The sequence below is a fragment of the Nocardia sp. JCM 38205 genome, from assembly GCF_058222935.1.
This window is the reverse complement of sequence record NZ_JBYHFL010000001.1, coordinates 477,611-591,297: the sequence shown is the minus strand read 5'-3', so window position 1 is coordinate 591,297 and position 113,687 is coordinate 477,611. Positions and strand designations below refer to the sequence as shown.

Genomic DNA, 113,687 nt, shown 5'->3' with positions numbered 1-113,687 from the left:
TGGCCATGTTCGGCGGCGACGACTACGTGCAGCGCACCGCGGGCCTCACCTACGCCGAATACGCGCGCAGCGGATTCTGGCAGCTGTCGACCGTCACCATTCTCACCCTGGTGGTGATCGCGATCGTCTTGCGCTGGGCGGCACGGGATTCGGGCATTGATCGGCTGTGGCTGCGGGCGCTGCTGTCGGCGGTGACGGTGCTGTCGCTGATCATCGTGGCCTCGGCGCTGATGCGGATGTGGACCTACCAGCAGGCCTACGGTTTCACCGTGCTGCGGTTGCTGGTGCTGACCTGCGAGCTGTGGATCGGCACGGTGTATCTGCTCGTCTTGGTGGCGGTGCTGCGGTTGCGGCACCGGCGGCTGGCCGGCGCGGCCGTCGGCACGGCCATGGCGACGCTGCTGGCGCTGGCCGTGCTCGACCCGGAACGCTTCATCGCCGACAAGAACATCGACCGCTGGCAGGACGGGCACGCCCTCGACATCGGCTATCTGAGTGGGCTTTCCGCCGATATCGTGCCCGCCACCGACCGTCTGCCCGCCGAGTTGCGCGCCGTCATCGCCGACCCGATCCGGGACCGCTTGCCCGCCGACACCTGGCGCAGCTGGAACTACTCGCGCGCGGCGGCACGGTGACCGGCCGGGTCGGCGGGTCGAACACGGCCGAGGCCGGGCGTGGGCTCACCCCTCGCGCGGTGCGAGCAACCCGCCGACCAGGTTCGGGAACCACCGGTAGGCGGCGATCATGGCGCGGCTGTAGCGCGGCACGATGATGTACTGCTGATTGCGGCGCATGCCGCGCATGATCGCGCACGCCGCCCGGTCGGGGGCGAGCGCGTCGATCGGCTTGCGCCGCAACATCGTCCGCGGCTGCCGGGCGGACGGGGTGGACGTCGCGCCTGGTACCGCGACACTGATCCGCACGCCGCTGCCCGCGGCTTCGGCCCGCAGCGAGGTGGTCAGCCCGACCACCGCGTGCTGGGTCATGGCATAGGCCACCGACCGGGCCGACGGCAGCAGCCCGGCCACCGACACCGTATTGACGATGTGGCCGAATCCCTGCGCGCGCATCACCGCGTAACCGTGCCGGGTGCCGTGCACCATGCCCCACAGGTCCACATCGACCATCTCGTGCCAGCGGCCCAGTGGCAGCGTGCCGAAGTCGCCATCGATGCGCAGATCGGCGGTATTGAACAGATAGTCGAGACGGCCCAGATCGGCGACGGTGCCGGTGAGTAGCCGCCGGACCCGGTCGTCGTCGGTGGCATCGACCACCTGGGTATAGCGGGTGGCGCCGTCCAGACCCCGCGACAACTGCCGCAGCCGGGCCGCATCGCCGTCGGCGGCGACCACGCAGACGCCCGCCGTCACCAGCTGGCGGCACAGCGCCGCGCCGATCTCCGACGTGGCGCCGGTGACCACCGCCACTTTCTCGACACCCATCGACACAACTAAACATCCACGTTTTACATCGTCAACTCGCGCCGGGTCGCGGTCCCGCTCAGCGGCACCGCCTCACCGCCGCGTGAACCGCAGCCGATCGATGTTGTCCACGATCGCGCGGGTCAGCGCCCGCTCGGGTGCGGAGGCCGCCCGGCGCGCGGTACTGATCAGCACGAACTCCGTGGTGCCGGGGCTCGGCAGGCCGTGCACCGGAACGAGATCGGCGGGCAGCAGGCTTTCGCTGTGTACCGCGAACCCGAGGCCGGCGAGCACCGCGGCGCGCAGGCCGAGCTGACCTTTGGTGGTGCACGCGATGTGATGGGGGAGCCCGGCGCGATCGAGGGTGCGCAAGGCCGCGTCGCGGGTCAGGCTGGGCGGCAGATAGGTGACCACCGGTATCGGTTCGCCCGCCGCCGGCGGTTGCGCGCCGGCCGGACCCACCCACACCAGCCGATCGCTGAAGACCAGCCGGCCGTGCTGTTCGCCCGGCCTGCGTTTGACGAAGGCGAGATCGAGGTGGTTACGGCGCAGCCGCGCATGCACTTCCTCGCTGAGCCCGACGGACATGTCCAGATCGACGCGCGGATAGTCGCGGCGGAACTCGCGCAGGATCTCCGGAAGCGTCTCGGCCACCAGATCCTCGGAGACGCCGAACCGGATGCGCCCGGTGACGGTCTCGCCGCCGAAATACTGCGCCGCCCGGCTCTGCGCGTCGAGGATTTCGCGCGCGAAGCCCAGCATGGCCGCGCCGTCGGAGGTGAGCGTGACCGAATGGGTATCGCGCAGAAACAGCTCACGACCGAGTTCGCGTTCCAGCTTCGCGACGTGGCCGCTGACAGTGGGCTGACGAAGCCCGAGTTGACGGGCCGCGGCGGTGAAACCGCCGTGCTGCTCGACCGCCACGAAACTGCGCAGCAGAACCGGATCGAACACCGAACACCTCGCTATCGTGATTCGTAATAGCTGATATAGCAGCTATCGTATTCCCCGATGGTGCGCCGCCGCCTACCGTTCTACTGATGCGGTTGCTCAGTAAGTTCTCGATCGATGGTTTCGTCCTCGCGATCTTCGCGATGGTCGGCGTCGCGACGATCGTTCCGGCCACCGGCGCCGGGGTGATCGTCCTCGACTGGGCCACCAAGGCCGCCATCGCCGCATTGTTCTTCATCTACGGCGCGCGCCTCTCACCCGCGCAGGCCTGGCAGGGCGTCAAACACTGGCGTCTGCACACGGTGATCCTGGCGACGACCTTCGTGGTGTTTCCGCTGCTCGGACTGGCACTGCGAGTCCTGGAGCCGGGGGTGCTGTCCGAGCAGCTCTACGCCGGGGTGCTGTTCCTGTGCCTGGTGCCCTCGACCGTGCAGTCCTCGATCGCCTTCACCTCGATCGCGCGTGGCAATGTCGGCGGGGCGATCGTGAGCGCGTCGTTCTCCAACCTGCTCGGCGTGTTCCTGACCCCGCTGCTGGTGGTGGCGCTGATGCACACCACCGGTGAGGCCCATATCGACGCGGGCGCCGCGGTGGCGATCGTGGTGCAGCTGCTGGTGCCGTTCCTGCTCGGGCAGCTGGCGCGGCCGTGGATCGGGGAGTGGCTGACCCGGCACGCGCAGCCGGTGAAGCTGGTCGACCGCGGATCCATCCTGCTCGTGGTCTACGCGGCGTTCAGTGCCGGCATGCGCGAGGACATCTGGAGCAAGGTCGGCGTCGGCGACATCCTCGTGCTGCTCACGGTCTCGGCGGTGCTGTTCGCCGTGGTGGCGGGCATCGCGACCGGGGCGGGCAGGCTGCTCGGGTTCCCGCGCGAGGACCGGATCGTCATCCTGTTCGCCGGATCGAAGAAGAGCCTGGCCTCCGGCCTGCCGATGGCAGCGGTGCTGTTCGGCGGCACCGACGTCGGCCTGATGGTGCTGCCGCTCATGCTGTTCCACCAGTTGCAGTTGATCGCCTGTGCCGTCATCGCGCAGCGGCTGGGCCGGCAAGCCGAAGAGCTCGAGAAGGTCACGGCGGCGCCGGCGGCCTCGTGAGCGCTACCGCGCGAAGTTCGCGGCGTCGGTCGCGAGATCCAGCACCGGCTGCGGGAAGATGCCGAGCACCACGGTGACGACGACCGTGACGCCGATGACCCCGCACGTCATCCGCGGTGCGGTGATCACCGGCGGATCCGCGGGCGGGTCGGTGAAGAACATCAGCACGATCACCCGGATGTAGAAGAAGGCGGCAACAGCGCTGGCGAGCACACCGACGATCACCAGATAACCGGCGTCACCGTCGGCCGCCGCCTGGAAGACAGCGAACTTCGCGACGAACCCGCTGGTCAAGGGCAGACCGGCGAAGGACAGCAGCAGCAGCGCGAAACCGGAGGCGAGCCAGGGCGATCGGCGTCCGAGCCCGGCCCAGCGCTCGAGCGAGGTGGCTTCCTCGCCGGAGCCATCACGGACCAGGCTCACCAGCGCGAACGCGCCGAGCGTGCTCAGGCCGTAGGTGAGCAGATAGAACAGCACCGACGACACCCCGGCGTCATTGGCGGCCACCAGCGCCGTCAGCAGGAAACCCGCATGTGCCACCGACGAATACGCCAGCATCCGCGTGACGTCGGTCTGGGTGATGGCCATGACCGCACCGACGATCATGGTCGCCACCGCCACCGCGCCGAGCACCGGCCGCCAGTCGTCGGCCAGCCCCGGCACCGCCACCTGCAACACCCGCAGCAGCGCGCCGACGGCGGCGATCTTGGTGGCGGCGGCCATGAACGCCGTCACCGGGGTCGGCGCGCCCTGGTACACGTCGGGAACCCAGGACTGGAAGGGCACGGCGCCGATCTTGAACAGCAGGCCGACCGCCAGCATCGCCACCCCCAGCAGCGCGAGGGTCGCGTCGCCGGAATCGGCGGCGAGGGCGTCGGCGATGCCGCCGAGCCGGACGGTGCCCGTCGCGCCGTAGAGCAGAGCGACGCCGTAGAGGAAGAACGCCGAGCTGAACGCGCCGAGCAGGAAGTACTTCAGCGCCGCCTCCTGCGAGAGCAGCCGCTTGCGCCGGGCCAGCCCGCACAGCAGATACAGCGGCAGCGACAGCACTTCGAGCGCGACGAACATGGTCAGCAGATCGTTCGACGCCGGGAACAGCAACAGCCCACCCACCGCGAGCATGGTCAGCGGGAACACCTCGGTCGCCGCCACCCCCGCGGCGGCCGCGGCCTTCTCGGCGCCGCTGCCCGGCACCGCGGAGGCCTGCGGAGTGAACGCCTCGAGCTGCAACGCCGGCCGCGCCGCCGCGCGGGACCAGGTGCCGGGCCCCGACCTCGGCGCGGCGCGCTGAGCGATGATCAACACCCCCAGCACCGACACCACCAGCAGCGTGCCCTGCAGCAACAGCGTCACCCCGTCGACGGCGACGGCCCCGACCGCCGCCGTGGTCCGCGTGCCCGCGAGTGCGATCACCGCGACCAGCGCGGCGATCAACGCGCCAAGGGCCAGCGACATATGCGTGAGGTAACGCAGCCGTCGCGGCACGAAGGCCTCGACCAGCACACCGATGACTGCCGCGCCGAACACGATCAGCATCGGCGAGAGCGTGCCGTACTCGATGCTCGGAGCGGGTACGGCCGCCGCGAGGACGAGACCGGCGTCGAGACCACCACTCATTTGTGCCCACCTCCGGTGATCGCTGTGCCCGCCTCGGTCTGCGCCGGGGCCGACGGTTCGGGGTCGGTGATACCGACCGTGGTGAGGGTCTGGGTGACCGCGGGATCGATGAAGTCGGTGACCGGTTTCGGATAGACCCCGAGCACGATCAGCGCCGCGATCAGTGGCGCCACCACCGCCAGCTCCCGCGGCAGCAGATCACGGATGCGTTCGTTGCCCTCGGTGACCGGGCCGGTCATCATCCGCTGGTACACCCACAGCACGTAGATCGCCGCCAGCACCAGCGCGCCGGTGGCGACGACGGCCGCGACCTGATAGCGGCTGAAAGTGCCGACCAGGACCAGGAATTCGCTGACGAACGGCGCCAGCCCAGGCAGGGACAACGTCGCCAGACCGGCGATGAGGAAGGTGCCTGCCAGCACCGGGGCGACCTTCTGCACTCCGCCGTAATCGGCGATGAGCCTGGTCCCGCGCCGCGACACCAGGAACCCGGCGATCAGGAACAACGCGGCGGTGGAGATGCCGTGGTTGACCATGTACAGCGTCGCCCCGGTCTGAGCCTGACTGGTCAGCGCGAAGATGCCGAGGATGATGAAACCGAAATGCGAGATCGAGGTGTAGGCGATCAGCCGCATCACATCGGTCTGGCCGATCGCGACCAGCGCGCCGTAGATGATCGCGATCACCGCGAGCGTCACCAGCAGCGGCGCGTAGGTCCGGGTGGCGTCGGGGAACAGCAGCAGCCCGTAGCGCAGCATGCCGAAGGTGCCGACCTTGTCCACCACCGCCATCATCAGCACCGCGCTCGACGGCGTCGCCGCCACCGCGGCATCGGGCAGCCAGGTGTGCAGCGGCCACAGCGGCGCTTTCACGGCGAAGGCGAACATGAACCCGAGGAACAGGGCATTCACCAAGGCCGGATCGCCGCCCAGCTCGCCGGCGTTCGCGGCGGCGACCACGGTGCGGAAATCGAAGGTACCCGCCGTGCCGTCACCGAGTCCCTGCTGCACCGTGAGCACGTACAGCCCGATCACCGCGGCCAGCATGATGAGCCCGCCGAGCAGGTTGTAGAGCAGGAACTTCACCGCGGCCCGTGCGCGCCGCACCCGTACGGCCACCTCGTCGGTGCGCGGGCCGAAACCGCCGATGAGGAAATACATCGGGATCAGCATCGCCTCGAAGAACACGTAGAACAGCAGGATGTCCAGGGCGAGGAAGGACATCAGCACCATCGCCTCGACCAGCAGGGTGAGCGCCACGTAGGTGTGCGCGACCCGCCGCCCGCTGCCGACCTCGCGTTCGTCGTTCCAGCCCGCCACGATGAGCAACGGCACCAGCGCGGTGGTGAGCAGCACGAGTACCAGCGCGATGCCGTCGACGCCGAGGGTGTACCCGGCGCCGAAAGCCGGTATCCAGCTGTGCGATTCGACGAACTGGAACTGTGCACCACCGGGTTCGAAGCGGGTCGCGAGCAGTACCGCCACCACCAGCACCGCCACCGAGAACCCGAGCGCCACCCAGCGGGCGAGCACCCGCTGGGCGGCGGGGAGCAGCATGACGATCACCGCGCCCGCGACGGGCAGCAGCCACAGCGTGGTCAACCAGGGAAAGTCGGTCACCAGATCCTCACCGCCAGCAGGGCGGCGGCCACCAGGGCCGCGCCGGTGAACATGGACAGCGCATACGAGCGCACGAAACCGGTTTGCACCCGCCGGATCCGGGCCGACAGGCCACCGATGACGGCGGCCGTGCTGTTGACCAGTCCGTCGATGCCGCGATTGTCGACGAACACCAGCGAACGAGTCAGGTGCCGTCCCGGCCGCATCAGCCCGGCCTCGTTGACCGCGTCACCGTAGAGGTCCTTGCGGGCGGCGACGGTGAGTGCCGACACCTGCTGCGGCGCGGTCTCCGGAACCGGGCGCCGCGCGTACTGCTGATACGCGACCCCGACACCCGCGGCCACGACCAGCAACGCCAGTGCCGTGATCACCGGCACCGGAAGGGCGGGCTCGCCGTGATGGGAGCCGACGACCGGCTCCAGCCAGTTCTGCAATGCCGATCCCCACACCAACAGCGCACCGGAGGCCACCGAACCGACCGCGAGCAAGATCATCGGACCGGTCATCACCGCGGGCGCTTCATGCGGATGGGTATCCGGTTTCCAGCGTCGTTCGCCGAAGAACGTCATCAGCATGACGCGGGTCATGTAGAAGGCGGTCAGCCCGGCGCCGAGCAGGGTCACCGCGCCGAGCGCCAGGCCGGCGGCCCCGCCTTCGGCGAAGGCGGCCTCGATGATGCGGTCCTTGGAGAAGAATCCGGCGAACGGCGGCACCCCGATGATGGCGAGATAGCCGAGTCCGAAGGTCACGTAGGTGATCGGCAGCAGCGTGCGCAGTCCGCCGTAGCGGCGCATATCGGTCTCGTCGTTCATGGCGTGCATGACCGATCCCGCGCCGAGGAACAACCCGGCCTTGAAGAAGCCGTGGGTCAGCAGATGCATGATCGCGACCGCGTAGCCCGCCGGCCCGAGGCCGACCGCCAGCACCATGTAGCCGATCTGGCTCATGGTCGAGGCGGCGAGGGCCTTCTTGATGTCGTCCTTGGCGCAGCCGATGATCGCGCCGAACAGCAACGTCACCGCGCCGACGAGGACCACAGCTAGTTGTGCGTTCGGCGCGAGATCGAAGACCGGGTTGGCCCGGGCGATCAGGTACACACCCGCGGTGACCATGGTGGCCGCGTGAATGAGCGCCGAGACCGGAGTCGGACCCTCCATGGCGTCACCGAGCCAGGACTGCAACGGCACCTGCGCGGATTTACCGCAGGCGGCCAGCAGCAACAGCAACCCGATCGCGGTCAGCGTGGCTTCGCTCGCCGCCGGTGCAGCGCCGAACACCTCGCTGAAACCGATGGACCCGAAAGTGGCGAACATGACGAACATCGCCAGCGCCAGCCCCATGTCACCGACCCGGTTGACCACGAACGCCTTCTTGGCCGCGGTAGCCGCCGAGGGCTTCTCCTGCCAGAACCCGATCAACAGGTAGGACGCCACACCGACGCCTTCCCAACCGAGATAGAGCACCAGGAAGTTGTTCGCCAGCACCAGCACCAGCATGGCCGCCAGGAACAGGTTGAGGTAGGCGAAGAATCGCCTGCGGGCCGGGTCGTGGCTCATATAGCCGACCGAGTAGATGTGGATCAGCGAGCCGACACCGGTGATCAGCAGTGCGAAGCACATCGACAGCTGGTCGAGCTGCAGTCCCAGTTCCACATTCAGGCCGGTGACCGGAACCCACTGGTAGAGATCGAGTTCGATGGCGCGGGTGGCGTCGTCGCGGCCGAGCATCGCGACGAACGCGACGATCGCCACCGCGAACGACGCGAGCGCGGTCAGGCAGCCGAGCAGATGACCCCAGGCGTCGGCGCGGCGCCCCGTGAGCAGCAGGATGACGGCGCCGGCCAGAGGCAGGGCGGGCAGCAGCCACAGCGTCGCGGTATCCACGTCAGAACTTCAGCAGGTTGGCGTCGTCGACCGAGGTCGAGCGGCGGGCGCGGAAGATGGTCATGATGATCGCCAGCCCGACCACTACTTCGGCGGCGGCGACCACCATGGTGAAGAACGCGAAGACCTGACCGTCGAGGTTCGCGTGCATCCTGGCGAAGGTGACGAAGGCCAGGTTCACCGCATTGAGCATCAACTCGATGCACATGAACACCACGATGGCGTTGCGGCGCAGCAGCACACCGGCGGCGCCGATGGTGAACAGCAGCGCAGACAGGAACAGGTAGTTCTCGGGATTCACCGGCTCCCTTTCTCCTCGGAGGTGCGGGATTCGCCGCGCACCGGTTCGCTCGGCTCGGACGGTGTGCCGACGGAGATGACCGCGGCTTCGGTCAGCGCCCGGGTGCGGCGGTGGCGCAGGATGGTCGACACCGACAGCTCTTCGAACGAACCGTCGGGCAGCCGCGCGGGCACGTCGACGGCGTTGTGCCTGGCGTAGACACCCGGCGTCGGTAGTGGTGTCGGCCTGGCGTGTTCGGGATCGCGGAAGCGCCGCCGCGACATCTCACGCTGGCCCAGTTGCGGCCCGAACTTCTCCCGGTGCGCCAGCACCATGGCGCCGATGGTGGCGGCGATGAGCAGCGCGCCGGTGAGCTCGAAGGCCCACACGTAGCGAACGAAGATCAACTCGGCCAGCTCGCCGATGACGTCGCGGCCGGGGAATCCGGTGGCGGGATAGGTGATCCCGGAGTTGCGGACGCCGTGTGAGATCCCGGTGATGAACAACAGCCCGAACCCGAGGCCGACCACTGCCGCCGCGATGCGCTGGCCGCGCAGGGTCTCGCGCAGCGACTCGGCCGAATCCACGCCGACGAGCATGAGCACGAACAGGAACAGCATCATCACCGCGCCGGTGTAGACCACGATCTGCACGACGCCGAGGAACAACGCGTCCTGCGCGATGTAGAACACCGCGAGCGCGATCATGGTGGCGGCCAGGCAGATCGCGGAATGAACCGCCTTCGCGGCGAAGACCATGCCGAGTGCGCCGATCACCGCCAGTGGCGCGAGGATCCAGAACTGCACGGCTTCGCCGGTGCCGGTCCGGGTGATCGGTTCGGCGGCCAGCGGCGCCGCCGCGGCGAGATGGGTCATGACGGTCATCGGGTGCCTCCGTCCGCGCCGGTGCCCGCCGCCGCGGGCGAGCGTTGCGGTTCGGTGCCGTCGATGGCACCGGTGTAGTAGTCGGCCACGGTGGCGCCGGGGCGCATCTCGTGCGGTGGTGCGGTCATGCCCGGTTCCATCGGGGCGAGCAGCCGGTCCTTCTCGTAGATCAGGTCGGCGCGGTTGTCGTCGGTCAGTTCGTAGTCGTTGGTCATCGTCAGCGCGCGCGTCGGGCAGGCCTCGATGCACAGGCCGCAGCCGATGCAGCGCAGGTAGTTGATCTGGTAGATGCGGCCGTAGCGTTCACCGGGGGAGTAGCGTTCGGTCTCGGTGTTGTCGGCGCCTTCGACGTAGATGGCGTCGGCCGGGCAGGCCCACGCGCACAACTCGCAACCGATGCATTTCTCGAGCCCGTCGGAGTACCGGTTGAGCTGATGACGGCCGTGATAGCGGGCGGCGGTCGGTACCTTCTGCTCCGGATAGAACTCGGTATTGGGCCGTTTGAACATGGTGGCCGCGGTGACGGCGAAACCGGCCAGTGGTTCGAACAGTCCGCCCGCCGGCACGGTATGTGACGGCCGCTCCGGCAGCGGCGGCGTCGGGAAGCCCAGGAAAACGCCGGTGCCGCTGGAGGATCGGTCGGGGGCGGCCACCGGTTGCTCGACCTCGGGCGGCGCTCCCGGTGCGCGGCCCGCCCGCAGGAACAGCCCGACCATCAGCGCGCACACCAGCACGCCGCCGATGACGAGGATCGGCGTCTGTACGTGGTAGCCCTCGAGTTCCAGCACCCGCGCGGTGGCCACCACCATCACCCACAGCAGCGACACCGGGATCAGCAGCTTCCAGCCGAGGTTCATGAACTGGTCGTAGCGCAGCCGGGGCAGGGTGCCGCGCAGCCAGATGAACACGAACAGGAACGTCCAGACCTTGAGCGTGAACCACAGCAGCGGCCACCAGCCCGAATTCGCGCCCGACCACATGTTCAACGGCCACGGCGCGGCCCAGCCACCCAGGAACAGGGTGGTGGCCAGCGCCGACACCGTCGCCATATTGATGTATTCGGCGAGCATGAACATGGCGAACTTGAGCGAGGAGTACTCGGTGTGGAATCCGCCGACCAGCTCACCCTCGGCCTCGGGCAGATCGAACGGCGCCCGATTGGTCTCACCGACCATGGACACGCAATAGATGAGAAATGACGGCAGCAACAAGAAGGCGTACCAGGTGCCGTGCTGGGCGGCCACGATGCCGGAGGTGGCCATGGTGCCGCCGAGCAGGAACACCGCCGCGAAGCACAGCGCCATGGCGATCTCGTAGGAGATGACCTGCGCGGTCGAGCGCAGTCCACCCAGCAGCGGATACGTCGAGCCCGACGCCCAGCCGGCCAGCACGATCCCGTAGACGCCGATGGACGTGATCGCCAGGATGTAGAGCACCCCGACGGGCAGGTCGGTCAATTGCAGCGGTGTGGTGTGCCCGAAGATCGATACCTGCGGCCCGAACGGGATGACCGCGAAGGCCATGAACGCCGGGATGGCGGCGAGCACCGGCGCCAGGATGTAGATCGGTTTGTCGACGATGGCCGGGACGATGTCTTCCTTCAGGGCCATCTTCACCCCGTCGGCAATCGATTGCAGGCTGCCGAACGGGCCGGTGCGGTTGGGGCCGATACGCATCTGCATGCGGGCCACGATCTTGCGTTCGGCCAGCACCGCGATCATCGGCGTCAGCAGCAGGAACACGAAGACGGCGACCGATTTCAGCAGCACCAGCCACAGCGGGTCGGTGCCGAAACCCGCTGGCCCGTCCGCGGCCTGGGCGAGCATCACCAGATCGGACAGCTCATGCATGACCCTCGACCTCCAAGTCCAGGTCGGCCCGGCGCAGCTCGACGACGCCGCCCGGGTGCGTCGCCAACGCGGTGTGCACCGAGTGACCCGGTGCGTTCAGTGGGACCCACGCCACCCGGTCGGGCATGTCGGTGACCATCAGGGGCAGGGTGAGCGCACCGTGTTCGGTGGTGATGGTGACCGGTTCGCCGTTCGCGGCGCCGATGTCGGCGGCGGTGCCGGGCGAGACCCGCACGACGGCGGGGTGCGCGGTGCCCGCGAGGTTGGGTTCGCCGTCCTGCATGCGTCCGGCGTCGAGCAGCATCCGCCACCCGGCCAGCACCGCGGTGCCGGGGCCCGGGCGGGTGACCGGATGCGGCAGATGCGCGGGCGCGGGGGCAGGCGCGCCGTTCCAGGCGCCGAGTCCGGCGAGTTCGGCTCGTGCGGTCGCGGCATCGGGCAGCCCGATCGGCGTGCCCATCTCGGCGGCCAGGGTGTGCAGCACCCGCAGATCCGATAGCGGCGCCGCGGTGCGCCGCACGGTGGATTCACCGAGCGCGGCCTCGAACGCGCGGGGCCTGCCCTCCCAGTTCAGGAAGGTGCCCGCCTTCTCCATGGCCGAAGCCACCGGGAACACCACATCGGCGCAGTCGGTGATCTCGCTGCGGCGCAGCTCCAGACTCACCACGAACGGGGCGGCCCGAACGGCGGCGAGCGCGGCCTTCGGGTCCGGCAGATCGGCGAGCTCGACGCCACCGACGAGGAGTGCGAGTCCGGCTGCCGGGTCGAGGATTCCGGCCGTATCGCGGCCCGCGGCGACGGGTATCTCACCGCCCCAGACATCGTGCAGCTGACGCCTGGCCTCCGGATCGCACACCGGTCGGCCGCCGGGCAGCAGCCCGGGCAGTGCGCCGGCTTCGATCGCCCCGCGCTCGCCGGCCCGCCGCGGCACCCAGGCCAGCGCGGCGCCGGTGTCGTCGGCGAGGCGCACGGCCGCCGACAACGCACCGGGGATGCCGGCCAGCCGCTCACCGACCATAATGACCGCGCCCGGCCGGCGCAGCAGCTGCGCCAGTTCGGCGAGCCGGGCGGAATCGACAGTGGCACCGATGCTTTCGCCGGTCTGCGCACCGCCGGTGCGGATCGCCTCGAACAGGTGCGGTTCGGCACCGGGGACGGTCGGCAGCAGGGTGGCCGACATCCGCCGCACCCCGCGGGAGGCGAAGGCGGCCATCGCATAGATCGGCAGACCGCGCTTGCGGACGGCCTTACGCAAGCGCAGATAGACGATGGGCGATTCTTCCTCCGGCTCGACACCGGCCAGCAACACCACCGGCGCGGCCTCGAGATCGTCGTAACCGACCGTCAGGCCCTGCCCGGCGACGCGCGCGGCCAGGAAATCGGCCTCCTCGGCCGAATGGACCCGGGCCCGCATGTCGATGTCGTTGGTCTCGAGCACCAGCCGCGCGAACTTGGCGTAGGCGTAGGCGTCCTCCATGGTGACCCGGCCGCCCACCAGGACACCGGTGTTCGAGATCGCGGCGGCCAATCCGCGCGCGGCCACGGCCAGCGCATGCGACCACGACGCGGGCGCGAGTTCACCATCGAGCCCGCGCACCAGCGGGGTGGTCAGCCGATCCAGTTCGGTGGCGTAGGCGAAGGCCCACCGGCCCTTGTCGCAGTTCCATTCCTCATTGACCTGTGGGTCGTCACCGGCGAGGCGGCGCAGCACCTTGCCGCGCCGGTGATCGGTGCGCTGGGCGCAGCCGGAGGCGCAGTGCTCGCAGACGTTCGGGCTCGACACCAGGTCGAACGGCCGGGCCCGGAACCGGTAGCTGGTACCGGTGAGCGCGCCGACCGGGCAGATCTGGACGGTATTGCCGGAGAAGTACGAGTCGAGCGGTTCGGCCTGTGCGGTGCCCACCTGTTGCAGGGCGCCGCGGTCGAGCAACTCGATGAACGGATCGCCGGCGATCTGCTGGGAGAAGCGGGTGCATCGGGCGCACAGCACGCACCGCTCGCGGTCCAGCAGCACCGCTGTGGACAGCGGAATCGGTTTGGGGAAGGTGCGTTTCACCCCGTCGAAGCGCGATTCGGCCGAGCCGGTGGACATGGCCTGGTTCTGCAATGGGCATTCGCCGCCCTTGTCGCAGACGGGGCAATCCAGCGGATGGTTGATCAGCAGCAGCTCCATCACCCCGCGCTGCGCCTTCTCCGCCGCGGTGGAGCTGAGCTGGGTATGCGCGACCATGCCGTCGGACACCGCCATGGTGCACGAGGCCACCGGTTTGCGCTGTCCGTCGACCTCGACCAGGCACTGACGGCAGGCGCCCACCGGGTCGAGCAGCGGATGGTCGCAGAAACGGGGGATCTGGATGCCGATGAGTTCGGCGGCGCGGATGAGCAGCGTGCCCGCGGGCACGCTGACGGTGGTGCCGTCGATGGTGACGCTGACGAGGTCGGCGGGCACCACGCCGCTGGTGTCGGTGCGCACGGTCGCGGTCATCGGATCACCTCTCGGGTATCGCTGTCGGCCCAGGCGGTGCTGCGCGCCGGATCGAACGGGCAGCCGCCGCGGCGCAGATGCTCGGCGTATTCCTCACGGAAGTACTTCAGCGAGGACACGATCGGGCTGGCCGCGCCATCGCCGAGCGCGCAGAAGGATTTGCCGTTGATGCTGTCGCAGATGTCGAGCAGCTTGTCCAGATCGGCCGCGGTGCCCCGGCCGGCTTCCAGCCGGGTGAGCAGCTGGACCAGCCAGTAGGTGCCCTCACGACAGGGTGTGCACTTGCCGCAGGATTCGTGGGCGTAGAACTCGGTCCAGCGCAGCACCGCGCGCACCACACAGGTGGTGTCGTCGAAGATCTGCAAGGCCTTGGTGCCGAGCATCGACCCGGCGGCGGCGACGTTCTCGTAATCGAGTGGGACGTCCAGATGCTCGGCGGTGAACAGCGGAGTCGACGATCCTCCTGGTGTCCAGAACTTCAGCTCGTGTCCGGCGCGCACACCCCCGGCGTAACCGAGCAGCTCGCGCAGCGTCACCCCGAGCGGCGCCTCGTACTGGCCGGGCTTGGTCACATGCCCCGACAGCGAGTACAGCGTGAAACCGGGCGACTTCTCGCTGCCCATGGACCGGAACCAGGCGATCCCGTTGCGGATGATCGGCGGGACGCTGGCGATGGATTCGACATTGTTGACCACCGTCGGGCAGGCGTAGAGACCGGCGACGGCCGGGAACGGCGGACGCAACCGGGGCTGGCCGCGCCTGCCCTCGAGCGAATCGAGCAGCGCTGTCTCCTCGCCACAGATGTAGGCGCCGGCCCCGGCGTGCACGATGAGTTCCAGGTCGTAGCCGGAGCCGAGGATGTCGCGGCCGAGCAAACCGGCCTGGTAGGCCTCGGCGACCGCGGCCTGCAACCGGCGCAGCACCGGCACCACCTCGCCGCGCACATAGATGAAGGCGTGCCCGGCCCGGATGGCGTAGGCGGCGATGATGACGCCCTCGATCAGCGCGTGCGGGGTGGTGAGCATGAGCGGAATGTCTTTGCAGGTGCCCGGTTCGGACTCGTCGGCGTTGACGACCAGGTAGTGCGGTGTGATCGTGCCGTCGGGTTCGGGGCCCTGCGGGATGAAACTCCATTTCATGCCGGTGGGGAAGCCGGCGCCGCCGCGCCCGCGCAGCCCGGCGTCTTTGACCGTGCTGATGACCTGATCGGGCGACATCCCGAGCGCGATGCGCAGCGCCTGATAGCCGTCATGGCCGCGGTAGGCGTCCAGCGTCCACGACTGCGGTTCGTCCCAATGGCGGGTGAGTACCGGGGTGAGTGTCACTGCTGCCCGCCCTCCGACTGCTGCGGTACGGCGGGTGTCTCCATACCGTGTTCGCGTGCGGTGTGCAGCCCGGCCAGGGTGGCCGGGCCGGGGATACCGTCGAGGGCGCCGGGGCGCTCGTCCGGAAAGCCGGCGAGGATGCGGGCGGTCTCCCGGAAGGTGCACAGCGGCGCCCCACGGGTCGGGGTTACCTGAGCGCCCGATCGCAGCGAATCCACCAGCGCGCGCGCCGATTCCGGCGTCTGGTTGTCGAAGAACTCCCAGTTCACCATGATCACCGGCGCGAAATCGCAGGCGGCATTGCACTCGATGTGTTCGAGGGTGATGGCGCCGTCGTCGGTGGTCTCGCCGTGGGCGATCCCGAGGTGCTCGCGCAGGGCGGCCAGGATGGCGTCGCCGCCCATCACCGCGCACAGGGTGTTGGTGCACACCCCCACGTGGTAATCGCCGGTGGGGGTGCGCCGGTACATCGAATAGAACGTGGCCACGGCCGTGACTTCGGCGGCTGTCAATTCCAGCTGTTCGGCGCAGAATTCGATGCCGGTGGCCGTGACGAACCCTTCTTCGGCCTGCACCAGATGCAGGAGCGGCAGCAGCGCCGAACGCGGATGGGGATAGCGGGCGATGATCTGTGCCGCGTCGGCGGCCAGCCGGCCGCGCACCGCATCCGGGTACGGTGCCGGTTTGGTGGTGAGCCGCAACAGGATCTCGGTCATCGGTCCACCCCACCCATCACCGGGTCGATGCTGGCGACCGAGGCGATGACGTCGGCCACCATGCCGCCCTCGCACATCGCCGCCACCGCTTGCAGATTCGTGAACGAGGGATCGCGGAAATGCACCCGGTACGGCCGGGTGCCGCCGTCGCTGACCATGTGCACCCCGAGTTCACCGCGCGGCGATTCGACCGCGCTGTACACCTGCCCGGCCGGCACTCGGATGCCCTCGGTGACGAGCTTGAAGTGGTGGATGAGCCCCTCCATGGAGGAGCCCATGATCTTGCCGATGTGCCGCGGCGAATTGCCGAGACCGTCGGGACCCAACGCCAGATCGGCGGGCCAGGCGATCTTCTTGTCGTCGATCATGACCGGCCCCGGCCGCAGGCGGTCCAGACACTGCTCGACGATCTTGAGCGATTCCTTCATCTCCTCGACCCGGATGACGTAACGGCCGTAGCAGTCGCAGCCGGTGGTGGTCGGGATGTCGAATTCGTAGGTCTCGTAACCGCAGTAGGGCGCGGCCTTGCGCAGATCGTGCGGTAGGCCGGTGGCGCGCAGCACCGGGCCGGTGATGCCGAGCGCCATGCATCCGGTGAGGTCCAGGTAGCCGATATCCTGGGTGCGGGCCTTCCAGATCGGGTTCTGGGTCAGCAGATGTTCCATATCGCGTAGGCGTTTCGGTAGCAGCGCCAGAAGTTCACGGACCTTGTCGACGCCGTCGTCGGGCAGATCCTGGGCGAGCCCGCCGGGCCGGATGTAGGCATGGTTCATGCGCAGGCCGGTGATGGTCTCGAAGACGTCGAGGATCAGCTCGCGTTCCCGGAAACCGAACAGCATCGGGGTGAGCGCGCCCAGCTCCATCCCGCCGGTGGCCAGCGCCACCAGATGCGAGGAGATCCGGTTGAGCTCCATCAGCAGCACCCGGATGACGGTGGCGCGCTCGGGGATCTGCTCGGTGATGTCGAGCAGCTTCTCCACCCCGAGGCAGTAGGCGGTCTCGTTGTAGAACGGCGACAGGTAGTCCATCCGGGTGACGAAGGTGACGCCCTGGGTCCAGTTGCGGAACTCGAGATTCTTCTCGATGCCGGTGTGCAGATAACCGATGCCGCAGCGGGCTTCGGTGACGGTCTCGCCCTCGATCTCCAGGATCAGCCGCAGCACACCGTGCGTGGAGGGATGCTGCGGGCCCATATTGACGACGATGCGTTCCTCGCCTGCGCCGCGCAGCGCCTCTGCCACCTCGTCCCAGTCCTGGCCGCCGACGGTGACCGTGGTCGGTTCTGGTGGCGGAGTGGGGGCCGGGCGCGTGGGGGCGCCGGGATCATCGGTGTGGGTTCCGGCGGCGTGGGTGTCGGTGTTGTTCATCAGCTGTAAGCCCTCCGCTCGTCGGGCGGCGGGATACGCGCGCCCTTGTATTCGACCGGGATCCCGCCGAGCGGGTAGTCCTTGCGCTGGGGGTGCCCGCGCCAGTCGTCGGGCATGGTGATGCGGGTGAGTGCGGGGTGCCCGTCGAACTGGAGGCCGAAGAAGTCGTAGGTCTCGCGTTCGTGCCAGTCGGTGGTGGGATACACCCGGTACAGCGACGGGATGTGCGGGTCGGCGTCGGGCGCCGACACCTCGATCCGCAGCCGTCGCCCGTGCGTGATCGACATCAGGTGATACACCGCGTGCAGTTCGCGTCCGGCATCGTCGGGGTAGTGCACGCCGTTGACACCGAGGCACAGTTCGAACCGCAGCGCCGGATCGTCGCGCAGCGCTCGAGCCACCGCGACCAGCTCCGCGCGCCGCACGTGCAGGGTGAGTTCGTCGCGGAATACCACCACTTTCTCCACGGCGGCATCGAAGTCGAGATCCACCTCGGCGAGGGCCGTGCGCAGCGACTCGACGAGGGCGTCGAAGTAGCCGCCGTAGGGCGGGGCGGTGCCGCCGGGAAGGCCGACCTGGCGGATGAGCCGGCCGTAACCGGAGGTGTCGCCGGTGCCTGCGGCCCCGAACATGCCGTGCCGGACGCCGATCACCTCGTCGCCGGAGCCGCCGCGCGGATCGCCGGCCGTCATCGCAGCAGCCCTTCCATCCGAATGGTGGGGGTTGCGGCGAGCGCGGCGTGTTCGGCGGCGCGGATGGCTTCCTCGCGGTTGACGCCCAACGGCATCTGCTGGATCTTCTCGTGCAGCGCGATGATCGCGTTGAGCAGCATCTCCGGCCGCGGCGGGCAGCCGGGCAGATAGATATCGACCGGCACCACATGGTCGACGCCCTGGACGATGGCGTAGTTGTTGAACATCCCGCCGGAGGACGCGCAGACCCCCATCGCGAGCACCCATTTCGGTTCGGTCATCTGGTCGTAGACCTGACGCAGCACCGGCGCCATCTTCTGGCTCACCCGCCCGGCGACGATCATCAGATCGGCCTGGCGTGGGGAGGCGCGAAAGGCTTCCATCCCGAACCGGGCGAGGTCGAATCGGCCCGCGCCGGTGGCCATCATCTCGATGGCACAGCAGGCCAGCCCGAAGGTGGCGGGCCAGAGCGAGCCCTTGCGTAGATAGCCCGCCATCGATTCGACGGTGCTGAGCACGAAACCACTGGGCAGTTTTTCTTCGAGACCCATAATCGACTGCTTCTCCTGGATCGTCCCCGCGGAGCGGGGAGCGCGGTGCGAACGTTCGATGCCGGTCTGCTCAGTCCCAGCTCAGGCCGCCTCTGCGCCATTCGTAGGCGTAGGCGACCGAGACATTGACGATGAACAGAGCCATCGCGGCAAGACCGAACAGACCGAGCGAATCGAAGTGGACCGCCCACGGATACAGGAACACGATCTCGATATCGAAGATGATGAACAGCATCGCGGTGAGGTAGTACTTCACCGGGAAGCGTTGCCCGGTAACGTTTCCCGGCCCGCCGGCCACGGCGTGCGGTGTCGGCTCGATGCCGCATTCATAGGGTTCGAGCTTGGCCCGGTTGTAGCGTGTGGGCCCGATGAGGGCCGCGATGGCAACCGAGCCCAGCGCGAACGCGGTAGCGATCGCGCCGAGTACGAGAATCGGCACCTCGGTATTCACGACTGCACTTCCCCTCCTTGCGAACGGGAGCGGGCGGGGTTGCCGTCCGTCCTCGAACGGGGTGCGGGCGGTCGATGCGGTGGTCCGCGTCGCCGGGGTCGCGTCATCGCCGTGGTGGGCGAGGGTGGGCTGTTCCGAACCTGGCGTTGCGGGTCGTCATGTCATCTCCCGCGCTCATGTGAGCTAGAGCACAGCCTACAACCGATTCGGGGGCGGACCCGGGGATTCGTCGCGGTCTTTGATCGAATTAGCAACTGACATTTATGACCGAAACGGGGCAATCCGCGGGCGCGTCGTCTCCGCTGTTCAGGCGGCCGGACGGCCGCGCAGCAGGCTGACCACGGTGTCGGTCAGCTGGATCGGATCGATCGGGTGCGTGGCCGTCGCTTCGGCGCGGGACCAGCGGGCCAGCCATTCGTCATCCGGGCGTCCGGTGAGCACCAGCAGCGGCGGGCAGTGCGCGAGCTCGTCCTTGAGCTGCTTGGCGATCCCGAGTCCGCCGGCGGGGGTGGCCTCACCGTCGAGGATGGCCAGATCGATGCCGCCGGCGTCCATCTGCTCGATCACCACATCAGCGGTGGCGACCTCGAGATAGTCGAGCTCCGGTAGATCCGGATGCGGCTGTCTGCCCAGTGCCAGCATCACCTGGCTCCGGGTGTCGGCATCGTCGCTGTAGACCAGGACCCGCAGCGCGGCGGGATCTTTCGCATCGGCCACGTCGGCATGGTACGTCCGGAGCCGGGTGGTTGGTGGCACGTTCGCCGAGATCGGCCGTGTCGGTCGCCGGGAGGCGCCGGGCCGCGGCGGCACGCTCAGGTGGGCCGGAAGGCGTCGGCGCCCACCCGAGCGGGGTCGAGCAGATGCGCGAGGAACAGCCGGGTGGTGGGGCTGGGGTTGCGGGTGGTGATGGCGTGCCAGGGACGGTCCAGCGGGGTGCCGTCGACGGGGAGCACGCGCAGGGCGCCGGAGTCGAGATGCTCGCCGACGGCGTCGCCGTGGATGAGGGTGACGCCGAGTCCCTCCCGCGCGGCGGCGAGGACCGCACCGTGCGAACCGAGCGTGAGGGTGGGCGGGTCGATCTGCAACTGAGCGAGCAGGTTCAGGGTGGCCTCTCTGGTGCCCGAGCCGCGCCCGCGCAGCAGCCAGGTGGCGCGCATCGGGTCGCAGGCGCGTCCGGCGGGGCCGACCACCACGAGCCTGCTCGGGCGCCGCGCGCGGGTGACGAGCCCGGCGTCGCGGGGTGGTCGCCCGGCGATGACGAGATCGGTTTCGTGATGCTGCAATTCGAGGAACAGCACATCGCGCGGATGGATCGACAGGCTCAGTTCGATGTCCGGGTAGCGGGTGCGGAACCCGGCCAGCGGGCGCAGCAGTACGTATTCACCGGCGGTGGCGACCACGCCGATGCGTAGCCGCCCGGATTCGGCGCGGCGGACCGCGGCGTGTGCCTCCTGCATGAGTCCGAGGATGCCGCGGCAATAGTCGGCGTAGACCCGGCCCGCCTCGGTGAGGGTGATGCCGCGCCCGGATTTGGCGATCAGCTTGGCGCCGAGCTGTTTCTCGATATGGGCGACGGCGGCGGAGACGGCCGCCTCGGTGACGTGCAGCTGGCTCGCGGCGCGGCGGATGCTGCCGGTGCGGGAGACGACGAGGAAGGTTTCCATCCTTGCCGCACTTACTCTCCCCATTGTCAGACGGTAGCAAACCTGAGGAAACGGTTGAGTTTTTCGGCAAACATTCAAATTGTTTGTCCTGCACGGCGCCGTCATCCTGGACATCGCAAGGCGTTCACCCCCGTGAGCAGGAGGAATGATGGCCGACGAAACCGAGCGTGACCGTTGGGATCCGGGCGTCCAGTCCTACGCCTCGATGGGGTACTACGCCCCGGACTACGAGCCTTCCGACACCGACGTGCTGGCCGTGTTCCGAGTGACCCCGCAGCCGGGCGTCGATCCGATCGAGGCCGCCGCCGCGGTGGCGGGCGAATCGTCCACGGCCACATGGACGGTGGTGTGGACCGACCGGCTCACCGCGCACAGCAAGTATCAGGCCAAGTGCTATCGCATCGATGAGGTGCCGGGCCGGCCGGGGGAGTACTTCGCCTACATCGCCTACGACCTCGATCTGTTCGAGGAAGGGTCGATCACCAATCTCACCTCCTCGGTGATCGGCAACGTCTTCGGTTTCAAACCGTTGCTGGCGTTGCGGCTCGAGGACATGCGAATTCCGGTGGCGTATGTGAAAACCTTCCAGGGTCCGCCGCACGGCACGGTGATGGAGCGCGAATATCTGAACAAATACGGCCGGGCCTTGCTCGGGGCGACGGTGAAACCGAAACTCGGTTTGTCGGCGCGCAATTACGGCCGGGTGGTGTACGAGGCCTGCAAGGGCGGGCTCGACTTCACCAAGGACGACGAGAACATCAACTCACAGCCGTTCATGCGCTGGCGCGACCGCTACCTGTTCGCGATGGAGGGCGTGAACCGGGCGATGGCCGAGACCGGCGAGATCAAAGGCCACTACCTCAACGTCACCGCCGCCACCATGGAGCAGATGTACGAGCGAGCCGAGTTCGCCAAGGAACTGGGCAGCGTGGTGATCATGATGGATCTGACGGTGGGATACACCGCCATGCAATCGATGTCGCACTGGGCACGGCGCAACGGCGTGCTGCTGCACCTGCACCGGGCCGGTCATTCGACCTTCACCCGGCAGAAGACACACGGGGTCAGTTTCCGGGTGCTGGCCAAATGGTGCCGGCTGATCGGCGTCGATCATCTGCACGCGGGCACGGTGGTGGGCAAGCTCGAGGGTGATCCGGCCACCACGAAAGGCTTCTACGACACCCTGCGGGAGAACGTCATCCCCACCGAACCGGCCAACGGAATCTTCTTCGATCAGCAGTGGGCCAGCCTGCCGGGGGTGATGCCGGTGGCCTCCGGTGGTATCCACGCCGGGCAGATGCACCAGCTGGTGGAACTGTTCGGTGATGACGTGATCTTGCAGTTCGGCGGCGGCACCATCGGTCATCCACTGGGAATAGCGGCGGGCGCCGAGGCCAATAGGGTGGCCCTGGAAGCGATCGTGCAGGCCCGCAACGAGGGTCGCGATCTGCTGCGCGAGGGGCCGGAGGTGCTACGCAAAGCCGCCGCAGCCAACCGTCCACTCGACGTTGCGCTGGCGACCTGGGGTGAAGTCAGCTTCGACTACACCTCCACCGACGCACCCGACGCGGTGCCGACGGCGACCCACTGAGCGGCGAATACCACTGGAGGACATGCCATGTACCTGCGTCACGGAGCCTTCTCGTATCTGCCCGACCTGACCGACGCCGAGATCGGCGCCCAGGTCCGCTACGCCCTGCTCAACAACTGGCCGGTCTCGATCGAGTACACCGACGATCCGCATCCGCGCAACGCCTACTGGGAGATGTGGGGGTTGCCGCTGTTCGATCTCGATGAACCCGATGGTGTGCTGGCCGAGATCAACGCCTGCCGGGCCACCTTCCCCCGCCACTACGTGCGGGTGCTCGCCTATGACGCCAGCTACGGCAGGCAGACCACGGCGCTGAGTTTCCTGGTCCAGCGCCCAGTGGACGAACCGGGATTCGCGCTGAACCGCGTGGAGGGTTCCGACCGGCGTCAGCGTTACAGCCTGCACTCCTACGCCACCGACGTCAGGCCCGGTGCCCGGTATGCCGACTGAACGCGCGTCCACCGGTTTCCGGCTGCACCGGCCCGGGGCCGAGGACCCCAGGCCGGTGCGGGCGGTGCCCGTGGACTCGGAGGCGAGTGCGCCGGAGGCGGTGCTGGCCGACAACGCCGTCCTCGATCTGGCCACGGACGTGGCGACCGCCGACGTCGAGCAGGTCTTGACCGCCCTGAACGCCGAGCTGGTCGGGCTGGCGAAGGTCAAGCGGCGGGTGCGTGAGATCGCGGCGTTGCTGCTGATCGAGCGCGCCCGCGCCCGATTCGGACTGGAATCCTCACGTCCGACTCTGCACATGAGCTTCACCGGCGGCCCCGGCACCGGGAAGACGACCGTGGCGCTGCGGATGGCGCAGATGCTGCACGCGCTCGGCTACGTGCGCACGCCCAAGGTGCACACCGTCACCCGAGACGATCTGGTCGGCCAGTTCATCGGCCACACCGCCCCGAAGACGAAGGAGGCGCTGGCCAAGGCAGCGGGCGGGGTGCTGTTCATCGATGAGGCCTACTACCTGTTCCGGCCGGAGAACGAACGCGACTACGGCCAGGAAGTCATCGAGATCCTGTTGCAGGAAATGGAGAACGAACGCGGCAGCCTGGTGGTGATCTTCGCCGGCTATCCCGATCGGATGGACCGGTTCTTCTCCGCCAATCCCGGCCTGTCGTCGCGGGTCGCGCACCACCTCGAGTTCGACGATTACACCCATGCCGAACTGCTGCGGATCGCCGAGCTGATGGTGGAGGGGGAGAACTTCCGGTTCGACGATGCCGCGCACACCGCGTTCGCCGATTACCTGACCGCTCGGATGAGCCGACCGCGGTTCTCCAACGCGCGCAGTGTGCGCAATGCGATCGACCGCTGCCGGCTGCGGCAGGCGCGACGGCTGGTGGAGCTGGATCGTCCGCTCACCAAGGCAGACCTGATCACGTTGACCGATGCGGACGTCTACGGCAGCAGTGTTTTCGGCGCCTCGGCCGAGCCCAGCGGATGAGGAGAGCACCGCGCGATGCCCGAAGGATGGAAGACCCTCACCCGCTACACCATCGAGGAGGAACACCGGCATCCCGGCTCCTCGGGTGAGTTCTCGGCCCTGGTCAATGTGGTGGCGACGGCAACGAAACTGATCGCCAATCAGGTGACCAGAGGCGCGATCCTGGCCACCCGGGCCGGCGCCGAACCGGGTGGTCCGCCGACGGCGCGGCGTGCACTCGACGCCCTCGGCAACGAGATCATGATCAGCGAGACGCAATGGACCGGGCATCTGTCGGCCCTGCTGTCCGAACAACTCAGCGAGGTATACCCGGTCCCGCAGGGGCAGCGGCGCGGCAAGTACCTGCTCGCCTTCGATCCACTCGACGGTTCCAGCAATATTGATGTGAACCTGCCGGTCGGCACCATTTTCAGTGTGCTGCGCGCCGACCCGGACGGTTTCTGCCAGCCGGGCATCCGGCAGGTGTGCGCCGGGTTCACCCTCTACGGCCCGGCCACCATGCTGGTGCTGACCACCGGCAGCGGGGTCGACGGGTTCACCCTCGACCGTGAGATCGGCGCGTTCGTGCTGACCCACCCGCGGATGCGCATCCCCGAGGACACCTCGGGTTTCGCGATCAACGCCGCCAACGAGCGCTTCTGGGAACGTCCGGTGCGCCGTTACGTCCACGAATGCCTCGACGGCGTGGACGGGCCGCGCGGGCGCGATTTCAATATGCGCTGGGTGGCGTCGCTGGTCGCCGACACGTTCCATATCTTGACCAGAGGCGGGGTGTACCTGTATCCGCGCGATACTCGACCCGCCGCGGGCCCGGGCCGGGTGTCGCTGCTCTACGGGGCCAACCCGATCGCCTTCATCGTCGAACAGGCCGGCGGTGCCGCCTCCACCGGCAGCGCGCGGGTACTGGAGGTGGCGCCCACCGACCCGCATCAGCGGGTGCCGTTGATCTTCGGATCGCGCCACGAGGTCGAACGGATCGAGCGCTACCACCGCGAACCCGATGCGGGCCCGAGCTTCGACACGTCATTGTTCGGCACCCGCTCGCTGTTCCGCTCGGCCGGGCGCTAGCGGCGTCGATTCTGTTGTCCGGTCATCGAGGAGGGGCCCATGTCGGTCAAGCATCCCGTCGTCGCCATCACCGGATCCTCCGGTGCCGGCACCACCAGCGTCACCCGCACGTTCCAGGAGATCTTTCGCCGCGAGGGCATCAATGCCGCGTTCGTCGAGGGAGATTCGTTTCACCGCTACGACCGCAACGAGATGAAGCTGGCGATGGCCGAGGCCGAACAGAACCGCAACACCACCTTCTCCCATTTCGGGGAGGAGGCGAATCTGCTGGCGGAGCTGGAGCGGCTGTTCCGCGACTACGGGCAGACCGGGGTCGGTGCGGTGCGCCGGTATCTGCACGATGAGAAGGAAGCCAAACCCTACGGCCAGCCCGCGGGCACGTTCACTCCGTGGGAGGATCTCGCGCCGGGCAGTGATCTGCTGTTCTACGAGGGTCTGCACGGCGCGGCCGTCACCGACACTGTCGATGTGGCGCGCTATACCGATCTGCTGGTCGGCGTGGTGCCGATCGTGAATCTGGAGTGGACGCAGAAGGTGATCCGGGACAAGACCGAACGCGGCTATTCCAGTGAGGCCGTGATCGATACGATCCTGCGCCGCATGCCCGATTATGTGAAATACATCTGCCCGCAGTTCTCCCGCACCTACGTCAACTTTCAGCGGGTACCGACCGTGGATACCTCGAATCCCTTCATCGCGCGGTCGATTCCGACAGCCGATGAGAGTTTCGTGGTGATCCGCTTCGCCGAACCGAAGGTGATCGACTTCCCCTATCTGCTGTCGATGCTGCACGACTCGTTCATGTCGCGACCCAATTGCATCGTGGTACCCGGCGGCAAGATGGAACTGGCCATGCAGTTGATCTTCACCCCGCTGATCCTGCGGCTGATGGACAAGCGGCCCACCGCGGCACGGTGACATCACCTGCGGCGCTGCGGCGGCGGTGCGGATCTAGTCGGGAAGCAGCGGCACCGACAGGCCTTCACCGCGGCCGAGTAGCGCGGCTCTGGTGACGGCGCCGGATCCGAAACGGCGGCGCAGATCATCGAGGGCGGCGTCCAATGGTGCGGTGGGACGGCCCTCGAAGGGCAACGTCAACTGGATGGCGTCGGCATCCTCGAGGTTGGTCAGCGCCAACCCGATCAGGGTGATGCCACGTTCCTGGATCAGCGGCAGAGCAGCGGTGAACAGGATGCGGGCGGCGTGCCGGATGGTTTCGGTGTCGTCGGTGGCCTCGGCGAGGGTGTGCGAACGGGTGGCGCGCGTGAAATCGTCGAAACGTAAGCGCAGCACCACTGTTCGGCTCACGCGTTGCGCGCCGCGCAGGCGCCGGCCCAGCCGGTCGACGAGGCCGTAGAGGTAGGCGGCGAGTTCCTCGGGCGGGCGCGGGCGGCGGCCGAGGGCGCGCTGGGCGCCGATCGAGCGACGGCGTTTGCCGGTTTCCACCCGGCGCGGATCACGGGCCCACGACAGCGCGTACAGGTGCCGGGCGGCAGCGGGGCCGAGCATCGACCGCAGGCCCGATTCACCGAGTTCGGCGAGCTGCCCGACGCGGGTGATGCCGTGCTGGTGCAGCGTCGCCGCGGTGACCACGCCGACGCCCCACAACCGGTCGACCGGCAACGGATGCAGGAATTCCAGTTCCCGATCGGGTTCCACCAGGCGAAGGCCATCGGGTTTGGCGACGGCGCTGGCCACCTTCGCCAGGAATTTGGTGCGGGCGATGCCCACCGAGATCGGCAACCCGACCTCGGCGCGCACCCGGGCGCGCAGCCGCTCGGCGATACCCAGCGGCGGCCCGGCGATGCGGCGCAGACCCGCCACGTCCAGGAAGGCCTCATCGATGGAGATGCCTTCCACGACGGGCGTGGTGTCGCGGAAGATCTCGAAGACCGCCGTGCTGGCCTCGGCGTAGGCCGACATCCGTGGCGGCACCACCACCGCCTGCGGGCACAACCGCAGCGCTTGGCCGCAGTTCATCGGAGTCCGTACGCCGAGTGCCTTGGCTTCGTAGCTGGCCGCGAGCACCACGCCCCCGCCGACGAGCACCGGTCTGCCCCGCAGCGTCGGATCGTCGCGTTGTTCGACCGAGGCGTAGAACGAGTCCAGATCGGCGTGCAGGATCGAGGCGTCCGCGCGCGCGGCGATCCGCGGACGGCGCGAGCCCGCGGGCTCGACCGCCCGTCCTGAGGAGGTGGGCGCGGAATCGGACACGAACATATGTTCGCATGCGGGTCCGACAGGTTTCGCTGCCCAGGGTTTGCCGATCTACGGTTCGGGTACGTAGCAATGGTGGTCGGCGAGTACGCTGAGCGCACGATGAGACGGTTGCGGGCCAGTGATGAGGGAGTCGGCACGGTGCGTGGGTTCGGTGATCTCGAAGCGGTGATCATGGATCGGATCTGGGATCGGGACACCGAGACGACCAGCGTCCGCGACATTTACGAGGAGTTGTGCGCCTCCCGCGATATCGCGTACACGACAGTCATGTCGACGATGGACAATCTGCATCGCAAGGGCTGGCTGGCCCGGGAACGCGCGGGCAAGGCCTATCGATACTGGCCGACGCTCACCCGGGAGGAACACAGCGCCCGGTTGATGCTCGAGGCACTGGGCTCGGGTGGTCGCTCCGATCTGGTGCTCAGCCATTTCGTCGACCGGATCAGTGACGAAGAGTCGGCGGGCCTGCGCGCCGCGCTGCGCCGGCTGACCGCACGCAAATCCCCTGGGCCCGCGTGAGCATCACGTCGACGCTGCTGCTGTACGGGTCCGCGGTGGCCGTGGCGGGCCCGCCGGTGCTGCGCCGGCTCACCCGAGCCGGGACCGCCCCTCGCCTCGGTGTGCTGGCGTGGGTGGTGACGGTGGCGGGCGCGCTGGTGGCGTGGGCCGCGGCGGCCGTCGTCTTCGTCGTCGAACACGCCACTGTGTGGCGCCACTGCGACGAGGCCATCCGCGCTTGTTACGCGGTGTTCGGCATGCCCGTGCACCCCTACGACCACCCGGCCGGCCGCCTGGTCACCTTCGCGCTCGCGCTCCTGGTGGCCGTGGCGGCCGGGGTGCTGGGATGGCGGAGCCTGCGGATGCTGATGCGGATGCGCCGGCGGACCCGCGCGCACGCCAGGGCGGTGCGCATGGTCGGACGCCGCATGCCGGGACTTCCCGCCGTCGTGCTGGACGCGCCGCAACCGCAGGCCTACGCCGTCCCCGGACGACCGGACACCATCGTGGTCACCACCGGTGCGCTGGCCGCGCTCACCGACGATCAGCTCGCCGCTGTCCTGGCCCATGAACGCGCGCATCTGTCCGGCAGGCATGGTGTGTTGAGCGCCGCGCTCACCGGTATCGCCGCGATGGCGCCGCGCCTGAGCGTGCTGCGGCAGGGATCGGCCGAGGTCGCGCGGTTGCTGGAAATGTGTGCCGATGACGCCGCCGCCCGCGAACACGGACGTGAGCCGCTGCTCGGCGGGCTGCTCGCCATCGTCGACGCCGGCCCGAGCACCCCGGCCGGTGCGCTGGGCGCCGCGGGTACCGCGGTGCTGGCGCGGGCCGAGCGCTTGGCTTCGCCTGCGGGTGCGGTGCGCCGGGCGACCACCAGGACCGCCTTGCTCGGCGTGATCCTGACGACCGTCGGCGGTCTGGTGACGGCGACAGCCTGCGTGGCGTTGTGCGTGAGCGTGTTCTGAACCACCGTCGGCAGCGAACCCTTCCGTCCGGCTGCACCATCGGCTGACGACGGTGAGATGTCGGTGCTGCCCGTTAAGGTCTGAGCCAGGCCGGAAGCCGGGCGGTAGGAGAAGGGTGTGCGGATGCGGGTGAGCTGGGACCAGGCCTTCGCGTGGCGGTTGCGGCGGCAGTACGTGCGGCCGCGAGCGGCCGTCGGCGTGGTCGGCATCGCGGCGCGACTGTGCGGGCTGCAAGCCCAGGTGGCGTCCTCGGCCGAACTCGCGGCGGCGCTGCGCACGACCACACCGGAAACCGGCGCCGTCGCACGGGCCCTCACCGCGGGCGAGCTGATCAAGACCTGGGCGATGCGGGGCACCCTGCACGCCATGACACCCGATACCGCCGCTGCCTGCCTTACCCTGCTCGCCGCCGCGCGGACCTGGGAGAAGCCGTCCTGGCAGCGCACCTTCGGCGCCACCCCCGCCCAGGTCGCGGCGCTCGCGGACAAGGTCGGCGAACTGCTCGAATCCCAGATCCTCACCCGCGAGGAATTGGTCGAGCAGATCGCCGCCGATCCCGCGTTCGCGGTGCACGAAGCCGAATTGCGTTCGGGCTGGGGCGCCTTGCTCAAACCACTGGCCTGGCAAGGAGTGCTGTGCCACGGTCCGGCACGCGGCACCAAGGTGAGTTTCACCAGCCCGTCCACCCTGCCCGGCTGGCGGCCGGTGACCGACGTCGACGCGGCCGCGCGCACCGCGGTCACCGCCTACCTCGGCGCCTACGGCCCGGCCACCCCCGAAGCGTTCGATGCCTGGCTCAGCCGCGGCGCGCACCGCAAGACCAGGGTGCGTGGCTGGTTCGCCGATCTGGGGGAGGAGCTCACCGAAGTCGACGTCGACGGCCGGCGCGCCTACATCCTGACCGAACACGCCGACGAACTCGCCGCCACCGAACCCGACGATGCGGTGCAATTGCTCGGCGCGTTCGACCAGTACGTGCTCGGACCCGGCACCGGCGACCCGCAACTGCTCCCCGCCGAGCATCGGGCGAAGGTGAGCCGGACCGCGGGCTGGATCGCGCCCATCGTGGTCGCACGCGGCCGGATCGCGGGTACCTGGGAACTCACCGACGCGGACGAGGTCGTCGTCGCCATGTTCGACGGCGCCGCCGTGCCCCGCGCCGAACTCGCCGAGTCACTTGCTCATCTGGCCGAGGCCACGGGGCGGGATCGGCTCACTATCCGGGCGAGCTGACCACCGCCCGGAATCGGTCAGCCGCGCCCGCGTTCGGCGACCAGGTCCGCCAGGCCGTCCAGGATGCGCCGCAACCCGAACCCGAAGTGGTCGAAGTCCTCATCGAAGGCGTTCTCCTCGAGACCGGCCATGATCGGATACCGCCCACTGTTCATCGCTCGTTCCAGCATCGGCAGCTGCGCCTGCCAGAACTCCGCGTCGGTCATGCCGGTGGTGCGCAAGGCCTCCTGCTGAAAGACCTCGGCGCGGGCGGCGCCGACGACGAAGTTGTCGATCATGACGATTACCGAGATCAGTTCGACATCGGTCAATCCCATCGGCTTGATCGCCGACAGCACCACCTCCATGCTCTCCACAGCGCCGGGGCCCATGATCGGGCGCGCCTGGTTGACGTAGAGCAGCCAGGGGTGGCGGCGATACAGCGCCAGCGTCCCGTGGGCGACCTGCTCGAGCGCGGCCCGCCACCCGTCGGCGGCCGTCACGTCGTGATCGGGACGCTGCACCCGGTCGAGCATGAGGTCGAGCAGCTCGGCCTTGCCCGGCAGATAGCGATACAGCGTCATGGTGCCGGTGCCCAATTCGGTGGCGACCCGCCGCATGGTCACGGCCTCGAGGCCCTCGGCGTCGGCCACCTGCACAGCGGCCTCGACGATGCGGTCCAGGGTCAAACCCGGCTTCGGCCCTCGGCTCGGCCGGGGACCGGTGTCCCACAGCAGTTCGAGCGTGCGGTTGATGTCGCCGCTGCCGCTGGTCTCCGTGCTCGCCATGGTCGTCACCCTATCGCCCGGATCGGGCCCCGAAAATTAACTGGGTACATCGTACCCGCATTAGGGTACGATGTACCCAGTTCTGATTCGTTCTGCTGGGTACGGAGGGTTGTGTGAGCGAATACGCCGTGATGGCCGAGGGTTTGAGGAAGAGATACGGGGACAAGCACGCGCTCGACGGATTCGATCTGACGGTGCGTCGCGGGACCGTGCACGGCTTGCTCGGGCCCAACGGTGCCGGCAAGACCACCGCGGTGCGGATTCTGTCGACGCTGATCCGGCTCGACGACGGCCGGGCGACGGTGGCCGGACTCGATGTCGCGCGCCACCCGCGTGAGGTGCGCTCCCGGATCGGGCTGACCGGGCAGTACGCGGCCGTCGACGAAGTGTTGACCGGCCGGCAGAACCTGGAGATGTTCGGCAGGCTGTTCCACCTGGGCGCCCGTCGCGCCCGTAGCCGCGCGACCGAACTGCTCGAGCGTTTCGATCTGGTCGAGGCCGCCGATCGCGGGGTCGGCAAGTACAGCGGCGGCATGCGGCGCAGGCTCGACCTGGCCGCGTCGATGATCCTCGCGCCGGATGTGCTGTTCCTCGACGAGCCCACCACCGGTCTCGATCCACGCAGTCGCGGTGAGGTGTGGGAGTCGGTGCGGGCACTCGTCGCCGACGGCACGACCGTGCTGCTGACCACCCAGTATCTCGAGGAAGCCGATAAGCTCGCCTCCCGCATCACCGTGATCGATGCCGGGCGGGCCATCGCCGACGACACCCCGGACGGTTTGAAGAACACCGTCGGCGCCGACCTCATCGAAGTGGTGGCCGCCGATATCGCCGACCTGCCCGCCGTGGCGAAGGTGGTGGCCAGGGTCTGCGTCGGCGAACCGGACCTCGACGACGCCGAACGCCGCGTGCACGCACCCGTCACCGACCGCGTCGCCGCACTCACCGAGGTGGCGCGCACGCTCCAGGACCAGGGAATCACGGTGGAGGACATCGGTTTACGCAGGCCCAGCCTCGACGATGTGTTCCTGCAACTGACCGGCCATCGGGCCGCGGCCGAGGAGGTGGCGGCATGAGCGCGACCGCTGGTCTCGCGCCTGTGCGCGCTCGCTCGCGCGGCTACTGGGTGGTGGCCGACTGCTGGAACGTGGTGCGCCGCGGGCTCACCCACTACCAGCGTCAGCCGGTGAATATCGCCTGGCAGCTGGGTTTTCCGATCCTGTCGGTGCTGCTGTACGGCTACGTGTTCGGTTCGGCGATGACGGTGCCGGGCGGCGGCGACTATCGCAGCTTCCTGATGCCGGGCATGTTCGCGATGACGATGGCCTTCGGCTTCATCAATACCGCGACCGTGATGGTCTACGACGCCACCAACGGTGTGATCGATCGTTTCCGCTCGATGCCCATGTCGCCGTCGGCGGTGGTGTCGGGTCGCGGTGTCACCGATCTGCTGGTGGCCTGCGCCGAGTTGACCATCCTGATGCTCACCGCGCTGGTCATCGGCTGGCGGCCCGAGGGCGGGATACTCGGCGTGATCGCGGCCTTCCTGCTGCTGCTGTGGCTGCGGTTCGCGCTGATCTGGGTCGGCGTGTGGCTCGGGCTGCTGGTGCCGAACCCGGAGGCCGCGGGCGGGCTGTTCGCGGTCGCCTTCCCGCTGACGATGATCTCCTCGATCTTCGTCGCACCCCAGCTGATGCCGGACTGGCTCGGCGTGATCGCGGCATGGAACCCGATCTCCTCTACCGTGGCCGCCAGCCGGGAACTGTTCGGCACCCCCGTGGGGGCGGGCGATTCCTGGATCGAACAGCACGCGGTGCTGATGGCGATGGTGTGGCCGATCCTCATCACGGCGATCTTCCTGCCCCTGGCGGTGCGCCGGTTCCAGCGACTCAGCCGCTGAACGACCTGTCGGCCCGGTGTCATCGGCACCGGGCCGATAGGCTGCGACGGTGACCGACGGGCTGGTGACCGAACTCATCGATACGGTGGCGTGGGTGCGCATCGAGGACGGCAAGATCCTGTGCGCACGGCCGCGCGGCAAAGCTGTCTTCTACATCCCGGGCGGCAAGCGCGAGCACGGCGAATCCGATCTGCAGACCCTGGTGCGCGAGGTCGCAGAGGAACTGACCGTCGCCCTGCTGCCCGAGACCGCCGTCCACGTCGGGGTGTACGAGGCCGCCGACGGCGCCTTCTCGGTGCGGATGAGCTGCTACACCGCCGAATATCGCGGCACGCTCACCCCGAGCAGTGAGATCGAGGCGCTCGCCTGGTTCGGCTACGGCGACCGTGAGCTGGTGCCGCCGGTGGATCAGCTGTTGTTCGACGAACTGGCCGACGCCGGGCTCCTGCACTGACGGCGCGGGCCGCCGATCAGCAGAGCGGCGCTTTCGAGCCCACGAGTTCACCGCGGAAGAAGCAGACGATCAACTGCACGAAGTCGCGCGCGTAGGTCGCCGAACCGGAGTCGGCGGAGCCGGTGGGCGCGGCGGTCGCCGCCGGGGCGGCCATGCCCACTCCGGTGGCGAGGGCGGCGGTGACGAGGACTGCGACGCAGGCTCGGGTGAGGACCATGACGGCTCCGTTCGAATCGAGGTGCCGTCAGTATCGGCGGGTCCGCGCGGCGGGGGCAGCCCCGAACTCTCGGGGCGAAGGTGCCGGTGGCGGCGGCGCCTGCGTGAACATGGCGATCGCGAGGGCGTTGCCGATGAATAACGTTGTGTGCGAGCAACTCTGGTGGAGGCCGCGGCATCCTACCCTGGATGGCACGTGAGCTCCAGCCTCGCCGGTCGTGACCTGCGCGACTGCAAAACGAACGTTCCTTCCTTGACGCCGGGGGGCCGGGGCGCAACACTGGAATTCAAGTAAGCGGAGGAATCATCTCCTCTTAGGAGGTCGTTGTGGCCGGACCCCTGGCGTCGATGCCGATTCAGCACTGCGCCGCTCCAGCGCCCCCGCGGTGCGTGCCCGATCCCACGCGGATCTGACCGCACCGGACGGGCCCGATCGAAACAACGTCGTTTCCATCTCGAAGGGTGCCCCCAATGACCCTCATTACCGCCCCGACCCGCCCCGGCATCGTCACACTCGCCGATCCGCGCGCCCGCGACGCGGACCTGACCGGCGCCAAGGCCGCCGCCCTCGCCGAGGCCGCTGCCATGGGGCTGCCGGTTCTCGACGGATTCGTGCTGACCACGGCCTGGTCCGAGCCACAGCATTCGCCGGAACTGTTGTGGCGCAAGCTGTCCGATGGCGGTGCCCGACCGCTCGTGGTGCGGTCGTCCTCGGTCGCGGAGGACGGTGCCGAACGATCCATGGCGGGCATGTTCACCTCGGTGCTCGGCGTGCGCGGCTGGCCGCGCTTCCAGGAGGCCGTCGACGAGGTGCTGGCCTCCGCAGGCACCCCCGCGGCCACCGACGCCGCGGGCGGTGCGGCGATGGCGGTGCTGGTGCAGCCGTTCCTGGCGGCGAGCTGGGGCGGAGTGGTGTTCACGGCCGACCCGGTCACCGGGCGCACCGACCGGATGATGATCACCGCGGTACGCGGCGGACCGGACGCGGTGGTCAGCGGCGCCGAGGACGGATGGACGGCACTGCTCACCCGATCGGGACGCGTGCGGCGGGTCGTGGCGCACGACGCGCCCGGCCTGCCGGGGTCGGTGCGCCGCAAGGTGATCCGGATGGCGTTGCGCGCCGAGCGCATGTTCGGCGGCCCGCAGGACATCGAATGGGCGGTCGACGCCGCCGGAAACGTCCGACTGCTCCAGGCCCGGCCGATCACGACGCTGCACGGCCGCGTCACCGGCCCGGTGCTCGGCCCCGGCCCGCTGGCCGAAACCTTTCCCGATCCGCTGCGCCCGCTCGAACAGGACCTGTGGCTGACGCCGCTGGCCGAGGGATTGCGGGTGGCCCTGGAACTGACCGGCTCCGCACCGGCGCGCCGCATCCGGGAGTCGCCGGTCGCCACCGCGGTCCTCGGCGTCGCCGTCGCCGACCTGGAACTGCTCGGCGTGGAGCGGCCGCGGCGCCGGCTGCTCGGTCTGCTCGATCCGCGTCCCGGTGCCCGGAAACTGGGTGCCGCGATGCGGGTGGGACGTCTCGCTGCCGCGATGCCCGCACTCGCCCAGCGGATCTGCGAACGGGCGGACACCGATCTCGCCGCGGTACCGCCGCCGACGGAGTTGAGCCGCACCCAACTGCTGGCCGTCCTGGACAACTCCCGCACGGCATTGACCGCGCTGCACGGATACGAGGCACTGGCCGGCATGCTGGCAAGCCCCCGCGAATCCGCTCCCACCGCGGCGGCGATGGCGCTCGCCGCCCTCACCGAGGCGCGGGCCGCGGGCATGGCCGCCGACCGCGTCATCGAGGAATACCCGGTGGTGTTGGCGCTGACCCCGCCACGCATCGGACCCCGCACCGCGCCACCGGATCTCGATCAGGCCTACGCACCGATCGCGGAGTTCGACCCCGGTGCCCTGGCGCTGGCGCGGGAAGCCTTGCGGCTACGGGCCCGCTGGGTGCAGGAACTCGGCGCCCGCGCGGCCTGGGAACTGGGCACCCGCCTCGCGGCCGAGGGCGCCCTGGACTCGGTGGAATCGGTGGCCCTGCTCAGCTTCGACGACCTCGTCGCCGTCACCGGCCGCACGCCGCTGCGTCGGGCCGATGCGGGTGAGGGCGCGGCGTATGGCATCGATGCCGGCGAGACCGCAGGTGCCGCGCGCGTGGACGCGCCCGGGCCCCTCACCGCGGAGGGCGGACAACCCGCGGCCGATGGGTCGCCCACCCGGGCCGTCGTCCAGCTGCCGACGCGGTTCCGGCTCGCCGAGGACGGCTGGCCGGTCCCGGTGGGCGGCGCACCGGAAACCGGCGACTGCGGTGTCGGGGCGGGCGGCGGGTCCGGACGCGGCATCGTCCATATGGGCGACCGGCCGCCGGAGGGTTCGGTGCTGGTGGTGCGGCATCTGGATCCGCGGCTGGCGGTGGTCGTGCCGCGGCTGGCCGGGCTGATCGCCGAAACCGGCAGCCCGCTCAGCCATGTCGCGATCCTGGCGCGCGAGCAGGGTGTTCCGGTGGTGGTCGGCTATCCGGAGGCGACCAGGCGGCTGCCGGACGGCGCGGTCGTCGAACTCGACGGGCGCACCGGCCAGGTGCGGGTGTGCGTGGAACAGGAGGGCCGGGGATGAACGCGCGTGGTCTCGGGATGTTGCTGGCGGTCGCTTCGCTGATCGCCACCGGCACCTATGTTTTCGTGTATCTATATCGCTGGGAGTGGAATCGGGCGATCCTCACCGCCACGCTGTTCATCGCGGCCGAGATCGCCTTGGTGGCGATGGTGCTGACCAAGCGGTTGCGCGCGATCCAGCGTGAACTCGGTGACGGCGGCGAACGCAGCCGTGCCGACCACGACAGCACGGCCCGCATCGTGCACGCGGCGGTACCGCAATCGCGGGTCGGCTTCGCCTGGCTGGCCCGGCCGGACCGGCTCGGGGTGTTCGTTCCGGTGCTGCTCGCCGGTGGTGTCCTGCTGACCGGAGTGGCGTGGCTGGTCGAGCGTCTCGCCCGGTTGACCGCTGGCCCGGCGGCCGAACGCCGCATCCTCACCGGCCTGGAGCGGCTGCGGCTGCCCGAGGCCGGGTTCCTGACCCCGCCGCCGGATCGTCTGCGGTTGCTGCGCGGGCCGCTGACCGGCGCACGGTGGTGAGCCGTGCGCCGGGTGCTGGTGCTCGCGCTGCTGGCGATCGTCACCGGCGCGGGCCTGTCCGCGATGGCGACGAGCATGAAGTTCGAAACCGACAGCGGGGCAGCGGGTAGCCGCACCATCATCCATTTCGACGCCCGCGCGCGGACCCCGGGTCCCGCTGCGGCGCTGCGATTGTGGGAGGAATGCGCCAGCATCGCCAACCACGTCCGCCTGGTCGCGGGTCCATCCAACGACGGCACCCGCTGGACCGTTGTCCTCGAACCGGCCCTCGGCCCGCATACCGAACGCCGCCTCACCGGCTGCCTCGACGACCTCACCGTCGACGGTATCCGCGGCCATCACCTCGCCACCGAACGCCACACCAACTGACCTTGCGCCGCACCGGTGTTCGCGCGAACTCACCGTTCTGACCGTGCCGTCTGCCCGCGGCGGGCTGCCCGCTGCGGACGAGCCGTCGCCCGGAGCTCAGTGCGGGCCGAACCGCTGCGGGCGGTCGTGTGCGGGCCGAGCCCCGCTGCGGGCGGTCGTGTGCGGGCCGAGCCGCTGCAGGCCGCATTGGGCGGGCCGAACCGCCGCGGGCTTCCCTCCGCGATCCGAACCGCCGCAGTCTGCCCGGCGACGGGCCGATCTGCCGCACCGCGCTGCCGCGGCGCACCGCCTGCCCTCCCGGGCGGCGGTCAGGTGGTGACGTGGGCTCGGGTGGCCCGGTCGATGAGGTGTTCGATCAGGCTGAGCAGGACGTTCTTCGACGAGACGCGGTCACGGGCGTCGCACAGCATCACCGGGGTCTCCGGGTCGAGGTCCAGGGCGTCGCGGACCTCGTCGGTGGTGTAGCGGGGTGCGCCGTCGAAACAGTTGACGCCCACCAGGAACGGCAGTTTGCGGCGTTCGAAGTAGTCGATCGCCGCGAAGGAGTTGCCGAGCCTGCGGGTGTCGGCGAGCACCACCGCGCCCAGCGCGCCGCGGGCCAGCTCATCCCACAGGAACCAGAACCGGTCCTGTCCCGGCGTACCGAACAGGTACAGCACGAGATCGCTGTCGATGGTGATCCGGCCGAAATCCAGTGCCACCGTGGTGGTGGTCTTGGATTCGACACCGGACAGGTCATCGACCCCGGCGCTCATCTCGGTGATCATCTCTTCGGTGCGCAGCGGCGTGATCTCGCTCAGGGCGGAGACGAGTGTCGTTTTGCCGACACCGAATCCGCCCGCGATGAGAACCTTCACCGAGGCAGCCAGATGCGGCACCCCGTTCGGGTCGAGCCGGGCAGGGTCAAATTTTTCGGATTCCATCCAGTACCGCTCGCAATACGTTGAGGTCGCCGGGCCCGGCCTCCGGTTGCACCGGAGCCCGGAAGATCAGGTGCCCGTCACCGATCAGATCTCCGACGAGAATCTTGGTCACTGCCAGTGGCAGTTTCAAGGTGGCCGCCACCTCTGCCACCGATCGCGGCTGCACACACTCCGCGACGATCTGCGCGTATTCGGGTTCGACACGCCGCATGGTCGGTGCGGGACGCGCCGCGACGACCGCGGTGAGCATGTCCAGATCGTGTGCGGCGCCCATCGTGCGCCCACGCGTCACCGCATAGGGCCGCACCAGCGGACCCGCCGCCTCGTCGAACCACGGCTCACCCATACGCGTCATAACGAACCCACCACATCACGCCTGGGATTCGACCTCGGCGGCGCCATTGCGGGCGGTGGTCGACAGGTAATTGCCCACCCGCTGCACGGTCAGGTTCATCTCATAGGCCACCATGCCCAGATTCGCTGTCTCCGAGGCCTGCAGAGCCAGGCAGGCGTTATCGCCCGCGGAGGTCACGAACAGCACGGCGCGGTCGAGTTCGATGACGGCCTGACGTACCCCGCCGCCGTCGAACCGGCTGCCCGCGCTGCGGGCCAGACCGTAGAGCGTGGAGGACATGGCGGCGAAATGCTCGCCGTCCTCACGGGCGATCCCGTCGGAATGACCGAGCAGCAAACCGTCGGTGGACAGGACGACCGCGTACCGGACGCCGGCCAGCCGCTCGACCAGATCGTCGAGCAGCCAGTTGAGATCACTTGCGGGGGAAGTGGACACTTAGCCTTCCTGTTCCTTCGGGGTCGAGCTCGGCGGCGCCGGCGCGACGGAATCGTCGGCGGGCAGCGGCTTGCGACCTTGTCTGGTGCCGTTCTCGATGGCCGACATCAGATCTCGGGCCTGTTCGGCGGTGCGAGGTCGCTGCGAGGCGGGCTGCGGGGTGACCGGCTGCGCCAATTGCGGTGCGAGACTAGTCTGCCGATTCCGCCGGGGTAAAGCGGGACGACCATCGGCGGTGCGCTCCACCGGCTCGGCCGGCCGCGGTGCGGGCGTGGGCGCGGGCGGCGGGTCGGCCAGCAGGGTCGCTATCGGTGCGGGCGCCGATTGCACGGCGCGCGTTACCGGCTCGCTCGCCGCGGGCAACGCCGGTCGACGTTGCGGCTTGGTCACCGGCTCGCTGGGCGCGGCGCCGGTCTCGCCCGGCAGCAGCAGCTTCGACGGAACCAGCACGATCGCCCGCACCCCGCCGTAATCGGATTCGCTCAACCGCACCGAGATGTCGTGGCGTGCGGCCAGCTGGCCGACCACGAACAGCCCGAGCCGGGAATCGGCCGACAAGGTGGCCACGCCGAAATCGGGTGGATCGGCGAGCATCTCGTTGACCCGCGCCAGTTCGTCGGCATTCATTCCCATGCCCTGGTCGCTGATCTCCACGACCAGCCCCTTGCCGACGATATTGCCGGTCACCTCCACCCGCGATTGCGGCGGCGAGAACGAGGTGGCGTTGTCGACCAATTCGGCCAGCAGATGCACCAGGTCGGCGACTCCGTTGCCGGCGATCCGCGATTGCGGCAGGGTGCCGAGGCGCACCCGGGTGTAGTCGAGGGTTTCCCCGATCGCGCTGCGCACCAGGTCGATCAGCGGCACCGGGTTGCGCCAGCGACGGCCCGGCTCACCGCCGCCGAGGATGATCAGGTTCTCGGCGTTGCGGCGTTCGCGGGTGGCGAGATGGTCGAGGCGGAACAGGGTGTCCAGCATGGCCGGATCCTCTTCGCGCTGTTCGGCCGCGTCGAGGATCTCCAGCTGGCGGTGTACGACGATCTGGCTGCGGTGGGCGATATTGAGGAACACCGCGCGCACACCCTCGCGGGTGCGGGCCTCGGTGACGGCGGCGGTGACCGCGGCGGCATGCGCGTGCTCGAAGGCCGTTGCCACCGCGCCGACTTCGTCGCGGCCGAAGTCCAGGCGCGGCGCTTCGGCCACCGGATCGACCTGCTCGCCGGCGCGCAGGCGAGCGAGCATGCCGGGCAGGCTTTCGTCGGCCAGCGCCAAGGTCTGATCGCGCAATCGCTTCAGCCTGCGGATGAACCGGTTCGCCAGCACCAGCGAGACCAGGAAGGCGCCGATGCTGATGAGCAGCACGGTGACGCCGAGAGCCAGAGAGGCGGCCGCGGACTCGGTGGCCGAATCTCGGGACATCTGCTGGGCGTGCCGGTTGTGCATGTCCCAGATATCGAGCAGCGCGTTGTTGACCTCGGCCTCCGCGTCCCGCCATTGCTCGATCGTGGCGGGCAGTGGCGCCGGTTCGTCATCGGCCGTGGTACGGGTGCCGGTGCGGCCGGAGGCGGTCTCCCCGGAGGATGTCTGCGACGGCTCGGTGGCCTCGGGCCGGTCGAAGGTGCGCTGAGTGAGCGCCTGCTCGGTCGACGCGAGCACCTGCCAGGCCGGGCTCGCCAGCACGGCCTGCAGCTTGTCTCGGAAGGCCGGTTCGAGATCGGCGGCCAGCGGGGGCAGCGTGGTGCGATGGGTGCCTGCCTGGGCGATGAACTCCTCCGGCAGCGCGACCACACCCGAGCCGTTCACCAGCGCCGCCTCGGCCAGCGCGTTGCTGCGCGAGACGGCTTCGAGGCCGTAGATGAGCCGGGTCGACAACGCCAGCTGCACGACCACGGCCGGGTCCGGCGCCGACCGCTGCGCCATCTGCGTGCCGATGGTGAGCACATCGAAGACCCGGGTGTAGAAGGTGTAGGCGTCCGGCGTCGGCAGAGCCCTGGCGTCGGCGGCATCGCGCACCATGGCCAGCTGCTGACCGAGAGTGACGAAGCCGCCGACATCGGCGCCCACGGTCTCGGGTGAGAGCTCCTGGAGCGGAATCGACGCCTCGATCAACGCCTGAAACGCCGCGTCGACCCGGGGCCGGATGGACGCCAGGCCCGCGGCCGCGGTGGGATCTCCGGCCAGGTGGGTGAGGGTGAGCCGCCGTTCCTGCTGCACCGCGTCCAGCAGCTGACGGGTCGGGTCGATGGCCGCCTGCATGGCCTCGGCCCACTGTTTGCCGTGATTGCCCCGGTCGACCAGGTACCCCGCTGCACCAACGCCGACTACCAGCAGAGTCAGGCTGGGAATGAGGGCGATCGCCAGTATCCGTGCCCGGACACCGAGCCTCGCTCTGAACATCGGCACAACATAAACGCCATCGTGACCGAATCGGTATTCGGGTCCCGTTGAGCGGGACCGGATTTGACATGGCAGCGGCCGGTCCGGCTCGCGTCGCGCCCGGGCGGTTCTGCGCGATTGTGACACCGGGCACCATGGCGTCTCCGGTGTGGGTAGATTGTGTGTACCGACGAGTAACCCACATCGAGGAGGCACTGATGCCCGCGCCGGAAGCCGACGTCTTCGCCCGACTGAGCGCCCTCGCGGCGATCGACGGCGCCGAGGCACGCCCCAGCAGAACCATCACCGAGGTGTTCACCGGACGTCCGCTCGGCACGGTGCCGGTCGGCACCGCCGACGACGTCGCCGACGCGTTCACCAGAGCCAGGGCCGCCCAGGCGCATTGGGCCGCCCGCCCGGCCGCCGAACGCGCCGCCGTCTTCGAGCGCTACCGGGCGCTGATCGTCGACGAGCGCGAGTACCTGATGGACGTCATCCAGGCCGAGACCGGTAAGGCGCGCTGGGCGGCCCAGGAAGAGGTCATGGGCCTGATGCTGGCCGCCCGCTACTTCTCCCGGGTCGCGCCGGGGCTGCTGGAACCGCACAAGGTGCCCGGCGCGTTCCCGGTGCTCAACCGCGCCCAGGTGCGCACCCAGCCCAAGGGCGTCGTCGGTGTGGTCGCGCCCTGGAACTATCCGATGCTGCTGTCCATCGGTGATTCGATTCCGGCGCTGCTGGCGGGTAACGCGGTGGTGGTCAAGCCGGACAGCCAGACCCCGTTCTCCTCGCTGGCCGGTGCCGAGCTGCTCTACCGTGCGGGTCTGCCGCGTGATCTGCTGGCCGTGGTGACCGGACCGGGCACCGTGGTCGGCACCGCGATCGTCGACTCCTGCGACTACCTGATGTTCACCGGCTCCTCGGCCACCGGGCAGACCCTGGCCCAGCAGTGCGGTAAGCGGCTGATCGGATTCTCCGCCGAACTCGGCGGCAAGAACCCGATGATCGTCACCCGCGGGGCGAACCTGGACAAGGTGGCCAAGGCGGCGGTGCGTGCCTGTTTCTCCAACGCCGGCCAGCTGTGCATCTCGATCGAACGGATCTACGTCGAGCGGTCGATCGCCGAGGAGTTCACCACCAAGTTCGTGGCCGCGACCGAGGCGGCGAAACTCGGTGTGGCCTACGACTTCTCCACCGATATCGGTTCGCTGATCTCCGAATCGCAGCTGGAGACGGTGTCCAAGCATGTCGCCGATGCGACGTCCAAGGGCGCGAAGGTGCTCACCGGCGGTAAGGCCCGTCCCGACCTCGGGCCGCTGTTCTTCGAACCGACGGTGCTCGCCGAGGTCACCGACGAGATGGAATGCGGGCGCAACGAGACCTTCGGCCCGCTGGTCTCGATCTACCCGGTGGATTCCGTCGACGAGGCGGTGCGGCTGGCCAACGACACCGAGTACGGCCTCAATGCCAGCGTGTGGGCGGCAAGTCCGTCCGAGGGCGAGCAGATCGCGCAGCGGCTGCGCGCGGGCACCGTCTGTGTCGACGAGGGTTACGCGCCGGCCTGGGGGACCACCGGTGCGCCGATGGGCGGCATGGGGATTTCCGGTGTCGGCCGCAGGCACGGCGCCGACGGGCTGCTGAAGTTCACCGAACCGCAGACCGTCGTGGTCACCCGGTTCATGAACCTCGACCCGCCGCCGATGCTGTCGCAGGACAAGTGGCAGCGGTTCCTGATGACCATCGCCCGCAACCTGCGGTTCCTGCCAGGACGCTGAACCGTCGACTCGGTATGCCGCCCGGGCCTACCCTGGCGGCATGCCGAGTCGATCACGGCCCGCGCGCCTGGCCGACGTGCACGAACTGGCCTCCGCGATGCCGCATGTGACACGCGTGGACGGTCCGCACGGCAATGCCGTCTACCAGGTGGGCGGCAAATCGTTCGTGTTCTTCCGCACCCCGCGTCCCGACGCCGTCGACCCGGAGACCGGGGAGAAGTACGACGACGTGATCATGTTCTGGGTGCCGTCGGAAGGCGACAAACTGGCGCTGGTGCAGGACCGCACCACTCCGTTCTTCACCACCCCGCATTTCGACGGCCACCCCTCGGTGCTGGTGCGGACGGCGCATCTGAACCAGCTCACTCGGCAGGAACTCGCCGAGATCATCGAAGACGCCTGGCTCTGCCGCGCGTCGGCGCGCCGGGCCCGGTTGTGGCTGGAGGAGCATCCCGCCCCGCCCTGAGCGGCTCAGACGCGTTGATCCCAGCGGGCGGCGATCTCCGCGACGCCCGCGCCCGCGAGCTGGTCGAGCGCGGCAGGGCGGCCGGTGATCATGAGCAGCAGTGCGACGATGGGTCCCTCGACCGGACTGCCCTGGCCCGCCGACCATGCGATATCGGTGGCGCTGAGCCGAAGGCCCTGGAGCCGGCTGCGCTTCCAGACCGGCCAGCCGACCGAATACGCGCGGGTCGCCGCCGCGGCGGCGGCCTCGACGGGGACCGGGATCGGCCGGCCCAGCGGCAGGGAGATGTCCTGGCCGTGCACGATGACGTCGAAGAGCACATTGCGGTAGTTGGTGACCATCGGCAGGTCTCGGCACGCGGCCGTATCGCCGATTTCGGCGACCAGTTCGGCGGTCGGGCGGCGGGCGTGCGCGCGCGCCATGGTGTCGACGAGCGCGTTGTAATCGCCACGGGCGCGGGCGAATTCGCGCAATATCGCCCACAGCGAGAGCGGCTGCGTGGTCATCGCGACGTGGGCCGCCACGTCGCGGATCCGCCAGCCGGCGCACAGTGACGGGGTATCCCATTCGGCGGGGGTGAGCTCGCCGAGCAGGGCGGCGATGGCACGGCGTTGCTGCTCGATCGCCCACCAGCTCTGTTCGCGGTCCATGGCCATCACCTGCACGTAGAATTAATCAGGTTCTCTGACTAGTTTAGTCAGAGAACCTGACTTGTCGCAAGAGTGTGGAAGGGGCTGCCGTGGAGCGTTCCGCCGATGAACCGCCGCTCGGGCTGCTGCTGTACCTGCCGTATCGGTCGATGGAGAACCGGGTCTTCGCGGCCCTGGCCGAGGCCGGGTACGCCGACATCACCCTGGCTCAGGCGCGAATCGTGCAGCGCATCGGCCCCGACGGCACCCGGCTCACCGAACTCGCCGAGCAGGCGCAGGTCACCAAGCAGACCGCGGGCTTCCTGGTCGATCAACTCGAGCGCGCGGGCTACGTGGAACGGGTTCCGGATCCCACTGACGGTCGCGCGCGCCTGGTGCGGCTGTCGGCGCGTGGTCGGCGCGCGACCGCGGTGGCCAACGCGGTCGCCGCCGAGGTCGAGCACGAATGGAGCCGGCATCTCGGACCACGAGCGACGGCACAGCTGCGTCGTGCGCTCACCCGGTTACGGGACATCACCGACCCTTACCGCTGAATCAGCGCAGCCGGTCCGCACCTGTTCGGGGTGGGGGAGCGGCCGCGGCGGCGGCCGCCTCGTCGGCATCCAGGGGCCGCACGTGCAGCACGAACCGTGCTCCCTCGGCCGACTCCAGCGAGGCGGTGGCCGCGGCGCCGGTATCCGGCCCGACGTCGATGGTGAGGTGATCGCGGGCGTATCGGGCGTAGTTGTCGCCGCTCATCCAGAATTCGGTGTGCCAGGGCAGGCGGGCCACCAGCACATCACCGTCGTCCGGCTGAAAATCGCGGGTGCGCAGGCAGATCGGGGTCGCCGCGCCCGAACTCAGCAGCAACGTCACCGGGCCGTGCTCGTCGATCACGTGCCGCAACACCGAGCGCGCCGCCTCGGTGGCATCGCCGCGGACACTGCGGTCCGGCATCAGCGTGCGGGGGCCGGGGCGTCGGTCGTGGCGGTCTCGGATTCGGGTTCGAACCAGCACATCGCTGCTCCTCGTGGCTGCTGCGGACATCCTCGATGCCGGAAACTATGGAGGGCAAAGGTTGGTGTCACGTTGGTGCCGTCGACGGGTCTAGCGCCCACGCCGCCGGACGGGTTTCTTGGCACCTGTGCGCGCGCCGGTCGATCGTTGCTTCGCGGCGGCCGCGTTCTTGCCCGGCTTCCTGCCGGCGGCCGGTTTCTTGCCGGTGCGCGCCGAGTCGGCCCGATCGGAGGACGGCGAACGCGAACTGCGCGGCGAGCGGCCGCGGACCACGCCGATGAACTCTTCGACCAGCTCCGTGGTCTGCTCCGACGGCCACGCCAACGCGATTCCGGTGTCGGGTGCGTCGGTCACGGTCCGGTACACCACGTCGCGGCGGGCGTGCAGCCGGGCGATCGAATGCGGCACGATCGCCACGCCGACACCGGCGGCGACCAGTTCGATACTGCCTGCGGCGCGGTCGAGATCGCTGGTGTCCTGGCGGTGTTCCTCGGCCAGATCGGCGAGGGTGACCTCGGTGAACACCGAGATCGGATGCTCCTTCGGCACCACGACCACGGGCAGCTCGCGGTAGAGCGGGATCGCGCTCAGGCTCGCGTCGTCGAGGGGGAGCCGGACGAAGCACATATCGACCCGGCCTTCCCGCAGGGCGGTGAGTTGATCGGCCTGCGCGATGGGTTCCAGGTCCAGCGGGGTCTCGGGGAACCGTTCGGCCCAGATCCGCTGCCACTTCGACACCGTCACACCGGGCACGAAACCCACCCGCAGCCCGGTGATCTCGGCCGGTGCGTCGCCGGCGTGCTCGGCCTCGGCCGCGGCGATGAATTCCTCGGCCTCGGCCAGGAGCCGGGAGCCGTCATCGGTGAGCTGGGTGGGACCGGCGCCCGGCACGAACAGCTTGGTGCCCAGCTCGTTCTCCAACTCGATCACGGTCCGGCTGAGCTGCTGGCGCGAAATGTGCAGCGCCTTCGCCGCCCGTGCGAAATGCAGTTCCCGCGCGACCGCGACGAACCAGCGCAGACGCACGATATCGGTCGAAGCGAAGCGGCTCATTCGTATCAGCGTATGCGCACGGCCCGCCGCCACCTGCCCGCGGCCGGGCCCAGTACGCTGTATCGGTGAGCCCGGACAAGAAACCGCAGACCATGAAGCCGTTGACGGCGGCGAACAAACTCGGCATCTACCTTCCGGCGGCTCCCGAGGAATTCCGCAACACCCCGATTTCCCGAGCCGAGCTCGACAAGCTGCGCACCGACCCGCCGCAGTGGCTGACCGACCTACGCCGCACCGGCCCCTTCCCGCGCGATATCACCGCACGCAAGCTCGGCGTCTCCAACAGCGGCCTGGCCCGCGCCGAAGTCTCCGACGCGCTGACCGCCGACGAGATCGCCGCCCTGCTCGCCGATCCGCCGGAATGGCTGATCCGCGAACGCGAGAACTACGCCGCCGTGCAGGCCGAGAACGCTCGCATCAAGGCCAAGGAAGCCGAACGCCGCGAAGCCACCAACCGCCCGGCCAAGAACCGCTAGCGCCACGTGGCTCGACGCGCCTACCGGACCGGCCTGACCCCCGCGGCCATCACCGACGCCGCCGTCGCGCTGACCGCCGAGCGCGGCCTCGACGGCTGGACCATGCGTGACCTCACCGCCCGGCTGGACACCTCGCTGTCGGTGATCTACCACCACATCGGCGATCGCGAAAGGGTCTGCGCCGCGGTCGTGGACAGGGTCTACGCCGATATGCGCCTGCCGCTCGACGACACCGACTGGCGGACCCTGCTGCACCGGGTGCTCACCGCGATGATCGACCAGCTGGCCGATTACCCCGGCGTCGCCGCATGGCTGTTGCGCAACGGACCGCAGACCGAACGACTCGTGCCCGTCCTCGATGCCGGAGTGTCCCGCATGCTCGACGCCGGCTGGGGCGATGAAGCCGCCACCGCCTACTCGATCGCGTTCAACACCTGCCTCGGCCTGATCGCCCTCGACGACCAGCGCGCCCGCGACCCCGACGGCGGCGGATTGACCGGCCTGCACCGGCTGCTGGAAACCCATCCCGAGGCCGGGCCGGGCGCCGAGCGGATGCGCCGGATGGTCGCCGAATTCGCCGCGGCCGACGACGCCGAACGCGCCAGGGTCCGGCGTGAATACGGCCGATATGCGCTCGAACGCCTGCTCGACGGACTGGAGCTCCGGTTGCACGCTCTGCGGGCCTCGGCGGGGATGGACCAGCCGCCGGGCGACGACCAGCGCTCGGGCGCAGGCGACTAGGGTTCGGCCGCCGCCGAGCAGGGGGCGGCGGCCGCTGACGAGCGGTCGGGTGTCGCAGATCAGCGCCGATGCCGAGCTGTGAACGGGTCCTCCCAAGGCGGGCATGCGGGCCGAGCGACGCCCGCGCACGAGGGAGTGGCGGTGGGGCGCCCCACCCTGCCGCGCCGCGACGTCCAGCAGACCTCTTGCACGCTGCGCCCTCTCCGCTACACTTCAAATTAGAACACTGATCTAATTTCGCTCGGGGGTGTCATGAGAACTGCGGTATCGGAGCAGTCCGCGGCGGCGGCACCGTCGGGGACCGGCGGCGGGCTCGGTGCGGTGCTCGCGCCCGTGCGTGGCCGGCTGGCGGTGGCCGCCGTCCTGCAACTGGTCGGTGCGCTGGCGGCGTTGGCGCCCTATCTCGCCGTGGTCGGGATCACGCGCGAACTGCTGGCGGAAGCGCCCGCCGATCGGGGCGTGGTGTGGGGGTGGGTGGCCGTCGCGGGGCTCGGATTCGTGGTGCGGACCAGCTGCGCGGCTGCCGCCTACACCCTCAGCCATCGCGCCGACGCCGACGTCGCCGCCGGGCTACGTCGCGCCATGGTCGACCGGCTCGGCCGGGTTCCGCTCGGCTGGTTCACCGCGCGCAGCTCCGGGCAGGTGAAGCGGGCGCTCACCGACGACGTCACCGCCATCCATCATCTGGTCGCGCATGCGATCAACGACCTGGTAGCCGCGGTGGTCACGCCCCTGATGGCGCTGGTCTACCTGTTCGTCCTGGACTGGCGATTGGCGCTGGTGTGCCTGGTTCCGCTGCTCGCCTGGTTCGTGCTGACGGCGTTGATGTCGCGTGACGAGGCGGCCAGGATGGCGCGCTGGAACGCCGAACTCGAGAAGGTCGACGCCGCCGTGATCGAATACGTCGACGGCATCGCGGTGGTGAAGGCATTCGGGCAGGCCGACCGAGCCCAGGACCGCTACCGGCGCGCCGGCGACGAGCTGGCCCGCTTCCTCGGCGAGTGGATCGGCCCGATGCACCGGCTGGAAGCGGTGTCCTCGGTGCTGATCTCACCGCCGGTGCTGCTGGCGGTCGCGTTGTGCGGCGGCGTATGGCTCGGGACCGAACCGGCCGAGCTCATCGCCTTCACGATGCTCGTGGTCGGCCTCGGCGCGCCCGTGCTGGCCATCGGATTCGGCGCGCTGGCCATGCAGGTGGCGCGGGCCGCGGCCGACCGGATCGCCGGGGTGCTGACCACTCCCGAACTTCCGCGCGCCGCAGCGCTTTCGGTGCCCGACGGCACGCGGGTCGAGTTCGAACGGGTCCGGTTCTCCTACGACGGGCGCGGCCACGCCCTCGATGGCATCGATCTCACACTGACCCCTGGCAGCGTCACCGCCCTGGTCGGCGCCTCCGGATCCGGGAAATCGACGCTGGCCCGGCTGCTGCCACGGTTCTGGGATGTCGACGAGGGGTCGGTGCGCATCGGCGGCGTCGACGTTCGCGATATCGCCGAAGACGATTTGTACCGGCGAGTGGGGTTCGTCTTCCAGGAGACGTCATTGCTGCGCACCTCGATCCGGGACAACATCGCGCTCGGCCGCCCCGACGCGGACGCCGCCACCATCGAAGCGGCGGGTAGGGCGGCGGCCATGCACGATCGGATCATGGCACTGCCGCGAGGCTACGACAGCGAGGTCGGAGTCGACGCCCAACTATCCGGCGGTGAGGCGCAGCGCATCGCGATCGCCCGCGCGATCGTGGCCGACGCGCCGGTGCTGGTGCTGGACGAGGCCACCGCGTTCGCCGATCCGGAATCGGAAGCGGCGGTGCAGCATGCGCTGTCGCGGCTGATCGCGGGCCGGACCCTGCTGGTGATCGCGCATCGCCTGCACACCATCCGCGGCGCCGATCGCATCGTGGTGCTCGCCCGCGGTCGGATCGTCGAAACCGGACGCCATGACGAACTACTCGCCGCCGGCGGCGAATACGCGCGGATGTGGGCCGCGCAGGCACTGACGAAGGAGAACGCCCGATGATCGGCAAACTCTATGGTCTGGTCGATCCCGCCGATCGGCCCCGCTTCCGGCGCTGGACCGCCGCGATGATCGCGTTCGCCGTCGTGCAGGGCCTGTGCGTGCTGCTGCTGGTACCGGTGTTGCATCCCCTGCTGGCCGGCGATCCGGGCGCGGCGACTCCGTGGCTCACCGCCCTGGTGGCCACCACCGTCGCGGCGAGCGCGGTGTACTACGTGCAGGCGATGCTCGGCCAGCACATCGGTGACGACCTGCTGCTCGGCCTGCACCACCGGGTCGCCGATCAGCTGGCCCGGATGCCGCTGAGCTGGTTCGACATCGACCGCACCGGCCGGCTCACCCATGCCATGTCGCAGGGTACGACCAACATCATCGCCGTCCCCGCGCACCTCATGCAGCCGGTGATCGCCGCGGTGACCACACCGGTGGTGGTGGCCGTCGGCATGGTCGTGTTCGATCCGCGCCTGGCGGTGGCGCTGCTCATCGCCGGACTGGTGCTGCTCGTCACGCACGCCCGGGCGCGGGAGGCGATCGCGCGCAGTCTCGGCGCCATCGACGACGCCGAGGTCGAAGCGGCGGCCAGGGTCGTCGAATTCGCCCAGCGCCAGCCGGTGCTGCGGGCGTTCGGGCAGACCGGCACCGGCAACCGGTTGCTGGCCGACGCGCTGACCGGGCAGCGGCGCGCCTACGGGGCGATGAACCGCAAAGCCGTGACCGCGCTGGTGACGTTCTCGACCGCCGTGCAGGCGGCATTCGTCGCGCTCATCGCGGTGGGTGTCGTTCTCGCCCTCGGTGGTTCGCTCGATGCCGCCGAACTGATCGCGCTGCTGGTGCTCATCACGCGCTTCGCCGGACCGTTGATCGAACTGGTCGACCATTCCGCCGCCCTGCGGATCGCGTCGGAAAGCATCGACCGCATCGATGAGGTGCTGTCGGTGCCCGCGCTGCCGGAGGGCTCGGTGCGGCGCGCGCCGCGGCCGGGCGAGATCGCCCTGCGCGGTGTCGGATTCGGATACCGGGACCGGCCGGTGCTGCGGGAGGTAGAGTTCACCGCCGAACCCGGGACGCTGACCGCGATCGTCGGCCCCTCGGGCTCGGGAAAGACCACCCTGTTGCGGCTGGTGGCTCGATTCTGGGAAGCCGACACCGGAGCGGTCCGCGTGGGCGGCGTCGATGTCCGGCACTGGGCCACCGAGGCGCTGATGGACCAGCTCGCCATGGTGTTCCAGGACGTGTACCTGTTCGACGACACCATCGAGGCGAACATCCGCATCGGCAGGCCCGAGGCCGGTGCCGACGAGATCCGGGCGGCGGCGCGGGCGGCGCGCGTCGACGAGATCGTCGACCGGCTGCCCGACGGCTGGCACACCCGCGTCGGCGAAGGCGGGGTGAGCCTGTCCGGTGGTGAACGACAGCGGGTGTCGATCGCCAGGGCGCTGGTGAAGAACGCGCCGATCGTGCTGTTCGACGAGGCGACAGCGGCGCTGGACCCGGAGAACGAGGCCGCGATCACCGACGCCCTGCGCACCCTCGCCGCCGACCGCACCCTGCTCGTGGTCGCCCACCGCCTGCACACCATCGCCGCCGCCGATCAGATCCTCGTGCTCGACGAGGGCCGCATCGTCCAGCGCGGCACCCACACGGAACTGATCGACCAGCCCGGTAAGTACGCCGAATTCTGGGCCGAACGCGAGCGCGCCCAGGGGTGGAGATTGACGGGAGCCGAAGCCTGACCCGGGCCCCGGCTCGGTCACGATCCGTTGAGCCGGTATTCCGGTGCGGTGGTGGCGGTCTCGCCCGCGTCGATCGGCGGCAGGTCGGGTAGCGGGGCTGTGCGGCCAGAGGGCGGTGTGCGAGCAGGGTGCGCGGATCAGCCGCGGAGCGCGGTGTGCAGACGCGCCGTGACGACCGCTCGCCGCACATCACCTGGCGGCAGCAGCCGCAGCGCGTGCTCATGCACTTCGACGTCATCGGGCACACGCTCCCCGAAGGTGACGGCGTGATCGGCGCGCTCACCGGCCAGCACGGCATTGCGGACGCCGACTTCCAGATGCGCGCGCCACTGTGCGATTCCGGGCGTATCCGAACCCGGCAGCAGCGCACCCCGATACAGCCACACCGCCGAGGTGGTGTCGCCCGCGGCGATGGCGGCCAGCAGATCGACCGCGTCGCAGGAGATCGGGCCGGTGAGCAGATAACGGCGGTTGCCGATATGACCGCCGGTGGCGCGGCGCAGATGGGAGACCTCCGCCTTGAGGGTGGCGGCGGTGACGGGACGATCGCCGTACAGGGCGGCGTGCAGTTGATCGGGGGTGAAGCCGTCGGGCTCGAGGGCGAGCAGGGTCAGGATCTCCAGCTGACGCGGGCGCAGCGCAATCGTACACCCGTCGCGGGTCAGGCGTGCTTCACCCAGGCATTCCAGCCGCAATCCGGCCGGCGGCGGCGGTTGCGCGCTACGCAGCATGGTCTCCACCGCGGTCACCAAGGCGCGCACCGACGACATGACCAGCGGATGCGACCGGTCCCAGGAGCTCGACAGGTCGAGCGCACCGACCTGTCTGCCGTCGGGGGCGTGGATCGGGGCGGAATAACACACCCAGCCGTGCAGGGCCGCCACCAGATGTTCGGCGCAGAACACCGTGCTCGGGGCGTCGGTCAGCAGCGACATCGAGACCGCGTTGGTGCCCATGTGCGCCTCGTCCCAGCAGCCGCCCGGCGCGAAATTGACCTGCTCGGCGCGCCGGCGCACCGCGCGATCACCACCGGACCACAGGATCGCGCCGGAGGCGTCGGTGACCGCGGCCAGGTATCCGGCGTCGACGGCGACGTCGTTGAGCGCGCCGGACAGCTCGGTGATCGGCACCCGCAGCGGCGAGCGGGCCCACCGCTCACCGATATCGTCGAGGCCGGGCGCGCCGGTGCACCCCGGGTCGACCGTGCCGAGCGAGCGCCGCCACGATTGCGCGACCTCGGTGCGTAGCAAGGTATTCGGGGACCGGGCGGCAGCGCCAGGGGCGGTGGCCACGCGTTCCCATTCCTTTTCGAGATCGGTGCGCTGCTGGGTCAGGGTGCGAAACCGTGCCACACGCAGTCCTTCTCGTCGTCCGGGCGCCGGTCGGGCCCCGACCGGCCTGCTTGCGCGTCCTATCCTCGCGCAGCCGAACCCGCTCGCGGGACGCTTTGCCGCACAACGCTCACCGCTGCGTCATTTGTTGATGAAAATGCCCGCCACGTCGGCGTTCTTGATCGGGGTCTCGGCATTGCGCTGGAAGCTGCACAGCAGATCGACCTGGATGATCGTGGCATCGACGGCGGTGCCGGCCGGTTCGTGGTCGATGTTGTTGAGCTGCTTGATGAACTTGGTGACCGTCATCCGCTTGGTGTCGGGGTCCTGCTGCACGTACTCCCGGCACGGGGTGTCGCCGCCACGGTTGAGGGCGCGTTCGACGTCGTCGCAGCCGGCCAGCACCAGCGCGGCGGCCGCGGCGGTGCAAGCGAGGCCGACCCGTGCGATGGTGGCGTTCATGTGATCCTCCTGGTCGGCGGGCCGAGCCACCTCGCCCGGCCGTCGGCTACAGCCTAGGCGGCCCGGCCGACACGGCGTCGCAGGCTCAGCTGGTGAACACGCGGAGTGGGACGTTCATCTCGGCCGGGGTGAGCGAGCCATGATGGCCGGGCAGCGCCGATTGCAGTGGTTCGGCGTGCGTGCGCACCACCCCGCCGGTATCGCGGGCCACCACCACCAGATCCCCGATCCGCTCATGCACCTGCGGCGATACCGTCGGCCCGAACCAGCCGCAGTCGATGACCTCCGCGCGGGTGAGCACCTGGAATCCGGCGCCGAGGCGTTCCCGCCAGGCCGACATCACGTCGTCGGTGGCGCCGTCGGTGGTGTAGACGTGGCGTGCGCGCGGTTCTCCGCCGAGCCGGTGCACGCCCTCGCGCAAGCCGGGTTCGGCATCGAAATCGATCGTGTCGCCGAGTTCCACCATGCCGTGGTCGGCGGTGACGATGAGCGCCGAACCCGCGGGCATGCGTGCGGCGATATCGGCGGCGATCCGGTCCACGTGCGCCAGCTCGAGCAGCCAGGATTGCGAGGACGGCCCGCGCACATGCCCGGTGGTGTCGAGTTCGCCGTGGTAGGCGTAGACCAGCGAACGCGGCTCCGCCAGCGCCTCGACCACGCCCGCCACCAGATCGCCCACCGAGAAGTTGGGCCGGAACGCGCAACCGCGCAGCACCGCGCGAGTCAGCCCGGAGCCCGCCTGGTAGCGCGGTGCCACCTGCGTCACGGTGAGACCGTGCGCGGCGGCCCGCTCGAAGACCGTTGCGCCGGGCTGGAATTGCTCGGGCACGAGCTGTTCGAGCAGATCGCCCTTGTGCTGGGCGCCGAACAGCCGCCAGCCCAGCGGATCGAACAACCGGTCCTGCCCCGGCACTCGCAACAGATAGCCGACGATGCCGTGCTCACCGGGCGGCACGCCCGCGCCGAGGGAACTGACACTGGTCGCCGTCGTGGTCGGGAAGCCGGCCGTCAGCACGGCGGGGGCAAGGCCGGACAGAAACGGCGCCACCTCGGCGTGCTCGGCCAGTGCCTCGGCGCCGAGACCGTCGATCAGCAGCACACACACCCGGTCCACCCCGAGCTCGAGCCCGAGGCGATCGTGCTCGCCGGGGACCCCGAAACCGGCCAGGACGGAGGGAAACAGATCGGACAGGGAACCCGTTCCATAACGGGGCGCGACGAACACGTGCTCAGGATGCGGGCCGGGGCGCGCCGACGCAAGCCGGTTGTTTCAGGAGCCGGGAGCGATCAGGGCGTTGACGTTGCGCATGATGTCGGCGACCAGTTCGGGCGCGGTGGTGCCCATCAGCGCGCTGCGCTTCTCCAGCTGCCCGTCCAGCCACAGCGAGGCGAGGCCGTGCGCGAGGCCCCACAGCGTCACCGCGAGCGTGTCGGCCTTGTCTGCGGGGAGCTCGCCCGCGCCGACGCACTCGGCGACCGCGTCGGCGAGCACGGCGAAGGCGGCCTCACCCGCGGCCCTGGTCTCGGGGTGTTTGTCGGGTTGGGACAGCTCCGGCCGGAACATCAGCCGGAAGTAACCGGGGTTGTCCCGGGCGAAGCGCACATAGGCGTCGGCGATGGCGGTCAATCCGGCCAGTGGGGTAGGCGCCGCGTCCCTGGCGGCGGCCACGTCGCTGCCGAGCTTCCGGAATCCCTCGGTCGCCAGATCAGCCAGCAGCGCGGCCCGGTCGGCGAAATGGTGGTAGGGCGCACCGGAACTCACCCCCGCCTCACGGGCCACCCGGCGCAGGCTCACCGCCGCGATGCCCTCGGTCTCGATCAACCGCAGGCAGGCCGCGAGCAAGGCCTCACGCAGGGCGCCGTGGTGATACGAGGTCCGGGTCACCGTCCGAGCGTATGCGAATGACACTGGACAAACCAATCTGGGCAGTGTTTAGATTATCTGAGCGCCGCTTAGATGCGTCGCGTCCTTCCTTCTCTCGATGGGTTGTCATCATGGGCACACGAGTACTTGTCACCGGCGCCACCGGCTTCATCGCCGGGCACGTCATCGCCGAATTGTTGAACCACGGATACGCGGTGCGCGGCACCGTGCGCAGCCTCACCGACGCGCGCAAGCGCGAGCACCTGGTCGAACTCGCCGAGCGGGCCGGTGGCGAGATCGAGTTCGCCGCCGCCGATCTCGACCACGACGAGGGCTGGGCCGCGGCCGTCTCCGGTTGCGACTACGTCCTGCACGTCGCCTCACCGTTCCCCTCCGCACCGCCGGACGACGAACAGGAAATGATCGACACCGCCGTGAACGGCACACTGCGGGTGTTGCGGGCGGCCGCCGCCGCGGGCACCGTGCGACGGGTCGTGCTGACCTCCTCGATCGCCGCCATCGCGCACGGTCACCGCACCGACGCGGTGCGCACCGAGGCCGACTGGACCGTCGTGGAGCGCAGTCCCGCCTATCAGAAGAGCAAGACCCTCGCCGAGCGCGCGGCCTGGGAGTTCGCCGCCGGGAACCCCGAGGGCCCCGAGCTGACGGTCGTTAATCCGGGCATGGTCCTCGGCCCGGCGCTGTCGACGGCGACGAGCACCTCCCACGAACCGGTGCGGATGCTGCTCGGCCGACAGGTCCCCGGCTCGCCACGGGTGGGGTGGGCGACGGTCGACGTGCGGGATCTCGCGGTCGCGCACCGGCTGGCCATGGAAACGCCCGAGGCGGCGGGCAAACGTTATATCTGTGCGGGCGAACATCTCTGGATGCGTGATCTCGGACGCCTGCTGGCCGAGGAATTCGGCCCGCGTGGCTTCCGGGTGCCGACCCGTCAACTGCCCGATCTGCTGGTGCGCGCCATCGCCGTGGTGGACAAGACCGTGCGGCTCACGGTTCCGTCGCTGGGGCAGGTCGATCGCCTCAGTGCCGAACGCGCCCGACGTGAACTCGGCTGGACCATGCGCCCGGTCCGCGAGTCGGTGCGCGACACCGCTGAGAGCCTGCTGCGGCTCGGCATGGTGCCGATGCCCTCGGGTGCCCGCTCGAGTGCGGCCGAACCTGCTCACACGTAAGGAGTCCGCTCATGATCACCGCAACGTTGATCGTCGCGATGCTCGGATTGCTTCGTCGGCTGCGCCGGCGGGAGGGGAATAGCGCGGACACCGATACCGGTGCCGCGCGGCGGGTCTCCGCATGGTGGCGCTCCGGCCGGGTCGCCGCGTCGGCGGCGGCGTTGTCGGGCGCGAGCGTGGCCGCCGCCGCCTGCGTCGCCTGCTGATCGCGGTTCGCGCACCCGGCGTCCTGCGTCCGCCCGCGCCGTCCTGTGCAGAGAGGCGGCGCGGGCGGGCTGGGAGGCGGGCGACGCTGCGTCGATATGGGGACCGCCGGCGGCGGCTGACGCGATCCGGCCGTTCACCGTCAGCAGATTCGCGCCGGCTCAGCCGGGTGCGGTTGCCGCGTCGGGAGATTTTGCGGCGAACGACTCGGGCCTCCCAGTTCCGGGCGCACACCGACGGTCCTGGTACACAAGAGCAGTGAGCACACAGCGTGAGTTCCGGTTCGGTGTGAACATGGTGGTCCCGGAGTCGAGGCAGGCGTGGGTCGCCAAATGCCGCCGGGCCGAAGCACAGGGCTACGACGTGGTCGGGGTGGCCGATCATCTCGGGCTGCCCGCACCGTTCCCGACGATCGTGCTCGCCGCCGAAGCCACCGAGCGGGTCCGGCTCAACACGTTCGTCCTGAACACTCCCTTCTACAACCCGGTGCTGCTGGCCCGCGAGGTGGCCGGCGTGGATCAGTTCACCGACGGGCGCGTCGAACTCGGGCTCGGCGCGGGCTATGTGCAGGCCGAGTTCGAGGCGGCGGGCATCCCGTTCGGCACGGGTGGTCAGCGGGTTGCCCACCTCGAGAACACCGTCGCCACGCTGCGGAAGCTGTTCGCGGATTCCGAGTATCAGCCGCGGCCGGTGCAGCCGGGTGGGCCGCCGCTGCTCATCGCGGGCTGGGGCGACCGGCTGTTGAAGCTGGCCGCCACCCAGGCCGACATCGTCGGCCTCACCGGTGCGGCGTCCAGGGGAGGCGGGGCACTCACGCTCGCCGGCGTGGAAGCCACTACCGAACGGGTCCGGTACGTGCGAGAGCTGCTGGGGGAGCGCGCCGAGCGAGTCGAACTCAACATCTTGGTACAGGCGGTGGTGCCGCCCAGCGAACGCGCCGCCCTGCTGGACGAATACGGGCACGTCCTGCCCGGCGACGCACCCGACGAGCTGCCGACCCTGCTGTTCGGAACCCCGGCCGAGATGGCGCAGCGGCTGCGCGAACGGCGCGAACAGTACGGCATCTCCTACATCACGGTGCTCGAACCGTACATGGACGCGTTCGCCCCGGTGATCGAACAGCTGCGCTGATCACGCGGGCTTACGCCACAGCAGGGTGTAACGCCACATCAGTCTGCGCCGGATCCGCGCGCCCGGCAGCACGTCGGCGGCCGCCGCGCGGATCTCCGGCAGCGTGTCCTCCGGATCGCGGCAGGTGAAACCCGGCCCCCGGCTGCCGCCGTGGCGTTTATCGATGGCCCAGATCGCGGGCAGCAGCGGAAGATACGCGGCGTCCGCGCCGATACTCATCTTCCACAGCCCGACCACGGCCAGCGTGCCGCCCGGCGCGACCAGATCGCGCAGCGCGGTGAGCCCTTCGACCAGCGGCACATGATGCAGCGTCGCCACCGCAGTCACGACATCGAAGGTCTGGTCCAGCTCCCGGAAATCCGCCTGCGCGAGACGAACATTCGCCGGAACCGCGGCCTCGGCGATGATCCCACCGTCCACGTCGACACCGAGCACCGATCCGCAGCGATCGGCGAGCTTCGCCGCCAGCAGCCCGTCGCCACACCCCACATCGAGCGCGGTACGAGCGGACTCCGGCACCTGCGCGATCAGCCACGGATGGTAATGCGTGTTGTGATTCCAGTACGGATCGGCGCTCACGCCCCCACACTACGTCCCCCCGAGCCGCCGCTCCCCCCAGCCATTGTTTCGACCTCGCACAGGGTGTGGCGAGAACTGGGGTGCCACAACTTGTGCGAAGTCCTCCGAACCTGTGCGAACTACAGACTGGCCCCGAGCCAGTGCGCGAAACCGAGGAGGTTGTCGGACCGGCGGCGCTGGGCGGAGGCGATGGCGTAGACGGTCTCGCGGACCGAGGGGTGCAGGCGGGTTTGCTGAGGAGCGGCGGCGCGGGCGGTGTAGAGCGCTCGGAGGGCTTTGTCCGGCTGGCCGACCAGCACCCAGGCGCGCGCCACGTCTTGCCAGTGGTGGCCTGCGCGCGGAGGCGCAATGCCGGCGGGCAGTTCGAGTGCCGAACCTTGGCGCGCGGCCCTGTCCGGATCACCCGATTCCAGCGCGACGGCGCAGGAGTGAATGCCGACATTGGCCGGACCGAACAGGGTCCCGTAGAGGTCCGATTCTCCCCGCATCCGTGGAGCCAGCACCTGCGCATGCCGGAGATGGTCGGCGGCGACATCGGGTCGGATGCCGCGCGCGGCGACGATCGCCCCGCACAGATGCCCGTATCCGCGGACGGCATTCGCGGCCTGCGTATCGCCCTCGATCATGTCGAGGGCCTGCTCGACCAGCGGCATGCCGACGTCGTTCGCGTTGTGGTACATCAGGATACGGGCGCGCTTGATCTTCGCCTGCGCGGCGTAGAGCGGGTCGTCGGCTTGCGCGGCTGCCCATTCCAGCCGATCGAGCACGGAGGGCGCCAGATTCGTGAAGCCGAAACGCCTGCACAGGCGCTCAGTGGTCACGTGCGCGGCGCACAGCAGCGACAACACGGGGCCGCGCTCGCCGTCGGGCGCGGCGTGTAGCGCGCCGTACAACTGCCGTAGCAGCACCGGAATTCGCGCGAGCGCCCAGCGCCCCTTGTCGTTGCGGTAGGCCAGGTCGATCGCGGCCATCTCGGCCGCGAGCTCGGGCAGCGGCGCGGGCTCGATCGGCCGGACATACGGCCCTTCAGCGAGTACCGAACGGAGCTCGGCAAGGCCTTCGAGAGGCCCGTCTTCCTCGATGAGCTCGTAGTACGGAGTCCCGGTCAGGTATTCGGGTTCGACACCGAGCACGCCCGCGACAGCCGCAACGAAGCCCGGCGAGGCTGGTTCACGATTTTGTTCGACGGCCCGAACCATCGACACGCTGTAGCGCGCTCGTTGTGCGAGCTGAACTTGTTTGAGGCCCGCGAGCTTACGCAGGCCGGCGATCCGATCACCGGTAGTTGTCACCGCGCCCCTCCATCGGTGGGGAGTTCAGGTCGTTCCCTGTCGAGCGTACCGATGCGGGCGCGACCGGACGGCCGCACTGTTACTCGACTGGTACTCCCCGAAGCCACCGGTAGCGAATGTATTCCAGGCCCCGCCGCCGGGCTGGCGGCAGACCTCGGCGGCGGGAGCAGTCCAACATTCGACCGAGGGGGCAGGCGATGCGTGACCAACCAACGGCATTCGGGTGGATCGACCCGGAGATCACCACCGCACCGGAGTGGGATTCCGCGCAGATGCAGCGATTGGCGCGGCGGCTCGGCTACATCCTGGTGTGGGGGAGGGAAGGCTCTCACCTACCGCTCGTCGAGCAAGTGCGTGCGGCCGAGGTGGATGCGGTGATCCTGCCCGCGCCGCACCACGTCGATCCCTTGTCCCTCGACGCGATCATGCATCTGTGCGATGTCGAAACAGTGTGCCCGCGGCTGTCGTTCGCCCGCTGGACCGTGATCGGGCCGGCGTGGTGAGCGTCGCGGTCGGCTTCGGCATCGCCATCGGGTTGCCGCTCGCGGTGATCGCGGCCGCGGTGTGGTGGCCGCCGGCGCGCGATCGGCGTTCCGACGATGACGACGACGAGTGAGTCAGGTCGATGACCAGCGGTATCACTCCCGAAACAGCCCATCGGGTAGCTGTGAGGTCACTTACGTGGTAGGGGCTGCACCCGCTGGCGGTGGTCGGGGCGAGTAGCACCGCCGACGTCGCGGGGACCCTGCGCTGGGCACCCGGCGGTGGCCGCCTTTCGCGATGGGCCGGTCGAGTGAAACGCTGGCGGCACGCGGTGTGTGCTCGTTCCGGTCAGGGATGTCTCGGCGTGGTCGATGCGCCCGCGAACTCCACCAGCCAGCCCGGGAACTCCGTCAGATCGTCCAGCACGATGCCGGCGCCCGCGGCGCGGAGCTCCGCGGCGGTGCACGGCCCGGTGGCGACGCCCACCCCGAAGGCACCGGCCGCGCGGGCGCCACGCATATCACCGGCGTGGTCGCCGACGAAAATCTGCGCACCATGCTCCCGCAAGGCCACCGCCTTACCGTCGGACCACAGATCTCCGGCGACGATGTCGATCGGCCACCCGAGGTGACGGATGTGCAGCTCGGCATGCGGCTGGTGTTTCCCGGTCACGACGAGCACGCGCCCACCGCCCTCGGCCACCGCACCAATCGCCGCATCGGCTCCGGCCATGGCCGCAATATCGGCGATGACCTCGGGGTAGAGCTCGCGGTACCGCTTCACCAGCGCCGGAATCAGCGCCTCTGGCGCACCGGCGTCGGCCAGGATCATCGCCATCGGCGGCCCGAGCCGCTCGGCCAGCGCACTACCATGCAATTCCAGCCCGTACTCCGCGGCCACGACATCGATCGCCCGCGCGACACCGGGCCGCGAGTCGATGAGGGTCATATCCAGGTCGAAGCCGACGGTCCAGGTCACCACTCGACCCTATCCACCGCGGCTACGCCATTCTGCGCCTGGCCACCATCGAAGAGTCATTCACCACAAAAGACGTGTAGCGGCGAACCGGTTGCCGGAAGATGGCTGCTGTTAGGCACCCAGATTCGCGAACCGCTCGATCCCGGCGACGCGCAGAAGCTCGAGCGCCCTGGTCTCAGGATACTTGGGCGTGTTCGACGGTCGTCTCGTCGCTGAGCGTCGCCGCCAGCGCTGTGTAGCAATTTGGTTGGCCTTCTCCACCACTGTGTAGCGGAGCGACGCCCTGGCGAAAACTACATGCCGGAGCCTCCCTCGGTCTCGGGGTAGCAAAGCGAGGGGCGCGGACGCGTGTCAGGTCTCCGAGCGGAGGAGCTCCTCGAAGATCGGTAGGTATCGGCGGACCTGTTCCCGATCGCTCTCCCGCTGATCCTCCGGCAGATCCTCATATGACGTCGACATCTGTGTTGACCAGCGTTTGACCAGCTCGGCAGGAATCGTCAACGATCCGTCCGGGCCCGTTGCGCAGCGTGAGTGCATGTATTGCTGCCAGTGCGCCCACCGTTCGTGCTCGATTGCGGCGAGGCGCTCCAACAACTGCGGAGAGCGAAGCAGGTCCAGGTAATGCTGGAGGTCGGTAGGCATCGTCAGATCAGACCACGACGCACGAGGCTCCAGTAGTGCTGTCCAAGTACTGTCAGCTCACATGCCTTGCTCTCCATCGCGGCGTGCCACATGTGTGGCGCCCCGAGAGGTCGTACTAGGTTCACACGCACCAACTCCTGCAGGACCCTGAATGTTCGTGTGTTCTCTTCGTCGGGTTCCGGTATGCCAGCTTCCCGCTGATCGGAGTTCCGTTCCGGTTCGTAGGTCGGGTCCAAGGAAAAATGATGGTCCGGGGTCGGGAAGAGCGTGGTCAGAGAGTGCAGGTGCATCAGATCGATCGGTGCCTCTGCTCTTCTGAGCGAAACGAAGGAATCGACGTTGGTCTTGAACACCGGCCGTTGCTCCCACGGCCCGAGTGATTGGTCGATATGGGCGTAGACACTGCCAGGGGTGATGTCACCAACCAGATTTGCCGCCGAGCCACTCAGTGCGTCGACTAACAGGGAGGTGAAGACCCCGGATCCGTTCTTCTCCTCGGAGTACTGGTGTTCGGCCGAGGCGGTCAGGATCGTCACACCTTCCGCCAGCTCGCTGGTGCTTTGGGCCAGTGGCTTACTGCCCAGAGCACCGCTGTGGCAGCTGTCGAGAATGATGATCTTGTTCCTAGCTCTTGAGCCGTTGGCGAAAGTCATGACATCGTTCAGTGATAGCCCGTCATCGGCGCGGGCGGTGTCGCTGGCTATTAAGTATCCGCCGGTGGACTCAACGGTGCCGTGGCCGGCGAAGTAGAACAGGGCGATCTCTGAGTCATCGATGAATAGCTGCTGCACAGACTCTTTCAGTTGTTGTCTGGTTACGGCCTGTTCAGGCCTGGTCGCGGTCAGAACCTTAGGCGAGAGGAAGTTGACGGTGCCGTCCGCATTCCGTTCGAGGATTGACTTCACGGCGAGGGCGTCATTCACGCAGCCTTGCAGGCAGGCGCCGTGTTCATAGTAGTCGATACCGACGATGAGAGCCTTGCGCATGTCGACGCCTAGACCGAGTCGATGAAGTCGGCGATGTTCCCATCGGACCATGGGAGTGTGGTGACACCGGCAAGGTTGGTTCGGTCGGATGCATATGCCCAGATCCCGCGAACTGGTTTCCCCTCCTCCTTGGCGCATTGGATCTCCCACTTCTGCCCCTCGGATGCCAGAGAATTCTTGCTCACCAGGGCGATCACGCCATGGCAGCGCCGGATGCGAGTACGTACCTTGGTTTTCCACTCCGTCTCGTACGCCTCCTTCACCGAGAGGTCGATGAACTTGTACGGCGCGCGAGGGCTCAGCGACTGGCCTTTCAGCAAGTCTCGTTGTCGCTCGTCTTCGATCGCGAACGCAACGAAGATGATCTTCTCGTCAGCCATGCTGATTCCTATCTGTTACCGGAAGTCGCAGCAGCTCAACGGCGCATTCCGATCCGAGCGGACGCGCAAGCTGAGGTGTACCGCTGATCGATCGAACGATCGACGGAAGTCGTTACACCTGCCGCCCGAACTCGACAGTGACGCTATGCGGTTCGGCCCCGAGCAATGGCGGTAGCGTCACGCACTGTCCCGACATGGGTAAAGATCGGCCGGAGGGTTCTCCGGATGATCACGAGGTAGGGATCTCGTGAACGCCGGCGTCGCTCACCGGGGAGCTCTACCGTTGGTGGCCAACGAGGGAGTCATCGCCTTTGAGCCGTCGGGCACCCGGATGCGTGACGCGCTGTTGCTGGTCGGCGTGGTTTCGACGACTGTGTGGTGCGCGCGTCACGCGGGGGTCGAATCTGCCTTTCGAGCTGCCCGTGGAGGAGCCCATTGGACCGCAGGGCGTGTCGCGCGATTCCGCTGAGCACGGGCGGAAACAAAACCGCGTCAGGGTGGCGAGGCGTGGTCTATCGTGATGAGCGTGGCAACCACTGGGCCCGGAGCGGTCGGTTCCGCACGGGTTGCGCCATATCCCCATCACTACCGGAAACTCGCCAGGATCTCACGATGACGGTATTGCGGAGAGGTGATCGGACGCTGTGGCGTCGACTGCCGGTGTTCATCGCGTCCACCTTTCGGGACATGGATTCTGAACGGGACATTATCAATCGCATCGTGATTCCCTCCGTGAATGCCCGCCTGGCCGAGGCAGGCAGGGGCGTCACCGTCTATCCGGTGGACCTGCGCTGGGGAGTGGAGGCCGATCATCGGCTAGACGAAGCGACCCGCGAGCGCGTAATCCTCGAGACGTGCGTGTCGGAGGTACTGCGGTGCCGTCCGCTCTTTCTCGGGATTCTGGGCACGAAGTACGGAGAACTGGTCCCTGGTTCCCGGGTGTCGGAACTTGCCACCGAGCGCGGCGTCGCGGCCGCCGAATTTCCGCTCTCGGTCACGGCGCTCGAGATGCTGATCGCCGCCCAGCATGGAGTGCAGGACGGTGTTCTTCCGGTGATACTTACCCGTCGGGTGCTGCTCGCCGACCGCGAAGCCGCGGTTGCCGCGGGGGCACAAGACGATCTCCCCGGCTCCTCCGGTGCCGGGTTCCTGCGTGAACTGGTAGACCATCTCCGGGCTCAGGGTTGTGTACTACTGGATTACGAGTCGCGGTGGAATCCGGAATCGGAGTGCTTTGAGAGCGAACGCTTCTCGAGCCTCGCAATCGAGCAACTGATCGGCATGGTCGAGCGGATGACTGGCGACACCGAAGCCGCTGATTGGCTGCAGACGGAGTTGAACGCACAGCTGTGGGCTGCCGAGCGGGAGGTCGCACACTTTGTTGGTCGCGAGCGCGAGCTGAACTTAATACAGGAATTCTGGTCGCATGACTTCCTTTTCGGCGAGTTCGGCGACATCGGAGACGATCCGAACAGCCCGATGTGGAAACTCCGGCACCGGATGTACAACGGGATGCTTACCGTGCTCGGAGACTCCGGGAGCGGGAAAACCGCGCTGCTGGCAAAGGTGGCGCTGGATGTGGAAATTGTCAGCATGGTTGAGTCGCTGACCGGACTGTCGGCGCCCCGAGCATACTGCAGCGTCGGGGTGACCGCGGCGTCCACCCGGTTGCCGGTTTGTCTGCTCATACTACTAGTTCAGTTCAATCCCTCTGCCGCGTTTTCGATTGCAGAACGGACTACACCGTCCGGTATCGAACTCGACGATGTCCTCCCGGCATGGGTAGAGACGCTCTCGGCTGGGTACGCCGGATGCGGCCCTCTCATAGTCTTCGACGGTATCGACCGCCTGACCGGCAATCTCCTCGAAGGACAGTCGACCACCTGGATGACGACGCTGTTCGAAGACCGGGTGCGCTTCCTCGTCTCCGCTGAATCCAGCTCGTTGGAGGCAGAGATTCTTCGGCTCCGGCCGCTGACCGGCATCCTCGAGCTCGGCAACCTCGACCTCGACGACGCGATGGCATTGATCCGGACTCGGATATCGGCGCACCACCGGGCAGTACCTGACCAAATTGTCACTCAGCTCGTAGCGCAATCTCGGGTCGCCCGCTGGCTCGCGCTGGCGACCGAGGTGCTACTCACCCTCATGCGCCACGACTATCTGATCCTGATGGACAGCGATGTGGAGCTCGAGCCACAACAGGCGATTCGGCAATTGTTGATCGAGATATCGGCGAGCCTGCCCGCCGACCTCGACGGGCTTCATGCGGAGGTCCTCGAGAGGCTCAGCGACCTAAGTAATCACTGGTTCGGTACTTTGCTCGGGATTCTCGACACCTCATTATCTGGATTGCGGGGAAGCGATCTATTTGCAATGCTCGGTCCTTCTTCTCCCTACGCGGCGACCATGCAGCAACTGGGCATGGGGGGCTCCACGACCGTGGACCTAGCACTCGCCCGCGACCTGCTGACTGGAATCGTCGACGTGGAGTGCGACGAATGGCGATTCGCCCACGCAAGCGCGAGCCGGGCAGTCGGTCGGATCATCGGTGAGGCCTCGGATCTGCTGCAGGTGAACCGCGAACAAGTGCGAATCGGCAACGCGCGATTGCTGGTGTCTTACCTCTTCTCGCTGCCGGTTGACGATCCGGTCCGTACTCGTGAACTGCTGATTCAATTGTTCCGGCTGGGCGAGAACCGTGTGCTTGTACAGATGGTGGTGGATCCGCAGCTCTCCACACCGGAATCGCTGGGAATACTTGCGTCCTTCCTGGGGGTTCACGGCTCCGATGACGACCGGATCGATGGTCTGAAAGACCTACTCGCAGCTGCGGAAACCGATATGGAGGTGTTGACCGTCGCCGGGTTACTCCTGACGGTCATGACGGAGCTGAGCCTCGGGCAGAAGCGCGAGATAGCCGAGCATCTTCGGACGGCAGTCGTCGACAGGTGCAGCCCAGGTGCCCGATCTCGTACCGGGGCAGATTCTAGCGGTCTGCTAGCCCTCATCGATGTCCTGGTCCAGGATCCGCTGAATTCGGACAGCGGGTCACTGCCCGGAATGCAACAGGATTGGCTTCGTTCTGTGGGCGAGGGTACAGCTGGTCTACGCGATATGCCCAGGTTCGCCAGGGGGAGCAAAGTTGAGGATCTGCTTGCGCTGCAAGCAGAACTATGGGGCATCACGTGTTATGCCTATCTAGTCGCGGCCGAGACAGTTCCCACGCCCCGGACCGATGACGCCCAGGTAGCTGCCGCAAGGCTGGATTATTGGCGCGGATTCGACCTCGACCTTCAGGTGCCGGATCGGAACGTGGACGAGCTAATCGATCTCACCTTCGCGGTGGCGTGCCGGGCTGCACGGGCCCTCTGGCCGGCCACGGTTGCAGACGGTGCGGTGGAATCCGACTTCGAGCGATCAGCACACCTTTCCGATCGACTCCGGGGGAACCCTGACGCGGTCATCCTGCTTAGTCGTTGCGTGCGAACTCGCATGACTGAGTTCCTGGTAGTCATAAGGGGCAAGGACGAACTCGAGGAGTCCGACGCTAAACTCGGCTACCGGGTTCTGCAACAAATGGATGAGGCACTGTGGCACCTCAATATCCACTGTGTGTTGGAGCCGGACAGCCCCATAGTCGGGCTGGAACGGCTGAATCTCTTGTTGGAGAAGAGCTCGCTTCTCTCGCTCTTTGATCAGGATGCCAGTTCGTGTCGGGTCGGACTCGAGGCCTGCACATACTCGCAAATGGCTGCGGTCTTTGGGTTCTCCAGATACATCGAGCTGGCTGTAGCGTACCTGAGCAACTGGTATGCGAATTTGGTCGATGTCGACCCGACGCCGGTGCTGAAATCGGTATTCGACCTGGTGAACGGACAGGGGACAGATCCGCTACCTGGCGAACCGGGCACGGTCGAGGTCGGCCTCTTGATGACCGCGCTGCATGTTGCCAGGCGGTTCGGACCCTCGGAGCTCGCGGACTCGGTGATCGACTGGTTCCTCGCACGCTGTCGCGTCGGCGCAATCCCCGCACCGGAAGGGTTGCTAGAAGAAGGACAGGATCTTCGCCAACTCATGCGTGCATTTTTAGAAGAGCTTGAGGACGAGCTGCTCGAAGCGTTAGAAGAAGCCCAGAAGAAGATCTCCGGGCCCGACCACGCGGAGACTATCGAAGCGGTCCTCCAGATCACCCGGTGGATGTACACGCTACGCACCCGATTGTCGACGGCTCACCGCGACGACCTGCTCGGTGCCGCTTTAGCTGCGAGCTTGCACTTCGCGCTCTCCGGCGCGGCGGACTGGCGGATGCGTGGCCTCGAACCGCTGGGTACGCTTGGAACATTCACCGAGCGCAGCGAACGCGAGACCCGCGTGCTGGCAATTGTGCACGCACTGCATACGTCGAGTCTTGACAGAGTCGACTGGGCATCGTTCCGATGAGATTGTCAACGTTCCAATGTTGCGAAGTGGTTGCCCTGCTCGCAGGGGTTACCTGAGGTTCGTTGACTGGCATCATATGTCGATGAGCTGTCGCCGAGGGTCTCCGGTAGAGTGGGCCTCCTGTGGAAGCCGGGCCTCTTACTCTCAACCGAGAAGGCGGCGGGCGTTAAGCATCCACGCATTACTCCAGACGTGGGAGAACCCGAGCGCCAATACTCGCCACCGTCCTTCCTGTCAGGGGGTACCAGAAGGTGCGGGGCCGGACGCCCATGAGGGTCCCCGTGGCGGCGAGGGCTCGGACGTCGGCGGGCTCAGTGCAATTGGCACCTCGGTTTCGTACTTCACAGCGATGTAACCGATTTCGGCGTCCTTCAAGATCACTCGCTGGTAAATCTTCGGATACTCGACGATTGGTCTATATGTGCCGTCTGGGTTCTGCTTCGGTTTCCGGAAGATTGGCGGCGCAAGCACGATCTCTCGATCAGACACTTCGGGTGAACGGGAGAACGCGACAACCCGACCACTCCAAACCGAACCGTCCTTCATGCCAATGCGCGCGTAGGCGATCGTTCCTGCCGGCGCTTTCACTCGAAACACCTCGCGCCAAGATGACTCGAAGGTCATGATCCCTTGCTCGTTTCGGTGAAGCCAACGAAACGAGAGTTCGGCAGCGAATAATGCGACCGCGGCGGTGAGGACGACGGTTACTGTTACCTTGATGAGGTTATCGGCGTAGTAGTTGCTGTTTCCCTGTTTGAACAGCGCACTCAGATCCGGAAACCAAGTCCAACCCCGTCGGCCGGCTACCGCCGCGAATGTGCCGAGGGCCACGATCGCAGGGAGGCTGCATAGGGTCGATACGAGTGCCACCCGGCTGATCTCGCCGAAGGTCGTCTCAGGAGGTTTGACCCGTTTCCGGGCAGCTTTCCGGTCGTAGTAGAGGCCAGGAGCGACGAAGTGGAAGAAGGCAACAATGCCCAGCAGGGTGTTCGGCGTCATGGCCTCGGATGCCTAGTCGTCGATATCGTGCGGATCCGTGCAACTGGTTGCTTGGTTTTGGGGACCGGGCCCCGTCGCTGCCTGGATCTGCTGCACACTGCGCGGAGGCGGAGCATCAAGCGACTCCAGTCCGTTTCGATTGGCACCGGATTCAGTTAGCGCCTCACGGTCTTCATGCGTGCGCGTTCTGCGGAGATCCGACATTGCGATCCTCCAGGAAGTCAGGCCCGGTGATCGAGCCGATGTGGAGTGACCATCCTCTCACCTCGACCCGTCGAGTCCTAATTCCTGACCAGACAGTCTCGGTGAGTCGCGGAACCTCGGCGCGTCGCCGGATTCGCCGACGAGGATCCGTGTAGATTGCGGCGCTGGCCAAGCTGGCTTACCCGATCTCGTGTGCTGTGCGGTGACGCGTTCGGTCCGCCCCGGGGGAGAGAGAGACTTTGTGTGGGGCCCGGAACCGCCGTCAGCCTTCCGCTACAGCGCGCACCACTGCCAAGGCTTTGGAATGCGCCCGCGTAGACAGGCGATGCGGTGGGCGGCTTCGGCTGCTGCGGCCCGGTTGTCGTGGGACAAGCTGATTGCGAAGGCGGTCCAGCGAAGCTCTTGAATGTCGGCGTAGATGCGGAATTCAGGTGTGGTGGTCATGTCATAGCCGCCGTACGCGGTGACGAAGGAGTCGTAGTCGTTGGCGTCGAGGCGAGTGAAGTCGGTGTGGTCGACGGCGAGTTGGACCAGGTCCCATTCGGGACGACCAACGGAGACCTTGTCGAGGTCGAGGAAAATCGGTGTTCCGGAGGCGGGTACGACGAGGTTTCCTTGCCAGGCGTCGCCGTGGATGACCGACGTTCGGTCCGTGGCGGGGAGCTGTTCGTATCGACGCCGAATGGCCTCGTAGTGCTCGGTCAGCCATTGCTGGTCGTCGTGACCGATGGTTGTGGCCGCGCGGATCCGGTCGGCGAGTCCTATGAACGGCTGGTATTCCGGCAGTTCGAAGGTGGTGGGTGGGTCTAGCGCGTGGAGACCGGCGAGGGCTGAGCCGAGTTCGGCGGGGGTGGCGGCGCGGTGGTCGCCGATCAGCTGCCACCAGGTGACAGGTCGATCGTCGACGACGATCGGTTGTGACAGCGCCTCGTCTGGCTCGACGGCGGGGATCCCGGAGCGGTTGAGCCAACGAGCGATTCGCAGTTCCCGTCGTGCGGTATCAGCGGTGCCAGGTTTGCCGATCCGGGCTATGATTCCGCCGCGCAGTTCGAAAATGTTGTGGGCGCCGGTACGGACCGGAATCGCGGTGGACGCGTCGAGGCCGACTAGGGTGGCGGCGCGTTCCAGAATAGTGGTTGCTGAAGACTGCGTCACAGGACGGTCTCGAGTTCCGGTAGCAGGGCGATCGCGTGACGGAGTTCGGCGACACCGGTGATTCTCCGGTGCGGCGTCGCGACCGCCGCGAGATTTCGCAGTTCGTCGCGGATGCGTTGCGAGTGGAATTTACTGGCGTCGGCGACAGCTTCCATGCCCAGTGTGGCCGCCGTTCGTGGCTCGCCCAGTTGCATGGTGAGGGTGGCGAGACGGGTGCGGGAGAAGGTTCGCGATCGGGGATAGTTCTCACCCTGCAGTTGGATGGCTTGCCGGATTCTGGGTGCGGCGAGGTCGATACGACCGCGTGCTATTGCGACTGGAATCAGGGCTTTGCCTGTGCTGCCAAGGTGCTCTGCCTGGTCGTAGTAGCACATCCACGGTGCGTCCTCGCTGGGCTCGCGAGCGGCGAAGTGCTCGTCGGCGCGTGCAACTTCGGATAGAGCCTCATCGGTGCGGCTCAGCGCCGACAGGAATTGCGCGCGCAGTGTGGCTAGCATCGCGCGGGTGGTGTCACTGAGTCGGTCGGAGCGGACCTGAGCCAGTTCGATCAGTGAGAGCGCGCCATCAGGGTTTCCGATGTATGCGGTCTTGCGGGCCATGTCGGCCAGCGTTGCAGCGCGCAGTTCCCAGGATCCTGCCGCGTCTGCACACCAGAGGGCGAATCGGAATCGTCGTTCGGCCTTTGTGTAGGCGGCGATATCAAAGGCGGAGTAGGCGGCGATCCCGCTGAGGTTTCCGAGGGCCTCACACAATGCCCGCCGCGTTTCAGGAGCAGCTTGGGCACGCAGCAGCGGGGAAAACACGCGAAGATGGTTCGCCGCGCTGTCGGTCGTCGATCCACCGCCGTGCAGGTTCTCCGTCGCTGCCGCTGCGACGACGGCACTCTGGATCTTGTCGACATCGGACCGACCCACGCGCACCATGGCTTTTATCCCAGACAGATAGTCGGGTGGCATCTGTTCAGGGTTGAATGGGCTGAATAAGTTGACCGCCAAAGCATCTCGGCGACTTTCTACGTCCTTCCGGCGGCCAGCAGAAAAGCCAAGTTCGGTTTCGGTCGCGTTCAGAACTGCACACAGGGCGCGACGGTAGTCCTTGCCAGGCCAGCGCACGACGCCCCGCTCATAGCGCGCAATCGTATGGGCGTCGAGTTCTCGGCGCCGGCCCGTGGTCCGCCACAGGTGGTCGTTGACCGCTTCAGCCAGTTCGGCACGAGTCATCGGCCGCCCCGGCATGGTCGGTGACGGGGTTGCTTCACGACACTGTTGCAGTTTCAGATTTGGAACCGACACGTTCGATCGCCTCCTAGGACGCGCCCAGTCTATCGACCCGCCGGATCCCGGAACCGATTCTCCATGATCTGCCCCGCAATCTGCCCTCCAGGAAGAGCTGGCAGCGCGCGAGGCTGGATGAACCGTTCGGCGAACGCGCCGAACCAGCTCAGGTCCTGGTTCGGCCTGGAGGGAGGGAGACATCGATGAAACCACTTGCGTACGGCTATCTGAGACTGGATGTCGCGGGCGAGAGCATCGGGGAATGCGAGAGGCGAATTCAGCAGTTCGTCGAGCGCCAAGGTTACGACTTAGGCATGGTGTTCCACGAGCGGACATACGGATGTGCTGCTCTGGATGCGCTCATCGCGGAACTACGTCGCGCGCAATGCCGCAATGTCGTCGTGCCCGATATCGAGCATCTCATCCGACAGACGGCTCTTCGACAAGCCGTGGAGACACGGCTGTGGTGCGAAGCAAGCGCGGGAGTGCTCGTCGCTAGGATGGCCGGCGACTTGGATCGCGAGTCGGTCGGAGTGATCCGGTGACGACCCTTAACTGTCCCCAAGGGGACACGACGCGCGCCTTCTCGAATGGCGCCGTTGAGTCCACCCACTGGTCATCATCTCTCGCGCAACGAGGGGGCCGAGCGGTACGCGTGGGAGTGATCGGATTGGGCAGGCAAGCGGTCGACGATCATCTGCCCGGCCTCGAATCCTGCGAGTCTGCCGAGCTCGTCGCGGTCTGTGACGAGAATCCCGAGATCGTTCGCGAGCACCAGTACCGGTTCCGCGTCCCCGGGTACACCGACTTCACCGCGATGCTGCGGTCCGAGCAGCTGGATCTTGTCGTTGTGTGCGTTCCGCACTGCGTTGGCCGCCGGGTGATCGAAGCCGCCGCCGAGCACCGCATCCACGTGCTCAAGGAAAAGCCATTCGCCACGTCCCTCGGCGAAGCCCGCGAGCTGGCGCGGTTGTGTGAGAAGTCCGGGATCGAACTGATGGTTACCGTGCAACGCCGCTTCAACCCGATCTACGTGAGCTTTCCTCAGCTGGCCGACCAGATCGGCACGCCATTCGTCATCGACGCGCGCTATACCCTGCACACCGCTGACCCATCCGAAGGCTGGCGCGGCGAAATCGCTACAGCTGGTGGAGGCTGCGTGATCGACATGGGTTATCACGTCATCGACCTGGTGCTGTGGTATTTCGGTCTTCCAGACCGCATACTCGCGGACCTGTCGGCCGCCGCACGACCGGACCGCAAGTACGATGCCGAGGACACCGCGCTCGTGCACTTCTCCTACGAGTCGGGCCTGTATGGATCGATTCTGCTCTCCCGTTTCATCGGTCCCAAGACCGAGGACCTGCGACTCGTTGGCTCCAAAGGCATGGTGCACCTCGAACGCGGACGCATCCGGCGACTCACCAACGACGGAAGAGTTGTCGAATCCTTGGTCCGTGAGCAATCCTGGCCGTCTGCGTCTGCCTCACAGATCGATTTCTTCCGACGGGTGATCGCGGGCGAACGGCCCAACCCTAGTGGGCCACGCCAGCACCTGGCCCACATGCGCTTCGTCACCGCCTGCTACCAATCCGCTCGCACCCAAGCCGCGGTTGACCCGAAGGAGCTTCGGTGAACTCATCGCTTGCCGTATTCGGAGGCGCACCTGCCGTCCACCGCCCGGCTCCACATTTCCAGTGGCCTCCGATGGACGGTCATACCCGCAATGCCGTACTGGCTCAACTCGATGAGACCATCTCGATCTACGACCGGTCCGGCGTCATCGCCGACCTCGAGGACGCTCTGGCCGCCTACTTCGGCACCAAATACGCCGTGCTCACGAGCTCAGGTACCGCGGGTCTGTACTCGATGTACGCCGCCTGCGGACTGAGCCCCGGAGACGAGGTCATTGTCCCCGCCTACACCTTCTTCGCGACCGCCACACCGCTGCTGCACCTGGGTGTCGTCCCAGTCCTCGCCGACTGTGACACAACGGGCAACCTCGACCCCCGCGAACTCCCTCAGCACATCACCGAGAAGACAAAAGCCATCGTCGTCACACACATGTGGGGCATGCCTGCGCAAGTCCGCAGCCTGGCCGGTCTCGCCCAGGTCTACGGGCTACAACTCCTCGAAGATGGCTCCCACGCCCACGGCACCACCATCGGCGATCAGAAGGTGGGCACAATCGGGCGCGCGGCCGCCTTCAGCATGAACGGCCCCAAACCGCTTTCGGCGGGCGAAGGCGGGTTCGTGCTCACCGACGACGAACACGTGTATTACCGTTTGCTCTTGCACGGCCAGTACAACAAACGCTGCCGCACCGAAATACCTGAACACCACGCCCTACACCGATACGCGATCACCGGAATGGGCCTCAAACACCGTATCCATCCTCTCGCCGCCACGATCGCCCTCGATCAACTCGCCCACCTCGAGGACTATCTCACCGGCCGCTGCCACATCGCCGCCCACATCGCAGACCGACTGGATGGCGTGCCCGGGATCGATGTGCCGCGCCCCAGCCCCGAAGTACGGCCGTCCTGGTATGGCATGGCATTGCGGTACCGCGGCGACGAACTCGGCGGGCTTCCTATCAAACGGTTCCACCAGGCGTTACTTGCCGAAGGCTGCGGCGAAGTCGATCGACCGGGCTCTACCTGCCCGCTCAATCTACTGGCGCTGTTCCAGTGCCCCGGTACTCTTTTTCCCGGAACCGTTGGTGAGTTCGCTTATCGGCCGGGCGAATTCCCGCGAGCGGAGCACCTGTTCCGAAACACGCTCAAACTGCCGGTATGGCACCGCGAACAAGACCTTCCCCTTGTCGACCAGTACCTCGACGCGATCGAGAAGGTCATCCACAACGCCCACACCCTGAAAGGATGAACAGCATGCCGACCCGTATCGAAGACCTCACGACCGAAGCGGAACGCGATGGAGTTCAGCAGCTCGTCGTGGGCGCGGTCGTCGAACACGATGGCCGGGTACTGCTCCTGCGCCGGCCAGGCGACGACTTCATGGGCGGCATCTGGGAACTGCCCAGCGGCAAGGTCGAATCCGGTGAAGGTCTCGAGCAGGCCGTCACTCGTGAGGTCGAGGAAGAGACAGGGCTCCGGGTCGCTGGAATCGGCCGCTATATCGGCAGTTTCGACTACCGCTCCGGCAGCGGAAAACATAGTCGTCAGTTCAATTTCGCCGTCGAGTGCGTCGCACCGGAACCTATCGGGCTTACCGAACATGACGCCTATACCTGGACCGCGCTCACGGAAGAACCCCCGGTCACCGAGGCCGTGAAACAGATTCTCGCTGTTTATCGGGATGCCGAGGGCGCGTGATCTTCCGGACTGCGCACAGATGGCCAATCGCTTCCCGGCAGGACGGCCCAGTTCGAGCCGTTCGGCGGCTCTGCTGGTGGCGGATCAGGGCCAGGACGGAGGTGATCCCGGTCGACCTCCATAAGCCCGAGGTCAGGCTCTGGGCTGCGTGAACTGCTCGGTCCCGGTGACCCGCAGCAGCTCGAGCGCACCGGCCTCGGGGGTGCCGGGGGCCGCCGAATACACGACGACGGTCTGGTCGCTGTCGGGCACCAGCAGGGTGTCGCAGTCCAAAGTGAGGCGTCCGAGGTCGGGATGAACGATGGTCTTGCGGCTGTTGCGGAGGTGTCCGGCACGGCGTTCGCCCCAGAGGCGTTCGAAGTGCGGGCTACCGGTGCGCAGTTCGGTGATCAGGCGTTCGAGCGCGGGGTCGGATGGGTAGCGGGCGCGGGCGGCGTGCAGGCTGGCCACCCAGGTGGTGGTGATGGTGTCGATGTCTTCGGGGGGCAGGACCACCCGGTTGGGTCCGGTGCCGAGGAAGGCCTGCCAGATGATGTTGCGGCGCGCCGGTGGCCAGCGGGAGAAATCGCCGAGCAGCGCCGCGGCCATCGGATTCCAGGCCAGCACATCGCTTTTGGCCGAGAGCACCAGTGCCGGTAGGTCCGCCATCCGGTCCAGCACGAGGCGCAGCACGCTCGCGCGTACCACCATCGCGATCCGGTCGGCGCCGGGCGGTTCGCTGCCCGCGAGCCGGAACAGCAGATCGCGATCGTCGTCGGTGAGCCGCAGCGCTCGCGCCAGCGCCGCCAGCATCGACGGGGAGGGCCGTGGCCCACGCCCCTGTTCGAGCCGGACCACATAATCGACGCTCATCCCGGCCAGCTGCGCGACCTCTTCCCGGCGCAGCCCCGACACCTGTCGGCGTGCGCCGGCGGGCAGCCCGACGTCTTCGGGACGGATCCGGGCGCGGGCCTGGCGCAGCAGTGCCGCGAGTTCGGAGCGATCCATCCATCGATCATCCCGCAGCGGACCGGGCATCGGGTGGTACTGCTGATCCCTGCCTACCGGCGCTGATCCGAAGGCGCACGACGGACGCCGGGGTGGTACCGCCGCTCCCAGGATCGAGCGGTCCTGCCCGCGACGCTGGCCGCGAATCACGCTGGAGGCATGAACGCGACGACGAAGACAACAGCCCTGGTCACCGGGGCGAACAAGGGGCTGGGCCGCGAAACCGTACGGCGGCTGGCCGAACTGGGGTGGCGAGTGTTCCTCGGCGCCCGTGACACCGAACGCGGACAGGCCGCCGCAGCCGAATTCACCGCGGCGGGCCACGATGTCTGCTTCGTGCCGCTGGATGTCACCTCCGCCGCATCGATCGCCGCGGCGGCGAAGTCGGTCGCCGAGCAGACCCCGCACTTGGATGTGCTGATCAACAATGCCGGTATCGGCGGACCGTGGGTCGGCCCCGCCGACACCGTCGCCGCCGATGTGCGAGAGGTCTTCGAGACCAATGTCTTCGGGCCGATCGAGGTCACCCATGCGTTCCTGCCGCTGCTGCGTGCCTCGGCCCAGCCGCGCATCGTCATGGTGTCCAGTGGCATGGGCTCGCTGGCCATCACCTCCGACCCGGCCCGGCTGGAATCGACCATGCCCGGACTCGGTTACACGGCCTCCAAAACCGCCCTCAACATGATCACCTCCCAGTACGCCCGAGCCCTGCCCGGCATCCAGGTGAACGCCGCTGACCCCGGCTACACCGCCACCGACCTGAACGGCAACAGCGGGCACCAGACCGTCACCGAGGGCACCGACGCCATCGTCCGGCTGGCCACCCTCGGCCCGGACGGTCCGACCGGCGGGTACTTCGACCGCGAGGGACCACTGCCCTGGTAGTCGATCGTTGGAACCCCACGCAGGGATGTCGGTGGAGGACCAGAAGCGATCGCGCGGTTCGGGCCCATCCGGCGCTGCCGGACGGACCCGATCCATGCAGCAGCGAAACCGCTTGGGGGAGTGGTGATTCACGTGGAACCGCGGATGCACCGCGTGCCAGTGCCCATCTCCGATCCCCTCGTGCAGGCTGTGCAAGCATGCATCGACTGCCAAAATCTGGCGGTGTCGGGACCGCGAGATCACCGTTCGCGCAGGTGAGCTCAGGTGGCGGGCCCCGTCACGGCGACCGAAGCCGGTAAACCCGCGAGTTCGTCACCGTGCACCTCAAACCGGCGTCTCGACGCGATCAGGCAGGTAGCCGGTAGCCATGAACGTCTCGACGAACGTGTCGATCACCGACCGATCGACCGTCGTGCACCTGATCCCGGTGCGCGCCAACGCCGCGACAGTGTGCTGATCGCCGTAATCGAGGTGCCGGGTCGGGCCGAGCCCGCTGGATCGCAGCAGTGCCGCACGGACCAGGGATTCGTCCCCGGCGGCTGCGCGCAGCGCCGATTCGCGTTCCAGAGCGTCGAGCACGGTCGACAGGTCCGTGGTCGAGATCGGCACCCCGTGATCACGCAGACTGCCGAAGATGTCGGCGAGGGCCACCGGCGTCTTGTTCACCAGGTGATAGACGTGCCGGGAGGGAGCATCCAGCGAGATCGCGACGATAGCGCCGACCACATAGTCCACTGGGACCAGCGAGACCGTCGCATCCGCGACCTCGGGTGCCATGCCCAACACCGCCGCCGCGCGTACCAGGCTCCACAGCGAGTCCGATTCGTTGTTGATGCCATGGGCTGCCGAACCGCACACGGTGCTCGGGCGGAAGATGGTCGCGGGGACGCCGCGGGCGATCGCCTGCCGAACCAGTTCCTCGGCAGCCCATTTCGAAGCGATATAGCCGCTGTCGGGCAGTTCGCCTGCGCGCAGGCGGATCGTCTCGTCGATGACATCGCTCGGAGCGGTCGCCGAGACCGCGGTGCCGATGGTCGACACGAAGTGCGTCGGCTTCACCCGTCCGGTGGTGGCCAGGCGCAATATCCACCGGGTACCTTCCACATTCGCCGCGCGCAGCCGGCTGTACGGTTCGACGTGGTTGACCCGCGCACCGTTGTGGTAGATCACGTCCACGTCCGCGGCGAGCCGGTCGAACTCGGCCTCGGTGAGGCCGAGCATCGGGGCGGCGAGATCGCCGGGCACCGCGACGATGCGATCGGCGAAGGCGTGCTCCCACAGCCGGTAGCGCTGTAGCGCCGATCTGATCCTGGCCGCGGCATCGTCGCGGTCACGTGCGCGAACCAGGCAGCGGACGGTGGCTTCGGTGCGGTCGAGCAGTTCCCGCAACAGATGCGCACCCAGATAGCCGGTCGCGCCCGTCACGAGGATGGTGCGGACCGGGCCCGGACGCACCGAACTGCGGCCGGCCGCATCGATATCGTCGTCGAGGACGGCGTCCACGGTGGGCGTGGGTATCGGTGTGGGCTCGGCGTTTCCTTCCAGCAGCGCGGCGAGGCCGCCGACCGTCGGGGTGGACAGCAGCGCCGACATCGGAACTCTGCGATCGATGCGGGCCGACAACCGTTGGTGCAGAGTGAATGCCAGCAGCGATGAGCCACCGAGTTCGTAGAAATCGTCGTCCACGCCGAGCGCATCGAGGCCGAGCACCTCCCGGAAAACCTCAGCGATCTGCTCTTCGAGCGGTGTCCGTGGCCGGGCGTAGGTGGTCACGGCGAGCACCGGCTCGGGCAGCGCCGCACGATCGAGTTTGCCGCTGGAATTCGTCGGCAACGCATCGAGCACCGTGATCGCGGCGGGAACCATATACATCGGCAGCCGTTGCGCCACCCGGCTGCGCAACGAACCGGGGTCGATGGCGGTGCCGGCCGCGGCGACGACGTAGGCGACGAGACGATCACCTGCGTCGGAGGGGCGCATGGTGACGACGGCTTGTGCTACCGCGGGCTCGGCGAGCAACGCCGTTTCGATCTCACCCAGCTCGATGCGCTGGCCGCGCAGCTTGACCTGGAAGTCGGTGCGGCCGAGGTACTCCAGCCGTCCGCCCGCGTTCCAGCGCACCAGATCCCCGGTCCGGTACATGCGCGCACCGGGTTCGCCGAGCGGGTGCGCGACGAATCGGCCGGCGGTGAGCTGAGCGGCCGCGTGATACCCGCGGGCGAGTTGTCCACCGGCCAAGTAGAGCTCACCCGTCACACCGACCGGCACCGGCCGAAGCCGCCCATCGAGCACGAGGACGTGACTGTTCCACTGCGGAACACCGATCGGAACCTGCGCGCCCACCAGGTCGGCCGAGGTGAGCTGATGTTCGGTGATGCTGACCGCCGCTTCCGTCGGCCCGTACAGGTTGTGCAGTTCGGCGTGGCAGCGGGCGGCGAAGGAGCGTGCGGTTTCCGGGGGCAAGGCTTCGCCGATGACGAACACCGCGCGAAGTGTGGCGAGGTCGGCCGGCTCGGCGTGCGCTGCGAACACCGTCAGCATGGACGGGACGAAGTCGGTGAGCGTGCAGCGATGCCGCGCGATCAGACGGCACAGCGCCGCCGGGTCGCGATGGTCCTCGGGCCCAGCGAGCACGAGCTCGGCGCCCGCCCACAGCGGCAGAAAATACCCCCACAACGACACGTCGAACGTCGCGGGAGTCTTCTGAAGATAACTGTCGGTGCGGTCGATGCGGTACCGATCGGTCATCCACGCGAGCTGATTGACGATGGCCGTGTGGCTGATGACCACGCCCTTGGGGCGGCCGGTGGAGCCGGAGGTGTAGATGACGTACGCGGGTTGCTCACCGTGCGTGCCGGCCACGCGCTCGGCATCGGAGATCGGGGCCGCGCTCAGCGACGACAACTCCAGCCCGTCGACGGCGTGCGCGGCCACACCGTCCGGTGCGGCGAAGCCGTCGGCAGAGGTGGTCAACACGCAACGCGGTGACGCGGATTCGAGCACATGCCCGATCCGCTCGGCCGGATGTCCGGGGTCGATCGGTACCCAGGCCGCGCCCGCCTCGACGATCGCGCAGAACGCCACCACCTGGTCGATCGAGCGGCGCATCGCGACGGCGACGATGTCCTCCGGCCCGACACAATGGCCGATCAACCAGCGCGCCAGCCGGTGCGTCCGGTCGTGGAGCTGCTGGTAGGTCACCGATTCCGTACCGCAGATCACGGCCACGGCATCCGGTGTCTGCCGCGCCCGTTGCCAGATGGGAGCCGTCAGTCGGTGCGCGCCGACCCGGCGCGCGTCGCCGGAGGACCACTCGCGCAGGGAAAGCCGGTCGGCGGGGCCGATGATGTCGAGCTCGCTCACCGGCGTCCCTGGACGGTCGGCGATCTGCTGCAGCAGATGCAGGTAGGTGTCGAGGAACCGTCGAACGGTCGACTCGTCGAAGAGATCTGTCGCATAGGTGAAGCGAACCGCGATGGGGCCGGGGCTTCCGTCGTCCGCCCGGGTGTCGACCACTGCGATGTGCAAATCTGTTTTCGACGTTCGCGTATCCACCTCGAAAGCGGAGAACTGGACCTCCGACAGCTCGAGTTCGGCTTCGGCGAAGTTCTGGAAGGCGAATCCCACTTGATAGAGGGGATGGCGACCGGGCGACCGGTTGGGGCCGACGGCGTCGACGACCTGTTCGAACGGCACATCCGAATGCGCGAAGTTGACCAGGTCGCGTTCACGGGTGCGGTCCAGCAATGCCGTGAATCGTTCGCCGGGATCGATGCGGGTACGCGAGACGGTGGTATTGACGAACATCCCCACCACGTCATCGAGCGCGGACTCGCCGCGGTTGGTCATCGGCACGCCGATCGCGATATCGGTCGACCCGGACAGCCGTGCCAGCATCACCGCCAGGGCGGTGCGCATCACCATGAAGACGGTCGCGCGATGCTTGCGCGCGACGGTGACCAAGCCGCGGTGCAGTTCGGCGTCGGCGATGCGCTGCACAGCCGAACCTTTCAGTGACGCCACCGCCGGTCGTGGACGGTCCATCGGAAGATCGAGGCCCTCGGGCAGGCCGTCGAGCTCCGCTGTCCAGTACGACAGTTGCCGTGCCAGCAGTGAATCGGGATCGTCCCGTCCGCCGAGCAGATCCTGATGCCACAACGCGTAATCGGCGTACTGGACCGGCAGTGGGCGCCACGCCGGAGCCGTGCCCGCGCAGCGTGCGGCGTAGGCCGCGGTGATGTCGCGCGCGAGCGGCGCCAACGACGATCCGTCGGCGCAAATGTGGTGCATGGCGCACACGAGGATGTATCCGTCGTCGGCGCGCAGCAATGCGACCCGAACCGGCACCTCGGCGGCGACATCGAAGCCGCGCCACAGCAATTGGTGGACTCGTTCGGAGACCTCTGCCGATGACGCGGCGGCCGCGACGGCGGTGACCGGAAGACCGATTTCGGCCGCACCCGGGTCGAGCACCTGCTGGAACGGTCCCGCCGCGTCGGCGGGATACCTGGTCCGCAGCGATTCGTGGCGGGCCAGGACATCGGCGAATGCCGCCCGCAACGCCGAGACATCCAGCTCGCCGGAGAGGGCGAGGGCGAAGCCCAGATTGTCGACCGCCGAGTCGGTGTCGAACTGGTTGCGCAGCCAGAACCGCACTTGCGCCGGCGACAGCGGCACGCGCTGCGGGCGGGCCGCGGCGCGCAACGGTGGACGAGACACGTCGAACACCTGGGTGCGCAACGCTTTCGCCAAGCTCGCCACCGTCGGGTGGTCGAACAGCAGCCGCGGCGGAATCCTGGTACCCCAGATATCGGTCAGCACCGCGGTGACCTGGGTGGCCAGCAGCGAATTGCCGCCGGCGGTGAAGAAGTCCGTTTCGGCTCCGATGCGCCGGCCGAGCACCCTGGCGAAGGCGTCGGCCACCAGATCCTCGCCCACACCGGAAGGAGCGCGATAGCCGGAGGCGGCAGTCGCGTCCGCGCGCAATGCCGCTCGGTCGGCCTTGCCGGAAGGCGTCGTCGGAATCGTGTCGACCAGGTGGATCGCGTTCGGCAACAGATGCCGCGGCAACAGCTCGGTCAAGGCATCCGACAATTGTGCCGCCTCGAGCGTACGGCCAGGTTCCGGCTGCACGAACGCCGCCAGGATCGTCTCACCGGACGCCGAGCGGAAATCGACGGTCACCGCGGTCCGGACTCCGTCCAGCCGGGTCAGCGTCGCGTCGATCTCACCCAACTCGATGCGTGCGCCGCGTACCTGGATCTGGTCGTCGACCCGGCCGAGATACTCGAATTCGCTCCCGGCTGTTCGTCGCACGAGATCACCGGTGCGGTACATCCGTTCGCCCGGCGCGCCGTAGGGATCCGGGACGAATCGCTGCGCCGTCAGACCGCGGCGCTCGTGGTAGCCGCGCGCGACCGACGGACCGGAGACGTACAGCTCGCCGATCTGGCCTTCGCCCACCAGTCGTAGTCGTGAGTCCAGGGCATAGCAGCGGGTGCGGCCGATCGCCGAGCCGATGCTCACGGGTCGGCCAGGGAGCAGCGGATCGCTCATGGTCGCGACGACCGTGGTCTCGGTGGGGCCGTACGCGTTGTAGAACTGCCGGCCCGCATCCGCCCACTCGCGGACCAGACCTGCCGGGCACGGCTCACCGCCTACGACGACGACCCGCAGCGAATCCAGCCCCGCGGGATCGAGGGAGGCCAGGACGGAGGGCGTCAGGAACGCGTGCGTGACGCCGGTCGTAGCGATGAGGCTTGCCAGTTCGTTGCCGCCGATGATCGACGGGGACGCGATCACCATGGTGGCACTCGATCCCACAGCGAGCAGGAGCTCGAGGATGGAGGCGTCGAAGCTCGGCGAGGCGAAGTGCAGTGTGCGAGCGTCGGCGGTGACGCGGTACCGCTGGGTGAGCTCCGCGCACAGCTCGGCGAGCCCGCTGTGGGAGACCTCGACGCCCTTGGGTTGCCCGGTGGATCCGGAGGTGTAGATGACATACGCGATATTGGCGGCGCCGAGGCGAGTGGGCCGGTCCTGATAGGACACAGCGGCGGTGGACTGGGCCGCGATCTCGGCCATTGCCGAGGCGTCGTCGAGGACCACCCAGGCGATATCGGCCGGGAGTTGGTCGTGCGCCGAACGATCGGTGATTCCCAGGACGGCGCCGCAGTCGTCGAGGAGATAGTCGATGCGATGGGCGGGGTAGCTCGCGTCGACCGGCACGAAGGCGGCGCCGGTCTTGGCCACGGCCCACACCGCGATGATCGACTCGACCGAGCGCGACAGAACTATCGCGACCGTCGACTCCGGGCCGGCTCCCCGGGACAACAGCATGCGAGCCAGCCGGGTGGATTGTTCGTCCACGTCGCGGTAGCGAAGAGCGACGTCTCCGCTCACCACGGCGATGCCGTCGGGGTCTCGCTCGACCGCCGTGGTCAACAGCGTGGCGAGGGTGCGCGACGATCCAGCCGAGCGGCGACGTGTTCGTGGATGCGGGCTGGTCGGGGTGCTACTGCTCAAGTTCATGTCCTGTCAAGCGCCGTGGAGCTGGCTCATGCTAGGACGGTTGCTGCGGCGTTACCGTGGGTGGGAAATGAGCAGTGGCAGCCGGCTGCGCCGACCCGCGTGCACACGGTGCGTCGTTGCGTGTGCTGCCGGAATCGGGGGGTGGACGCACCCGCGAAATCGCTGTCCCCCCTGGTGAAATGGGGTGAGGTCGCCGGGGATCGTGGTGGCATTTCGCCGGATTCGGTCTCCCCGCGGTGCGGATCAACCGGCCGTCGATACGAGACGGCAGTCGGTGCACATCTGCACCGACCGCCGTTCCCGGCCCCTCAGCTACTGGCCGAGGCCGCGAAAGGTGTCCCGGTGGACGCGAATTCGCGCCGGTTCGGATGCCGCCACAGCCCCTTGCGTTCCAGGATCGGCAGCACCCCTTCGCCGAACCAGTACGCCTCTTCCAGATGCGGATAGCCGGACAGGATGAAGTGGTCGATGCCGAGCCTGGCGTATTCGGCGATCCGCTCGGCCACTTCGGCGTGGGAGCCGACCAGTGCGGTGCCCGCACCGCCGCGCACCAGTCCGACACCGGCCCAGAGATTGGGCGCGATCTCGAGCCGGTCGGTGCGCCCGCCGTGCAGTTCGAGCATCCGCCGCTGCCCCTCGGACTCACTGCGCGCGAGATTGGCCTGCACCCGTTCGACGTCGGCCGGATCGATACCGGCGAGCAGCCGATCGGCCTCGGCCCAGGCTTCCTCGGACGTATCGCGGGTGATGACGTGGATGCGCAGCCCGAAATCGAGCCTGCGTCCCCGCTCGGCGGCCAGCCCGCGGATCCACTCGAGCTTGCGGCTCACCGCCAGCAGCGGCTCACCCCAGGTGAGATAGGTGTCGGCATACCGGGCGGCCACCGGGCCCGCCGGTGCGGAGGAGCCGCCGAAGAAGATCGGCGGCACCGGGTCGGGACGATTGTTGAGCAGCGCTTCGCGCACCTGGATGTGCTCGCCGTCGAAGCTCACCGGCTCGGCCGAGGTCCACAATTGCCGGACGACATCGAGGAATTCGCCGGTGCGGGCATAGCGCTGGGTCTTGTCGAGGAAATCGCCGTAGGCCTGCTGCTCATGCGGTTCGCCGCCGGTCACCACGTTCAGCAGCAGCCGTCCACGCGAATGGCGCTGGAAAGTGCCCGCCATCTGCGCGGCCAGGGTGGGGCTGATCAACCCGGGCCGGAACGCGACCAGGAACTTCAAGGTCTCGGTGGTCTCGACCAGCATGGCGGTCGTCAGCCAGGCGTCCTCGCACCACGCGCCGGTCGGGGTCAGCACAGCTTCGAAGCCGTTGTCCTCGGCGGCGGCGCCGATCTGATTCAGATAGCGCAGGCTGGCCGGCCGGTCACCGGACATGGCGGTACCGTGACCGCCCGCGATGAGACCGCGGGAGTCGCCGTAGGTGGGCAGGAACCAATGAAACGACAGGCTCATCCGCTCATCGTCGAATGCGGGCAGCGCCGCGTCACGGGTTGCAACCAGCGCGGTTTTAATCCGGCTGCACGACGCTCACATAGGCGGCCAGGAACCCGAACAGGCCCGCACTGTGCTCGATGATCTGCTCGGCATCGAAGTCCAGTTCGCCGTCCAGCCAGCGCCGCAGCACCTCGAACAGGCCACCGACGGCCAGCGTCGATCCCAGATGGGCCACCGCGATGGTGGATTCGGCCAGATGCAGGTAGCGCCGGGCATGGGCGAGCACCAAGTCGGTGAACCGGGTCATGATCTCGCTGCGCAGCTCGCGCATGACCGGTTCGGCCGCGGATTCGATGAACAGGATCCGCGCCATCACCGGATCGTCGGCGATCATCCGGACGAACGCACCGACCGTCGCCCTGGCCACTTCATCCGGTGCGGCCCCATCGGCGGGTGCGGCCAGTTCCACCTCGCGGCGCAGGATGGATTCCAACTCCACCGCCACCGCGCGCAGCAGCGCGTCGCGGTCGCTGAAGTGCTGATAGAAGTACCGCGAGGTCAGCTTGGCCTCCGCGCAGACGGCCGTGACCGTGGTCTCGGCGGCGCCGCGGGTGCCCAGCAGTAGGGTGGCGGCCTCGATCAACCGGGCGCGACGTTGATCGTGTCGCTGCTCGGCGGTCAGGCCCCCGTAGACGCGTGCTGGACTCACGGCCGACATTCTGTCATGATTCCAGGCATCTGACTAAGTGTAAAGTCAGATGGAACTCGGACGAAGGCGTCCGGGTGCGACCAGACGAGGAACTCATGACGCGGCATGTCGACGTATTGATCATCGGCGCTGGCCTGTCCGGAATCGGCGCGGCCTGCCATCTGGCCAAGGAGCAGACCGGACGCAGCTTCGCCATCCTGGAGCGGCGCACCGCCATCGGCGGCACCTGGGATCTGTTCCGCTACCCGGGCATCCGCTCCGATTCGGACATGTTCACCTTCGGCTACGGCTTCCGGCCCTGGACCGGGACCAAGGTGCTGGCCGACGGCCCGAGCATCCGCCGCTACGTCGAGGAGACCGCCGCCGAATACGGCGTCACCGAGCACATCCGCTTCGGCCGCAAGATGGTGAAGGCGAGCTGGTCCAGCGAGGCCGGCCAGTGGACGGTCGAAGCGCTCAACGAGGAAACCGGCGAGACCGAGATCCACACCAGCAATTTCCTCATCGGCTGCACCGGCTACTACGACTACGACAAGGGCTACCAGCCCACCTTCCCCGGTCAGGAACGCTTCGGCGGCCGGCTGGTGCACCCGCAGCACTGGCCCGAGGACCTGGACTACACGGGCAAGCGCGTGGTCGTCATCGGCTCCGGCGCCACCGCGATCACGCTGATCCCGGCCATGGCACCCGATGCCGAGCACGTCACGATGCTCCAGCGCTCGCCCACCTACATCGCGGCCATCCCCAGCGACGACCCGGTCTCGGTCGGATTCAACGCCGCCCGCATTCCCGCCGCGCTGACCTACAAGCTGGGCCGCGCCCGCAACATCGCCCTGCAGCGCGCCACCTACGAGCTGTCGCGCAAGCAGCCCGACGTGGCCCGCAAACTGCTGCTGTCGGCGGTGCGTCTCGCGGTCGGCCCGAATGTCGACATGCGCCACTTCACGCCGAAGTACAACCCGTGGGATCAGCGGCTGTGCGTGGTGCCCAACGGCGACCTGTTCAAGGTGCTGAAGTCGGGTGAGGCCTCGATCGTCACCGACACCATCGAGACCTTCACCGAGACCGGCATCAAACTCTCCTCGGGCGAGGAGCTGCCCGCCGACATCATCATCAGCGCCACCGGCCTCAACGTGCAGATGCTCGGCGGCGCGGCCCTCGAGGTCGACGGCGAACCGGTGGCCACCCGGGATCGCGTGCTCTACAAGGGTGCCCTGCTCGAGGGCGTGCCCAACGCGATGGTCGTGCTCGGTTACACCAACGCCTCCTGGACGCTGAAGGCCGATCTCGCCGCCGAGTACTTCTGCAAGCTGCTGAACTACATGCGCGACAAGGGCTTCACCCAGGTCGTTCCGCGCGCCGACGAGGCCGATCGGTCCACTGATTCGCTCATGGGCGGCGCCCTGACCTCGGGCTACATCCAGCGCGGCGACGGCGTCATGCCGCGCCAGGGTGCGCGCGGGCCGTGGAAGGTGATCAACAACTACTACCGCGACCGCGCCTACCTGCGGAACAGCCCCGTCGAGGACGACGCGCTCGAATTCACCGACGCCTCGGGCGGTACGGTGACCGGTCTGCGGTCGTCCAGCCCGCGCGGTGTGCTCGGCAAGGCCGCCGAACGGCTGCCGCTGATCGGTACGCGCACGGCCTGATTCGATATCCGGCGCCGGTCGCGTCCTGCGGGAGGCGGCCGGCGCCGTCGTGCGCGCGCACCATCCACCGGTGGCACGCCGAATGCCGTCGACGGCAGCGCCCGCTCGGTAGCGTGGCCGTATGAGCGAGCGACTGGTGATCATCGGCGGTGACGCGGCGGGCATGTCGGCCGCCTCGCAGGCGCGCCGGATGCGCGGGCCCGGCGAGTTGTCGATCGTCGTGTTCGAGCGCGGGCATTTCGCCTCCTACTCCGCCTGCGGCATTCCGTACTGGGTGGGCGGCCATGTCACCGATCGCGATGCGTTGATCGCGCGCACGCCGCAGGAGCATCGGGCCCGCGATATCGATCTGCGCATGCGCACCGAGGTGGTCGACATCGATATCGATCGGCGCCGGGTGCGCGCACGTGAGCTGGATTCGGGCGCCGAATCCTGGACCGACTACGACAAACTCGTCCTCGCCACCGGCGCCCGCCCCATTCGCCCGCCGCTACCGGGCATCGACGCCGAGGGCGTGCACGGCGTGCAGACCCTCGACGACGGCCAGGCGCTCATCGATACCCTCGAACGCGCCGAGAGCAGGCGCGCGGTCGTGGTCGGCGCCGGCTACATCGGGGTCGAGATGGCCGAGGCGCTGATCAACCGCGGCTTCGAGGTCACCCTGATCAACCGCGGTCCCGAGCCGATGTCGACGCTGGATCCGGACATGGGCGCGCTGGTGCGCACCGCGATGGGCGGCATGGGCGTCAAGGTCGTCGGCAACGCCGAGGTCACCGCCATCGGCACCGATGCCGCAGGCCGCGCGCGCTCGGTCGTCACCGCACAGGCCGAATATCCCGCCGACGTGGTGGTTCTCGGCATCGGCGTGCGGCCGGAGACCACCCTCGCCGAGGCCGCGGGACTGCCGCTGGGCGAACACGGCGGCCTGCTGACCGATCTGTCCATGCGGGTGCGCGGCCGTGACGACATCTGGGCCGGCGGCGACTGCGTCGAGGTGCTCGACCTGGTCTCCGGCGTCGACCGGCACATCGCCCTCGGCACCCACGCCAACAAACACGGCCAGATCATCGGCGCCAATATCGGCGGCGGCTACGCGACCTTCCCCGGCGTGGTCGGCACCGCGGTGAGCAAGGTCTGCGATCTCGAGGTGGCGCGCACCGGACTGCGGGAGAAGGACGCTCGCGCCATCGGCCTGCAATACGTGAGCGTCACCATCGAATCGACCAGCCGCTCCGGCTATTTCCCCGGTGCCGAACCGATGACGGTGAAGATGCTTGCCGAACGCCGCACCGGCCGGCTGCTCGGTGTGCAGATCGTCGGCCGGGAGGGTGCGGGCAAACGCGTCGATATCGCCGCGGTCGCGCTCACGGCCGGGCTGACCGTCGAGCAGATGACGGCGCTGGATCTCGGATACGCGCCGCCGTTCTCGCCGGTCTGGGACCCGGTACTGGTGGCAGCGCGCAAAGCCGTCACAGCCGTGCGCGAGCGCGGCTGATCCGCCCGGAATACCGCGCGGACCCATCGTGGCGATCTGTGGGCACACCCGGTCACCGCTCCCGTACTATCGTCGATCGACAACCATGATCAGAAGGGGGGCGCGGTGCAGCCTGGGGAATCGGTGAACAGCCGCAGGGACAGCAGGGGTTTACCACTGCGTGGACGACGTGCCGGTGGCGCGGCGCGCGCGGCGGTGCGCAGGTGAGCCCGGAAGCCGGTGCGGGCCTGGGCAGCTCGGAGTTTCTGACCACCCCGATCCCCGCGCCCGCGCAGACCCCCGAGGCGGGCGGAGGTGCGGAGCAGGTGCGGCGCGTCGCCTTACCGCACGCGGAGGCCGCGGCCGAGCCGGACCCGCGACCGGCCCATCCCGGTCGCGCCCATGTGCCCGGCCCGCCGGACCGGTTCGAGGCCGACCTCGGCGCCGTCGCGCTGGTGACCGATCGCGGTGTGGCACACGCACGTAACGAGGACGCGGTGGCCGCGGGCGTAGGGGTGCCCGCGCCCGGCCGTGCGCCCGCCACGGTGGCCGTGGTGTGTGATGGCGTGTCGTCGTCACCGAATCCGCAAGCCGCGTCCGGCACCGCCGCACGCACCGGCGTCGACGCCTGCCTGGCCGCGCTGGCCGAGGGCAGACCCGACGACGAAGCGGCCACCGCGGGCCTGGCCGCCGCCGTGGCCGCGGTCCGCGCTATCGCCGCGATCGACGGCGACTCACCCTCGTGCACCTACGTCGGCGCCATCGTGCACGACGACGGCGCAGGCAACGCCACGATCACCGTCGCCAACGTCGGCGACAGCCGCGCCTACTGGCTGGTCCCCGGTGACACCGACCACGACGCCGAACCCGCCTCCCGGCGGCTCACCTTCGACGACTCCTGGGCCCAGGCCCTCGTCGACGCCGGTGCCATGGACGAAGCCGCCGCCATGAACGACCCGCGCGCGCATACCTTGCTGCGCTGGCTCGGCGCCGACTACGACCAGCAACCGTGGTCGACCCGCAGCGTGCAGAGCTTCCGGTGCGCCGGCCCCGGCGTGCTGCTGCTGTGCAGCGACGGACTGTGGAACTATCTGCCCGATCCCGTCGCGCTGGCCGCGATAGCCACGGCGAAGCCGCCCGCCCTCGCGGCCAGGGATCTGGCCGATTACGCGGTGGCGTGCGGCGGCGGCGACAACATCACCGTGGCGCTGGTACCGGTGGGTGGTCCTGGACCCACCTGAGCCGGCCCGGCGCACGGCGGCAAACGGTCAGTGACCCTGCTGGTCGGTGAGCTTGTGCCCGTGCATCGCCTTCACCCGGCGATGTTCGAGCGCGATAACGGCCACACCGCCGATCAGCAGGACGGCCGCGGCGATACCGCCGACGATCGCCCAGCCCTCATAGCCGTAGCCCGCCGCGGTCAAGGTCAGCGCGACGGCCACCAACCCGAGCGCGCACATCACGATGCCCGGCCAGTTGCGCACGTCCTCCATCGCCTCGCCCGCATGCGCGCGGGTGGTTCGGGTGTCGTCCGGGAAATGATGTTCGGGAACGTGCGGGGAGTCCCGGTGGAAACCCCTGGTCGAATCGTCGGGCCCGGCTGCCATCGCGTTCTCCTTCCGGTCGATGATCCGGGGTGAGTGTCCGGATGGTGACACTGGCCGAGTACCCCGGGTTCGCCGAAACAATCGAGACGCCCGCCACCAGGGCATCGGCGGACAGCTGCCTGTCCGGTGGTTTGTCGCCGAACGGGCCCGGGTATCAAGTCGGCGAGCCGGTGCGATCGTCTCGACGGTTCGCTCATCGGTGACCGCTACGCACGCACCTACCGCGAGGAGGTTCGTCATGAACGGTGGCCCATCGGCCGGTCCGGGACAGACCATGGTCACCACAAACCACGACGTCATCCGTCGCTGGGCCGAGAGGCGCGGCGCCAACCCGGCCACCATGCCCGGCAGCGACTACAACGGACGCGTCGAAGTGTTGCGGTTCGACTTCCCGCGCTACGGCGGCGCGGGATTGCTGCCCGTCGACTGGGACGACTGGTTCGCCACCTTCGACGCACGTCAGCTGTGCTTCCGCTACCAGGAACGACGCCCCGACGGCAGCCCCAGCAACTTCTTCCGGCTGGAGCGTCCCGACCGACCAGTTCGGTGAGCGATCTCACTCGAGGTTTAGCAATCGGGCATACAGGGCACTACTGTTACCGGAAAGTTGCTCGAGAAAAGCTGAAAAGCGGAACATCGCGTCGGTCTGGGGATGCGAACCTCCGCGCCGCGATGCGCTCCGCGTATCTGCAAAGGATTTGAATATTGAGCGCGAGCCTGATGATCGTGGAAGACGACGACAGGGTCCGAGGCGCACTGCGCCTGGCCATGGAGGACGAGGGCTACGACGTCGAAGAAGCCGAGGAGGCCGAGGACGCGCTCAACCATCTGCGCAGCAACGGCGTACCCGATGTGATGATCGTCGACCTGATGCTCGGCGGCATGGACGGGTTCACCTGCATCCGTGAGATCCGCCGCGACCACGACGTGCCCATCATCGTGGTCAGCGCCCGCGACGACACCCATGACGTGGTGGCGGCGCTGGAGGCCGGCGCCGACGACTTCGTCACCAAGCCCTTCGAGATCAAGGAGATCACCGCCCGGATGCGGGCGCTGCGTCGCCGCGCCCAGCTCTCGGCCGAGCGGGAAGCGCCGGTCGAAGTGGTGCTGGACGCCGATCCCGACGCGCCGCTGATCCTCGCCCCCGACGGTGGCGCGGTCCGCCGCGGCGACGAGGAGATCGCGCTGACGCTGACCGAGTTCCGCCTGCTGTGCGAGCTGGCCGAGGTGCCCGGCCGGGTGCTGAGCCGATCGGTGCTGCTCGAGCGGGTCTGGGACCGTGGTTTCTTCGGTGACGAGCGCATCGTCGATGTGCATATGCGCCGGCTGCGCACCAAGATCGAACGCGATCCGTCCGACCCGCGGATCGTGGTCACCGTGCGTGGCCTCGGTTACCGGCTCGACGTGCAACGCTGAGCGGGCCGCCCATCTCAGCGTCGATGACGAACGCCGAACGCGTCCGCACCCGGCTCGACCCTGGCGTGTGGAGCCTCCGCGGCCGGGTCACCATCGCCTTCGCGGCGACCTCGGGCCTGATGTCGCTCGCCCTGGTGCTGCTGGTCTTCGCCCGGTTGGGCGACGACGGCGTCACCCTCGGCGAGCGGGTCGTCAACCGCCCGGTGCTGGTGATCTGCTGCGCGCTGGTGGCCGCGATGCTCGGCGCCGCGGTCGGGATCTGGGTCGGGCGCCGCGTACTGCGACCACTGCGTGATGTCGCCGAGGCGGCAGCCAAGATCGCCTCCGGTGATCTCGGCATCCGCCTGCCCGACACCCACGACCAGGACCTGGCCAGCACCGTGGACTCGTTCAACCGGATGGTCGATTCGCTGCAACGGCGCATCGACCGCGAACACCGGCTGTTCGGCGACGTCAGCCATGAGCTGCGGACCCCGCTGACCACCCTCACCGCCAGCGTGGAGGTGTTGAACAGGCACCGCGACGATCTGCCCGAACGTTCGCGCAGGGCTTTGGCCCTGGTCACCGCCGAGGTCGATCACCTGCGACGGCTGCTCGACGACCTTCTGGCGCTGGCACGGGTCGAGGCGGGCATGCATCACGGTGACGCCGACCCGCTGTCGGTGGCCGAGTTGCTCACCCACACCCTGCGTGGCAGCAGGCACCCGGTGGAGCTACTGACGGTCACCGAGGACGTCATCGTCCGCGGCCGCAAACTCGAACTCGAGCGCGCGGTGGTGAACCTGCTGGAGAACGCCGATCGGCACGGCGGGGGAGTGGTCGCGGTCACCGTGCACCGCGAGGGCTGCGACGCGGTCATTGCCGTCGATGACGCGGGCCCCGGCGTGCCACCGGCCGACCGCGATCGCATCTTCGAACGGTTCGCCACCGCGCGCACCAGCCGCCGCAAGGCCGACGGCGGTACCGGTATCGGACTGGCACTGGTGGCCGAAACGGTCGCCACCCACAAGGGCACGGTGGCATGCGGCGCCCGCCCCGGCGGCGGCGCCCGATTCACCATTCGCTTGCCCGCCATCGAGTGAATTGAAACGTGAGGTATATCCCGAAATTGCGGAGTTCATGAACGGCGTCACACGGCCGTAACACAATCGTAAAGTCCTCGACCAGGTCAGCTCAAAGTTCATTCGTAAGCCTGGGAAAGTACTGAACATCGACCTCGGAGTTGTATGTCAACGCAAGCTTTGCCCACACAGACCGACGACCCAGCGCGCGTCGATTCCGCGGCGACCCGCTCCGGATCGCACCGGCAGCCCGCCGGCGCCCCGGTTCTGCGGACCCCGGAAATTCGCGACGGGGCGCGCATGTGGGGTATCGCGAAGGATTCGCAGGTGCTGGACACCAATTCCAGCTACGCGTATCTGCTGTGGTGCCGCGATTTCGCCGCCACCTCGGTGGTCGCCGAGGTGGACGGTCGGGTCGTCGGCTTCGTGATCGGGTATCTGCGCCCGGAGTCCCCGCGTACCGTGTTCGTCTGGCAGGTCGCCGTCGATCATGATCAGCGTGGCCGCGGACTCGGCGTCGCGATGCTGGATCGCTTGGTGGACAACCTGATCGACGCCGGCGGACACGGCGTCGACGCCCTGGAGACGACCGTCTCACCGGACAACCCGGCCTCCATCGCGATGTTCGCCGCACTGGCGCGGCGCCGCGGCGCGGAGATGACCAAGACCGAGTTGTTCACTCCCGGCGATTTTCCCGACAGCCATATCGCCGAGGACCTGTACCGAATCGCACCGATCGCCCGTAAAACTGAAAGGGATCTATGATGATCACCGCTGACACGACGATCTTCGACGCACTGGAATCGAATGTGCGTGGCTACTGCCGCTCCTGGCCCACGGTTTTCGAAACCGCGAAAGGTGCCTGGCTGCGTGACGAAGAAGGCAAGGATTTTCTCGATTTCTTCGCCGGCGCCGGCGCCCTGAACTACGGGCACAACAATCCCATCCTCAAGAAAGCCCTGATCGATTACATCGCCTCCGACGGCGTGACCCACGGGCTCGATATGTCCACCGTCGCCAAGCGGAAACTGCTGGAAACCGTGCGTGACACGCTGCTGGCTCCGCGCGGACTGGACTACAAGGTGCAGTTCCCCGGACCGACGGGCGCCAATGCCGTCGAGGCCGCGTTGAAGCTGGCCCGCAAGGTCACCGGCCGTCAGACCGTGCTCAGCTTCACCAACGCTTTCCACGGCATGACCCTCGGCGCGCTGTCGGTGACCGGTAACGCCGCCAAGCGCGCGGGTGCGGGCGTGCCGCTCAACCACGCCACCCCCATGCCCTACGACGGCTACTTCGACGGCACCACCGCCGATTTCCAGTGGATGGAGCGGGTGCTCGACGACTCGTCCTCGGGCTTCGACCGGCCCGCGGCGGTCATCGTGGAGACCGTGCAGGGCGAAGGCGGCGTGAATCTGGCGCGGGCGGAGTGGCTGCGGCACCTGGCCAGCCTGTGCGAGGCGCGCGGCATCCTGCTCATCGTCGACGATGTGCAGATGGGTTGCGGGCGCACCGGCCCGTTCTTCTCCTTCGAATCGGCGGGCATCACCCCCGATATCGTCACGCTGTCCAAGTCGATCGGCGGTTACGGCCTGCCGATGGCGCTGGTGCTGTTCAAGCCCGAACACGACGTCTGGGCCCCCGGCGAGCACAACGGCACCTTCCGCGGCAACAACCCCTCCTTCGTGACCGCCCAGGTGGCGCTGGAGCACTACTGGTCCGATGGCGCGCTGCAAGCCGCCACCGAGGCCAAGGGCGAGCAGATCGCCCAGGCCTTCGGCGCGATCAGCGAGGGCCTGCCGGGCATTTCGACGCGCGGCCGTGGCCTCGTGCACGGCCTCGTCTTCGACGACGCCTCGCAGGCGGGCAAGGTCTGCCAGGTCGCCTTCGAACGCGGTCTGCTGGCCGAGACCTCCGGCGCCTCCGACGAGGTCGTGAAGCTCCTGCCCCCCTTGACCATCACCGAGGACGAGCTCGACCATGGATTGCAGATCTTGACCGGCGCAGTCCACACCGTCTGCGGCGCCTGAGGAGGCCAACCATGATCGTGCGTACCACCGAAGAAATCACCGGAACCGACCGTGATGTGGCCGGCACCGGCTGGCGCAGCAAGCGGATCGTGCTCGGCGGCGACCGGGTGGGGTTCTCCTTCCACGAGACCACCATCGAGGCAGGCACCACCCACGTCTTCCACTACCAGAACCACGTCGAAGCGGTCTGGCTGGTCGAGGGCGAGGGCACGCTGACCGATCTGACCAACAATCAGACCTACGAACTGGGCCCCGGTTCGATGTATCTGCTCGACGGCCATGAAAAGCACCAGCTCGAGGTGCGTACCCGGATGCGCATGATGTGCGTGTTCAATCCGCCGGTCACCGGGCAGGAGGTTCACGACGAGAACGGCGTCTATCCGTTGGTCGCCGTTCCGGCCAGCTGAGAAAGGACGCGACGTTGGCACATAATCGGATCGATCACTACCCGACCCGCACCCCGGAACCGGCGCCGCACCTCGAGCGCCACGACGCGACGGTGTGGGGTCGAATCGAGGCACCCGAGCTCGCCGGATTCGACACCGACGGGTACACGATCCTGGACCAGTTGATCTCCCCGGAGGAAGTCGCGCGCTTCGCCCGGGAGATCGACCGGCTCGCCGGCGATCCCGCACTGCGCGGCGACGAGCGGGTGATCGTGGAGAAATCCTCGAATCAGGTGCGGTCGGTGTTCGAGGTGCACCGGCTCAGTTCCGCGATCGCGGAACTGGCGGCCGAGCCGCGGGTCGCGGGCCTGGCCCGGCAGATCCTCGGGTCGGAGGTCTACCTGCATCAGAGCCGGGTGAACTACCTGCCCGGCTTCGGCGGGACGGGCTTCTACTGGCACTCCGATTTCGAGACCTGGCACGCCGAAGACGGCATGCCGTCACCGCGTGCGGTCAGCATCTCCATCGCGCTGACCGACAACTACCCGTTCAACGGCAGCCTGATGGTGATGCCGGGTTCGCACCGCACCTTCGTGCCGTGCCAAGGAGCGACGCCGGCCGACCACTATCGGGAATCGTTGCGGGAGCAGCAGATCGGGGTCCCGTCCCAGGCCGATATCGAGGACTTGGCGCACAAGTACGGTATCGCGCAGTTCACCGGGCGGGCCGGGTCGGCGCTGGTGTTCGATTCGAACATCATGCACGGGTCGGCCAACAACATCACGCCGTTCCCACGTTCGAACATCTTCCTGGTGTTCAACAGCGTGGAGAACACCCTGGAGGAGCCGTTCGCGGCTCCGGCGCGGCGCCCGACCTACATCGCCAGCCGCGATTTCACGCCGATCTGAGCCAACGGTCGCGTCCTGACGGCGGCGGGAAGGCGATCCCTTCCCGCCGCCGCCGCGTGTCAGCGCGCGTGTGCGGGCAGTCGGCGCAACTGCTGGTACAGGGTGATCCAGCTGTCCGGGTGCACCAGCCCGACCGGTTCGTCGGTCTCGATTCCCGCCGCGGCGCAGGCCTTGCGGACCGCGGTGGCGTGGTAGTGCCGGCGTAGCGAGGCCGCCAGCGATCCGCCGACGCCGGAGAAGCCGAGTTCGACCATCGTGCGATAGCCGGCGGTTTCCGGTCGGGTCAGCAGCGGCTGCGGGCGCCGCGCGAGGCGCAACACCGCGGCATCGACCCGGGGGACCGGCTCGAAGCTGCTGCGACGGACGTGCGGGCCGAGCGTCATCGTCGTCGCGGGCCAGTGGGCGACGGTGAGTTTGCTCCACCGGCCGTAATCGCCGGAGTGCTTACGCGCGAACTCCCGTTGGGTGAGCAGCGTCGCCGAGGTGAGCCGCTCGGCGTCCAGGCACCAGCGCAGGATGTCGGTGCTGATGCCGAACGGAATATTGGCGACCACCGCGAAAGGCCGATCCGGTGCGCTCGCGCGGCGGAAGTCGTTGTGGATCACCCGGATTCGCGGATCGCCCGCGTATCGGGCATGCAGCCGCCGCGCGTAATAGCGGTCCTTTTCGTAGGCGATCACTCGATACCCGTGATCGAGTAGCTGACGGGTCAGCATGCCGTCACCGGCGCCGATCTCGAGCACCGTATCGCCTGCGCGGACGCGGGCCGCGCGGACGACGGCCTGCGCGGCCCGCGCGTCGACGAGAAAATTCTGCGACAGCTGCTTGCGCGTGCTGGTGCCCCTGGCATGCGAGGGGAAACGTGTGCGGGACATGGGAGTCCTCCGAATGGAGTGGACGAATCGGAACGCGTGATTCGCCCGGACCCATGCCGGGGCACGTGGAGACGACGGTTACCAGAACCGCGGGTGAGTGTTCGCTGGGATCGGCGGTCTGGTCAGCGCGCGATGCGGTGCACCGGCAGAGCCCGGGCCACCGTGCGCAGGCGGATGAAGTACACGGCCGCGCACGCCGCGTGCCGACATGTGATGCCACTCATGACGGCCACCGTAGACGTGCGTTCCATGCCACGTCCACCGAATTCCCGGCGTTCACACCGCGCGCCGGGACAGCGATTCCGCGACGGTCTTCGCGGTGATCGCACGGGTGCGCCACAACTGAGCCTCGGTGCCGGCGCCGCGCCGTTGCAGCAGTTCGGCCAGCCCCGCCATCGCGCGCACGCCCCGTTGCTCGGCGGCGATGCGCCAGTACCGTTCGGCCTCGTCGAACTCACCCTGGCGGTACCGCACCACGCCGAGGTCATAGGCGGCCGGTCCGTGCCCGCCCGCCGCCGCCTGCGACCACAGCTCGCACGCCTGCTCCTCCTCGCCACGGGCGAACATGGCGACGCCGAGGTCGTAGAGCGCGCTGCGATAGTCGCGTTCGCCGGGCGCATCGGCCTCGGCGTTCGGTGCGGATGTGCGGCTCTTCGCGCCGCCGACGGCCGGCAGCGGAGTGGTGTCGGCGGGTGCGGCGCTCACCTCGACGACCAGGTCGGCGAAATGCGGTGGGCCCGCACCCAGGCTGCACCACAACACGATGCGCCCGCCCGCCGCGCGCTCGACGACGATGCCGTAATTGCCGGACCAGGACCTGGCGGCACCGTCGGTATCGCGCCAGACCGGCGTCAGCGAATACAGGGCGCCCCGGCGCGCGGCCGACAACTCGACGGAGATGCCGCGTTCGAGGGCGTCGCGCCAGACGTCGACCCCCGCCAGCGTGCGCCGGTCGACGCCGACATAGCCGTCGACCATGGACAGCCCGACGCCGAGCCCGCGCACGCCCGGCGGCGGGGTCGCCGACAGCAAGGTCAGCGTGAGGGTGGTGGCCGAACCGGTGAGCTGTTCGGTGTACATCGGATACACCATGCTGCCCTGCCAGCTGATCGGGTCGGCGCTGCGATACCGGGCGGCCAGGGGTAGTTCGGGTCCGGCGAGTGAGGGTGTGCCGGTCGCCGGTGCGACCGTCGACGTAACCGGTTCGATCATGCCTAGCCCCGCCTTTCCCCGATACCCGATCACCGCGCTCGACCCCGCGCGGCGGCTATACCGTACTCGCCGACGCCCGCGATTTCGCGGCGTTTCAGTGCGTGACGATGCGTTCGAGTGCCGCCAGATCCCGCTCCAGCATCCGGAACAACCAGTACACGCCGACGAAGGCCAGCGCCCCGCCGAAACACAGCACCCGCAGCGGCACGATCACCGCGTCGATATCGGCGGACGGGATGAAGGTCACCCCGGCCGCGCCGAGCAGCGGCACCGCGGCGGCGACGGTCAGGAAATAGGTGCTGCGCCGGTCCAGCGCGCGCAGCTGCCTGCTGTCGTCGGCGCCGAGCCCGCCCAACGGGAGGAACGCCGGATACAGGCAGCGCACCGCGTAGAAACTCACCAGGAAGTACGGGTATGCCATGGCGATGGCGCCGCAGACGATCTGGGTGAGGAAGAAATGCGCCGACGATTCGGCGCTGATCCGACTGCCCGACAGCTGCACCGAGACCGGCACCGCGATACCGGTGATCACCCACAGCACGAAGCAGGTGAGCACATTGCGGCTGGCCAATTGCAGCGTGTCCGAGCGGGCCCGCGCCAGCGCCGCCGCGTCGTAGACCTTGCCGTGGCGCAACCCGTACATGATCAGCCACAGATGCATCACCAGCGCGATGGTCACGATCGCCCCGATCAGGAAGCCGACGCCGTAGCTGGTCCAGGCGACACGATCGAAGGTGCGTTGCGCGTCCGCGTCGAGTTTGCTGATGATCAGGGTCCGGTTGTGGTTGTAGCTGTAGAGGATCGCCAGCAGGTTGGGCACCGCGATCGCCAGCGCCATGATCGGATGCACCCAGCTGCGGGCCCGTAACCGAGCGCTGCCCGGAGGCGGGTCCACCAGATCGCGGGCGCGCGCGTCCAGGCAGACCTGCAATTGCTGGGCCATATCGGCGCCGCGTTCCCAGCGTGCGGCCGGATCCGGCTCGAGTGCGCGCACCAACGCGCGTCGCAGGGCAGCGGGCGTGCCGGGCGGCAGGTCCTGGTAGGGCAGGTCCTGTGGGCTGTGCGCGCGCCGGTCCAGCATGGAGTCGAGGGCGGTGCGATCGCCGCCGACGGCGTTCTCCTCGCCGAAGGGTTTGCGCCCGGTGAGCAATTCCCACAGCACCACGGCCAGCGAGTACAGGTCGCTGCGGGTGTCGAGGTCGGCGGCGGCGGTGGGCCGGTCCGGATGCACCACCGACAGCTGTTCGGGCGACATGTAGGCCAGCGAGCCGCCGAAGTAGGCGACCGGACTGTCACCGGAGACATTGCCGCTGAAGCTGATATTGAAATCGGCCAGCTTCGGCACACCCTCCGCGGTGAGCAGCACATTGGCCGGTTTGACGTCGCGGTGCAGCACACCGACCCCGCCGGCGTAGTCCAGCGCCTGGGCGAGCCTGCGCCCCAGCCAGGCCACCGTCTCCGGCCAGGACAGCTTCGCGAGTTCGGCACGCACGGGTGATTCGGCAGGCTGGATCTCGCCATTGCCCGCGAGCACGGCGTCGATGACATCGAGCAGCAGCTGCCCGCTGCGCTGCGCCGCCGGTGTGTTGCGTACCCGCTCCAGCACGGTGAGCAGGGTGCCGCCGGGCACGTACTGCATGTAGAGCAGTCGCAACCCTGGACCGTCGATCACGCGCTGATCGAAGACACGCACGATGTAGTCGTGGTCGAGCTGGGCCAGCGTCTGCGGCTCGGTGCCCTTGTCGCGGGAGATCTTCACCGCCACCAGCCGCTGCATGGACCGCTGCCGAGCCAGGAAGACGCGGGCGAACGCGCCTCTCCCGAGGCTGGTCATCAGGTCGAAGTCGTCGATGCGCTGACCCACCTCCAGCTCGTCCAGATTCGCCGGCTCGGCCCGGCCGCCGAGCAGGGTGCTGTGATAGTCCTCGGTGGTGAGCAGTTGCGAAAGTTGTTCGGCCTGTTCGGGATAGGCGGCGGTGTACTCGCCGACGTCGACGGAGCTGCCCGAACGGCGGCGGATATGGAACTCCTCGTAGATCAGGTCCGGCGGCAGCGGCCAGGTGCGCAGCTCGGGTAGTTCGTCGACGTATTCGGCCAGCCGTTTCGGTGCGGTGCCGCGCTGCCAGCGGTTGGCCAGATCGATCTTGATCAGTTCGATCAGCGAGACCCGCCGGATCGCGGGCGCGTCGGGGAGATAGTTGCGCAGCTCCGGCGGGCTGTCGCCTTCTTGCCACGCCTGGGCGAATCGTTCGACGACCTCGGCGACCTGGTTGCCACGCGATGCCTCCGGCGACCGGTCGGACTGGACGGTCACCCCGGAGGCAGGCGGGGCGGAGTGCGCCATGTGCGCATCGTAACGCCGTCAGCGGTGGCGCGTCGGCTTCTTTCCTGGTCGCGTCGGCGTGGTCGTGACCGGTGCGGTCCTCAGCCGAAGAGCTCGACCAGCTCGGTCTTGCCGAACATGGTCGCGGCCTCGCGCGCCGATGGGGTGCCCGCGTCCGGATCGGCGCCGGCCGCCAGCAGATCGCGCACGATCTCGTTCTCGCCCTTGAACACCACCCCGGCCAGCGGGGTCTGGCCGCGGTCGTTGGCGCGGTCGGGGTCGGCCCCGCGCGCCAACAGCACCCCGACCGCCGCGCGGTGACCGTGGTAGGCGGCGAGCATGAGCAAGGTGTCGCCGCGCTCGTTGGTGAGGTTCACCGGCACACCCGCATCGAGGTAGGCGGCCAGCTGATCGGCGGCGCCGGTGCGCGCAAGAGCGAAGACCGCGGTGGCCAGTTCGACCAGTTCGGGGTCGATCCCGGGATCGCCGGAATCGGGGGCAGAGCCGTTGTCGGCAGTCATCGTTCCATTACTACCAGCCGGGCGGCCACCGCCGGGCGTCACTGGATGATCGCGCAGCCCTCTCCGGCGGATATCGAGCAGACCAGCCAGGACAGCGCCATCAGGAGGGCTTCGACCGGGTTGGACGGGACGACGGTCGGATGAACCATGGCAGAACCTCTCAGGTGTCGGCACGAATCGCAGCGGCCCCCCACTGGTTACAGCGGCCGGGTCCCGGCACCCGTTACACCAGTGGCAGGGGTGTTGACGGCAGCCCGGCCCCCCCGCGACCGCGCACGGGTCGTTACCGGGTTCGGCGGGTGTGCAGCGGCCATACTGAGGCGCAAAGCCCTGTCGGGTAGATGGGAGTGGCCATGAACACCTCCGAGAAGCGCTCGATCCTGCAGCGGATATCACCCACCCAGTGGCTGGCGCTGGTGCTGACGATCCTCGCCGTCATCTTCATCTTGCAGAACCGCGGCAAGGTGTCGATCGACATTCTGGCCATCACCATCACCTCACCCATGTGGGTGGCGCTACTGGCCATCTTCCTGGTCGGCTGGGCCGCCGGAGTGCTGACCATGCGCCGACGTCGCTGAGGCGGCGGCGATGTGGTCGACGATGGCGGCCAGCACCGCGTCGGGGGCCTCGATATGCGGCCAGTGCGCGATGGCGTCGGGCAGCATCACCACATCGGGATCCGGGATCACCTCGCGGTAGCGCTCGGCCATATGCCTGCCCGAATTCGGGTCGGCGGGACCGTTGATCAACCGCATCGGCACCGAGGTCGCGCGCATGGCGCGCACCCAGCGGTTGCGGTAGGTGAGCCGATCGCGCACGAACCGGCCGACCAGATGGGTGACGCGGGCGCCGTCGTTGTAGTTCATGATCTGGTCGAACTGCTCGAGCAGCCGCGGGCTCGGTTTGGTGGCCGGGCCGAACATCTCATCGATCGACCGGGCCAGCATCGGCTTGGACAGCAGCAGCTTGTGGAATCGGCCCGCCACGTCACCGAGCGGTGTCGAGAGCAGCTGCTGGACCAGGCGCGGACGGTAGGACTCGATGAAGAGCCCGCCGTTGAGCCAGGTCAGTGAGCGCAGCCGATAGGGCGTCATCGACTGCGTGGAACTTTCGTGCCGGGCCAGCATTTCCTGGGCCACCGACACCCCGAGATCGTGTGCGACGACATGGCACTCGGTGACGCCCACGTGCGCGAGCAGCGCTTCGTGCATATCGGCATGCGCCGGGACCGAGTAATCGGCGGCCACCGGCTTGGCGGAAAATCCCATACCGAGCATGTCGGGGGCGATCACGGTGTATCGCTCGGTGAGGCGATCCCACAGCGGGGCCCAGTCCCAGGAGTTGAACGGGTAGCCGTGGACAAGGAGCAGAAATGGTCCGCTGCCCGCGACCCGGTAGAACACGTCGAAGCCGAGGAAGTCGAAATACTGTCCGCCGTCTTTCCATTCGCGCAGTTCCGCGTCCATGACTCCACCCTCGTCGCCGGATGACGCGGCCGCCGCGCCGTGCACCTGCGATGCCGACCTGACGGCGGCGAGCGCCGATGTGCGCACCTTGCGCGCCGAGCTGAACCATACTGTGGTCGAACTGTCGGCGGGTGTCGACTCTGGGTGAACGAGGTGCGCAGTGGCGACGACAACGACCCCGGCGACGCAGGACACGGCGGACTCCGAGCAGCCGCAAGGGCCGGAGAAACGGCGTGGGTGGCTACGGCTCGAGTTCGGTGGCCTGGTGGGTGCGCTGGTTCTGATCTGGCTGTCGCTGACACCCTCGCTGCTGCCGCGCGACGCGCTGTTCCAGGGTGTGGTCACCGGGGCAGGCGCCGCTGTCGGCTACGGGCTCGGCGTGCTGGTGGCGGCGATCATTCGCTGGATGGTGCATCGTGAGCAACCGCGTCCCACCCGGGCGGTGACCTGGTGGATGCTGGCGGGCATCGCCGTGGTGGGCACGGTGCTCATGCTGATCTGGTTCGCGGGCTGGCAGCACGAATTGCGTAGCCTCATGGGCGTTTCCGGGCTGTCGTTCTGGTCGTATCCGATCATCCTGGTGGTCGCGGTGGTGGTGTTCGCTCTCCTGGTGGCGGTGGTGCGCGGGCTGATCGCGGTGACGACATGGGTGGCGCGACTGCTGACCACGGTGCTGCCCGCCCGCGTCGCGGTCGTGGCAGGCGGCGTGCTGGTGGCCCTCGCCCTGGTGGCCGTACTCGACGGCGTGGTCGCCAACGGCGCGATGTCGGTGCTCAACAACACCTTCGCCGCCGTCAACCAGGAGACCGACGCCGACAACCCGGCGACCACCGTGCCAGAGCGCTCCGGCGGCCCGGGCTCGCTGGTGACCTGGGATTCCCTGGGCAGGCAGGGCCGCATCTTCGTCGGGAACGGGCCGACGGTCGGGCAGCTCTCGGAGTTCAACGGCCGTCCGGCGATGATGCCCATCCGGGCCTACACCGGGCTCGCCTCGGCCGACACCGTGCGGGCCGAGGCGGAATTGGCCGTGGCCGAACTCGATCGCGCCGGCGGCTTCGACCGCGCCGTCATCGGTGTCGCCACCACCACCGGCACCGGCTGGCTCAATCCGTCCACCGCCTCGGCGCTCGAATATCTGTACAACGGCGACACCGCGCTGGTGAGCATGCAGTACTCGTATCTGCCGAGCTGGCTGTCGTTCCTGGTGGATCAGGAGCGGGCGCGGCAGGCCGGGCAGGCGCTGTTCGAGGCGGTCTACGCCCGGTGGTCGGCCATGCCGGAGGACGATCGACCGAAGCTGGTGGTGTTCGGCGAGAGCCTCGGCTCCTTCGGCGGTGAAGCGGCGTTCTCCGGCATCCAGGATCTGACCTCGCGCACCGACGGCGCGCTGTTCGTCGGTCCGACGTTCGACAACGTCATCTGGGCAGACCTGACCGCGCGCCGCGATCCCGGCACGCCGCAGGTGCTGCCGATCTTCCAGGACGGCCGCGCGGTGCGGTTCGTAGCCGGGCCCGATGACCTGGAACGACCCACCCCGGACTGGCCGGGGCCGCGAGTGGTGTACCTGCAGCACGGCTCCGACCCCATCACCTGGTGGACGCCGGGGCTTGCCCTGCACGAACCGGACTGGCTCCGTGAACCCCGGGCCGACGACGTCCTCGACAGCACCCGCTGGATCCCGATCCTCACCTTCCTCCAGGTGTCGGCCGATATGGCGGTCTCCACCAACGTGCCCGACGGGTACGGCCACACCTTCCACGCCGCCATCGCCGACTCGTGGGCCGCGATCCTGCCACCGCCGGGCTGGACACCGGCCGACACCGAACGCCTGCGCGCGGTGCTGACCGGCGCCAACTGACGACCGCTCCGATATCGATGCTCGCCGGCGAACGCCTCGACGACGAATGTTCGCCCGATGTCATCGCCGGCTTCACCGCACGGGTGAGTGGCTGTCGATCTGGCGCCCCCACCATGAACCATGGGCCTGTCGCGTCGGCAGCTGTTGCGGTTCGGTGGCGTGGCCTCGGCCGCCGCGCTGGCGGGAAGTTGCGCGGTCTCCGGCGCCCGGTTCCGGGCCCCACGCTGGACCGGTGACCCCTTCACTCTCGGCGTCGCCTCCGGCGAGCCGACCTCGGACGGGGTGGTGCTGTGGACTCGGCTGGCACCGGATCCATTCGCCGCCGACGGGCTCGGCGGCATGCCGGCGCATCCGGTGACCGTCGACTACGAAATCGCCGACGACGAGCACTTCCGGAAGGTGGTGCGGCGCGGCTCGGTGGTGGCCGATCGCGCGCTCGGGCACAGTGTGCACCCCGAGATCGGCGGTCTGGAACCGCAGCGCGGGTACTACTACCGCTTCCGCGCGGGGTCGGCGCTGTCACCGGTGGGCCGCACCCGCACCGCGCCCCGCCCGGGGACGGGGTCGCGGCTGCGTTTCGCCTACGCCTCCTGTCAGGCCTGGAACGACGGCCACTACACCGCTTACCGGCATCTGGCCGATGAGGACCTCGATCTGGTGGTGCATCTGGGCGATTACATCTACGAATATCCGCTGACGGGCCGCCGGCGCGGCATCCGGGTGCCCTCACCGCTGCGGCACGAGGCCCGCGATCTGGCCGGCTACCGCTTGCATTACGCATGGTTCAAATCCGATGAGCCGCTGCGCCGCGCCCATGCGGCCTTCCCGTGGCTGGTCACCATGGACGATCATGAGGTCGACGACGATTGGGCCGCCGACGCCGCCGCGTCGACGATCGACCTCGACGCACTGCGGACGGTATTCCTGCGCCGTCGCGCGGCGGCTTTCCAGGCGATGTACGAACATCAGCCGCTACGGTTGGCGCAGCTACCGTCGGGTCCGAATATGCGCCTGCACCGGCGCTACCGCTTCGGCGACCTCGCCGAGATCACGCTGCTCGACACACGCCAATACCGCACCCGGCAGGCCTGCGGCGGCGAGATCGTCAGCGAATGCGCCTCGGCCACCGGTGTCGACCGCACCATTCTCGGTGGCGCACAACGACAGTGGCTGCTCAACGGCTTCGCGCACTCGCCCGCACGCTGGCAGATTCTCGGCAATCAGGTGGTGATGGGCCGTACCGACCACGATCCCGGCCCGCGGACGGCGATCTCCACCGACGCATGGGACGGCTACGCGAGCGAACGCGCGGCGATACTCGGTGCCGCCGCCGACCGCTCGGTGCGCAACCTGGTGGTGCTCACCGGCGACCGGCACGAGAACTACGCCGCCGAGCTGCGCCGCGATCCCGGCGATGCCGAATCCGCGGTGGTGGCCGCCGAATTCACCGGAACCTCGATCTCCAGCGGTGGCGACGGTGTCGACCTGCCCGGCCGCGGCCGCGAGCTGCTGGCGGCCAATCCCGACCTGAAGTTCTACAACAGCCAACGCGGCTATGTCCGGGTGGAGGTGGATGAGCGGCTGTGGCGCACCGACTTCCGCGTGGTGCCCTATGTCGAACGGCCCGGCGCACCCATCCACACCAGGGCGAGTTTCGTGGTCGAGGATGGTATGCCCGGCGTACTGGAGGCGTCGCGGTGGGAACGGCCCGACACCGTCGTGCGGGCGGATCGGATCGAGCATGCCGCCGCACCACCGGTCGACTCGGATGACAACCGATGAACCCGGCGGTGTCGATAGCCCAGCACGGCGGTCGGCCGCTGTCGGCCGGTGCCGGGCGCCGGCGCGGCACATGCTCGGCGAGGGATCGCGCTCAGAGCCGAAGGGTTTCCACCGCCGCCTCATGCAATGCCTGTCCATAACCGGGCCCGTACCCGGCCGCATGGACGGCCAGCGGATGCAATTGATGCAGCGGCACCCGTGCCTGCCATCCATCGGCCAACCGATGCCGCGACTGGTATCCCTCGATGAGCTGCTCCAGGTAGGGGCAACCGAACAGCGCCAGCATCGCCAGATCGGTTTCCCGGTGCCCGCCGTGCGCGGCCGGATCGATCAGCACGGCCCGCTCGCCGGTCCACACGACATTGCCGTTCCACAGATCGCCGTGGATCCGCGCGGGGGAGTCGCCGTCGTCGAAGCGTCCATCGGCCACCACGGCGCAGGCCCGCTAGATGACGGTGCGCTGGGTGCGGTCCACATGGCCCGCGTCATAGGCGATGGCCAGGAACGGCACTACCCGTTCGGTGGCGTAGAACTCGCCCCACCGGTCGTGTTCGACGCTGCTCATCGGCCGCTTGCCGATGAAGATCTGCCCGGTGAAACCAGCGGGCGGACAACCGAATCCAGCACCGTCGGTGCCCGCGTCATGCATCCGCGCCAGTGCCTCGCCGAGGCGGTGGGCACAGTCCGCCGATGCCCGCCCGTGCGGCAGCCGCGCCATCTCGATATGCCCGCTGTCCACCGAGAGCACCTGGACCACCGGCGCTCCCGCGGCCTCGAGCCAGCGCAGCCCCGCCGCCTCGGCCGGATAGAAGTCCGGATGCTTCCCGGTATCGGCCTTTCGAAAGGTGGTCACGCCGCCACCGTACGACCGCATACCGCGAGCCCGGAAACGCCCTCCTGACAACCAAGCGCTTGCTAGACTCGGCCGATGATCTCCACAGCGGTGTGGGGCACCGGAAACGTCGGCCGCGCGGCCATCCGCGCCGTCGCGGCGCATCCCGGGCTGGAACTCGCCGACGTCATCGTGCACAACCCGGCCAAGGCCGGCCGGGACGCGGGGGACCTGGCCGGTCTCGACCAGGAACTCGGCGTCGCCGCCACCACCGATGTCGCCGCCGTGCTGGCCTCGAAACCACGCGCGGTGGTGTACGCCGCCTCCGGTGACATCCGCCCCGACGACGCCCTGGCCGATATCGTTGCCGCCGTCGCCGCGGGCGCGGTGGTCGTCACTCCGGCCCTCTATGCCTTCTACGACGCCCGCAACGCACCCGCCGAGCAGCGTGCGAAGGTCCTCGCCGCGATCGAATCCGGCGGCGGTTCGCTCTTCGTCTCCGGGGTCGATCCCGGGTGGGGCAACGATGTGCTGCCGCTGCTGATGAGCGGGCTCGGCACCGTCGTCGACGGCATCCGCTGCCAGGAGATCTTCGACTACTCCAGCTACGACCAGCCCGATTCGGTGCGCTACCTGGTCGGCATGGGCCAGCCGATGGATTACGCACCGCCCATGGTGGCTCCCGGCGTGCCGACGATGGTGTGGGGCGGTCAGATTCGGCTCATGGCGCGCGCGCTCGGTGTCGAACTCGACGAGATCCGCGAAACCCTCGACCGCCGCGAACTCGAGACCACGATCGGCACGGCCTCGATGGGGGAGTTCGCGGCAGGCACCCAGGGCGCGCTGCGGTTCGAGGTGCAGGGCATCGTCGCGGGGGAGCCGGCGATCGTCATCGAACACATCACCCGCATCCACCCCGGCTGCGCACCCGACTGGCCGGTCCCGCCGAACGGGTCCGGCGCGCACCGGGTCATCGTGGAAGGCCGCCCGCGTCTCGAAGTCACCATCGAGGCCACCGATGAGGACGGCAACTACGCCGCAGGCGGCAATGCCACCGCGGTCGGGCGGCTCGTCGGCGCGATCGACTGGCTCACCGAGACGAGCCCCGGACTCTACGACGCGCTCGATGTCCCGCTGCGACCGGCGGTGGGCAGGCTGGGAAGGAACCGGACATGAGGATCGACATTCCGGAGGGCAAGGACCCGATCGGCTACGTCTGGGGCGAGATGGTGCCGGGAATCGGGGTCGCCGCATCGAATTTCTCGCTCGCGGTGTATTCCCACTCCACGCTCGGGCTGGCCGAATTCGAGGCCGCGCGATTGCGCATCGCGCAGCTCAACGGCTGTCTGTTCTGCCTGGACTGGCGCACCGAACGCGACGGCCAGAAGGTCGATCCCGGTTTCCTCGACGCCGTCGCCGATTGGCGTAACACCGACGCCTTCGACGAGCGCACCCGGCTGGCCGCCGAGTACGCCGAACGCTACGCCCTCGACCACCACAACCTCGACGACGAGTTCTGGGCCCGAATGTCGGCCTGCTACAGCCAGGCCGAGATCGTCGAGCTGAGTATGAGCATCGGGTCCTGGCTGGCCTTCGGCCGGCTCAATCACGTCCTCGGACTCGACGCGGTCTGCGTGCTGCCCGGCCATTCCGCAAGCGCGACACCATGACGCGCTGAGGTTTGCTCCCGGTACGCGCGGGGTACCGAATACTCGCCCCTCGCGACGGACCGGCTCGGCCGCCGCGGCGGGTCGCAACGTGCCGGATGAGCTGCGCAGACCGCGCCGACGCAGGTGTTGTGCGTCCTGGCGCCGCGTGCACGCTGTACGGTTGCTGCGGGAAGAGAACAACCGCCTACCAGCGGTCGTTCGCGATCTGAAAGGACTCCGATTCAATGTCGATCGGCGCCGACAGGAATTCCCGGGACACCGAAGCGACGGTGCACCGGGTTGCTGGCAGATCACCGGCGAAACCAGGACTCGACCGTCTCGTCTTCGGCGTCACGGCGATCGGGTCCTTGGCGTTCGTGGCATGGGGCATCATCGACCGGACCAGCTTGGCCACCGCGGCGGGAAACGCGCAGACCTGGGTGATCAGCAATACCGGCTGGCTGTTCGTGCTCATCGCGACGGTCTTCGTGGTCTATGTGATCTGGCTGGCCGCAAGCAGATACGGCAAGATCCCGCTCGGGGCCGACGGCGAGAAACCCGAATTCCGCACCGTCTCCTGGATCGCGATGATGTTCAGCGCCGGGATGGGCATCGGCTTGATGTTCTGGGGCGTGGCCGAACCGCTGTCGCATTTCGTGAGCCCGCCGCCGGGCACGGCCGAACCGGGTAGCCCGGAGGCCGCCGAGATCGCCATGGCCACCACCCTGTTCCACTGGACCCTGCATCCCTGGGCGATCTACGCCGTCGCCGGACTGGCCATCGCCTACAGCACCTTCCGCCGCGGTCGCTCGCAGTTGATCTCCTCGGTGTTCCGCCCGATTCTCGGCCGCAGAGCCGACGGCATCGGCGGCCAGGCGATCAACATGATGGCCATTTTCGCGACCCTGTTCGGATCGGCGGCGTCGCTGGGTCTCGGTGCGCTGCAGATCGGGGCCGGGATGGAGTTCAACGGCTGGATCGACGCCATCGGCAAGGTCGGTCTCGTCGCCATCATCTGCGGTCTGACCATCGCCTTCATCTTCTCGGCCGTGTCGGGCATCGATCGTGGCATCCAATGGCTGTCCAACATCAATATGGTGCTGGCGCTTGCGGTCGCGGCATTCGTGTTCATCGCCGGACCCACGCTGGTCATGCTCAACTTCCTGCCCGCCGCCATCGGCGACTACATCGCCATGCTGCCGACCATGGCCTCGCGGACCGGTGTCGCCGGCGGCGAAGCGATGGAGACCTGGCTATCGAGCTGGACCATCTTCTACTGGGCGTGGTGGATTTCCTGGACCCCCTTCGTCGGCATGTTCATCGCGCGAATCAGTCGTGGCCGCACCATCCGTCAGTTCGTCACCGGTGTGCTGCTGGTGCCGAGCGTGGTCAGCCTGATCTGGTTCGTCATCTTCGGCGGCGCGGGCATCCAGCAGCAGAGCCAGACCAACGATCTGACCGAGGCCGACGGTTCGGTGAACGAGAACTTCGCGCTGTTCCATCTGCTCGATCACTATCCGCTGGCGTCGTTCACCGCCGGACTGGTGATGGTGCTGGTGGCGATCTTCTTCGTCTCCGGCGCCGACGCGGCCTCCATCGTGATGGGCACGCTGTCGGAGAAGGGCAGCATCGAACCCTCGCGGCCCACGGTCATCTTCTGGGGTTCGGCCACCGGCGCGGTGGCGGCCATCATGCTCGTCATCGCCGATCCCGCGAATCTGGGCGGCGCGCTGACCGGGCTGCAAGCGCTCACCACGGTGGTCTCGCTGCCGTTCATGGTGGTGATGGGCTTCATGTGCGTCTCGCTGTATCGCGATCTGCGTGCCGACCCGATCATCCAGCGCGAGGATCTCGGCGTGCAGCTGGTGGTCGACGCGGTCGTGCAGGGCACCGAGCGCCACGACGGCGAATTCGAATTGGTCACCGAGGCCGTGGTGGCGGAGGAACCCGACGATTCACCGGAAGACCGCACGGCCAGCTGACTCTCGCGTTCTTCCGGCCCGGCGGCGTCTCACGCGTTGCCGGGCCGGAGCGCGTCACGCCAGGCGCGGTCGGCCAGCAACCGCATCCCGTTCAATCCGACGATCACCGTCGACCCCTCGTGGCCGGCGACGCCGAGCGGCAAAGGCAGGGTGCCGACCAGATCCCAGGTCACCAGCGCCACGATGAAGGTGGCGGCGATGGTCAGGTTCGCGATCACGATGCGCCGGGCCCGCCGCGACAGCGTGACGATGGCGGCGACGGTGCCGAGGTCGTCGCGGACGACGACGGCATCGGCGGCCTCGACCGCCAGATCGGATCCGGTGCGGCCCATGGCGATCCCGACGTGCGCGGAAGCGAGCGCGGGCGCGTCGTTGACGCCGTCGCCGACGACCGCGACGCGGCGACCGGCCCCGACGAGCTCGCGCACCGCCGCGACCTTCTCCTCGGGTAGCACACCGGCCCGGACATCGTCGATCCCGAGGGTTGCGGCCAGTGCGGCCGCGGCACGCGGGTTGTCGCCGGTGAGAAGCACCGGCGGGTGACCGCTCAGGGCGGTCAGATCGGCGACGGCCCTGGCCGCGGCCGGTCGCGGCCGGTCGGTTACCCCGAGCACGCCGGCCGGGCGGCCGTCGACCGTGACGACCACGGCGGTCGCACCGGCGGATTCCCATTCCTCGACAAGGGCTTTCGCGGTGGACAGCGCAGTGCCGGAGCCGGTGGACGCCGGCAGCATGTCGCCGGGGCGGCCCACCTCGATGACCCGGCCGTCGACGGTGGCGCGTACGCCACGGCCGGGGCGCGAATCGAATGCCGTGACGTCGGCGAGCGGCAGTGCGCGGTCTCTTGCGGCGGTGACGATGGCGGTGGCCAGGGGATGTTCGCTGTCGCGTTCGGCGGCGGCGGCCAGGGCGAGCATCGCGTCGGGGTCGAGTTCGCTGGTGACGGACTGGACCGCGGTGACCTCTGGGCGGCCCTCGGTCAGGGTGCCGGTCTTGTCGAAGGCGACGGTGTCCACCGTGCCGAGCCGTTCCATGACCACCGCCGATTTCACCAGCACGCCGTGGCGGCTCGCGTTCGCCATGGCGGCCAGCAGCGGCGGCATGGTCGCCAGCACGATCGCGCACGGTGACGCGACGATCATGAACGTCATCGCCCGCAGCAGGGCGGGCTGGAGCGCCGAGCCCGCGGCCAGCGGTATGAACAGCACGGCGAGCGTGGCGATCACGACGCCGGTGGAGTACCACTGCTCGACCCGCTCGATGAACAGTTGGGTGCCCGCCTTGGTTTCGGACGCCTCGCGCACCATGGCCGCGATGCGCGCGATCACCGTGTCGGCCGCCGCGCGCCGCACCCGCACCCGCAACGTGCCGGTGCCGTTGATGGCGCCGGCGAAGACCTCGTCTCCCGGCCCGGCCGGCACCGGAAGCGGTTCGCCGGTGATCGAGGCCTGATCGACCTCGCTGCGCCCGGATTCGACCACGCCGTCGCCGCCGATCCGCTCACCGGGCCGGACCAGGATCAGCTGCCCTGGTACGAGGGTGTGCGCGTCGACGATCCGTTCGTCGTCGCCGTCGACGAGCGTGGCGCGGTCGGGGGCGAGATCGAGCAGCCCGCGCACGGCCTCGGCCGTGCGGTGGGTCAGCACCGCCTCCAGTGCGCCGGAGGTCGCGAAGATCACGATCAGCAGTCCGCCGTCGACGATCTGCCCGATCGCCGCGGCACCGAGCGCGGCGACGATCATGAGCAGATCCACGTCGAGGGTTCGCTCACGCAGTGCACGTAACCCTTCCAGCGCAGGCTCCCAGCCACCGGTCACGTAGCAACCCGCCAGCAGCGACCATACGAGCCAATCCGGTGCACCGGCCCATTGCGCGCAGACGCCCGCGACGAACAGCGCGGTGGCCGCCAGGGCCCAGCGCACCTCGGGCAGCGTCCAGGCCGTCCGGCGATCAGCGCGCCGCGGGGAAGACGTGGCGGCGTTGCGCCGATCCAGTAGGGCGGGGGAAACCATCGGGGAGTGCTCCGTTCGAGATCGGCGCGGCGTAGGACTACAGGAATACATGTACATGTCTTCATGTAATCCCGCAAGGTACAGTGATCTCGTGGGACACGGAGTCGAGGGCAGAACAACGCCGCCCGCCCAGCTGGATGCCGATTCGGCGGCAACGGTGGCAGCGACTCTGCAGGCCTTGGCCACACCGAGCCGGCTACGGATCCTGACCAGGCTGCGGCACGGCCCGTGCTCGGTGGGGGATCTGGTGGACGCCGTCGAGATGGAACAGTCCGCGGTTTCCCATCAGCTGCGGCTGTTGCGTGCCATGGGTTTGGTCACCGGTTCGCGGCAGGGCAGAAGCGTCATCTACCGGCTCTACGACAGTCATGTGGCGATGCTGCTGGACGAAGCCGTCTATCACATCGAGCATCTCGGGCTCGGCGTCGCCGACGACGAGACGGCCTGACCCGGACCGCTCGAGCCTGGCTCGATTGTGGCGCAACCGAATTGTCGCCGCCGCGGTACGTGGTGGCGGAACCAGGAGGCCCGCCACCACGCCTGGATCACTGAATGGCGAAGCGCAGCAGCGCCTGCTTATCGCCCTGCTTGATCTTGCCCTTGCGGTTGAGCACCTCGAGCTGCCAGCTCGCACCGGAACGGAACGCGCGCGCCACCGCGTTGGCATTGTCGGCGCCCAACAGCGACGGCCAGATATCGGCGACCTGCTGGGTGTCGCCGCCGGTCGCGTCATAGACCTTGAACGAGATATTGTTCGCCTTCTCGAAAGACGAGCCCTTCTTGAACGCGGCCGCGACGAACACGATCGAATCGATGCCGCCGGGCACATCGGCGAAGGTGACCTGAACGGTCTCGTCGTCGCCGGACGCGGCGCCGGTCTGCTCGTCACCGCTGTGCAGGACCGCACCATTGCCGAGCGGGTCGAGCGAATCCAGGCCGGCGAATCGCACCGGTTCTGCCCCCTGCATGAGAATCGCGATCAGATCCAGGTCGACGCCGCGCTTGCGCCGAGCCCACCCGAGCGCGCCGCCGCTGGCACCCGCGGACGGGTCCCAGCTCACCCCGACACTCAGTTTGGTGATGCCGCTCAGATCCGCGGCACCGTCTTCTTTCTTGAGCGTGATCATGGGCCTCAGCGTACCCACGAACGAGTCGGCAGGCAGGGCAGCGAGTTCCGCGACCATGATCGCGGAACCCGCTGTGACCGTGCGGCTCAGCGCTTGCGGCCGACCCCGCCGAGCATCACTCGTTCCTCGGGGTACGGTTCGCGGATCGCCGGGCCCATCGGCCACCACTGCTCGAGTTCGACCAGGCCCGGCTCGATCAGCTCGAGATCGTGGAAGTAGGCGGCGATCTCCTCCTTGGTGCGGTACCAGCCCGAACCGAGCCCCATCTCGGTGAACTGACGCTGCAGGCGCACGGCGAGCTCGGCGAGGTCGGAACCGTCGTTCGGGTTCCAGAAATGCGTGATGGCAACGTAGGAACCGGAGGGCAGCGCGTCGATGTACTGGCGCATGATGCCGACAGGATCGAGATCGTCGTCCACGTGATGCAGGATGCCGCACAGGATGAGACCGAGCGGCCGCTCGAGATCGAGGTGCCGGGTGACCTCCTCGTCTTTGAGCAACGTATCGGGCTGCGTCAGATCCGCCGGAACGAAATGGGTGTACTCGTTCTGTTCGAGCAGCACCCGTCCATGTGCGTTGCACACCGGATCGTTGTCGACGTAGACGACGGTCGCCTCCGGGTTCTGGCTCTGGGCGATCTCGTGCGTGTTGCCGACCGTCGGCAGGCCCGCGCCGATGTCGAGGAATTGGTCGATGCCGACCGTGCCCGCGAGGTAGCGGGTGACCCGGTGCAGCCAGCGCCGGTTCATCTTCGACACGTCGCGCTGGCGGGGCGCGGCTTGCAGGATCATGTCGAACGCGGCGCGGTCGACGTCGTAGTTGTCTTTGCCACCCAGGCTCACGTCGTAGACGCGCGCGATGCTCGCTCGGGTGGTGTCCACGCCGACCGGAACGCGAACACCGGTCTGGGGAGCGGGTTGGGACATCGAGAACCTCTCTCTGCAATAACTGTGATACGGCTCACTCAGCGTAGGGGCCGCTGAGCGTCCCGGCAATGGGTCCGGTTGCATTCGGGCGGCACGGGATTCGCCGCCGAGGGTGCTCCCGGAAAACGTGCGGTGCCGCGGGTCAGGCCGAGACGCGGTCGAGGCGTCGGCCGGGCAGCCAGCCGGCGCCGACGTGGGTGACCCGCCACCAGTCGACATGGACGAGCAGCGCTTCCACCGGGGTGGCGAAGAACGGCTCGATCATCGGTTCCTTTTGTACCAGCGCCTGGAACGTCTCGTCCCGGTCGGCGGGATCGCGCACCTCGACGGTGCCGAGGCCCTGGGCGAAGGGGTCGGTGAATCCGCCGCTGACCACCTTGATGCCGACATTGGGGTTGGCGCGCAGGGCCTCC

Annotated in this window: 105 protein-coding genes and 1 pseudogene (2 of these 106 running past the window's edge); 51 read left to right on the top strand and 55 right to left on the bottom strand. The window is 68.3% G+C overall.

Annotation, left to right across the window (positions count from 1 at the left end; genetic code table 11):
• Positions 1–635 carry the 3' portion of a DUF4153 domain-containing protein gene (locus AC4HOU_RS02760; protein ID WP_490724095.1) on the top strand. 853 nt of this gene lie to the left of the window's left edge, so 635 of the gene's 1,488 nt are visible here — the last part of the coding sequence; its start codon lies beyond the left edge, outside the window; its stop codon occupies positions 633–635.
• A gap of 45 nt (positions 636–680) precedes the next feature.
• Here AC4HOU_RS02760 and AC4HOU_RS02755 read toward each other — a convergent pair whose 3' ends face one another.
• Positions 681–1,442, bottom strand: a complete 762-nt coding sequence (locus AC4HOU_RS02755; RefSeq protein ID WP_163810710.1) for an SDR family NAD(P)-dependent oxidoreductase — start codon at positions 1,440–1,442, stop codon at positions 681–683.
• Positions 1,443–1,514: 72 nt separating this feature from the next.
• Positions 1,515–2,375 (bottom strand): LysR family transcriptional regulator, encoded by an 861-nt coding sequence (locus AC4HOU_RS02750; RefSeq protein WP_195019542.1) that lies wholly within the window; start codon positions 2,373–2,375, stop codon positions 1,515–1,517.
• A gap of 86 nt (positions 2,376–2,461) precedes the next feature.
• Between AC4HOU_RS02750 and AC4HOU_RS02745 the strand changes: the two genes are divergently transcribed.
• Positions 2,462–3,466, top strand: coding sequence for a bile acid:sodium symporter family protein (locus AC4HOU_RS02745; protein WP_194992612.1), 1,005 nt, complete (start codon positions 2,462–2,464; stop codon positions 3,464–3,466).
• Between the two features lie 3 nt (positions 3,467–3,469).
• Here AC4HOU_RS02745 and nuoN read toward each other — a convergent pair whose 3' ends face one another.
• From nuoN to AC4HOU_RS02670, 15 genes are all read right to left on the bottom strand, one after another.
• On the bottom strand, positions 3,470–5,083 hold the full coding sequence (gene nuoN, locus AC4HOU_RS02740; protein ID WP_163810717.1) for an NADH-quinone oxidoreductase subunit NuoN: 1,614 nt from the start codon (positions 5,081–5,083) through the stop codon (positions 3,470–3,472).
• Positions 5,080–6,702 carry an NADH-quinone oxidoreductase subunit M gene (locus AC4HOU_RS02735; protein ID WP_490724094.1) on the bottom strand — a complete coding sequence of 541 codons (1,623 nt, stop codon included), beginning with the start codon at positions 6,700–6,702 and terminating at the stop codon, positions 5,080–5,082. The genes nuoN and AC4HOU_RS02735 overlap by 4 nt, the downstream gene beginning before the upstream one ends.
• Positions 6,699–8,585, bottom strand: a complete 1,887-nt coding sequence (gene nuoL / locus AC4HOU_RS02730; RefSeq protein ID WP_490724093.1) for an NADH-quinone oxidoreductase subunit L — start codon at positions 8,583–8,585, stop codon at positions 6,699–6,701. Before nuoL ends, AC4HOU_RS02735 begins: the two co-directional genes overlap by 4 nt.
• A gap of 1 nt (position 8,586) precedes the next feature.
• On the bottom strand, positions 8,587–8,886 hold the full coding sequence (gene nuoK, locus AC4HOU_RS02725) for an NADH-quinone oxidoreductase subunit NuoK (RefSeq protein ID WP_036536861.1): 300 nt from the start codon (positions 8,884–8,886) through the stop codon (positions 8,587–8,589).
• On the bottom strand, positions 8,883–9,749 hold the full coding sequence (locus AC4HOU_RS02720; protein WP_163810723.1) for an NADH-quinone oxidoreductase subunit J: 867 nt from the start codon (positions 9,747–9,749) through the stop codon (positions 8,883–8,885). Before AC4HOU_RS02720 ends, nuoK begins: the two co-directional genes overlap by 4 nt.
• Positions 9,746–11,575 carry an NADH-quinone oxidoreductase subunit NuoH gene (nuoH, locus tag AC4HOU_RS02715; RefSeq protein WP_194990777.1) on the bottom strand — a complete coding sequence of 610 codons (1,830 nt, stop codon included), beginning with the start codon at positions 11,573–11,575 and terminating at the stop codon, positions 9,746–9,748. Before nuoH ends, AC4HOU_RS02720 begins: the two co-directional genes overlap by 4 nt.
• Before the next feature lie 16 nt (positions 11,576–11,591).
• Entirely contained in the window at positions 11,592–14,084 is a 2,493-nt protein-coding gene (locus AC4HOU_RS02710; protein WP_490724092.1) for an NADH-quinone oxidoreductase subunit G, read from the bottom strand.
• Positions 14,081–15,409: an NADH-quinone oxidoreductase subunit NuoF gene (nuoF, locus tag AC4HOU_RS02705; RefSeq protein ID WP_163810727.1), complete on the bottom strand. Its 1,329-nt coding sequence runs from the start codon at positions 15,407–15,409 to the stop codon at positions 14,081–14,083. Before nuoF ends, AC4HOU_RS02710 begins: the two co-directional genes overlap by 4 nt.
• Positions 15,406–16,125, bottom strand: a complete 720-nt coding sequence (nuoE, locus tag AC4HOU_RS02700; RefSeq protein WP_195019538.1) for an NADH-quinone oxidoreductase subunit NuoE — start codon at positions 16,123–16,125, stop codon at positions 15,406–15,408. Before nuoE ends, nuoF begins: the two co-directional genes overlap by 4 nt.
• A complete protein-coding gene (locus AC4HOU_RS02695; RefSeq protein ID WP_228815096.1) occupies positions 16,122–17,492 on the bottom strand; it encodes an NADH-quinone oxidoreductase subunit D in 1,371 nt (456 codons plus the stop codon). Before AC4HOU_RS02695 ends, nuoE begins: the two co-directional genes overlap by 4 nt.
• Entirely contained in the window at positions 17,492–18,184 is a 693-nt protein-coding gene (locus AC4HOU_RS02690) for an NADH-quinone oxidoreductase subunit C (RefSeq protein WP_163810731.1), read from the bottom strand. Before AC4HOU_RS02690 ends, AC4HOU_RS02695 begins: the two co-directional genes overlap by 1 nt.
• Complete coding sequence (locus tag AC4HOU_RS02685; protein ID WP_163810733.1) at positions 18,181–18,735, bottom strand: NuoB/complex I 20 kDa subunit family protein; 555 nt, start codon at positions 18,733–18,735, stop codon at positions 18,181–18,183. The genes AC4HOU_RS02690 and AC4HOU_RS02685 overlap by 4 nt, the downstream gene beginning before the upstream one ends.
• A gap of 70 nt (positions 18,736–18,805) precedes the next feature.
• The gene (locus AC4HOU_RS02680) at positions 18,806–19,186 is read right to left on the bottom strand and encodes an NADH-quinone oxidoreductase subunit A (protein ID WP_163810736.1); all 381 of its coding nucleotides are present in this window, start codon (positions 19,184–19,186) and stop codon (positions 18,806–18,808) included.
• Positions 19,187–19,492: 306 nt separating this feature from the next.
• Entirely contained in the window at positions 19,493–19,903 is a 411-nt protein-coding gene (locus AC4HOU_RS02675; protein WP_163810738.1) for an Rv3143 family two-component system response regulator, read from the bottom strand.
• 95 nt (positions 19,904–19,998) lie between these two features.
• Positions 19,999–20,874: a LysR family transcriptional regulator gene (locus tag AC4HOU_RS02670; RefSeq protein ID WP_228806494.1), complete on the bottom strand. Its 876-nt coding sequence runs from the start codon at positions 20,872–20,874 to the stop codon at positions 19,999–20,001.
• Positions 20,875–20,998: 124 nt separating this feature from the next.
• Between AC4HOU_RS02670 and AC4HOU_RS02665 the strand changes: the two genes are divergently transcribed.
• Genes AC4HOU_RS02665 through AC4HOU_RS02645 form a run of 5 tightly spaced genes read left to right on the top strand, consistent with a single transcriptional unit; the run spans position 20,999 to position 25,871 of the window.
• Positions 20,999–22,441: a form I ribulose bisphosphate carboxylase large subunit gene (locus AC4HOU_RS02665; RefSeq protein WP_195019537.1), complete on the top strand. Its 1,443-nt coding sequence runs from the start codon at positions 20,999–21,001 to the stop codon at positions 22,439–22,441.
• Between the two features lie 27 nt (positions 22,442–22,468).
• On the top strand, positions 22,469–22,891 hold the full coding sequence (locus AC4HOU_RS02660; RefSeq protein WP_163810742.1) for a ribulose bisphosphate carboxylase small subunit: 423 nt from the start codon (positions 22,469–22,471) through the stop codon (positions 22,889–22,891).
• A complete protein-coding gene (locus tag AC4HOU_RS02655) occupies positions 22,881–23,885 on the top strand; it encodes an AAA family ATPase (protein ID WP_163810745.1) in 1,005 nt (334 codons plus the stop codon). The genes AC4HOU_RS02660 and AC4HOU_RS02655 overlap by 11 nt, the downstream gene beginning before the upstream one ends.
• Before the next feature lie 15 nt (positions 23,886–23,900).
• Positions 23,901–24,953, top strand: a complete 1,053-nt coding sequence (locus tag AC4HOU_RS02650; protein ID WP_194990320.1) for a class 1 fructose-bisphosphatase — start codon at positions 23,901–23,903, stop codon at positions 24,951–24,953.
• 39 nt (positions 24,954–24,992) lie between these two features.
• Positions 24,993–25,871 carry a phosphoribulokinase gene (locus AC4HOU_RS02645; RefSeq protein WP_163810749.1) on the top strand — a complete coding sequence of 293 codons (879 nt, stop codon included), beginning with the start codon at positions 24,993–24,995 and terminating at the stop codon, positions 25,869–25,871.
• 33 nt (positions 25,872–25,904) lie between these two features.
• Here the strand turns inward: AC4HOU_RS02645 and dinB are convergent, their stop codons facing one another.
• Complete coding sequence (gene dinB, locus AC4HOU_RS02640; RefSeq protein ID WP_228815095.1) at positions 25,905–27,173, bottom strand: DNA polymerase IV; 1,269 nt, start codon at positions 27,171–27,173, stop codon at positions 25,905–25,907.
• Positions 27,174–27,272: 99 nt separating this feature from the next.
• Between dinB and AC4HOU_RS02635 the strand changes: the two genes are divergently transcribed.
• From AC4HOU_RS02635 to AC4HOU_RS02625, 3 genes are all read left to right on the top strand, one after another.
• A complete protein-coding gene (locus tag AC4HOU_RS02635; RefSeq protein WP_163810751.1) occupies positions 27,273–27,692 on the top strand; it encodes a BlaI/MecI/CopY family transcriptional regulator in 420 nt (139 codons plus the stop codon).
• On the top strand, positions 27,689–28,636 hold the full coding sequence (locus AC4HOU_RS02630) for a M56 family metallopeptidase (protein ID WP_195007077.1): 948 nt from the start codon (positions 27,689–27,691) through the stop codon (positions 28,634–28,636). The genes AC4HOU_RS02635 and AC4HOU_RS02630 overlap by 4 nt, the downstream gene beginning before the upstream one ends.
• A 123-nt stretch (positions 28,637–28,759) precedes the next feature.
• Positions 28,760–29,869 (top strand): DNA glycosylase AlkZ-like family protein, encoded by a 1,110-nt coding sequence (locus tag AC4HOU_RS02625; protein WP_194990317.1) that lies wholly within the window; start codon positions 28,760–28,762, stop codon positions 29,867–29,869.
• Positions 29,870–29,886: 17 nt separating this feature from the next.
• Here AC4HOU_RS02625 and AC4HOU_RS02620 read toward each other — a convergent pair whose 3' ends face one another.
• Positions 29,887–30,636, bottom strand: coding sequence for a TetR/AcrR family transcriptional regulator (locus tag AC4HOU_RS02620; protein ID WP_490724091.1), 750 nt, complete (start codon positions 30,634–30,636; stop codon positions 29,887–29,889).
• A gap of 131 nt (positions 30,637–30,767) precedes the next feature.
• Here AC4HOU_RS02620 and AC4HOU_RS02615 point away from each other — a divergent pair, with 131 nt between their 5' ends.
• From AC4HOU_RS02615 to AC4HOU_RS02605, 3 genes are read left to right on the top strand one after another with little or no spacing between them, the layout of a single operon-like run.
• Entirely contained in the window at positions 30,768–31,712 is a 945-nt protein-coding gene (locus AC4HOU_RS02615; protein ID WP_194990324.1) for an ATP-binding cassette domain-containing protein, read from the top strand.
• Positions 31,709–32,536: an ABC transporter permease gene (locus tag AC4HOU_RS02610; protein ID WP_195019536.1), complete on the top strand. Its 828-nt coding sequence runs from the start codon at positions 31,709–31,711 to the stop codon at positions 32,534–32,536. The genes AC4HOU_RS02615 and AC4HOU_RS02610 overlap by 4 nt, the downstream gene beginning before the upstream one ends.
• A gap of 49 nt (positions 32,537–32,585) precedes the next feature.
• Positions 32,586–32,990, top strand: a complete 405-nt coding sequence (locus AC4HOU_RS02605) for an NUDIX hydrolase (protein WP_324197307.1) — start codon at positions 32,586–32,588, stop codon at positions 32,988–32,990.
• Positions 32,991–33,006: 16 nt separating this feature from the next.
• Here AC4HOU_RS02605 and AC4HOU_RS02600 read toward each other — a convergent pair whose 3' ends face one another.
• Positions 33,007–33,207: a hypothetical protein gene (locus AC4HOU_RS02600; protein WP_163810763.1), complete on the bottom strand. Its 201-nt coding sequence runs from the start codon at positions 33,205–33,207 to the stop codon at positions 33,007–33,009.
• Positions 33,208–33,677: 470 nt separating this feature from the next.
• Between AC4HOU_RS02600 and AC4HOU_RS02595 the strand changes: the two genes are divergently transcribed.
• Genes AC4HOU_RS02595 through AC4HOU_RS02585 form a run of 3 tightly spaced genes read left to right on the top strand, consistent with a single transcriptional unit; the run spans position 33,678 to position 36,706 of the window.
• Positions 33,678–35,819 (top strand): PEP/pyruvate-binding domain-containing protein, encoded by a 2,142-nt coding sequence (locus AC4HOU_RS02595; RefSeq protein ID WP_195019535.1) that lies wholly within the window; start codon positions 33,678–33,680, stop codon positions 35,817–35,819.
• The gene (locus AC4HOU_RS02590; protein WP_163810767.1) at positions 35,816–36,337 is read left to right on the top strand and encodes a hypothetical protein; all 522 of its coding nucleotides are present in this window, start codon (positions 35,816–35,818) and stop codon (positions 36,335–36,337) included. Before AC4HOU_RS02595 ends, AC4HOU_RS02590 begins: the two co-directional genes overlap by 4 nt.
• 3 nt (positions 36,338–36,340) lie before the next feature.
• A complete protein-coding gene (locus tag AC4HOU_RS02585; protein WP_163810769.1) occupies positions 36,341–36,706 on the top strand; it encodes a hypothetical protein in 366 nt (121 codons plus the stop codon).
• Between the two features lie 308 nt (positions 36,707–37,014).
• Here AC4HOU_RS02585 and AC4HOU_RS02580 read toward each other — a convergent pair whose 3' ends face one another.
• From AC4HOU_RS02580 to AC4HOU_RS02565, 4 genes are read right to left on the bottom strand one after another with little or no spacing between them, the layout of a single operon-like run.
• Positions 37,015–37,629: a GTP-binding protein gene (locus tag AC4HOU_RS02580; protein WP_048833441.1), complete on the bottom strand. Its 615-nt coding sequence runs from the start codon at positions 37,627–37,629 to the stop codon at positions 37,015–37,017.
• On the bottom strand, positions 37,610–37,984 hold the full coding sequence (locus tag AC4HOU_RS02575) for a DUF742 domain-containing protein (protein WP_036536933.1): 375 nt from the start codon (positions 37,982–37,984) through the stop codon (positions 37,610–37,612). Before AC4HOU_RS02575 ends, AC4HOU_RS02580 begins: the two co-directional genes overlap by 20 nt.
• Positions 37,985–37,999: 15 nt before the next feature.
• Entirely contained in the window at positions 38,000–38,419 is a 420-nt protein-coding gene (locus tag AC4HOU_RS02570) for a roadblock/LC7 domain-containing protein (RefSeq protein WP_163810771.1), read from the bottom strand.
• A complete protein-coding gene (locus AC4HOU_RS02565) occupies positions 38,420–40,816 on the bottom strand; it encodes a sensor histidine kinase (protein ID WP_195019534.1) in 2,397 nt (798 codons plus the stop codon).
• A gap of 197 nt (positions 40,817–41,013) precedes the next feature.
• On the opposite strand from AC4HOU_RS02565, the gene AC4HOU_RS02560 reads away from it, so the two are divergent.
• Complete coding sequence (locus tag AC4HOU_RS02560; RefSeq protein ID WP_194991754.1) at positions 41,014–42,567, top strand: succinic semialdehyde dehydrogenase; 1,554 nt, start codon at positions 41,014–41,016, stop codon at positions 42,565–42,567.
• A 40-nt stretch (positions 42,568–42,607) separates the two neighbouring features.
• Positions 42,608–43,033 carry an MmcQ/YjbR family DNA-binding protein gene (locus AC4HOU_RS02555; protein ID WP_195019533.1) on the top strand — a complete coding sequence of 142 codons (426 nt, stop codon included), beginning with the start codon at positions 42,608–42,610 and terminating at the stop codon, positions 43,031–43,033.
• Positions 43,034–43,038: 5 nt separating this feature from the next.
• On the opposite strand, the gene AC4HOU_RS02550 is transcribed toward AC4HOU_RS02555, so the two are convergent.
• Entirely contained in the window at positions 43,039–43,683 is a 645-nt protein-coding gene (locus tag AC4HOU_RS02550; protein WP_195019532.1) for a maleylpyruvate isomerase family mycothiol-dependent enzyme, read from the bottom strand.
• Positions 43,684–43,832: 149 nt separating this feature from the next.
• On the opposite strand from AC4HOU_RS02550, the gene AC4HOU_RS02545 reads away from it, so the two are divergent.
• Entirely contained in the window at positions 43,833–44,216 is a 384-nt protein-coding gene (locus tag AC4HOU_RS02545; protein ID WP_163811111.1) for a MarR family winged helix-turn-helix transcriptional regulator, read from the top strand.
• Position 44,217: 1 nt separating this feature from the next.
• Here AC4HOU_RS02545 and AC4HOU_RS02540 read toward each other — a convergent pair whose 3' ends face one another.
• A complete protein-coding gene (locus AC4HOU_RS02540; RefSeq protein ID WP_195019531.1) occupies positions 44,218–44,679 on the bottom strand; it encodes a DUF779 domain-containing protein in 462 nt (153 codons plus the stop codon).
• 90 nt (positions 44,680–44,769) lie between these two features.
• A complete protein-coding gene (locus AC4HOU_RS02535) occupies positions 44,770–45,732 on the bottom strand; it encodes a LysR family transcriptional regulator (RefSeq protein ID WP_195019530.1) in 963 nt (320 codons plus the stop codon).
• A 65-nt stretch (positions 45,733–45,797) separates the two neighbouring features.
• On the opposite strand from AC4HOU_RS02535, the gene AC4HOU_RS02530 reads away from it, so the two are divergent.
• The 4 genes from AC4HOU_RS02530 to AC4HOU_RS02515 all read left to right on the top strand — a co-directional run bounded on the left by AC4HOU_RS02530 (position 45,798) and on the right by AC4HOU_RS02515 (position 50,698).
• Positions 45,798–46,208, top strand: a complete 411-nt coding sequence (locus AC4HOU_RS02530) for a DUF5997 family protein (protein WP_163810785.1) — start codon at positions 45,798–45,800, stop codon at positions 46,206–46,208.
• Positions 46,209–46,214: 6 nt separating this feature from the next.
• On the top strand, positions 46,215–46,949 hold the full coding sequence (locus AC4HOU_RS02525; protein WP_195019529.1) for a TetR/AcrR family transcriptional regulator: 735 nt from the start codon (positions 46,215–46,217) through the stop codon (positions 46,947–46,949).
• 252 nt (positions 46,950–47,201) lie between these two features.
• The gene (locus AC4HOU_RS02520; RefSeq protein WP_195019528.1) at positions 47,202–48,968 is read left to right on the top strand and encodes an ABC transporter ATP-binding protein; all 1,767 of its coding nucleotides are present in this window, start codon (positions 47,202–47,204) and stop codon (positions 48,966–48,968) included.
• Entirely contained in the window at positions 48,965–50,698 is a 1,734-nt protein-coding gene (locus AC4HOU_RS02515; RefSeq protein ID WP_195019527.1) for an ABC transporter ATP-binding protein, read from the top strand. The genes AC4HOU_RS02520 and AC4HOU_RS02515 overlap by 4 nt, the downstream gene beginning before the upstream one ends.
• A gap of 137 nt (positions 50,699–50,835) precedes the next feature.
• Here AC4HOU_RS02515 and AC4HOU_RS02510 read toward each other — a convergent pair whose 3' ends face one another.
• The 4 genes from AC4HOU_RS02510 to AC4HOU_RS02495 all read right to left on the bottom strand — a co-directional run bounded on the left by AC4HOU_RS02510 (position 50,836) and on the right by AC4HOU_RS02495 (position 54,376).
• Positions 50,836–52,050, bottom strand: coding sequence for a sigma-54-dependent transcriptional regulator family protein (locus AC4HOU_RS02510; RefSeq protein ID WP_195019526.1), 1,215 nt, complete (start codon positions 52,048–52,050; stop codon positions 50,836–50,838).
• Positions 52,051–52,170: 120 nt separating this feature from the next.
• Positions 52,171–52,491 (bottom strand): hypothetical protein, encoded by a 321-nt coding sequence (locus AC4HOU_RS02505; protein WP_163810794.1) that lies wholly within the window; start codon positions 52,489–52,491, stop codon positions 52,171–52,173.
• 85 nt (positions 52,492–52,576) lie between these two features.
• A complete protein-coding gene (locus tag AC4HOU_RS02500; protein ID WP_175585800.1) occupies positions 52,577–53,716 on the bottom strand; it encodes an alkaline phosphatase family protein in 1,140 nt (379 codons plus the stop codon).
• A 45-nt stretch (positions 53,717–53,761) separates the two neighbouring features.
• On the bottom strand, positions 53,762–54,376 hold the full coding sequence (locus tag AC4HOU_RS02495; RefSeq protein WP_163810796.1) for a TetR/AcrR family transcriptional regulator: 615 nt from the start codon (positions 54,374–54,376) through the stop codon (positions 53,762–53,764).
• Positions 54,377–54,486: 110 nt separating this feature from the next.
• Here AC4HOU_RS02495 and AC4HOU_RS02490 point away from each other — a divergent pair, with 110 nt between their 5' ends.
• The 3 genes from AC4HOU_RS02490 (at position 54,487) to AC4HOU_RS02480 (ending at position 56,883) form a co-directional block, all read left to right on the top strand.
• On the top strand, positions 54,487–55,548 hold the full coding sequence (locus AC4HOU_RS02490; protein ID WP_194992064.1) for an SDR family oxidoreductase: 1,062 nt from the start codon (positions 54,487–54,489) through the stop codon (positions 55,546–55,548).
• 11 nt (positions 55,549–55,559) lie between these two features.
• Positions 55,560–55,754 carry a hypothetical protein gene (locus AC4HOU_RS02485; RefSeq protein ID WP_194992065.1) on the top strand — a complete coding sequence of 65 codons (195 nt, stop codon included), beginning with the start codon at positions 55,560–55,562 and terminating at the stop codon, positions 55,752–55,754.
• A 256-nt stretch (positions 55,755–56,010) separates the two neighbouring features.
• Entirely contained in the window at positions 56,011–56,883 is an 873-nt protein-coding gene (locus tag AC4HOU_RS02480; RefSeq protein ID WP_195019525.1) for an LLM class F420-dependent oxidoreductase, read from the top strand.
• On the opposite strand, the gene AC4HOU_RS02475 is transcribed toward AC4HOU_RS02480, so the two are convergent.
• Positions 56,884–57,462 carry a class I SAM-dependent methyltransferase gene (locus AC4HOU_RS02475; RefSeq protein ID WP_195019524.1) on the bottom strand — a complete coding sequence of 193 codons (579 nt, stop codon included), beginning with the start codon at positions 57,460–57,462 and terminating at the stop codon, positions 56,884–56,886.
• A gap of 119 nt (positions 57,463–57,581) precedes the next feature.
• On the bottom strand, positions 57,582–58,754 hold the full coding sequence (locus AC4HOU_RS02470) for a helix-turn-helix domain-containing protein (RefSeq protein ID WP_163810806.1): 1,173 nt from the start codon (positions 58,752–58,754) through the stop codon (positions 57,582–57,584).
• Between the two features lie 197 nt (positions 58,755–58,951).
• Here AC4HOU_RS02470 and AC4HOU_RS02465 point away from each other — a divergent pair, with 197 nt between their 5' ends.
• The gene (locus AC4HOU_RS02465; RefSeq protein WP_163810808.1) at positions 58,952–59,257 is read left to right on the top strand and encodes a hypothetical protein; all 306 of its coding nucleotides are present in this window, start codon (positions 58,952–58,954) and stop codon (positions 59,255–59,257) included.
• Positions 59,258–59,585: 328 nt separating this feature from the next.
• Here the strand turns inward: AC4HOU_RS02465 and AC4HOU_RS02460 are convergent, their stop codons facing one another.
• The 4 genes from AC4HOU_RS02460 to AC4HOU_RS02445 all read right to left on the bottom strand — a co-directional run bounded on the left by AC4HOU_RS02460 (position 59,586) and on the right by AC4HOU_RS02445 (position 62,223).
• Positions 59,586–60,215 (bottom strand): HAD family hydrolase, encoded by a 630-nt coding sequence (locus tag AC4HOU_RS02460; RefSeq protein ID WP_194990161.1) that lies wholly within the window; start codon positions 60,213–60,215, stop codon positions 59,586–59,588.
• A gap of 351 nt (positions 60,216–60,566) precedes the next feature.
• Positions 60,567–60,857, bottom strand: coding sequence for a hypothetical protein (locus tag AC4HOU_RS02455; RefSeq protein WP_194990162.1), 291 nt, complete (start codon positions 60,855–60,857; stop codon positions 60,567–60,569).
• Between the two features lie 2 nt (positions 60,858–60,859).
• Positions 60,860–61,843 (bottom strand): caspase family protein, encoded by a 984-nt coding sequence (locus AC4HOU_RS02450; RefSeq protein ID WP_194990163.1) that lies wholly within the window; start codon positions 61,841–61,843, stop codon positions 60,860–60,862.
• A gap of 8 nt (positions 61,844–61,851) precedes the next feature.
• On the bottom strand, positions 61,852–62,223 hold the full coding sequence (locus tag AC4HOU_RS02445) for a TIR domain-containing protein (protein ID WP_194990164.1): 372 nt from the start codon (positions 62,221–62,223) through the stop codon (positions 61,852–61,854).
• 612 nt (positions 62,224–62,835) lie between these two features.
• Here AC4HOU_RS02445 and AC4HOU_RS02440 point away from each other — a divergent pair.
• Entirely contained in the window at positions 62,836–66,666 is a 3,831-nt protein-coding gene (locus AC4HOU_RS02440; protein ID WP_194990165.1) for a DUF4062 domain-containing protein, read from the top strand.
• A 234-nt stretch (positions 66,667–66,900) separates the two neighbouring features.
• On the opposite strand, the gene AC4HOU_RS02435 is transcribed toward AC4HOU_RS02440, so the two are convergent.
• From AC4HOU_RS02435 to AC4HOU_RS02425, 3 genes are all read right to left on the bottom strand, one after another.
• Positions 66,901–67,665 carry a DUF6338 family protein gene (locus AC4HOU_RS02435; RefSeq protein WP_194990166.1) on the bottom strand — a complete coding sequence of 255 codons (765 nt, stop codon included), beginning with the start codon at positions 67,663–67,665 and terminating at the stop codon, positions 66,901–66,903.
• Between the two features lie 477 nt (positions 67,666–68,142).
• The gene (locus tag AC4HOU_RS02430; protein WP_280498833.1) at positions 68,143–69,024 is read right to left on the bottom strand and encodes a phosphotransferase family protein; all 882 of its coding nucleotides are present in this window, start codon (positions 69,022–69,024) and stop codon (positions 68,143–68,145) included.
• Entirely contained in the window at positions 69,021–70,316 is a 1,296-nt protein-coding gene (locus tag AC4HOU_RS02425; RefSeq protein ID WP_324197306.1) for an NsdA family TPR-like regulatory protein, read from the bottom strand. Before AC4HOU_RS02425 ends, AC4HOU_RS02430 begins: the two co-directional genes overlap by 4 nt.
• 185 nt (positions 70,317–70,501) lie before the next feature.
• Here AC4HOU_RS02425 and AC4HOU_RS02420 point away from each other — a divergent pair, with 185 nt between their 5' ends.
• The 4 genes from AC4HOU_RS02420 to AC4HOU_RS02405 all read left to right on the top strand — a co-directional run bounded on the left by AC4HOU_RS02420 (position 70,502) and on the right by AC4HOU_RS02405 (position 73,633).
• Positions 70,502–70,843, top strand: a complete 342-nt coding sequence (locus AC4HOU_RS02420) for a hypothetical protein (RefSeq protein ID WP_194990167.1) — start codon at positions 70,502–70,504, stop codon at positions 70,841–70,843.
• A 110-nt stretch (positions 70,844–70,953) separates the two neighbouring features.
• Positions 70,954–71,934, top strand: coding sequence for a Gfo/Idh/MocA family protein (locus AC4HOU_RS02415; protein ID WP_324197305.1), 981 nt, complete (start codon positions 70,954–70,956; stop codon positions 71,932–71,934).
• A gap of 71 nt (positions 71,935–72,005) precedes the next feature.
• A complete protein-coding gene (locus AC4HOU_RS02410; protein WP_228815094.1) occupies positions 72,006–73,184 on the top strand; it encodes a DegT/DnrJ/EryC1/StrS aminotransferase family protein in 1,179 nt (392 codons plus the stop codon).
• A complete protein-coding gene (locus AC4HOU_RS02405; protein WP_490724090.1) occupies positions 73,181–73,633 on the top strand; it encodes an NUDIX hydrolase in 453 nt (150 codons plus the stop codon). Before AC4HOU_RS02410 ends, AC4HOU_RS02405 begins: the two co-directional genes overlap by 4 nt.
• A gap of 132 nt (positions 73,634–73,765) precedes the next feature.
• Here AC4HOU_RS02405 and AC4HOU_RS02400 read toward each other — a convergent pair whose 3' ends face one another.
• Positions 73,766–74,620 (bottom strand): helix-turn-helix transcriptional regulator, encoded by an 855-nt coding sequence (locus AC4HOU_RS02400; protein ID WP_490724089.1) that lies wholly within the window; start codon positions 74,618–74,620, stop codon positions 73,766–73,768.
• 159 nt (positions 74,621–74,779) lie between these two features.
• Between AC4HOU_RS02400 and AC4HOU_RS02395 the strand changes: the two genes are divergently transcribed.
• The gene (locus AC4HOU_RS02395) at positions 74,780–75,505 is read left to right on the top strand and encodes an SDR family NAD(P)-dependent oxidoreductase (RefSeq protein WP_195019520.1); all 726 of its coding nucleotides are present in this window, start codon (positions 74,780–74,782) and stop codon (positions 75,503–75,505) included.
• A gap of 324 nt (positions 75,506–75,829) precedes the next feature.
• Here AC4HOU_RS02395 and AC4HOU_RS02390 read toward each other — a convergent pair whose 3' ends face one another.
• The 3 genes from AC4HOU_RS02390 to AC4HOU_RS02380 form a co-directional block, all read right to left on the bottom strand.
• The gene (locus AC4HOU_RS02390) at positions 75,830–82,027 is read right to left on the bottom strand and encodes a non-ribosomal peptide synthetase (RefSeq protein WP_195019519.1); all 6,198 of its coding nucleotides are present in this window, start codon (positions 82,025–82,027) and stop codon (positions 75,830–75,832) included.
• 314 nt (positions 82,028–82,341) lie between these two features.
• Positions 82,342–83,487, bottom strand: a complete 1,146-nt coding sequence (locus tag AC4HOU_RS02385; RefSeq protein WP_195019518.1) for an LLM class flavin-dependent oxidoreductase — start codon at positions 83,485–83,487, stop codon at positions 82,342–82,344.
• A gap of 55 nt (positions 83,488–83,542) precedes the next feature.
• Positions 83,543–84,178 carry a TetR/AcrR family transcriptional regulator gene (locus AC4HOU_RS02380; protein ID WP_375139367.1) on the bottom strand — a complete coding sequence of 212 codons (636 nt, stop codon included), beginning with the start codon at positions 84,176–84,178 and terminating at the stop codon, positions 83,543–83,545.
• Between the two features lie 95 nt (positions 84,179–84,273).
• Here AC4HOU_RS02380 and AC4HOU_RS02375 point away from each other — a divergent pair, with 95 nt between their 5' ends.
• The 3 genes from AC4HOU_RS02375 to AC4HOU_RS02365 all read left to right on the top strand — a co-directional run bounded on the left by AC4HOU_RS02375 (position 84,274) and on the right by AC4HOU_RS02365 (position 88,545).
• A complete protein-coding gene (locus AC4HOU_RS02375; protein ID WP_195019517.1) occupies positions 84,274–85,830 on the top strand; it encodes a flavin-containing monooxygenase in 1,557 nt (518 codons plus the stop codon).
• A 121-nt stretch (positions 85,831–85,951) separates the two neighbouring features.
• On the top strand, positions 85,952–87,325 hold the full coding sequence (locus AC4HOU_RS02370) for an FAD-dependent oxidoreductase (protein WP_163810824.1): 1,374 nt from the start codon (positions 85,952–85,954) through the stop codon (positions 87,323–87,325).
• A 203-nt stretch (positions 87,326–87,528) separates the two neighbouring features.
• Entirely contained in the window at positions 87,529–88,545 is a 1,017-nt protein-coding gene (locus AC4HOU_RS02365) for a PP2C family protein-serine/threonine phosphatase (RefSeq protein ID WP_194991440.1), read from the top strand.
• Between the two features lie 27 nt (positions 88,546–88,572).
• Here the strand turns inward: AC4HOU_RS02365 and AC4HOU_RS02360 are convergent, their stop codons facing one another.
• The gene (locus tag AC4HOU_RS02360) at positions 88,573–88,911 is read right to left on the bottom strand and encodes a hypothetical protein (protein WP_014351415.1); all 339 of its coding nucleotides are present in this window, start codon (positions 88,909–88,911) and stop codon (positions 88,573–88,575) included.
• Positions 88,912–89,149: 238 nt separating this feature from the next.
• On the opposite strand from AC4HOU_RS02360, the gene AC4HOU_RS02355 reads away from it, so the two are divergent.
• The 7 genes from AC4HOU_RS02355 to thpD all read left to right on the top strand — a co-directional run bounded on the left by AC4HOU_RS02355 (position 89,150) and on the right by thpD (position 94,709).
• A complete protein-coding gene (locus AC4HOU_RS02355) occupies positions 89,150–89,461 on the top strand; it encodes a hypothetical protein (RefSeq protein WP_014351414.1) in 312 nt (103 codons plus the stop codon).
• Positions 89,462–89,616: 155 nt separating this feature from the next.
• A complete protein-coding gene (locus AC4HOU_RS02350) occupies positions 89,617–90,327 on the top strand; it encodes a response regulator transcription factor (RefSeq protein WP_163810828.1) in 711 nt (236 codons plus the stop codon).
• Positions 90,328–90,350: 23 nt separating this feature from the next.
• On the top strand, positions 90,351–91,409 hold the full coding sequence (locus AC4HOU_RS02345; protein ID WP_194992714.1) for a HAMP domain-containing sensor histidine kinase: 1,059 nt from the start codon (positions 90,351–90,353) through the stop codon (positions 91,407–91,409).
• 279 nt (positions 91,410–91,688) lie between these two features.
• Complete coding sequence (gene ectA, locus AC4HOU_RS02340) at positions 91,689–92,153, top strand: diaminobutyrate acetyltransferase (RefSeq protein ID WP_228807129.1); 465 nt, start codon at positions 91,689–91,691, stop codon at positions 92,151–92,153.
• Positions 92,153–93,415, top strand: a complete 1,263-nt coding sequence (gene ectB / locus AC4HOU_RS02335) for a diaminobutyrate--2-oxoglutarate transaminase (RefSeq protein WP_163810834.1) — start codon at positions 92,153–92,155, stop codon at positions 93,413–93,415. Before ectA ends, ectB begins: the two co-directional genes overlap by 1 nt.
• Before the next feature lie 11 nt (positions 93,416–93,426).
• The gene (locus AC4HOU_RS02330; protein ID WP_014351408.1) at positions 93,427–93,822 is read left to right on the top strand and encodes an ectoine synthase; all 396 of its coding nucleotides are present in this window, start codon (positions 93,427–93,429) and stop codon (positions 93,820–93,822) included.
• A 14-nt stretch (positions 93,823–93,836) separates the two neighbouring features.
• Positions 93,837–94,709, top strand: coding sequence for an ectoine hydroxylase (gene thpD, locus AC4HOU_RS02325; RefSeq protein ID WP_175585801.1), 873 nt, complete (start codon positions 93,837–93,839; stop codon positions 94,707–94,709).
• Between the two features lie 59 nt (positions 94,710–94,768).
• On the opposite strand, the gene erm is transcribed toward thpD, so the two are convergent.
• The 4 genes from erm to AC4HOU_RS02305 form a co-directional block, all read right to left on the bottom strand.
• Positions 94,769–95,584 (bottom strand): 23S ribosomal RNA methyltransferase Erm, encoded by an 816-nt coding sequence (gene erm / locus AC4HOU_RS02320; protein WP_195019516.1) that lies wholly within the window; start codon positions 95,582–95,584, stop codon positions 94,769–94,771.
• Positions 95,585–95,860: 276 nt separating this feature from the next.
• A complete protein-coding gene (locus AC4HOU_RS02315) occupies positions 95,861–96,796 on the bottom strand; it encodes a tetratricopeptide repeat protein (protein WP_194992937.1) in 936 nt (311 codons plus the stop codon).
• Positions 96,797–96,890: 94 nt separating this feature from the next.
• Positions 96,891–99,140 carry a serine/threonine-protein kinase gene (locus tag AC4HOU_RS02310; RefSeq protein ID WP_163810841.1) on the bottom strand — a complete coding sequence of 750 codons (2,250 nt, stop codon included), beginning with the start codon at positions 99,138–99,140 and terminating at the stop codon, positions 96,891–96,893.
• Between the two features lie 80 nt (positions 99,141–99,220).
• Entirely contained in the window at positions 99,221–99,640 is a 420-nt protein-coding gene (locus AC4HOU_RS02305; protein WP_194992637.1) for an ankyrin repeat domain-containing protein, read from the bottom strand.
• Between the two features lie 353 nt (positions 99,641–99,993).
• Here AC4HOU_RS02305 and AC4HOU_RS02300 point away from each other — a divergent pair, with 353 nt between their 5' ends.
• Positions 99,994–100,218 carry a LapA family protein gene (locus tag AC4HOU_RS02300; RefSeq protein WP_228807108.1) on the top strand — a complete coding sequence of 75 codons (225 nt, stop codon included), beginning with the start codon at positions 99,994–99,996 and terminating at the stop codon, positions 100,216–100,218.
• Here the strand turns inward: AC4HOU_RS02300 and AC4HOU_RS02295 are convergent.
• A complete protein-coding gene (locus AC4HOU_RS02295) occupies positions 100,156–101,106 on the bottom strand; it encodes an alpha/beta fold hydrolase (protein ID WP_194992636.1) in 951 nt (316 codons plus the stop codon). The two genes, AC4HOU_RS02300 and AC4HOU_RS02295, sit on opposite strands and share 63 nt — an antisense overlap.
• Here AC4HOU_RS02295 and AC4HOU_RS02290 point away from each other — a divergent pair.
• From AC4HOU_RS02290 to AC4HOU_RS02280, 3 genes are all read left to right on the top strand, one after another.
• Positions 101,105–101,254, top strand: a complete 150-nt coding sequence (locus tag AC4HOU_RS02290) for a hypothetical protein (RefSeq protein ID WP_194992635.1) — start codon at positions 101,105–101,107, stop codon at positions 101,252–101,254. The genes AC4HOU_RS02295 and AC4HOU_RS02290 overlap by 2 nt on opposite strands.
• Before the next feature lie 12 nt (positions 101,255–101,266).
• Positions 101,267–102,964, top strand: a complete 1,698-nt coding sequence (locus AC4HOU_RS02285) for an alpha/beta hydrolase (protein ID WP_195019515.1) — start codon at positions 101,267–101,269, stop codon at positions 102,962–102,964.
• 120 nt (positions 102,965–103,084) lie between these two features.
• Positions 103,085–104,746: an alkaline phosphatase D family protein gene (locus AC4HOU_RS02280; RefSeq protein ID WP_195019514.1), complete on the top strand. Its 1,662-nt coding sequence runs from the start codon at positions 103,085–103,087 to the stop codon at positions 104,744–104,746.
• Between the two features lie 91 nt (positions 104,747–104,837).
• Here AC4HOU_RS02280 and AC4HOU_RS02275 read toward each other — a convergent pair.
• Positions 104,838–105,620 (bottom strand): annotated as a pseudogene (locus tag AC4HOU_RS02275) (fructosamine kinase family protein).
• Positions 105,621–105,674: 54 nt separating this feature from the next.
• Here AC4HOU_RS02275 and AC4HOU_RS02270 point away from each other — a divergent pair.
• The 3 genes from AC4HOU_RS02270 (at position 105,675) to AC4HOU_RS02260 (ending at position 109,209) form a co-directional block, all read left to right on the top strand.
• A complete protein-coding gene (locus AC4HOU_RS02270; RefSeq protein WP_194991565.1) occupies positions 105,675–106,754 on the top strand; it encodes an NAD(P)H-dependent amine dehydrogenase family protein in 1,080 nt (359 codons plus the stop codon).
• Positions 106,751–107,248, top strand: a complete 498-nt coding sequence (locus AC4HOU_RS02265) for a carboxymuconolactone decarboxylase family protein (protein WP_194991564.1) — start codon at positions 106,751–106,753, stop codon at positions 107,246–107,248. Before AC4HOU_RS02270 ends, AC4HOU_RS02265 begins: the two co-directional genes overlap by 4 nt.
• A gap of 224 nt (positions 107,249–107,472) precedes the next feature.
• Positions 107,473–109,209, top strand: coding sequence for a BCCT family transporter (locus AC4HOU_RS02260; RefSeq protein ID WP_163810859.1), 1,737 nt, complete (start codon positions 107,473–107,475; stop codon positions 109,207–109,209).
• Between the two features lie 29 nt (positions 109,210–109,238).
• Here the strand turns inward: AC4HOU_RS02260 and AC4HOU_RS02255 are convergent, their stop codons facing one another.
• A complete protein-coding gene (locus AC4HOU_RS02255) occupies positions 109,239–111,221 on the bottom strand; it encodes a heavy metal translocating P-type ATPase (protein ID WP_194991563.1) in 1,983 nt (660 codons plus the stop codon).
• 91 nt (positions 111,222–111,312) lie between these two features.
• Here AC4HOU_RS02255 and AC4HOU_RS02250 point away from each other — a divergent pair, with 91 nt between their 5' ends.
• Positions 111,313–111,669, top strand: coding sequence for an ArsR/SmtB family transcription factor (locus AC4HOU_RS02250; RefSeq protein WP_490724088.1), 357 nt, complete (start codon positions 111,313–111,315; stop codon positions 111,667–111,669).
• A gap of 97 nt (positions 111,670–111,766) precedes the next feature.
• On the opposite strand, the gene AC4HOU_RS02245 is transcribed toward AC4HOU_RS02250, so the two are convergent.
• The 3 genes from AC4HOU_RS02245 to AC4HOU_RS02235 all read right to left on the bottom strand — a co-directional run.
• A complete protein-coding gene (locus AC4HOU_RS02245; protein ID WP_036537046.1) occupies positions 111,767–112,348 on the bottom strand; it encodes a TerD family protein in 582 nt (193 codons plus the stop codon).
• A gap of 86 nt (positions 112,349–112,434) precedes the next feature.
• On the bottom strand, positions 112,435–113,274 hold the full coding sequence (locus AC4HOU_RS02240) for an SAM-dependent methyltransferase (protein WP_195019513.1): 840 nt from the start codon (positions 113,272–113,274) through the stop codon (positions 112,435–112,437).
• Between the two features lie 142 nt (positions 113,275–113,416).
• Positions 113,417–113,687: the 3' portion of a pyridoxamine 5'-phosphate oxidase family protein gene (locus AC4HOU_RS02235; RefSeq protein ID WP_163810868.1), read on the bottom strand. Its footprint extends 209 nt past the window's final position; the window shows 271 of its 480 coding nt (coding positions 210–480); its start codon lies off the right edge, out of view; the stop codon is at positions 113,417–113,419.

What these genes read in the sequence shown, in the direction of transcription:
- AC4HOU_RS02370 (WP_163810824.1), top strand. Translation starts at nt 85,952, where the DNA reads ATGAGCGAGCGACTGGTGATCATCGGCGGTGACGCGGCGGGCATGTCG.
- AC4HOU_RS02695 (WP_228815096.1), bottom strand. Translation starts at nt 17,492, where the DNA reads ATGAACAACACCGACACCCACGCCGCCGGAACCCACACCGATGATCCC.
- AC4HOU_RS02465 (WP_163810808.1), top strand. Translation starts at nt 58,952, where the DNA reads ATGCGTGACCAACCAACGGCATTCGGGTGGATCGACCCGGAGATCACC.
- AC4HOU_RS02360 (WP_014351415.1), bottom strand. Translation starts at nt 88,911, where the DNA reads ATGGCAGCCGGGCCCGACGATTCGACCAGGGGTTTCCACCGGGACTCC.
- AC4HOU_RS02520 (WP_195019528.1), top strand. Translation starts at nt 47,202, where the DNA reads ATGAGAACTGCGGTATCGGAGCAGTCCGCGGCGGCGGCACCGTCGGGG.
- AC4HOU_RS02405 (WP_490724090.1), top strand. Translation starts at nt 73,181, where the DNA reads ATGAACAGCATGCCGACCCGTATCGAAGACCTCACGACCGAAGCGGAA.
- AC4HOU_RS02670 (WP_228806494.1), bottom strand. Translation starts at nt 20,874, where the DNA reads ATGGGGAGAGTAAGTGCGGCAAGGATGGAAACCTTCCTCGTCGTCTCC.
- AC4HOU_RS02420 (WP_194990167.1), top strand. Translation starts at nt 70,502, where the DNA reads ATGAAACCACTTGCGTACGGCTATCTGAGACTGGATGTCGCGGGCGAG.
- AC4HOU_RS02395 (WP_195019520.1), top strand. Translation starts at nt 74,780, where the DNA reads ATGAACGCGACGACGAAGACAACAGCCCTGGTCACCGGGGCGAACAAG.
- AC4HOU_RS02410 (WP_228815094.1), top strand. Translation starts at nt 72,006, where the DNA reads ATGGACGGTCATACCCGCAATGCCGTACTGGCTCAACTCGATGAGACC.
- AC4HOU_RS02625 (WP_194990317.1), top strand. Translation starts at nt 28,760, where the DNA reads ATGCGGGTGAGCTGGGACCAGGCCTTCGCGTGGCGGTTGCGGCGGCAG.
- AC4HOU_RS02580 (WP_048833441.1), bottom strand. Translation starts at nt 37,629, where the DNA reads ATGGAATCCGAAAAATTTGACCCTGCCCGGCTCGACCCGAACGGGGTG.
- AC4HOU_RS02590 (WP_163810767.1), top strand. Translation starts at nt 35,816, where the DNA reads ATGAACGCGCGTGGTCTCGGGATGTTGCTGGCGGTCGCTTCGCTGATC.
- AC4HOU_RS02265 (WP_194991564.1), top strand. Translation starts at nt 106,751, where the DNA reads ATGAGGATCGACATTCCGGAGGGCAAGGACCCGATCGGCTACGTCTGG.
- AC4HOU_RS02455 (WP_194990162.1), bottom strand. Translation starts at nt 60,857, where the DNA reads ATGCCTACCGACCTCCAGCATTACCTGGACCTGCTTCGCTCTCCGCAG.
- AC4HOU_RS02290 (WP_194992635.1), top strand. Translation starts at nt 101,105, where the DNA reads ATGACTCCACCCTCGTCGCCGGATGACGCGGCCGCCGCGCCGTGCACC.
- AC4HOU_RS02345 (WP_194992714.1), top strand. Translation starts at nt 90,351, where the DNA reads ATGACGAACGCCGAACGCGTCCGCACCCGGCTCGACCCTGGCGTGTGG.
- AC4HOU_RS02515 (WP_195019527.1), top strand. Translation starts at nt 48,965, where the DNA reads ATGATCGGCAAACTCTATGGTCTGGTCGATCCCGCCGATCGGCCCCGC.
- AC4HOU_RS02300 (WP_228807108.1), top strand. Translation starts at nt 99,994, where the DNA reads ATGAACACCTCCGAGAAGCGCTCGATCCTGCAGCGGATATCACCCACC.
- AC4HOU_RS02240 (WP_195019513.1), bottom strand. Translation starts at nt 113,274, where the DNA reads ATGTCCCAACCCGCTCCCCAGACCGGTGTTCGCGTTCCGGTCGGCGTG.
- AC4HOU_RS02245 (WP_036537046.1), bottom strand. Translation starts at nt 112,348, where the DNA reads ATGATCACGCTCAAGAAAGAAGACGGTGCCGCGGATCTGAGCGGCATC.
- AC4HOU_RS02545 (WP_163811111.1), top strand. Translation starts at nt 43,833, where the DNA reads ATGGAGAACCGGGTCTTCGCGGCCCTGGCCGAGGCCGGGTACGCCGAC.
- AC4HOU_RS02255 (WP_194991563.1), bottom strand. Translation starts at nt 111,221, where the DNA reads ATGGTTTCCCCCGCCCTACTGGATCGGCGCAACGCCGCCACGTCTTCC.
- AC4HOU_RS02505 (WP_163810794.1), bottom strand. Translation starts at nt 52,491, where the DNA reads ATGAACGCCACCATCGCACGGGTCGGCCTCGCTTGCACCGCCGCGGCC.
- AC4HOU_RS02375 (WP_195019517.1), top strand. Translation starts at nt 84,274, where the DNA reads ATGACGCGGCATGTCGACGTATTGATCATCGGCGCTGGCCTGTCCGGA.
- AC4HOU_RS02435 (WP_194990166.1), bottom strand. Translation starts at nt 67,665, where the DNA reads ATGACGCCGAACACCCTGCTGGGCATTGTTGCCTTCTTCCACTTCGTC.
- ectB (WP_163810834.1), top strand. Translation starts at nt 92,153, where the DNA reads ATGATCACCGCTGACACGACGATCTTCGACGCACTGGAATCGAATGTG.
- nuoN (WP_163810717.1), bottom strand. Translation starts at nt 5,083, where the DNA reads ATGAGTGGTGGTCTCGACGCCGGTCTCGTCCTCGCGGCGGCCGTACCC.
- AC4HOU_RS02450 (WP_194990163.1), bottom strand. Translation starts at nt 61,843, where the DNA reads ATGCGCAAGGCTCTCATCGTCGGTATCGACTACTATGAACACGGCGCC.
- AC4HOU_RS02635 (WP_163810751.1), top strand. Translation starts at nt 27,273, where the DNA reads ATGAGACGGTTGCGGGCCAGTGATGAGGGAGTCGGCACGGTGCGTGGG.
- AC4HOU_RS02555 (WP_195019533.1), top strand. Translation starts at nt 42,608, where the DNA reads ATGCCGAGTCGATCACGGCCCGCGCGCCTGGCCGACGTGCACGAACTG.
- AC4HOU_RS02355 (WP_014351414.1), top strand. Translation starts at nt 89,150, where the DNA reads ATGAACGGTGGCCCATCGGCCGGTCCGGGACAGACCATGGTCACCACA.
- AC4HOU_RS02295 (WP_194992636.1), bottom strand. Translation starts at nt 101,106, where the DNA reads ATGGACGCGGAACTGCGCGAATGGAAAGACGGCGGACAGTATTTCGAC.
- AC4HOU_RS02445 (WP_194990164.1), bottom strand. Translation starts at nt 62,223, where the DNA reads ATGGCTGACGAGAAGATCATCTTCGTTGCGTTCGCGATCGAAGACGAG.
- AC4HOU_RS02660 (WP_163810742.1), top strand. Translation starts at nt 22,469, where the DNA reads ATGTACCTGCGTCACGGAGCCTTCTCGTATCTGCCCGACCTGACCGAC.
- AC4HOU_RS02310 (WP_163810841.1), bottom strand. Translation starts at nt 99,140, where the DNA reads ATGGCGCACTCCGCCCCGCCTGCCTCCGGGGTGACCGTCCAGTCCGAC.
- AC4HOU_RS02485 (WP_194992065.1), top strand. Translation starts at nt 55,560, where the DNA reads ATGATCACCGCAACGTTGATCGTCGCGATGCTCGGATTGCTTCGTCGG.
- ectA (WP_228807129.1), top strand. Translation starts at nt 91,689, where the DNA reads ATGTGGGGTATCGCGAAGGATTCGCAGGTGCTGGACACCAATTCCAGC.
- AC4HOU_RS02560 (WP_194991754.1), top strand. Translation starts at nt 41,014, where the DNA reads ATGCCCGCGCCGGAAGCCGACGTCTTCGCCCGACTGAGCGCCCTCGCG.
- AC4HOU_RS02260 (WP_163810859.1), top strand. Translation starts at nt 107,473, where the DNA reads ATGTCGATCGGCGCCGACAGGAATTCCCGGGACACCGAAGCGACGGTG.
- AC4HOU_RS02440 (WP_194990165.1), top strand. Translation starts at nt 62,836, where the DNA reads ATGACGGTATTGCGGAGAGGTGATCGGACGCTGTGGCGTCGACTGCCG.
- AC4HOU_RS02720 (WP_163810723.1), bottom strand. Translation starts at nt 9,749, where the DNA reads ATGACCGTCATGACCCATCTCGCCGCGGCGGCGCCGCTGGCCGCCGAA.
- AC4HOU_RS02400 (WP_490724089.1), bottom strand. Translation starts at nt 74,620, where the DNA reads ATGGATCGCTCCGAACTCGCGGCACTGCTGCGCCAGGCCCGCGCCCGG.
- AC4HOU_RS02565 (WP_195019534.1), bottom strand. Translation starts at nt 40,816, where the DNA reads ATGTTCAGAGCGAGGCTCGGTGTCCGGGCACGGATACTGGCGATCGCC.
- AC4HOU_RS02535 (WP_195019530.1), bottom strand. Translation starts at nt 45,732, where the DNA reads ATGAGCCGCTTCGCTTCGACCGATATCGTGCGTCTGCGCTGGTTCGTC.
- erm (WP_195019516.1), bottom strand. Translation starts at nt 95,584, where the DNA reads ATGTCCCGCACACGTTTCCCCTCGCATGCCAGGGGCACCAGCACGCGC.
- dinB (WP_228815095.1), bottom strand. Translation starts at nt 27,173, where the DNA reads ATGTTCGTGTCCGATTCCGCGCCCACCTCCTCAGGACGGGCGGTCGAG.
- AC4HOU_RS02610 (WP_195019536.1), top strand. Translation starts at nt 31,709, where the DNA reads ATGAGCGCGACCGCTGGTCTCGCGCCTGTGCGCGCTCGCTCGCGCGGC.
- AC4HOU_RS02710 (WP_490724092.1), bottom strand. Translation starts at nt 14,084, where the DNA reads ATGACCGCGACCGTGCGCACCGACACCAGCGGCGTGGTGCCCGCCGAC.
- AC4HOU_RS02315 (WP_194992937.1), bottom strand. Translation starts at nt 96,796, where the DNA reads ATGATCGAACCGGTTACGTCGACGGTCGCACCGGCGACCGGCACACCC.
- AC4HOU_RS02280 (WP_195019514.1), top strand. Translation starts at nt 103,085, where the DNA reads ATGGGCCTGTCGCGTCGGCAGCTGTTGCGGTTCGGTGGCGTGGCCTCG.
- AC4HOU_RS02270 (WP_194991565.1), top strand. Translation starts at nt 105,675, where the DNA reads ATGATCTCCACAGCGGTGTGGGGCACCGGAAACGTCGGCCGCGCGGCC.
- nuoE (WP_195019538.1), bottom strand. Translation starts at nt 16,125, where the DNA reads ATGACCGAGATCCTGTTGCGGCTCACCACCAAACCGGCACCGTACCCG.
- AC4HOU_RS02745 (WP_194992612.1), top strand. Translation starts at nt 2,462, where the DNA reads ATGCGGTTGCTCAGTAAGTTCTCGATCGATGGTTTCGTCCTCGCGATC.
- nuoH (WP_194990777.1), bottom strand. Translation starts at nt 11,575, where the DNA reads ATGCTCGCCCAGGCCGCGGACGGGCCAGCGGGTTTCGGCACCGACCCG.
- AC4HOU_RS02615 (WP_194990324.1), top strand. Translation starts at nt 30,768, where the DNA reads ATGGCCGAGGGTTTGAGGAAGAGATACGGGGACAAGCACGCGCTCGAC.
- AC4HOU_RS02690 (WP_163810731.1), bottom strand. Translation starts at nt 18,184, where the DNA reads ATGACGGCCGGCGATCCGCGCGGCGGCTCCGGCGACGAGGTGATCGGC.
- AC4HOU_RS02620 (WP_490724091.1), bottom strand. Translation starts at nt 30,636, where the DNA reads ATGGCGAGCACGGAGACCAGCGGCAGCGGCGACATCAACCGCACGCTC.
- AC4HOU_RS02685 (WP_163810733.1), bottom strand. Translation starts at nt 18,735, where the DNA reads ATGGGTCTCGAAGAAAAACTGCCCAGTGGTTTCGTGCTCAGCACCGTC.
- AC4HOU_RS02655 (WP_163810745.1), top strand. Translation starts at nt 22,881, where the DNA reads ATGCCGACTGAACGCGCGTCCACCGGTTTCCGGCTGCACCGGCCCGGG.
- AC4HOU_RS02575 (WP_036536933.1), bottom strand. Translation starts at nt 37,984, where the DNA reads ATGACGCGTATGGGTGAGCCGTGGTTCGACGAGGCGGCGGGTCCGCTG.
- AC4HOU_RS02305 (WP_194992637.1), bottom strand. Translation starts at nt 99,640, where the DNA reads ATGACTGCCGACAACGGCTCTGCCCCCGATTCCGGCGATCCCGGGATC.
- AC4HOU_RS02330 (WP_014351408.1), top strand. Translation starts at nt 93,427, where the DNA reads ATGATCGTGCGTACCACCGAAGAAATCACCGGAACCGACCGTGATGTG.
- AC4HOU_RS02385 (WP_195019518.1), bottom strand. Translation starts at nt 83,487, where the DNA reads ATGAGCCTGTCGTTTCATTGGTTCCTGCCCACCTACGGCGACTCCCGC.
- AC4HOU_RS02600 (WP_163810763.1), bottom strand. Translation starts at nt 33,207, where the DNA reads ATGGTCCTCACCCGAGCCTGCGTCGCAGTCCTCGTCACCGCCGCCCTC.
- AC4HOU_RS02490 (WP_194992064.1), top strand. Translation starts at nt 54,487, where the DNA reads ATGGGCACACGAGTACTTGTCACCGGCGCCACCGGCTTCATCGCCGGG.
- AC4HOU_RS02595 (WP_195019535.1), top strand. Translation starts at nt 33,678, where the DNA reads ATGACCCTCATTACCGCCCCGACCCGCCCCGGCATCGTCACACTCGCC.
- AC4HOU_RS02650 (WP_194990320.1), top strand. Translation starts at nt 23,901, where the DNA reads ATGCCCGAAGGATGGAAGACCCTCACCCGCTACACCATCGAGGAGGAA.
- AC4HOU_RS02645 (WP_163810749.1), top strand. Translation starts at nt 24,993, where the DNA reads ATGTCGGTCAAGCATCCCGTCGTCGCCATCACCGGATCCTCCGGTGCC.
- AC4HOU_RS02550 (WP_195019532.1), bottom strand. Translation starts at nt 43,683, where the DNA reads ATGGACCGCGAACAGAGCTGGTGGGCGATCGAGCAGCAACGCCGTGCC.
- AC4HOU_RS02755 (WP_163810710.1), bottom strand. Translation starts at nt 1,442, where the DNA reads ATGGGTGTCGAGAAAGTGGCGGTGGTCACCGGCGCCACGTCGGAGATC.
- AC4HOU_RS02665 (WP_195019537.1), top strand. Translation starts at nt 20,999, where the DNA reads ATGGCCGACGAAACCGAGCGTGACCGTTGGGATCCGGGCGTCCAGTCC.